General features: G+C 72.2%; 97 protein-coding genes, 1 tRNA gene and 7 pseudogenes (1 of these 105 cut by a window edge). 38 read left to right on the forward strand and 67 right to left on the reverse strand.

Annotation, left to right across the window (positions count from 1 at the left end; all coding sequences use genetic code 11):
* Positions 1-114: 114 nt before the first annotated feature.
* Entirely contained in the window at positions 115-765 is a 651-nt protein-coding gene (locus J7462_RS09895) for a C39 family peptidase (RefSeq protein ID WP_219463687.1), read from the forward strand.
* Between the two features lie 100 nt (positions 766-865).
* Here the strand turns inward: J7462_RS09895 and J7462_RS09900 are convergent, their stop codons facing one another.
* The 4 genes and pseudogenes from J7462_RS09900 to J7462_RS09915 form a co-directional block, all read right to left on the reverse strand.
* Complete coding sequence (locus J7462_RS09900; protein WP_208569160.1) at positions 866-1,522, reverse strand: DedA family protein; 657 nt, start codon at positions 1,520-1,522, stop codon at positions 866-868.
* Positions 1,523-1,599: 77 nt separating this feature from the next.
* A complete protein-coding gene (locus J7462_RS09905; RefSeq protein WP_219463689.1) occupies positions 1,600-2,085 on the reverse strand; it encodes a YcxB family protein in 486 nt (161 codons plus the stop codon).
* Between the two features lie 33 nt (positions 2,086-2,118).
* Positions 2,119-2,553: a VOC family protein gene (locus tag J7462_RS09910; protein WP_219470198.1), complete on the reverse strand. Its 435-nt coding sequence runs from the start codon at positions 2,551-2,553 to the stop codon at positions 2,119-2,121.
* Positions 2,554-2,631: 78 nt separating this feature from the next.
* A pseudogene (locus J7462_RS09915) lies at positions 2,632-2,982 on the reverse strand (VOC family protein); the annotation flags it as partial.
* Between the two features lie 162 nt (positions 2,983-3,144).
* On the opposite strand from J7462_RS09915, the gene J7462_RS09920 reads away from it, so the two are divergent.
* The gene (locus J7462_RS09920; protein ID WP_219463691.1) at positions 3,145-6,012 is read left to right on the forward strand and encodes an aconitate hydratase; all 2,868 of its coding nucleotides are present in this window, start codon (positions 3,145-3,147) and stop codon (positions 6,010-6,012) included.
* Positions 6,013-6,092: 80 nt separating this feature from the next.
* Here the strand turns inward: J7462_RS09920 and J7462_RS09925 are convergent, their stop codons facing one another.
* From J7462_RS09925 to J7462_RS09940, 5 genes are all read right to left on the reverse strand, one after another.
* Positions 6,093-6,704 carry an ATP/GTP-binding protein gene (locus J7462_RS09925; RefSeq protein ID WP_208569165.1) on the reverse strand — a complete coding sequence of 204 codons (612 nt, stop codon included), beginning with the start codon at positions 6,702-6,704 and terminating at the stop codon, positions 6,093-6,095.
* The gene (locus J7462_RS09930) at positions 6,685-7,071 is read right to left on the reverse strand and encodes a DUF742 domain-containing protein (RefSeq protein WP_208569166.1); all 387 of its coding nucleotides are present in this window, start codon (positions 7,069-7,071) and stop codon (positions 6,685-6,687) included. The genes J7462_RS09925 and J7462_RS09930 overlap by 20 nt, the downstream gene beginning before the upstream one ends.
* Before the next feature lie 5 nt (positions 7,072-7,076).
* The gene (locus tag J7462_RS09935; RefSeq protein WP_208569167.1) at positions 7,077-7,499 is read right to left on the reverse strand and encodes a roadblock/LC7 domain-containing protein; all 423 of its coding nucleotides are present in this window, start codon (positions 7,497-7,499) and stop codon (positions 7,077-7,079) included.
* Positions 7,500-7,576: 77 nt separating this feature from the next.
* Positions 7,577-8,044, reverse strand: a complete 468-nt coding sequence (locus J7462_RS32060) for a hypothetical protein (protein WP_255597660.1) — start codon at positions 8,042-8,044, stop codon at positions 7,577-7,579.
* On the reverse strand, positions 8,041-10,008 hold the full coding sequence (locus J7462_RS09940; RefSeq protein WP_255597661.1) for a nitrate- and nitrite sensing domain-containing protein: 1,968 nt from the start codon (positions 10,006-10,008) through the stop codon (positions 8,041-8,043). Before J7462_RS09940 ends, J7462_RS32060 begins: the two co-directional genes overlap by 4 nt.
* A 293-nt stretch (positions 10,009-10,301) precedes the next feature.
* Here J7462_RS09940 and J7462_RS09945 point away from each other — a divergent pair, with 293 nt between their 5' ends.
* Positions 10,302-10,550: a DUF2630 family protein gene (locus J7462_RS09945; protein ID WP_208569169.1), complete on the forward strand. Its 249-nt coding sequence runs from the start codon at positions 10,302-10,304 to the stop codon at positions 10,548-10,550.
* 49 nt (positions 10,551-10,599) lie between these two features.
* Here J7462_RS09945 and J7462_RS09950 read toward each other — a convergent pair whose 3' ends face one another.
* Both J7462_RS09950 and J7462_RS09955 read right to left on the reverse strand, forming a co-directional pair.
* Positions 10,600-11,445 (reverse strand): RIO1 family regulatory kinase/ATPase, encoded by an 846-nt coding sequence (locus J7462_RS09950; RefSeq protein ID WP_255598402.1) that lies wholly within the window; start codon positions 11,443-11,445, stop codon positions 10,600-10,602.
* 235 nt (positions 11,446-11,680) lie between these two features.
* The gene (locus J7462_RS09955) at positions 11,681-12,328 is read right to left on the reverse strand and encodes an HAD family hydrolase (RefSeq protein ID WP_219463695.1); all 648 of its coding nucleotides are present in this window, start codon (positions 12,326-12,328) and stop codon (positions 11,681-11,683) included.
* Positions 12,329-12,559: 231 nt separating this feature from the next.
* Between J7462_RS09955 and J7462_RS09960 the strand changes: the two genes are divergently transcribed.
* The 7 genes from J7462_RS09960 to J7462_RS09990 all read left to right on the forward strand — a co-directional run bounded on the left by J7462_RS09960 (position 12,560) and on the right by J7462_RS09990 (position 17,961).
* Positions 12,560-13,132, forward strand: coding sequence for a TetR/AcrR family transcriptional regulator (locus tag J7462_RS09960; protein ID WP_208569172.1), 573 nt, complete (start codon positions 12,560-12,562; stop codon positions 13,130-13,132).
* 117 nt (positions 13,133-13,249) lie between these two features.
* Positions 13,250-14,197, forward strand: a complete 948-nt coding sequence (locus tag J7462_RS09965) for a TIGR04222 domain-containing membrane protein (RefSeq protein ID WP_219463697.1) — start codon at positions 13,250-13,252, stop codon at positions 14,195-14,197.
* The gene (locus J7462_RS09970) at positions 14,194-15,012 is read left to right on the forward strand and encodes a DUF692 domain-containing protein (RefSeq protein ID WP_219463699.1); all 819 of its coding nucleotides are present in this window, start codon (positions 14,194-14,196) and stop codon (positions 15,010-15,012) included. The genes J7462_RS09965 and J7462_RS09970 overlap by 4 nt, the downstream gene beginning before the upstream one ends.
* Positions 15,009-15,503 carry a hypothetical protein gene (locus J7462_RS09975; protein ID WP_219463702.1) on the forward strand — a complete coding sequence of 165 codons (495 nt, stop codon included), beginning with the start codon at positions 15,009-15,011 and terminating at the stop codon, positions 15,501-15,503. Before J7462_RS09970 ends, J7462_RS09975 begins: the two co-directional genes overlap by 4 nt.
* Before the next feature lie 62 nt (positions 15,504-15,565).
* Entirely contained in the window at positions 15,566-16,318 is a 753-nt protein-coding gene (locus J7462_RS09980; RefSeq protein WP_219463703.1) for an SDR family oxidoreductase, read from the forward strand.
* 182 nt (positions 16,319-16,500) lie between these two features.
* A complete protein-coding gene (gene mug, locus J7462_RS09985; RefSeq protein ID WP_219463705.1) occupies positions 16,501-17,223 on the forward strand; it encodes a G/U mismatch-specific DNA glycosylase in 723 nt (240 codons plus the stop codon).
* Positions 17,224-17,523: 300 nt separating this feature from the next.
* Positions 17,524-17,961, forward strand: a complete 438-nt coding sequence (locus tag J7462_RS09990; RefSeq protein WP_219463707.1) for a hypothetical protein — start codon at positions 17,524-17,526, stop codon at positions 17,959-17,961.
* A gap of 280 nt (positions 17,962-18,241) precedes the next feature.
* Here J7462_RS09990 and J7462_RS09995 read toward each other — a convergent pair whose 3' ends face one another.
* The 3 genes from J7462_RS09995 to J7462_RS10005 form a co-directional block, all read right to left on the reverse strand.
* Positions 18,242-20,224 (reverse strand): ABC transporter ATP-binding protein, encoded by a 1,983-nt coding sequence (locus J7462_RS09995; protein WP_219470200.1) that lies wholly within the window; start codon positions 20,222-20,224, stop codon positions 18,242-18,244.
* Between the two features lie 158 nt (positions 20,225-20,382).
* Positions 20,383-21,150: an enoyl-CoA hydratase/isomerase family protein gene (locus J7462_RS10000; protein WP_208569179.1), complete on the reverse strand. Its 768-nt coding sequence runs from the start codon at positions 21,148-21,150 to the stop codon at positions 20,383-20,385.
* A 43-nt stretch (positions 21,151-21,193) separates the two neighbouring features.
* Positions 21,194-21,421, reverse strand: coding sequence for a helix-turn-helix domain-containing protein (locus J7462_RS10005; protein WP_007072022.1), 228 nt, complete (start codon positions 21,419-21,421; stop codon positions 21,194-21,196).
* A gap of 202 nt (positions 21,422-21,623) precedes the next feature.
* On the opposite strand from J7462_RS10005, the gene J7462_RS10010 reads away from it, so the two are divergent.
* On the forward strand, positions 21,624-22,226 hold the full coding sequence (locus tag J7462_RS10010; protein ID WP_308290851.1) for a cadmium resistance transporter: 603 nt from the start codon (positions 21,624-21,626) through the stop codon (positions 22,224-22,226).
* A 228-nt stretch (positions 22,227-22,454) separates the two neighbouring features.
* Here J7462_RS10010 and J7462_RS10015 read toward each other — a convergent pair whose 3' ends face one another.
* On the reverse strand, positions 22,455-24,059 hold the full coding sequence (locus tag J7462_RS10015) for an ABC-F family ATP-binding cassette domain-containing protein (RefSeq protein WP_219463710.1): 1,605 nt from the start codon (positions 24,057-24,059) through the stop codon (positions 22,455-22,457).
* Positions 24,060-24,304: 245 nt separating this feature from the next.
* On the opposite strand from J7462_RS10015, the gene J7462_RS10020 reads away from it, so the two are divergent.
* A complete protein-coding gene (locus tag J7462_RS10020) occupies positions 24,305-25,216 on the forward strand; it encodes a neutral zinc metallopeptidase (RefSeq protein WP_219463712.1) in 912 nt (303 codons plus the stop codon).
* Positions 25,217-25,292: 76 nt separating this feature from the next.
* On the opposite strand, the gene J7462_RS10025 is transcribed toward J7462_RS10020, so the two are convergent.
* The 10 genes and pseudogenes from J7462_RS10025 to J7462_RS10070 form a co-directional block, all read right to left on the reverse strand.
* Positions 25,293-25,976 (reverse strand): acVLRF1 family peptidyl-tRNA hydrolase, encoded by a 684-nt coding sequence (locus tag J7462_RS10025; protein ID WP_219463714.1) that lies wholly within the window; start codon positions 25,974-25,976, stop codon positions 25,293-25,295.
* Positions 25,977-26,229: 253 nt separating this feature from the next.
* Positions 26,230-26,856 carry a LysE family transporter gene (locus J7462_RS10030; protein ID WP_219463715.1) on the reverse strand — a complete coding sequence of 209 codons (627 nt, stop codon included), beginning with the start codon at positions 26,854-26,856 and terminating at the stop codon, positions 26,230-26,232.
* Between the two features lie 318 nt (positions 26,857-27,174).
* Complete coding sequence (locus tag J7462_RS10035) at positions 27,175-27,600, reverse strand: metal-sulfur cluster assembly factor (protein WP_307799603.1); 426 nt, start codon at positions 27,598-27,600, stop codon at positions 27,175-27,177.
* A 116-nt stretch (positions 27,601-27,716) separates the two neighbouring features.
* Entirely contained in the window at positions 27,717-28,193 is a 477-nt protein-coding gene (gene sufU, locus J7462_RS10040; RefSeq protein WP_208569185.1) for a Fe-S cluster assembly sulfur transfer protein SufU, read from the reverse strand.
* Entirely contained in the window at positions 28,193-29,497 is a 1,305-nt protein-coding gene (locus J7462_RS10045; protein WP_219463717.1) for a cysteine desulfurase, read from the reverse strand. Before J7462_RS10045 ends, sufU begins: the two co-directional genes overlap by 1 nt.
* Before the next feature lie 23 nt (positions 29,498-29,520).
* Complete coding sequence (sufC, locus tag J7462_RS10050; protein WP_208569187.1) at positions 29,521-30,294, reverse strand: Fe-S cluster assembly ATPase SufC; 774 nt, start codon at positions 30,292-30,294, stop codon at positions 29,521-29,523.
* Positions 30,294-30,638 carry a non-heme iron oxygenase ferredoxin subunit gene (locus J7462_RS10055; protein ID WP_208569188.1) on the reverse strand — a complete coding sequence of 115 codons (345 nt, stop codon included), beginning with the start codon at positions 30,636-30,638 and terminating at the stop codon, positions 30,294-30,296. Before J7462_RS10055 ends, sufC begins: the two co-directional genes overlap by 1 nt.
* Position 30,639: 1 nt before the next feature.
* The gene (gene sufD / locus J7462_RS10060; RefSeq protein ID WP_219463720.1) at positions 30,640-31,782 is read right to left on the reverse strand and encodes a Fe-S cluster assembly protein SufD; all 1,143 of its coding nucleotides are present in this window, start codon (positions 31,780-31,782) and stop codon (positions 30,640-30,642) included.
* Positions 31,783-31,840: 58 nt separating this feature from the next.
* Entirely contained in the window at positions 31,841-33,271 is a 1,431-nt protein-coding gene (gene sufB, locus J7462_RS10065) for a Fe-S cluster assembly protein SufB (protein ID WP_208569190.1), read from the reverse strand.
* A pseudogene (locus J7462_RS10070) lies at positions 33,268-34,096 on the reverse strand (helix-turn-helix transcriptional regulator). The gene sufB and the pseudogene J7462_RS10070 overlap by 4 nt, the downstream one beginning before the upstream one ends.
* A gap of 115 nt (positions 34,097-34,211) precedes the next feature.
* On the opposite strand from J7462_RS10070, the gene J7462_RS10075 reads away from it, so the two are divergent.
* Entirely contained in the window at positions 34,212-35,210 is a 999-nt protein-coding gene (locus J7462_RS10075) for a heme A synthase (RefSeq protein ID WP_374197511.1), read from the forward strand.
* A 357-nt stretch (positions 35,211-35,567) separates the two neighbouring features.
* Here the strand turns inward: J7462_RS10075 and J7462_RS10080 are convergent, their stop codons facing one another.
* The 3 genes from J7462_RS10080 to J7462_RS10090 all read right to left on the reverse strand — a co-directional run bounded on the left by J7462_RS10080 (position 35,568) and on the right by J7462_RS10090 (position 38,169).
* Positions 35,568-36,500: a RimK family alpha-L-glutamate ligase gene (locus tag J7462_RS10080; protein WP_219463722.1), complete on the reverse strand. Its 933-nt coding sequence runs from the start codon at positions 36,498-36,500 to the stop codon at positions 35,568-35,570.
* Between the two features lie 13 nt (positions 36,501-36,513).
* A complete protein-coding gene (locus tag J7462_RS10085) occupies positions 36,514-36,846 on the reverse strand; it encodes a hypothetical protein (RefSeq protein ID WP_208569192.1) in 333 nt (110 codons plus the stop codon).
* Positions 36,847-37,209: 363 nt separating this feature from the next.
* Positions 37,210-38,169 carry a heme o synthase gene (locus J7462_RS10090; protein WP_219463724.1) on the reverse strand — a complete coding sequence of 320 codons (960 nt, stop codon included), beginning with the start codon at positions 38,167-38,169 and terminating at the stop codon, positions 37,210-37,212.
* Positions 38,170-38,433: 264 nt separating this feature from the next.
* Here J7462_RS10090 and tkt point away from each other — a divergent pair, with 264 nt between their 5' ends.
* The 5 genes and pseudogenes from tkt (at position 38,434) to pgl (ending at position 45,648) form a co-directional block, all read left to right on the forward strand.
* A complete protein-coding gene (gene tkt / locus J7462_RS10095) occupies positions 38,434-40,563 on the forward strand; it encodes a transketolase (protein ID WP_219463726.1) in 2,130 nt (709 codons plus the stop codon).
* 16 nt (positions 40,564-40,579) lie between these two features.
* Positions 40,580-41,746: pseudogene (gene tal / locus J7462_RS10100) on the forward strand (transaldolase); the annotation flags it as partial.
* Positions 41,747-42,068: 322 nt separating this feature from the next.
* Positions 42,069-43,610, forward strand: coding sequence for a glucose-6-phosphate dehydrogenase (gene zwf, locus J7462_RS10105; protein WP_374197512.1), 1,542 nt, complete (start codon positions 42,069-42,071; stop codon positions 43,608-43,610).
* Between the two features lie 31 nt (positions 43,611-43,641).
* The gene (locus J7462_RS10110; RefSeq protein WP_219463728.1) at positions 43,642-44,658 is read left to right on the forward strand and encodes a glucose-6-phosphate dehydrogenase assembly protein OpcA; all 1,017 of its coding nucleotides are present in this window, start codon (positions 43,642-43,644) and stop codon (positions 44,656-44,658) included.
* Between the two features lie 219 nt (positions 44,659-44,877).
* Positions 44,878-45,648 carry a 6-phosphogluconolactonase gene (gene pgl / locus J7462_RS10115; protein WP_208569198.1) on the forward strand — a complete coding sequence of 257 codons (771 nt, stop codon included), beginning with the start codon at positions 44,878-44,880 and terminating at the stop codon, positions 45,646-45,648.
* A gap of 154 nt (positions 45,649-45,802) precedes the next feature.
* Here pgl and J7462_RS10120 read toward each other — a convergent pair whose 3' ends face one another.
* The 9 genes from J7462_RS10120 to J7462_RS10160 form a co-directional block, all read right to left on the reverse strand.
* Positions 45,803-46,147, reverse strand: coding sequence for an RNA polymerase-binding protein RbpA (locus J7462_RS10120; RefSeq protein WP_208569199.1), 345 nt, complete (start codon positions 46,145-46,147; stop codon positions 45,803-45,805).
* A 124-nt stretch (positions 46,148-46,271) separates the two neighbouring features.
* On the reverse strand, positions 46,272-46,532 hold the full coding sequence (gene secG, locus J7462_RS10125; RefSeq protein ID WP_204959149.1) for a preprotein translocase subunit SecG: 261 nt from the start codon (positions 46,530-46,532) through the stop codon (positions 46,272-46,274).
* A gap of 95 nt (positions 46,533-46,627) precedes the next feature.
* The gene (gene tpiA, locus J7462_RS10130) at positions 46,628-47,419 is read right to left on the reverse strand and encodes a triose-phosphate isomerase (protein WP_208569200.1); all 792 of its coding nucleotides are present in this window, start codon (positions 47,417-47,419) and stop codon (positions 46,628-46,630) included.
* Complete coding sequence (pgk, locus tag J7462_RS10135; protein WP_219463730.1) at positions 47,419-48,618, reverse strand: phosphoglycerate kinase; 1,200 nt, start codon at positions 48,616-48,618, stop codon at positions 47,419-47,421. The genes tpiA and pgk overlap by 1 nt, the downstream gene beginning before the upstream one ends.
* The gene (gene gap / locus J7462_RS10140; protein WP_208569202.1) at positions 48,615-49,619 is read right to left on the reverse strand and encodes a type I glyceraldehyde-3-phosphate dehydrogenase; all 1,005 of its coding nucleotides are present in this window, start codon (positions 49,617-49,619) and stop codon (positions 48,615-48,617) included. The genes pgk and gap overlap by 4 nt, the downstream gene beginning before the upstream one ends.
* Positions 49,620-49,957: 338 nt before the next feature.
* Positions 49,958-50,938 (reverse strand): DNA-binding protein WhiA, encoded by a 981-nt coding sequence (whiA, locus tag J7462_RS10145; protein ID WP_091237335.1) that lies wholly within the window; start codon positions 50,936-50,938, stop codon positions 49,958-49,960.
* Positions 50,939-50,992: 54 nt separating this feature from the next.
* Entirely contained in the window at positions 50,993-51,955 is a 963-nt protein-coding gene (yvcK, locus tag J7462_RS10150) for a uridine diphosphate-N-acetylglucosamine-binding protein YvcK (protein ID WP_219463731.1), read from the reverse strand.
* Positions 51,952-52,863, reverse strand: coding sequence for an RNase adapter RapZ (gene rapZ, locus J7462_RS10155; RefSeq protein WP_208569204.1), 912 nt, complete (start codon positions 52,861-52,863; stop codon positions 51,952-51,954). Before rapZ ends, yvcK begins: the two co-directional genes overlap by 4 nt.
* A gap of 269 nt (positions 52,864-53,132) precedes the next feature.
* A complete protein-coding gene (locus tag J7462_RS10160; protein WP_219463734.1) occupies positions 53,133-53,618 on the reverse strand; it encodes a hypothetical protein in 486 nt (161 codons plus the stop codon).
* Between the two features lie 228 nt (positions 53,619-53,846).
* Between J7462_RS10160 and recQ the strand changes: the two genes are divergently transcribed.
* On the forward strand, positions 53,847-55,691 hold the full coding sequence (gene recQ, locus J7462_RS10165) for a DNA helicase RecQ (protein ID WP_219463735.1): 1,845 nt from the start codon (positions 53,847-53,849) through the stop codon (positions 55,689-55,691).
* Between the two features lie 6 nt (positions 55,692-55,697).
* Here the strand turns inward: recQ and uvrC are convergent, their stop codons facing one another.
* Both uvrC and J7462_RS10175 read right to left on the reverse strand, forming a co-directional pair.
* Positions 55,698-57,647 carry an excinuclease ABC subunit UvrC gene (gene uvrC, locus J7462_RS10170; protein WP_219463737.1) on the reverse strand — a complete coding sequence of 650 codons (1,950 nt, stop codon included), beginning with the start codon at positions 57,645-57,647 and terminating at the stop codon, positions 55,698-55,700.
* 10 nt (positions 57,648-57,657) lie between these two features.
* Positions 57,658-58,992, reverse strand: coding sequence for a jacalin-like lectin (locus J7462_RS10175; protein WP_219463739.1), 1,335 nt, complete (start codon positions 58,990-58,992; stop codon positions 57,658-57,660).
* 334 nt (positions 58,993-59,326) lie between these two features.
* Between J7462_RS10175 and J7462_RS10180 the strand changes: the two genes are divergently transcribed.
* Positions 59,327-62,569 (forward strand): penicillin acylase family protein, encoded by a 3,243-nt coding sequence (locus J7462_RS10180; protein ID WP_219463741.1) that lies wholly within the window; start codon positions 59,327-59,329, stop codon positions 62,567-62,569.
* 48 nt (positions 62,570-62,617) lie between these two features.
* On the opposite strand, the gene J7462_RS10185 is transcribed toward J7462_RS10180, so the two are convergent.
* From J7462_RS10185 to rsgA, 3 genes and pseudogenes are all read right to left on the reverse strand, one after another.
* Positions 62,618-63,079: a Rieske (2Fe-2S) protein gene (locus J7462_RS10185; protein WP_219463744.1), complete on the reverse strand. Its 462-nt coding sequence runs from the start codon at positions 63,077-63,079 to the stop codon at positions 62,618-62,620.
* Positions 63,080-63,228: 149 nt separating this feature from the next.
* Complete coding sequence (gene uvrA / locus J7462_RS10190; RefSeq protein ID WP_219463746.1) at positions 63,229-66,174, reverse strand: excinuclease ABC subunit UvrA; 2,946 nt, start codon at positions 66,172-66,174, stop codon at positions 63,229-63,231.
* A gap of 280 nt (positions 66,175-66,454) precedes the next feature.
* Positions 66,455-67,533, reverse strand: a pseudogene (gene rsgA / locus J7462_RS10195) (ribosome small subunit-dependent GTPase A).
* A 178-nt stretch (positions 67,534-67,711) separates the two neighbouring features.
* Here rsgA and J7462_RS10200 point away from each other — a divergent pair.
* Entirely contained in the window at positions 67,712-68,431 is a 720-nt protein-coding gene (locus J7462_RS10200; protein ID WP_219463748.1) for a maleylpyruvate isomerase family mycothiol-dependent enzyme, read from the forward strand.
* A 7-nt stretch (positions 68,432-68,438) separates the two neighbouring features.
* Positions 68,439-69,092 carry an MBL fold metallo-hydrolase gene (locus J7462_RS10205; protein ID WP_219463750.1) on the forward strand — a complete coding sequence of 218 codons (654 nt, stop codon included), beginning with the start codon at positions 68,439-68,441 and terminating at the stop codon, positions 69,090-69,092.
* Positions 69,093-69,179: 87 nt separating this feature from the next.
* On the opposite strand, the gene J7462_RS10210 is transcribed toward J7462_RS10205, so the two are convergent.
* Together J7462_RS10210 and J7462_RS10215 are read right to left on the reverse strand one after the other, a co-directional pair.
* Positions 69,180-69,797 carry a DedA family protein gene (locus J7462_RS10210; protein ID WP_208569215.1) on the reverse strand — a complete coding sequence of 206 codons (618 nt, stop codon included), beginning with the start codon at positions 69,795-69,797 and terminating at the stop codon, positions 69,180-69,182.
* A 97-nt stretch (positions 69,798-69,894) separates the two neighbouring features.
* Positions 69,895-70,554, reverse strand: a complete 660-nt coding sequence (locus tag J7462_RS10215) for a 50S ribosomal protein L11 methyltransferase (RefSeq protein WP_255598414.1) — start codon at positions 70,552-70,554, stop codon at positions 69,895-69,897.
* Positions 70,555-70,761: 207 nt separating this feature from the next.
* On the opposite strand from J7462_RS10215, the gene J7462_RS10220 reads away from it, so the two are divergent.
* Positions 70,762-70,965: a cold-shock protein gene (locus J7462_RS10220; protein ID WP_091237353.1), complete on the forward strand. Its 204-nt coding sequence runs from the start codon at positions 70,762-70,764 to the stop codon at positions 70,963-70,965.
* A 419-nt stretch (positions 70,966-71,384) separates the two neighbouring features.
* Here the strand turns inward: J7462_RS10220 and J7462_RS10225 are convergent, their stop codons facing one another.
* A complete protein-coding gene (locus J7462_RS10225) occupies positions 71,385-71,573 on the reverse strand; it encodes a DUF397 domain-containing protein (protein WP_219463759.1) in 189 nt (62 codons plus the stop codon).
* On the reverse strand, positions 71,564-72,340 hold the full coding sequence (locus J7462_RS10230) for a helix-turn-helix transcriptional regulator (RefSeq protein WP_308291106.1): 777 nt from the start codon (positions 72,338-72,340) through the stop codon (positions 71,564-71,566). Before J7462_RS10230 ends, J7462_RS10225 begins: the two co-directional genes overlap by 10 nt.
* Before the next feature lie 378 nt (positions 72,341-72,718).
* Between J7462_RS10230 and J7462_RS10235 the strand changes: the two genes are divergently transcribed.
* Positions 72,719-72,970, forward strand: coding sequence for a flavin reductase (locus tag J7462_RS10235; RefSeq protein ID WP_219463760.1), 252 nt, complete (start codon positions 72,719-72,721; stop codon positions 72,968-72,970).
* Between the two features lie 77 nt (positions 72,971-73,047).
* On the opposite strand, the gene J7462_RS10240 is transcribed toward J7462_RS10235, so the two are convergent.
* From J7462_RS10240 to J7462_RS10250, 3 genes are all read right to left on the reverse strand, one after another.
* Positions 73,048-73,905 (reverse strand): hypothetical protein, encoded by an 858-nt coding sequence (locus J7462_RS10240; protein ID WP_219463763.1) that lies wholly within the window; start codon positions 73,903-73,905, stop codon positions 73,048-73,050.
* Positions 73,906-74,095: 190 nt separating this feature from the next.
* Positions 74,096-75,757, reverse strand: coding sequence for a CocE/NonD family hydrolase (locus J7462_RS10245; protein ID WP_374197513.1), 1,662 nt, complete (start codon positions 75,755-75,757; stop codon positions 74,096-74,098).
* Positions 75,758-75,762: 5 nt separating this feature from the next.
* Entirely contained in the window at positions 75,763-76,278 is a 516-nt protein-coding gene (locus J7462_RS10250; protein WP_219463765.1) for a MarR family winged helix-turn-helix transcriptional regulator, read from the reverse strand.
* Positions 76,279-76,423: 145 nt separating this feature from the next.
* Here J7462_RS10250 and J7462_RS10255 point away from each other — a divergent pair, with 145 nt between their 5' ends.
* The 3 genes from J7462_RS10255 to J7462_RS10265 all read left to right on the forward strand — a co-directional run bounded on the left by J7462_RS10255 (position 76,424) and on the right by J7462_RS10265 (position 82,398).
* Positions 76,424-78,544, forward strand: coding sequence for an efflux RND transporter permease subunit (locus tag J7462_RS10255; RefSeq protein ID WP_219463767.1), 2,121 nt, complete (start codon positions 76,424-76,426; stop codon positions 78,542-78,544).
* A gap of 735 nt (positions 78,545-79,279) precedes the next feature.
* The gene (gene typA / locus J7462_RS10260; protein ID WP_208569219.1) at positions 79,280-81,148 is read left to right on the forward strand and encodes a translational GTPase TypA; all 1,869 of its coding nucleotides are present in this window, start codon (positions 79,280-79,282) and stop codon (positions 81,146-81,148) included.
* A gap of 392 nt (positions 81,149-81,540) precedes the next feature.
* Positions 81,541-82,398, forward strand: a complete 858-nt coding sequence (locus tag J7462_RS10265) for a serine hydrolase (protein ID WP_219463769.1) — start codon at positions 81,541-81,543, stop codon at positions 82,396-82,398.
* A gap of 64 nt (positions 82,399-82,462) precedes the next feature.
* On the opposite strand, the gene J7462_RS10270 is transcribed toward J7462_RS10265, so the two are convergent.
* Entirely contained in the window at positions 82,463-83,260 is a 798-nt protein-coding gene (locus J7462_RS10270) for a tyrosine-protein phosphatase (protein ID WP_219463771.1), read from the reverse strand.
* A 43-nt stretch (positions 83,261-83,303) separates the two neighbouring features.
* Between J7462_RS10270 and J7462_RS10275 the strand changes: the two genes are divergently transcribed.
* Positions 83,304-84,401, forward strand: coding sequence for a mandelate racemase/muconate lactonizing enzyme family protein (locus J7462_RS10275; protein WP_219463774.1), 1,098 nt, complete (start codon positions 83,304-83,306; stop codon positions 84,399-84,401).
* Positions 84,402-84,461: 60 nt separating this feature from the next.
* Complete coding sequence (locus tag J7462_RS10280) at positions 84,462-85,370, forward strand: C40 family peptidase (RefSeq protein WP_219463775.1); 909 nt, start codon at positions 84,462-84,464, stop codon at positions 85,368-85,370.
* Positions 85,371-85,434: 64 nt separating this feature from the next.
* Here J7462_RS10280 and J7462_RS10285 read toward each other — a convergent pair whose 3' ends face one another.
* Positions 85,435-86,433: a TerC family protein gene (locus tag J7462_RS10285; RefSeq protein ID WP_219463777.1), complete on the reverse strand. Its 999-nt coding sequence runs from the start codon at positions 86,431-86,433 to the stop codon at positions 85,435-85,437.
* Between the two features lie 505 nt (positions 86,434-86,938).
* Here J7462_RS10285 and J7462_RS10290 point away from each other — a divergent pair.
* Entirely contained in the window at positions 86,939-87,232 is a 294-nt protein-coding gene (locus J7462_RS10290) for an antibiotic biosynthesis monooxygenase (protein ID WP_208569225.1), read from the forward strand.
* A 481-nt stretch (positions 87,233-87,713) separates the two neighbouring features.
* Positions 87,714-88,475, forward strand: coding sequence for an SDR family oxidoreductase (locus J7462_RS10295; RefSeq protein ID WP_255597662.1), 762 nt, complete (start codon positions 87,714-87,716; stop codon positions 88,473-88,475).
* Between the two features lie 123 nt (positions 88,476-88,598).
* On the opposite strand, the pseudogene J7462_RS10300 reads toward J7462_RS10295, so the two are convergent.
* The 4 genes and pseudogenes from J7462_RS10300 to uvrB form a co-directional block, all read right to left on the reverse strand.
* Positions 88,599-89,453, reverse strand: a pseudogene (locus J7462_RS10300) (helix-turn-helix domain-containing protein); the annotation flags it as partial.
* Between the two features lie 164 nt (positions 89,454-89,617).
* The gene (locus J7462_RS10305) at positions 89,618-89,986 is read right to left on the reverse strand and encodes a VOC family protein (protein WP_219463782.1); all 369 of its coding nucleotides are present in this window, start codon (positions 89,984-89,986) and stop codon (positions 89,618-89,620) included.
* Between the two features lie 23 nt (positions 89,987-90,009).
* Positions 90,010-90,912, reverse strand: coding sequence for an AraC family transcriptional regulator (locus J7462_RS10310; protein ID WP_308290852.1), 903 nt, complete (start codon positions 90,910-90,912; stop codon positions 90,010-90,012).
* Complete coding sequence (gene uvrB / locus J7462_RS10315) at positions 90,909-93,017, reverse strand: excinuclease ABC subunit UvrB (RefSeq protein ID WP_208569228.1); 2,109 nt, start codon at positions 93,015-93,017, stop codon at positions 90,909-90,911. Before uvrB ends, J7462_RS10310 begins: the two co-directional genes overlap by 4 nt.
* A 345-nt stretch (positions 93,018-93,362) precedes the next feature.
* Here uvrB and J7462_RS10320 point away from each other — a divergent pair, with 345 nt between their 5' ends.
* Positions 93,363-94,946 (forward strand): hypothetical protein, encoded by a 1,584-nt coding sequence (locus J7462_RS10320; protein ID WP_219463783.1) that lies wholly within the window; start codon positions 93,363-93,365, stop codon positions 94,944-94,946.
* A gap of 93 nt (positions 94,947-95,039) precedes the next feature.
* On the opposite strand, the gene coaE is transcribed toward J7462_RS10320, so the two are convergent.
* Together coaE and rpsA are read right to left on the reverse strand one after the other, a co-directional pair.
* Entirely contained in the window at positions 95,040-96,224 is a 1,185-nt protein-coding gene (coaE, locus tag J7462_RS10325) for a dephospho-CoA kinase (protein ID WP_219463785.1), read from the reverse strand.
* A 319-nt stretch (positions 96,225-96,543) separates the two neighbouring features.
* Positions 96,544-98,043, reverse strand: a complete 1,500-nt coding sequence (rpsA, locus tag J7462_RS10330; RefSeq protein ID WP_208569231.1) for a 30S ribosomal protein S1 — start codon at positions 98,041-98,043, stop codon at positions 96,544-96,546.
* A 403-nt stretch (positions 98,044-98,446) separates the two neighbouring features.
* Between rpsA and J7462_RS10335 the strand changes: the two genes are divergently transcribed.
* Together J7462_RS10335 and J7462_RS10340 are read left to right on the forward strand one after the other, a co-directional pair.
* Positions 98,447-99,256, forward strand: coding sequence for a class I SAM-dependent methyltransferase (locus J7462_RS10335; protein ID WP_219470211.1), 810 nt, complete (start codon positions 98,447-98,449; stop codon positions 99,254-99,256).
* A 234-nt stretch (positions 99,257-99,490) separates the two neighbouring features.
* Positions 99,491-99,838, forward strand: a complete 348-nt coding sequence (locus J7462_RS10340; RefSeq protein ID WP_208569232.1) for a DUF3140 domain-containing protein — start codon at positions 99,491-99,493, stop codon at positions 99,836-99,838.
* Positions 99,839-99,863: 25 nt separating this feature from the next.
* On the opposite strand, the pseudogene J7462_RS33580 reads toward J7462_RS10340, so the two are convergent.
* Both J7462_RS33580 and polA read right to left on the reverse strand, forming a co-directional pair.
* Positions 99,864-100,423, reverse strand: a pseudogene (locus tag J7462_RS33580) (isochorismatase family protein).
* Positions 100,424-100,522: 99 nt separating this feature from the next.
* Entirely contained in the window at positions 100,523-103,231 is a 2,709-nt protein-coding gene (polA, locus tag J7462_RS10350) for a DNA polymerase I (RefSeq protein WP_219463787.1), read from the reverse strand.
* A gap of 659 nt (positions 103,232-103,890) precedes the next feature.
* Here polA and J7462_RS10355 point away from each other — a divergent pair.
* Together J7462_RS10355 and J7462_RS10360 are read left to right on the forward strand one after the other, a co-directional pair.
* Positions 103,891-104,073, forward strand: coding sequence for a hypothetical protein (locus J7462_RS10355; protein ID WP_219463790.1), 183 nt, complete (start codon positions 103,891-103,893; stop codon positions 104,071-104,073).
* Between the two features lie 329 nt (positions 104,074-104,402).
* A complete protein-coding gene (locus J7462_RS10360; RefSeq protein WP_219463792.1) occupies positions 104,403-104,675 on the forward strand; it encodes a hypothetical protein in 273 nt (90 codons plus the stop codon).
* A gap of 110 nt (positions 104,676-104,785) precedes the next feature.
* On the opposite strand, the gene J7462_RS10365 is transcribed toward J7462_RS10360, so the two are convergent.
* The 7 genes from J7462_RS10365 to J7462_RS10395 all read right to left on the reverse strand — a co-directional run bounded on the left by J7462_RS10365 (position 104,786) and on the right by J7462_RS10395 (position 111,891).
* Positions 104,786-105,502, reverse strand: coding sequence for an ABC transporter ATP-binding protein (locus tag J7462_RS10365; protein ID WP_219463794.1), 717 nt, complete (start codon positions 105,500-105,502; stop codon positions 104,786-104,788).
* The gene (locus J7462_RS10370; protein WP_219463796.1) at positions 105,489-106,427 is read right to left on the reverse strand and encodes an ABC transporter ATP-binding protein; all 939 of its coding nucleotides are present in this window, start codon (positions 106,425-106,427) and stop codon (positions 105,489-105,491) included. The genes J7462_RS10365 and J7462_RS10370 overlap by 14 nt, the downstream gene beginning before the upstream one ends.
* Positions 106,420-107,577: a branched-chain amino acid ABC transporter permease gene (locus J7462_RS10375; protein ID WP_219463798.1), complete on the reverse strand. Its 1,158-nt coding sequence runs from the start codon at positions 107,575-107,577 to the stop codon at positions 106,420-106,422. The genes J7462_RS10370 and J7462_RS10375 overlap by 8 nt, the downstream gene beginning before the upstream one ends.
* Positions 107,574-108,557 carry a branched-chain amino acid ABC transporter permease gene (locus J7462_RS10380; protein WP_208569240.1) on the reverse strand — a complete coding sequence of 328 codons (984 nt, stop codon included), beginning with the start codon at positions 108,555-108,557 and terminating at the stop codon, positions 107,574-107,576. Before J7462_RS10380 ends, J7462_RS10375 begins: the two co-directional genes overlap by 4 nt.
* A 61-nt stretch (positions 108,558-108,618) precedes the next feature.
* The gene (locus J7462_RS10385) at positions 108,619-109,767 is read right to left on the reverse strand and encodes a branched-chain amino acid ABC transporter substrate-binding protein (RefSeq protein WP_219463806.1); all 1,149 of its coding nucleotides are present in this window, start codon (positions 109,765-109,767) and stop codon (positions 108,619-108,621) included.
* A 240-nt stretch (positions 109,768-110,007) separates the two neighbouring features.
* Positions 110,008-111,207 carry a hypothetical protein gene (locus J7462_RS32935; protein ID WP_219463808.1) on the reverse strand — a complete coding sequence of 400 codons (1,200 nt, stop codon included), beginning with the start codon at positions 111,205-111,207 and terminating at the stop codon, positions 110,008-110,010.
* A 60-nt stretch (positions 111,208-111,267) separates the two neighbouring features.
* Entirely contained in the window at positions 111,268-111,891 is a 624-nt protein-coding gene (locus tag J7462_RS10395) for an ANTAR domain-containing response regulator (RefSeq protein WP_208569243.1), read from the reverse strand.
* A gap of 83 nt (positions 111,892-111,974) precedes the next feature.
* Between J7462_RS10395 and J7462_RS10400 the strand changes: the two genes are divergently transcribed.
* Both J7462_RS10400 and J7462_RS10405 read left to right on the forward strand, forming a co-directional pair.
* Positions 111,975-112,060, forward strand: a tRNA-Leu gene (locus J7462_RS10400).
* Positions 112,061-112,287: 227 nt separating this feature from the next.
* Positions 112,288-113,282, forward strand: a pseudogene (locus J7462_RS10405) (LLM class flavin-dependent oxidoreductase).
* A 197-nt stretch (positions 113,283-113,479) separates the two neighbouring features.
* Here the strand turns inward: J7462_RS10405 and J7462_RS10410 are convergent.
* Positions 113,480-115,343 carry the 3' portion of a rhamnogalacturonan lyase gene (locus J7462_RS10410; protein ID WP_374197514.1) on the reverse strand. 17 nt of this gene lie beyond the right edge of the window, so only the last 1,864 of its 1,881 coding nucleotides appear in the window; its start codon lies off the right edge, out of view — the gene reads right to left on this strand; it ends in the stop codon at positions 113,480-113,482.

The raw sequence follows: 115,343 nt of genomic DNA on the forward strand, positions 1-115,343 counted from the left end.
CCTGGACGCCCGAGCAGGTCCCCCCCGACCGCCAGGCGATCCCCTGAACTTCCGGCCACGCCCCACCCCCTGAGGGCGTCCGCCACACCCCCGAATGCAGAGGAGCACGCGACCATGCGTACCGATCTGATCCGCAAGACCGCCCTGACCGCCGCCGGCCTCGCCTTCACCACCGGCGCCATCGCCGGCCCACTGACCACCGCCCACGCCGCCGACGCCCGAACCCCCACCTCGACGCAGACCGAACGCCGACCCGCCGGCGAGCGTGAACTGACGATGAACTACCAGCCCCAGCCCAACTTCTACTACTGCGGCCCCGCCGCCACCCGCAACGCCCTGTCCGTCCAGGGCAAGAACATCGACGTCGACGCCATGGCCAAGGAAATGCGCACCACCGAAAACGGCACCGACAGCATCAACGACATCACCCCCGTACTCAACAAGCAGACCGGCCGCAAAGCCTACGAAAGCACCGAAATCCGCACCACCAAGGCCGACGACAAGCAGACCAACGAACTCCGCACCGACATCGTCCGCACCATCGACGACGGCCGCGCCGTAGTCGCCAACATCGCCGGCACCGCCACCGACACCGACGGCACCACCCACGCCTTCGAAGGCGGCCACTACATCAGCGTCATCGGCTACCGCGACGCCGGCAAGACCGTCACCATCGGCGACTCCGCCAACCCGAACACCGCGTCCTACCGGATGAGCGTCGACAACCTCGCCGACTGGATCGCCACCCGCGGCTACACCTCCTGACCCGCTACTCGTCCTGACCTCGGACACCGATCGGGCCGCCCCCCACCCGGGGGCGGCCCGATCGTCGTCGGTACGGCCGGCTCCCGCGCCCGGTTGCAGCTCAGCGGTCGGTGCCGGCCGCCACCGGTTCGGCCTCGTCGGTGGTCGTCGTCGACTCCAGGCGGCGGGCTCGGCGGCGCAGCCACCAGGTGCTGGCCACCCCGCCGAGTACGGCCAGGACCAGGCCGGCCCAGGAGATGTCCTTGAGCCAGTGCTCGGCCGCCCGGCCCAGGGTGTAGAGCAGGTAGGTGGTGCCGAAGGCCCAGACCAGGCCGCCGGCCGCGTTGGCCACCAGGAACCGCCGGTACGGCACGTGCAGCGCGCCGGCCAGCGGCCCGGCCAGGATGCGCAGCAGGGCGACGAACCGGCCGAAGAACACCGCCCAGACGCCGTGCCGGGCGAAGCTCTGCTCGGCTCGGGCGAGTTGTGCGGGGCCCAGGTGTTTCGGGAAGCGCCGGCCCAGCCGGGCCAGCAGCGGACGGCCGCCCCGGCGACCCACCGCATAGCCGACGGAGTCGCCGACGATCGCGCCGAACGCCGCGGCGGTGGCGACCCAGTGCGGCTCGACCACCCCGGTCGCGGCCAGCAGGGCGGAGCTGACCAGCACGATCTCGCCCGGCAACGGGACACCCATGCTCTCGACGCCGATCACCCCGGCGACGATCAGGTAGACCACCCCCGGGGGAAGTGCTACGAGCCAGTGCTGAACGTCGACCACTACGGCACCCCTTCCGACCCGACCTCGAACCCTACCCGCGCCGGGCGGGTAGGGCGGGCCCCGGGAACACGGTGCGGTCAGCGGGGTTCGAGCAGGCCCCGGGCGGTCATGAAGCTGTGCAACGTCGCGGCGTCCTCGGCGGGCATCAGCCAGCGGGGGATCACCGTCGCCGGCATCCGGCCGACGTACACGATCCAGAAGTCGCCGGCCTCCCGCACCCGGGCCACCCCGTCCCAGGCGATGCCGCCGGACTCCGAGCCGCTGCGCATCATGATGTTGTCGTCGGTGATGTCGTAGCCGCCCTCGACCGCGTAGTCGTCGGAGCGGCGTCGGGCCCGCCAGCGCACCCAGGGCGCGTAGAGCATCGACAGCAGCCCGCCCACGAGCAGCACCAGCCACAGCGACGAGAGCCGGCCACCCCGGGAGACGAGCAGGCCGACCGCCCCGGCCGCCGCCAGCGCCACGCCGATGAGGGTGAACCGGCGCAGCCGGACGCTGCCGAGCGCGGCGGCCACCCGACCCGGGTAGGCGGGGTCGGCGGGGACGTCGAAACGGATGTGCACGCGGAAACGATAGTGCGGCGCGGCCGCGGTGGCTCAGTCGAGGCAGAACTCGTTGCCCTCGACGTCCTGCATCACCAGGCACGACTCGTCGTAGCCGCCGGCGGGCAGCAGGCGTACCCGGGTCGCGCCGAGGGCGACCAGCCGGGCGCACTCCGCCTCCAGCGCGGCCAACCGCTGCTCACCGACCAGGCCGGGGCCGATCCGCACGTCGAGGTGCAGCCGGTTCTTGACCACCTTGCCCTCGGGCACGCGCTGGAAGAACAGTCGCGGGCCCGCACCGGTGGGGTCGACGCAGGCGAACGCGGAGCCCTGCCGCTCGGGCGGCAGGGACCTGTCGAACGCGCCCCAGTCGGCGAACCCCGGCGGCGGTGGCGGGACGACGTAACCGAGCGCCTCGCACCAGAAGCGGGCGACCCGTTCGGGCTCCGCGCAGTCGAAGGTGACCTGGACCTGCTTGACCGACACCATCGGCACACCGTAGCGGCCGGGTCCGACACGGTGGCGCTCAGCGACCGGGGCCGCCGGCCGGGTCGTCCGGTCGGGCAGCGGGGCGACGAACTCCAGCCGGTTGCCGTGCGGGTCGGCGGTGTGGAAGCGGCGCATCCCGGGCAGCTCGTCGTCGTCACCCCAGGTGACCGGGTGGCCGGCGCGGGCCAGCCGGTCGGCGAGGGCGTCGAGGTCGGGGCGCAGCAGCGCCGGGTGCGCCTTGCGGGCGGGCCGGAAGTCGTTCTCGACGCCGAGGTGCAGTTCAACGTCGTACCCGGTGAACCAGCAGCCGCCACGGGCGGCGAGGGTCGGGGGTTTGGGTTTCTCGGTCAGGCCGAGGATGCCCACGTAGAAGGCCCGGGACGAGTCCTCGGCACCGGGCGGGCAGGCGAGCAGCACATGATGGATCATGGTGGCACCTCCTCGTCCCGAACCCTGGCACGAGGTTGCGTGAATAGCAAGACGGACGTACGGTTTTGTTGGAAGACGACGAATCGGCAGTAAGTGTTACCTAACCTGGGCGGCCCTCCGCCTGGTGCGACAGACTGCTCAGGACTACTCACGGTCGCTGGTGTGAAGGAGTACGACGTGGCGAGCCTCGACACCTTCGGTGCGAAGACCCAGCTACGCGTCGGAGACGCGAGCTACGAGATTTTCAGGATCGGCCAGGTGCCGGGGCACGACAGGCTGCCCTACAGCTTGAAGATCCTGCTGGAGAACCTGCTGCGGACCGAGGACGGCGCGAACATCACCGCCGACCACATCTCCCAGCTCGGCGCGTGGGACCCCACCGCCGACCCGAGCGTGGAGATCCAGTTCACCCCGGCGCGGGTGCTGATGCAGGACTTCACCGGCGTGCCCTGCGTGGTCGACCTGGCCACCATGCGTGAGGCCGTCCGCGAGCTGGGCGGCGACGCCACCAAGGTCAACCCGCTGGCCCCGGCCGAGCTGGTCATCGACCACTCGGTCATCGCCGACCTGTTCGGCCGCGAGGACGCCTTCGCCCGCAACGTCGAGCTGGAGTACGAGCGCAACAGGGAGCGCTACCAGTTCCTGCGCTGGGGCCAGAGCGCGTTCAACGAGTTCAAGGTCGTCCCCCCGGGCACCGGCATCGTGCACCAGGTCAACATCGAGTACCTGGCCCGCACGATCATGGCGCGCGCAGAGGCGTCTGGAGTCATGCAGGCGTACCCGGACACCGTGGTCGGCACCGACTCGCACACCACCATGGTCAACGGCCTGGGCGTGCTGGGCTGGGGCGTCGGCGGCATCGAGGCCGAGGCCGCGATGCTCGGCCAGCCGGTCAGCATGCTGATCCCCCGGGTCGTCGGCTTCAAACTGCACGGCGAGATGCCGGCCGGCACCACCGCCACCGACCTGGTGCTCACCATCACCGAGATGCTGCGTAAGCACGGCGTCGTCGGCAAGTTCGTCGAGTTCTACGGCCCCGGCGTCAGCGCCGTGCCGCTGGCCAACCGGGCCACCATCGGCAACATGTCCCCCGAGTACGGCTCCACCGTCGCGATCTTCCCGATCGACGCCGAGACCGTCCGCTACCTGGAACTGACCGGCCGCGACGCCTCCCAGGTGGCGCTCGTCGAGGCGTACGCCAAGGAGCAGGGTCTCTGGCACGACCCGGACCACGAGCCGGAGTACTCCGAGCGCCTGGAGCTGGACCTGGGCACGATCGAGCCGTCCCTGGCCGGGCCCAAGCGCCCGCAGGACCGGGTGCCGCTCGGGGTCGCCAAGACGCTGTTCCGCTCGGCGCTGACCGACTACGTCGCCGACGACTCCGCCGGTGAGCGCGACCTCAAGCCCGGCGTCGCCCGCGAGCAGCTCCCCCGGGGCGCGAACGGCCCGGCCGACGAGGCCAGCGCCGAGTCGTTCCCGGCCAGCGACCCGCCCGCCAACGACTTCAGCGACCCCGCCGACGAGCCGCGCGACCTGGAGACCGCCGCCGTCGGCGCCGGGGGCCGGGCCAGCAACCCGGTCCGGGTCACCGGCAGCGACGGGGTGGAGTACGAGCTGGACCACGGCGCGGTGGTCATCGCCGCGATCACCTCCTGCACCAACACGTCCAACCCGCAGGTGATGATCGGTGCCGCCCTGCTGGCCCGCAACGCCGTCGACAAGGGCCTGAGCCGCAAGCCGTGGGTCAAGACCACCCTGGCACCCGGCTCCAAGGTCGTCATGGACTACTACGAGCGGGCCGGCCTCACGCCCTACCTGGACAAGCTCGGCTTCAACCTGGTCGGCTACGGCTGCACCACCTGCATCGGCAACTCCGGCCCGCTGCCGGAGGAGGTCTCCGCCGCCGTCAACGAGGGCGACCTGGCCGTCGTGTCGGTGCTGTCGGGCAACCGGAACTTCGAGGGCCGGATCAACCCGGACGTCAAGATGAACTACCTGGCGTCCCCGCCGCTGGTGGTGGCGTACGCGCTGGCCGGCACGATGGACATCGACCTGGCCAACGAGCCGCTCGGCGAGGACACCGAGGGCAACCCGGTCTACCTGCGCGACATCTGGCCCAACAGCGCCGAGATCCAGGACGTCATCGCCCAGGCGATCGGCGCGACCGGGTTCAGCGCCGCCTACGCCGACGTGTTCGCCGGTGACGAGCGGTGGCAGTCGCTGCCCACCCCGACCGGCGACACGTTCGCCTGGGCCGACGACTCCACCTACGTCCGTAAGCCCCCGTACTTCGAGGGGATGCAGCAGGAGCCGAGCCCGGTCGTCGACATCGCCGACGCCCGGGTGCTGGCCAAGCTGGGTGACTCGGTGACCACCGACCACATCTCCCCGGCCGGCGCGATCAAGGCCGACTCCCCCGCCGGCAGCTACCTCGCCGAGCACGGCGTGCCGCGCCACGAGTTCAACTCGTACGGCTCCCGCCGGGGCAACCACGAGGTGATGATCCGGGGCACCTTCGCCAACATCCGGCTGCGTAACCAGCTGGTCCCCGGTGTGGAGGGCGGCTTCACCGTCAACCACCTGACCGGTGAGCAGACCTCCATCTACGACGCCTCCACCGCCTACCAGGCCGCCGGCGTCCCGCTGGTCATCCTGGCCGGCAAGGAGTACGGCTCCGGTTCGTCCCGGGACTGGGCAGCCAAGGGCACCATGCTGCTCGGCGTCCGGGCGGTCATCGCCGAGTCCTACGAGCGCATCCACCGGTCCAACCTGATCGGCATGGGCGTGCTGCCGTTGCAGTTCCCGGTGGACACCACCGCCGAGTCGCTCGGTCTCACCGGCACGGAGACCTTCTCCATCACCGGCGTCACCGCGCTCAACGACGGCGACACCCCGCGTACGGTGCGGGTCAGCACCGACACCGGCGTGGAGTTCGACGCGGTGGTCCGGATCGACACCCCCGGCGAGGCGGACTACTACCGCCACGGGGGCATCCTCCAGTACGTGCTGCGCCGCATGATCGCCAGCTGACGTCGGCGTACGAAACGGGCCCTCTCCAGCGTGGAGGGGGCCCGTTCCCGTCGACGGGTGGCGGCGGGTCGCGACCGTCGTCAGCGGCCGCCGACCGCGCGCCGCCGGGAGTTCCGGGTCTTCATGGCGTGCTCCAGCAGGGTGATCAGCACGTTGCGGCTGGACTCCCGCTGCCGGGCGTCGCAGAGCAGCAGCGGCACCTCCGGGTCCAGGTCCAACGCCGTACGCACCTCGTCGAGGCCGAACCGCCGGGCCCCCTCGAAACAGTTCACCGCCACCACGAACGGGGTGCCCCGCCCCTCGAAGTAGTCGATCGAGGGGAAGCAGTCGGCCAACCGGCGGGTGTCGGCCAGCACCACCGCGCCGAGCGCACCCACCGCCAACTCGTCCCACAGGAACCAGAAGCGGTCCTGACCGGGGGTGCCGAACACGTAGAGCACCAGGTCGTCGCTGATGGTGATCCGGCCGAAGTCCATCGCCACCGTGGTGGTGCTCTTACGTTCCACCCCGGACAGGTCGTCGACCCCGATGCCGGTCTCGGTCAGCACCTCCTCGGTACGCAGCGGACGGCTCTCACTCACCGCACCGACCAGTGTCGTCTTGCCGGCCCCGAACCCACCCGCCACCAGAACCTTGAGCGCGGTGGGCAGCACCCGTGCCCCCGCCGGACGTTCAGAGCGCCCGTAGTCCATTGATCACCGCCTCGTAGATGCTCTCGTCGTTGACACCGGCCGGCTCCCGGGGTTCCTGTACCCGGACCAGGTCCCGTGCCACCAGGTCACCGAGGAGCACCCGTACGGTGCCCACCGGCAGGTCCAGTCGGGCCGCGACCTCGGCCACCGACTGCATGCGCTGGGTCAGCGCCACTATCGCCACGTGTTCGGGCCCCAGCCCGGCCTCCTCGACCGCGTTCGTCCGGGTCGCCGTGACCAGCGAGATCAGGTCGAACGAGCCGGCCACCGGGCGGGCCCGGCCCCGGGTGACCGCGTACGGGCGGACCACCGGGCCCGCGTGGTCGTCGACCCACTGCTCGTCCGCGGGGTCGCCGTCGGCAGCCATCGCGGTCAGCTCCCACCGGACGACTGGTCGACACCCCGGGCCGGGGACGCCACGTACTTACCCACCCGGGCGACCAGCATCGCCATCTCGTACGCGATCAGGCCGACGTCGGCGTCGGTGCCGGCGAGCACCGCCAGGCACGCGTTCGGCCCGGCCGCGGTGACGAACAGGAACGAGGACTCCATCTCGATGATGGTCTGCTGGACCTGCCCGCCGCCGAACCGTTTGCCGGCGCCCCGGGCCAGGCTCTGGATGCCGGCGGCCATCGCGGCGAGGTGTTCCCCGTCGTCGCGGCCCATCCCCTCGGACGCGGCCATCAGCAGGCCGTCGGTGGAGAGCGCGACGGCGTGCTCGGCCTGCTTCACCCGGCCGACCAGATCGTCCAGCAACCACGTCAGGTCGGCACCGGATGCCGTCGTCTGCCCCACTCGTCGTCCTCTTCCCCGGCGGTTCCGCCGTGCTCGGTTGCCGTGACCCCGTGGACGTCGCGTCCGTCGCGACGCCGTCAGGTGGCCGGGCGGTCTGCGTCGTCCGACCGGTCACCGCTGCGGGTGCCCTCCGACAGCCGGGCCGCGTCGGTCCGGCCGCGTCGGGTGCCCGACTGGTAGGCGCTCATCATCTGGCGCACCTGCTCGGGTGCGCGCCGGACCGCAGCACCGGCCCCGGTCTCCCCACCGGTCGGGGGGTCCCGCAGCTCGGGCGCCAGGTTCGCCTGTCGTACCCGCACCGGCAGGCCCGCGTCGGTCACCGGCCCCTCCACAGTAGGCGACGGCGGGTCGGCGTCGGCGTCCGCCGTCCGTGCGTCCCCGGCCACCGCGACGGTCGGGGTGGACGGTCGGGCGACGGTCACCGGCAGACCGGTCGGGACGGTCGGCGCGTGCAGCGCGTCCTGCGCCGGGCGTCGCTTACGGGACCGGGCCGGCAGGCCCGCCGGGGTCACCGCGTCCGACGGCGGGACGGCCCTCGGGCTCACCGGGGCCCCGCGTCGGCCGCCGGTGTGGCCTCGGCGGTGGCCGGGCGTCGGGCGACCACCGGAAGCGCGCCGGACGGGCTCGGGTCCCCCGGCACGACCAGCTCCGCCGGGATCAGCACCACGGCGGTGGTCCCCCCGTAGGCGGACTCCTTGAGCTGCACCTTCACCCCGTGCCGCTCGGTCAGCCGGCTCACCACGTACAGCCCGAGGCGGGCGGCGTCGGCCAGGTTCAACTCGGACCGGTCCACGATGCGGCGGTTGGCGGCGAGCAGTTCCTCACCGGTCAGACCCAGACCACGATCCTCGATCTCGATGGCGAACCCGGCGGTCACCAGGTGACCCCGCACCTCGACGGTGGTGTTCGGCGGGGAGAAGGACAGGCCGTTCTCGATCAGCTCGGCGAGCAGGTGGATCACGTCACCGACCGCCCGGCCGGCGAGCGCGACCGGGCCGAGCGGCAGCACGTCCACCCGGGTGTAGTCCTCGACCTCGGCGACCGCGCCGCGCACCACGTCCACCATCGGCACGTTGCGTCGCCACGCCCGACCCGGGGTGGCGCCGGAGAGCACGATGAGGTTCTCCGCGTTGCGCCGCATCCGGGTGGCCAGATGGTCGACCCGGAACAGGTCCTCCAGTTCCCCGGCGTCGTGTTCGCGCCGTTCCATCGCGTCGAGCAGGGTGAGCTGGCGGTGCACCAGCGCCTGGGTCCGCCGGGCCAGGCTGAGGAACACCCCCCGGACGTTGCGGCGCAGCTCGGCCTGCTCGACCGCCGTGCGGATGGCGGTCTCCTGGACGGCGTTGAAGGCTCGGCCCAGCTGACCGATCTCGTCGTCGCCGAAGTCCAGCGGCGGGGCCTCGCGGGCCACGTCGACGTCCTCGCCGTGGCCGAGGCGGTCCACCACTCCGGGCAGCTGTTCGTGGGCCAGCCGCAGCGCGGCGTCGCGCAGCCGGGCCAGCTGCCGGACCAGGTGCCGGGCGGTGCTGATCGACACCACGATCGAGGCGATCACGGCGATCAGGCCGAGGCCGGCGGCGAGCACCAGCCGGACGATGACGCCCACCGCGACCGGGGTGGCCCGGTCGATGAGCGCGTCGCCGACGCTCACCCCGAAGTCCACCTGCGCCTGCATCGCCGGCCCGACGGTCGACTGCCACTCCTGCTCGGTCAGCGGCAGGGTGGTGCCCGACCGGGCCTGCTGGATCACCCGGTCCTCCAGCAGCCGGAACCGGGCCACCGCGTCCGAGCCGGCGAGCTGGTCGTAGCGGACCCGGTCGGCCGGGGACAGCTCGGCGACCGCCTCCGCCGTCTGGTAACGCTGGGCGCCGACCAGTTGGGTGAAGCGGGCGTACTCGTCGCCGGTCATCCGGCCGGCCGCGAGCACGCCGGTGATCAGGGCATCCTGTTGGGAGATCAGCTCCCGCACCTGGTAGAGGTCGACCAGGGTCTCGCTCTCCGCGGCGATCCGCGTGTCGTCGAGCTGCCCCAGCGAGCCGTACATCCGCAGCACCCCGGCGAGGACCCCGGTGTACGCGGCGGACGCCTCGGCCCGGGTCATCCCGGCGTCGCGCACCGACTCCCGGATGCCGGTCAGGCCACTCAGGCCGGTCAGCACCTCGTCGACCCGGCGGCGGGTGTCCTCGCCGGTGGCCAGCTCGGCCTGCCAACTGCCCACCGAGGTGCCGAACTCGTCCGCCACCTGGTCGGTGCGCTGCCACTGGGTGCTCAACGCGTCGAGTTGCCGCTGGGCCCGTTCACCCAGGTAGGCGTTGGCGAGCCGCCGCTCCTCCTGGAGCGCGGTGAGCAGCGACTCCCCGGGGTCGGCCACCCGGCTGTTGAGGGTCTGCACCCAGAGCAGGTTGAAGCCGTCACCGACGGTCACCCACGCGGCGAAGGACCAGAGCGCGACGAGGGAGGTGAGCAGGGCCACGATCTTGGTACGCAGACGCGTGCTGCCGGAACCCATCACACCGCCCCCGGGCCGGACCGTGGCCACCGGACGCCCGACGCGTCACGGCACACCTGAACCCGGCGCACGCTAGCAGTCGGCACCACCATCGCTCAAGCCATGCTGATCATGGAGGCGGGGCCGGTGCCGCAGGTCCTGGGGCGATGGTGACCACCGTGGATGGTGCCGGCACCCCCTGAGGCAGCCGACCCGGCGACCACCCGGCGCGGGCCACGGCCGGTCTGGCCGCCGACGGACCGGCCGGCCCCGAACACGGGCGCGGGCGACCCTGCTGTGCCAGGCTCAGGGGCATGGACGACAAGACCATCCTGCATCGGATCTCGGAACTGGTCGACGAGGAGCACCGGCTCCGCTCGGCCGCCCAGGACCACGAATCCGGCACCGACGACGAGGCCAAGGAACACCTGCGCGCGCTGGAGGAGTCGCTGGACCAGTGCTGGGACCTGCTGCGCCGCCGCCGGGCGGCCCGGGAGGCCCACGGCGACCCGGAGGCCCAGGGGGCCCGACCGGTGTCGGAGGTCGAGCGTTACCTCCAGTGACGCCCCGACGTCCCGGACGGCCGGTTGCCGTCCGGGACGTCACCCCCGTTCAGCGCACCCCCGCCTCGCGCAGCAGCAGCTCGGTGAGGGCGGCCGGGTCGGTGTCGGCGGCGGGCAGCCCCCGGGCGGTGAACCAGGTCGCCACCACCCGCACGTCGCGGGCCAGGAACTCCGGTCCCTGCGGGTTGGCCACCACGTCGACCACCTGCGGCAGGTCGATCATGACGAGCCGCCCGGCGTGCACCAGCAGGTTGTACGGCGACAGGTCGCCGTGGGCGTAGCCGGCCCGGGCCAGCACCACCAGGGCGTCCACCAGTTGCTCCCAGAGGGAGCGCAGCGGGGCCGGGTCGGGGCGTACCTGGGCCAGCCGGGGTGCGGCGGTCCCCTCGTCGGGGTCGCCGACGAACTCCAGCATCAGCTCGGTGCCGAGCAGCTGCACCGGGTACGGCACGGCGATCCGCCCGGATTCCGCACCGATCTCCCAGAGCCGGGACAGCGCGGCGAACTCGGCCGCCGCCCACTGCCCGGCGATCATCTGCCGGCCGAACGCCGTCCGGCCGGCCATCGCCCGGTTCTCCCGGGACCGGCGCACCCGGCGTCCCTCCAGGTAGCCGGCGTCGCGGTGGAAGAGCCGGTGCTGGGCGTCGCGGTACCGCTTGACGGCCAGCAGGCAGGACCGGTCGGTGTCGGGCACCGCCCGGCGGACGAGGTGCACGTCCGCCTCCTTGCCGGTCTTGAGCACACCGAGTTCGGTGTCCCGGGCGGCCAGCTCGGTGACGAGCCACGGCGGGTGCGGTTCCGGACCGTGCACGGCCTCGTCCCAGGAGGACCAGTGGTCCTCGGGCTCGGGCTCGTCCTCGGGTGCGGTGCCGGCCGGCTGCCGGCCGTACGTCAGGAAGGGTGTCTCGTCGTCGTCGAAGCGGCTTCTGCCGCGGCCACGGCGCTGCGGCGCCGGGAGGTCGTGTTCGCGCACGGTGCTGGTGATCCCTTGGTCGAGGCTGGTGAGGGCAGGTGGTACGACCCTGCAAAGACGGCCATGACCGACCTCCTCTCCTCGACCGGGCCCCGCCCGGCTGCGCGCTCCCGCGCGGCCCCATGCTGACCGATACCCCGCCCGGCGCACAACCGGATTACCCCCCGGCGAGCACCACCGAGACCGCCGCGATCAACGAGTCGACGGTACGGGTGGGGGCGAACCGCCCGTCGGTCCAGCTGCGCCCCCGGTGCAGCCAGACGCTGGGCAGGCCGACCGCGGCGGCCCCGCCGATGTCCGCCTCCGGGCTGTCGCCCACCACCCACGCGCCACGCAGCGGCAACCGGGCCCGTTGGGCGGCCAGCGCGAAGATCCGGGGGTTGGGCTTGCTCACCCCGGCTTCCTCGGAGATCACCCAGTCGGCGACGTAGCGGTCGAGGCCGGTCTGCCTGATCTTGGCGTCTTCCAGCCGGACCGAGCCGTTGGTGACCACCACCGGCAGCCACCCGGCGTCGTCGGCGATCCGCAGCGCGCAGGCGACCAGCGGGTCCAGCCGGGTGTAGCCGACCACCCCGTCGTGCAGCTCCTCGACCAGGTCGATGGAGGGGATGCGCAGCGCGTAGCGGTCCCGGATGGCGTCGGCGATGTCCCACCGGTCGGTGAGGCCGTCGGCGTCGATGGACAGCAGCCAGTCGATGTCGGTGGCCGGGGCGCCGATCTCGGCCAGGAAACCCTCGGCCCAGGCGCGGAACGGCCCGGCCCGGTCGAGCAGGGTGTTGTCCAGGTCGAGCAGGAGCAACGGCACTGAGGCACCTTACGGGAGGAAGGACCGCCGCCGACAGGGTCGAACCGCCCGCCGGCGACCGTCGGGCTGCCGGGGCCGGATGGGGGCGGTGGGCGGGTAGGGGGAGGTGACCGGGGCTGTCGGCACCGGCCGATCCTAACCGGACGGGCGTTCGGCAGGACGAGGTGACGACCCGATAGCAAGCCGTACGTACGGTTTGCCTTGCGGAGGGTCACCTGCGACGATCGACCCGTGCCCAGAGTAAGTCAGGACCAGCTCGACGCGCGCCGGCAGGAGATCCTGGGCGCGGCCCGGGCCTGTTTCGCCCGGCACGGCTACGAGGGTGCCACCGTGCGCCGGCTGGAGGAGGCGACCGGCTTGTCCCGGGGCGCGATCTTCCACCACTTCCGCGACAAGGACTCACTCTTCCTCGCCGTCGCCGAGGACGACGCCGCCGTGATGGTCTCCACGGTGGCCCGCCACGGCCTCGTCCAGGTGATGCGGGACCTGCTCGCCCGCGCGGTCTCCCCCGACACCACCGGCTGGCTGGGCAGCCAACTGGAGGTGTCCCGGCGGCTGCGGACCGACCCGGCCTTCGCGCGCCGGTGGGCGGAACGCTCCGCCGCCATCGCCGAGGCGACCCGGGACCGGCTCGCCCGGCAACGCGACGCCGGGGTGCTCCGCGAGGACATCGACATCGACGTGCTGGCCCAGTTCCTGGAGCTGGCGTACGACGGGCTGGTGCTGCACCTGGCGATGGGCCGGCCCGCCGGTGACCTGGGGCCGGTGCTCGACCTGGTCGAGGAGGCCGTCCGCCGGCACTGACCCACCCGGGCCGGCAGCCCGGATCTCGGCTCGGTAACTCGCCCACCGCCCCGGTGCCGGCGTGGCGGGGCTGCTCCACAATGAGGCCGCGACCCCCTCGCGCGACAGGAGCAGCTCATGAACACGCTTGCCGCACAGGGCGACACCTGGGGCATCCCCGGACCGCTCTTCCTGAAGCTCTACCTGCTGGTGGCCGTCGTCGCCGTGGTCGGCACGCTGCTGCACCGCCGCCGCACGACCGCCGGCCCCGACACGGTCACCACGGACCAGCTCGGACCCCAGCAGGTGGCCTACCTCAACGGTGGCGACCAGCTCGCCATCTGGGCGGCGCTGGGTGGGCTGCGCGGCGCCGGCGCGATCGACGTCACATCGAACGGCCGGTTGGTCGCCGCCGGGTCGACACCCAGCGGGCTCACTCCGCTCGACCACGCGATCCGGCACGCCGCCCGCCAGTCGGTCGCCACCCGCGAGCTGCGCCGCAACGCCGGGGTGACCCGCGCCCTGGAGGAGCTGCGGCAGGGGTTGGAGCAGCGCGGCCTGCTGATCGACGCCGACGGGGTACGGGCCCTGCGGCGCGGACGGAACCTGCTGCTGGTGCCCCTGGCCCTGGGTGTGGTGCGGCTGGTCGCCGGCCTGTTCAACGGCCGGCCGGTCGGCTGGCTACTGCTCGCCCTGGCCGGACTCGCAGTGGCGTTCGCCCTGGTGGCCCGTACGCCCCGGCGGACCAGGACGGCGAACGTGATGATGAGTCGCCTGCGCAGCAGCAACCACCACCTCGCCCCCGACGCCGCCCCGGCCTACGCGACCTACGGTCCGGCCGGCGCGGCGATGGGGGTGGCCCTGTTCGGCACCGTCTCCCTCTACGCGCTCGACCCCGGCTTCGCCGCGCAGGCGGAGATCCAGCGGCAGGCGTTGAACGCCAGCAGCGGCAGCGGCTACACCGGTTCCACGGGTGTCACGTGCGGCGGCAGCACCTCGTCGGGCGACAGCGGCTCGTCGGGCGGTGGCGGCAGCTCCTGCGGCGGCGGAGGAGGATGCGGCGGCGGTGGCGGGTGCGGCGGATGACCGGGCCGCAGGGGGTGGGCATCGGCTGGCGGTCGGAGATCGCCGGCTTCGTCGCCGAGCTGCCCGGGCTGCGCTTCGTCGAGGTGGTAGCGGAGTCGCTCAGCCCGGGCAACCCCCTGCCGGCCGGGCTGGCCGGGCTGCGGGAGCGCGGCGTGACCGTCGTACCGCACGGGGTGCGGCTCTCCCTCGGCGGCGCGGACCCGGTCGACCCGGCCCGGGTGACGCACCTGGCCCGGGTGGCCGAGCTGGTCGACGCGCCACTGGTCAGCGAGCACATCGCGTTCGTCCGGGCCGGCGGCCTGGAGGCCGGGCACCTGTTGCCGTTGCCGCGCACCCGGGAGGCGGTGGCGGCGGTGGTGGCGAACGTCCGCCGGGCCCGGGCGGAGCTGCCGGTGCCCTTGGCGTTGGAGCCGATCGCCGCGCTGTTCGACTGGCCCGACGACGAGCTGGACGAGGCGGACTTCCTCACCGAGATCCTCGACGCCACCGACGCGGAGCTGCTGCTCGACGTGGCAAACGTGTACGCCAACGCCCGCAACCGGGGCGAGGACCCGCAGGCCCTGCTGGACCGGCTGCCGCTGGACCGGATCGCCTACGTACACGTGGCCGGTGGGGCCGAGCACGGCGGGCTCTACCACGACACGCACACCGATCCGGTGCCCACCGAGGTGTTGGAGCTGGTCGGCGCGCTCTGTGCCGGCCGCCGACCGCCGGCCCTGCTGCTCGAACGCGACGGCCACTACCCACCCGCCGACGTGCTGCGGGCCGAGCTGGACGCCCTCGCCACCGCTGCCGGCCACCCGGTCGTCACATGAGCCCGACGCACCCCGTCGAGTCGGCCCCGCCGCCCGGTGCCACCGGACCGGTGGGGCTGGCCGCCCGACAGGCCGCGCTGGTCGCCGCCCTGGTCGCGGGGGCCCCGCTGCCCGCAGGCTTCGCCACCGACCGGGTCGACGCCGCCCGGCGGGCGCTGCTGCGCAAGCGGGCCGGCGAGGTCGCCCGCCACTGGCCGCTGCTCGCCGCCGGCCTCGGGGACACCTGGCCGGCCACCTTCGCCGACTGGGCGTCCGGCCGACCCACCGTCGGGTCGCTGCGCGACGGTTGGGACCTCGCACGTGGGCTGCGCGACCGGGACGCCCTCCCCCCGCTCGGCGCGCAGGAGCTGGCCGCCCGCGAGGCCACCCACCGCTACGACGGGCGGCACCCGCCCCGCCGCCGCCGGTTGCCGGCCCTGGCCCGCAGCGGCGACGCCGTCGCCCTCCAGATCGCCGGCCGGGTACGCCTGCTCCGACCGGCCCGCCGCTGACCACCGGCTCGCCTCCCCGGCCCGCCGCGCCACCCACCGCCGGATGCGGCAGGATCGGTGGCATGGATCTCGGACTCACCGATCGGGTGTACGTGTTGACCGGCGCTTCCCGGGGGCTCGGCTTCGCGACCGCGCAGTGCCTGGTCGCGGACGGAGCACGGGTGGTCCTGTCGGCCCGCACGCCGGAGCGGATCGCCGGGGCGGTCGACCGACTCGGTGGGCCGGACCACGCGATCGGTCTCGTCGCCGACCTGGCCGACCCGAGCCTGCCCGAGCGGCTGGTGATCGCCGCCGGAGAACACTTCGGCCGCCTCGACGGGGCGCTCGTCTCGGTCGGTGGGCCGCCCCCGGGCACCGCCGCGCAGGTCAGCGACGCACAGTGGCGGGAGTCCTTCGAGACGGTCTTCCTGGGCACCGTCCGGACGGCCCGGACGGTGGCCGCCGCGCTCACCGATGGTGGCGCGATCGGTATGGTGCTGTCCACCTCGGCCCGGACGCCGATCACCGGCCTCGGCATCTCCAACGGCCTGCGGCCCGGCCTGGCCGGCGTGGCCAAGGACCTGTCCGACGAGTACGGCCCACGCGGGGTACGGGTGCTGGGCCTGCTGCCCGGGCGCTTCCTGACCGACCGCAACCGGGAGCTGCTCGGCGACGACGCGGCGGCCCGTGCCGCTGCGGAGGCCGGCATCCCGCTGCGCCGCATCGGCGATCCGGCCGAGTTCGGGCGGGTGGCGGCCTTCCTGCTCTCCCCCGCCGCCGGCTATGTCACCGGGGTCAGCGTGCCCGTCGACGGCGGCGCGCTGCGCAGCCTGTGACCCCGCGACGCCGTTCGACCAGCCCCGCCGCCGCCCCCGAACCAGCCCCGGCCGCCGAACCGGGCCGCACCGCCCCCGAACCGCCTCCCGCCGTCGCGACCCCCGAACCGGCCCGTCGTCGGGGTGCCGGCGGGCGGCCCTCCCCGGCCCCTGCCGAGCGCCCGTCCACGACCGTCGACGCGATGTCCGACCCGGTCGGGCCCTCCGCCGGCCTGACCCGGCCGGGCGCGTCGCAGGTACGGCGACCGGACCAGCCAGGCACGCCGGAGGTACGGCGGCCGGACCAGCCAGGCACGCCGGAGGTACGGCGGCAGGACCGGCCGGGCACGCCGGAGGTACGGCGACCGGACCGGGCGGAGCTGGCAGCGGCGGCGGACCGCACCATCCCGGACGTGATCGGCCCCGGGCTGACGGTGCTCTTCGTCGGGATCAACCCGGGCCTGTGGTCGGCGGCCACCGGGTGGCACTTCGCCCGGCCGGGCAACCGGTTCTGGCCGGCCCTGCACCGGGGCGGCTTCACCCCGCGCCAACTGCACCCCAGTGAGCAGGACACCCTGCCCGGGTACGGCCTGGGCATCACCAACATGGTGGCGCGGGCCAGCGCCCGGGCGGACGAACTGACTCCGGCGGAGCTGGTGGCGGGCGCGCGGACGCTGACCGACAAGGTGGCCCGGTACCGGCCGACCTGGGTCGCCGTGGTCGGGGTGACCGCCTACCGGATCGGGTTCGCCCGGCCGAAGGCCGGTTTCGGCCCGCAGCCGCAACCGCTGGCCGGTGCGCGGCTCTGGGTGCTGCCCAACCCCAGCGGCCTGAACGCCCACTTCACCCCGCAGACCCTGGGGGCCGCCTTCGGCGAGCTGCGCGCCGTCATCGCCGGCCACCCGCCGGCTGACCGGTCGGCGTGACCACCCTGGCGAGATGGACCCCTTCCCGTACCGCATGAACACCGCCGCGAACCACCGGGACGTCTGGCGGGGAACGGCCAGCAGTCCACTCCGCGTGCCGGCTCACGCTGTCCGTGGGGTGGCGCGTTCACGATGTGTCGGGTAAAGGGTGACATTGAGGCGATAAATTGCGCACCCGACTCATCACCCTATTGACGAAGATTTATTTCGAACGTGCTTTCGACTTCACCTTGGTCTAACATTGGGTCCGCAATCGGTCACACGTCTTTAACGCAATTCTCCAGCAGATCAGGAGCAGTTATGCCTCAAGTCCGTTCTTCCCGCTTCATCCGCCTGCTCGCCGCAGGCGCCGCCGGGGCGGCCGCGGTGGCCATGTTCCCCGCGGTCAGCGCCCAGGCGGGCACGTCATCGATCAACGTCTCGGTCAAGGGTGGCTACAACAACACCCATTCCCTCGGCACCGCCACCGGGACCGTCACCGGGACGACAGGCAGCACCCAGGCAAGCTACTCGGTGACACTGTGCGGGCAGAGCACCTACCCGAGCGCCAGCGTCACCATCCAGGGCGGAACCGCCACGGCCACCCACACCGTCTACTACCAGAACTGCGAGACCTTCACCGGCGATCTCGTCTCCAGTTACGGATTCACCAACGTCCAGGTCAGTGTGTCCGGTTCCACCTTCTACCCGGGCAGCCAGTACACCACGTACACGAAGACCAAAACGGTGTACTTCTGAGTTACCGTCGCACCTGATGACGGAACAGGCACCGAATTGACGATCGCCGCCTCGGGCAGCCGCCGCGCCGGCAGCCTGTGAGTCGTGCCGACGGCCGGTGGGACGTGTCGTCGGCACCCGGCGTGGGGAGCGCCTCGGAATGCGAGACCAGGCCAGGGCCCGCTCCCCCTGGCCTGACCTCGTTTCACTGGCGGCAGCACGCAGCCGAGGTGTGCCCCGACCCCGGTCCGCAGAACACCAGCCGGGTCACCACGCTGGTCGCTTGCGGGACGGGGTCCCGTCAGTTGGCCACGGCCGGGGGCAGCGCCTCCTGCGCCACGTAGGTGCCCATCGGCACGGTGGTGATGATCGGCTCAGGCTGGTCCGCCTCGGCGTACGGGGCAGGCGAGTCGACGACGGCGAACTGGGTGCGGTACAGCTCGGCGTAGAGCCCACCGACCGCGACCAGTTCCTCGTGGCGGCCCCGCTCCACGATCCGGCCGCCGTCGAGGACCAGGATCTGGTCGGCGTCACGGACGGTGGAGAGCCGGTGCGCGATCACCAGCGCGGTACGCCCGGCCAACGCCACGGACAGGGCCCGCTGCACCGCCGCCTCACTCTCCGAGTCGAGATGGGCGGTGGCCTCGTCCAGGATCACGATCGACGGGGCCTTGAGCAGGAGCCGGGCGATGGCGATGCGTTGCTTCTCGCCGCCGGAGAAGCGGTAGCCGCGCTCGCCGACGGTCGTCTCCAGCCCGTCGGGCAGGGCCCGGACCAGGTCGGCCACCTGCGCACCGGCCAGCGCCGCCCAGATCTCGTCGTCCGTGGCGCCCGGCTTGGCGTACCGCAGGTTCTCGGCGATCGTCTCGTGGAACAGGTGGGAGTCCTGGGTGACCACACCGATCTCGTCGCGCAGCGAGGCGAGGGTGGCGTCCCGGACGTCGACCCCGCCGACCCGCACCGCGCCGTCGGTGGCGTCGTAGATCCGTGAGATCAGCATGGACAGCGTGGACTTGCCGGCCCCGGACGGCCCGACCAACGCCACCATCTGCCCCGGCTCGACGCGGAACGAGACGCCCTTGAGCACCGGCTCGTTGGCCGTCCGGTCGAGGGTGGCGACCTCCTCCAGCGAAGCCAGCGAGACGTCGGCGGCAGCCGGGTAGCGGAACCGGACATCGCGGAACTCGACCCGGCCGGCGCCCCGGGGGACCGGCACCGCGTCGGGCTTCTCCTCGATGCCGGGGCGCAGGTCGAGCACCTCGAAGACCCGGTCGAAGGAGACCAGGGCGCTCATCACGTCGACCCGGACGTTGGACAGCGCGGTCAACGGACCGTAGAGGCGGGTGAGCAGCAGGGCGAGGGTGACCACGGTGCCCGCGCTGACCGCCCCGGTGACCGCCAGCCAGCCGCCGAGCCCGTAGGTGAGCGCCTGGGCCAGCGACGCGACCAGCAGCATCGCCACGAAGAAGGTGCGTGAGTACATCGCCGACTGGATGCCGATGTCGCGGACCCGTTCGGCCCGCGCGGCGAATCGGCCCGCCTCCACCTCAGGAGTGCCGAACAGCTTGACCAGCAGCGCGCCCGCCACCCCGAACCGCTCGGTCATGGTGGCGTTCATCTTGGCGTCGAGGTCGTACGACTCCCGGGTGATCTCGGCCAACCGCCGGCCAACCCGCCGCGCCGGCACCACGAAGATCGGCAACAGGACCAGCGACAGCAGGGTGATCTGCCAGGAGAGGGTGAACATCACCCCGGCGGTGAGCACCAACTGGATGACGTTGCTGACCACCCCCGACAGGGTGGAGGTGAACGCCCGTTGGGCGCCCATCACGTCGTTGTTGAGCCGGCTGACCAACGCACCGGTCTGGGTCCGGGTGAAGAACTGCAACGGCATCCGCTGCACGTGGTCGTAGACCCGGGTGCGCAGGTCGAGGATGATGCCCTCGCCGATACGCGCCGAATACCACCGCTGGACCAGGGAGAACAGCGCGTCGGCGACGGCCAGCGCGCCGATGATCAGGGCGAGCCGGACGACGACCGCACCCGCCTCGGGGCCACCCCCGCTGATCGCGTTGATCACGTGGCCGGCCAGCACCGGGGTGGCCACCCCGATCACGGCGGCGATGACCACGGTCACCAGGAAGACGACGATGTCCCGCCGGTAGGGGTGGGCGAACGCCATGATCCTTCTCGCGGTGCCCCGGGTGAGCCGGTGCGTGGAGACGTCGTCACCGTGCCGGATCGACCGGAGCATGCTCCAGCCGGCCATGTTGCCGCCCGCCATCGGGTTCATGGGTCACCTCCGCGTCGTGGGCAGCGCGCACCGTCGGGTCGATTCTCCCGACGCCTACGACAACCTCGGCGGCAACCCGGGTCTTCCCGGGCAGTCCCTGCTGTTCGCTCCGGGCAGAGTAGCCGCGGTTCCCGCCCCCGGCGGGTGGGCTATTCGCCGCGGCCGGCGAGATCGCGCAGCCGGCGGGTCTGTGCCTCGCGCTCGGCCCGCTGCTGTTCGGGGTGGGAACGGCCGGCGGCACCGGCGAGCAGCGCCTTGATCTCGACAACCGCGTCCCGGTTGCCGGCGAGCAGGCCGGCGGTGAGGTCCCGGACGGCCGCGTCCAGCTCGGCGGGCGGCACCACCAGGTTGGCCAGCCCGATCCGGTCGGCCTCGACGGCGTCCATCCGCCGGCCGGTGGCGCACAGCTCCAGGGCACGGGCGTAGCCGACCAGCTCGACCAGCCGCTTGGTGCCGGCCAGGTCGGGGACCAGGCCGAGGGTGACCTCGGCCATCGACAGCTTCGCGTCCTCGGCGAGCACCCGCAGGTCGCAGGCGAGCGCGAGTTGGAAGCCCGCGCCGATGGCATGACCCTGCACGGCCGCCACCGAGATCACGTCCGGTCGGTGCAGCCAGGTGAAGCCCTGCTGGTAGTCGGCGATCCGGTCGGCGCACTCCTGCTCGGGCAGGGTGGACAGCTCCGCGAAGGAGCCCGGACCCTGGGCACCGGCCACCGACAGGTCGAGGCCGGCGGAGAACGACCGCCCCTGACCGCGTACCACGACGACGCGCACGTCGCCGGGCAGGTCCCGGGAGAAGTCGCTCATCGCGCGCCACATCGCCGGGGTCTGGGCATTGAGCACGTCGGGCCGGCACAACGTGACCGTCGCGACCGGCCCGTCGCAGTGCAGTAGCACCCCGGTCGTCTCGGCGGTCACCGGACCGCCCGGGGCGTGCTGACGGACGACGCTGGTAGGCGGGTCACGCCTTCTTGCGACGCCGGGCGCCGCCGCGCTGTCGCAGCTGCACACCGGACTCGGTGAGCACGCGGTGGATGAACCCGTAGGATCGCCCGGTCGAAGCGGCGAGCGCGCGAATGCTCTCGCCGCCGGTGTACCGCTTTACCAGGTCCTTGGCGAGCGTCTGACGCTCGGCTCCGACGATCCGGCGACCCTTCTCAGTGCTGGTGGCTGTGCCAGTGGCTGCCATGTTGATTCCTCACGTCCCAGACTGTGCGGTTCGATACGGTCCCACCTATTAGACCGTCTCGAACGATCATGCGCCAGATATCAACTCCACGCCAACCGACACGCTATGCAGTGTCGCCAACCCGATAGAGTGACGCTCCGGACGATCCACGGCGGAGACCGCGCTGCGGTCGCGCCCGTGGGAGGCCCGTAGCCTGCCGGTCGTGACCGACCTGTTGGGCAGCGTGAGCGGAGCGGGGGCCGTCTTCGCGGCCACCAACCTCGACGACATCGTGGTGTTGACCGTACTCTTCGTGGCCGCCCGGAGCACCGGACGACCCCGCCCGTGGCAGATCGTGACCGGGCAGTACCTGGGCATCGCCGCCCTCGTCACGGCGGCTCTGGTCGTCGCCGCCGGCCTGCTGGTGGTGCCCGACCCGTGGACCGGCCTGCTCGGGCTGCTGCCGATCGCGCTTGGCGTCCGGGCGCTGCTGGCCCGCACCGACGACGACACCCCGCCGGCCGTGGTGGGCGGCCTGCTCGGCGTCGCCGGGGTGACGATCGCCAACGGCGCGGACAACATCGCCGTCTACGTCCCGGTGTTCCGCTCCCTCGACCCGGCCACCGGGCTGGTCTACCTGCTGGTCTTCGCCGTGCTGGTCGCCGCCTGGTGCGGTGCCGCCGCGCTGCTCGGTGGGCATCCCCGGGTGGTCCGCCTGGTCGGCCGGGCCGGGCACTGGCTGGTCCCGGTCGTCTTCGTCGCCATCGGCCTGGTGATCCTGGTCGGCTCGGGTGTCCTCGGCCGGCTGGTCGACCTCGCCCGCTGACCACCGGCCGGGCCGCCGCCGCCGCGCCGCCGAGCGTAGGCCGGCGACCACCGGCCGGACCGCCGAGCCGCCGGGCGTAGGCCGCTGACCACCGGCCGGACCGCCGAGCATGGGCCGCTGACCACCGGCCGGGCCGGTCACGGGCCGGTGGGGCAGGGGCCACTGAGCACCGGTCGTTGGCCGCGGCAGCCGACCCCGCCGGCCGTCGCGGGCGGGGTCGTGGCCGGGTCAGGCCAGCTCGACCAGTTCCAGCAGGTCGTCGCTCCAGGCGTCCTCGTCGCCGTCGGGGAGCAGGATGGCCCGGTCGGGCTTGAGCGCGAGCACCGCGCCCGGGTCGTGGGTGACCAGCACGATCGCGCCGGGGTAGTTGGCGATGGCGTCGAGCACCTGCTCACGGCTGACCGGGTCGAGGTTGTTCGTCGGCTCGTCCAGCAGCAGCACGTTCGCGCCGGAGCAGACCAGGGTCGACAGGGCGAGCCGGGTCTTCTCGCCACCGGAGAGCACCCCGGCGGGCTTGTTGACGTCCTCGCCGGAGAACAGGAAGGCACCGAGGATCTTGCGCAGGTCGGTGTCGGACTGCTCGATCGCCGCCGCCCGCATGTTCTCCAGCACCGTGCGTTCCACGTCCAGCGTCTCGTGCTCCTGGGCGTAGTAGCCCAGCCGCAGGCCGTGCCCGGCGTGCACCTCGCCGGTGTCCGGCGGGAGCAGGCCGCCGAGCATCCGCAGCAGGGTGGTCTTGCCGGCACCGTTGAGCCCGAGGATCGCCACCCGGGAACCCCGGTCCACCGCGACGTTCACGTCGGTGAAGATCTCCAGCGAGCCGTACGACTTGGACAGGCCGGTCGCGGTCAGCGGGGTCTTGCCGCACGGCGCGGGGTTGGGGAACCGGACCTTCGCCACCTTGTCGGAGACCCGTACCTCCTCCAGGCCGGAGATCAGCTTCTCGGCCCGGCGGGCCATGTTCTGCGCGGCGACGGTCTTGGTGGCCTTGGCGCGCATCTTGTCGGCCTGCGCCATCAACGCGCCGGCCTTCTTCTCGGCGTTGACCCGCTCCCGGCGACGCCGCCGCTCGTCGGTCTCCCGGGCCTCCAGGTACGCCTTCCAGCCCAGGTTGTAGACGTCGACCACGGAACGGGTGGCGTCGAGGAACCAGACCTTGTTGACCACCGACTCCAGCAGCGAACCGTCGTGGGAGATCACGATCAGCCCGCCCTTGTGGTTGGCGAGGAAACCGCGCAGCCAGGTGATCGAGTCGGCGTCGAGGTGGTTGGTGGGCTCGTCGAGCAGCAGGATGCCGCCGCCGTTCTCCCCGGCGTCGCGGAACAGGATCCGGGCCAGCTCGATCCGGCGACGCTGACCGCCGGAGAGGGTGCCGATGGTCTGGGCCAGCGCCCGGTCGGGCAGCCCCAGGTTGGCGCAGATCCGGGCGGCCTCGGCCTCGGCGGCGTACCCGCCCAGCGAGGCGAACTGGTCCTCCAGGGCGCCGTAGCGGCGGACCAGCTTGTCGTCGACGCCGTCGGCGAGCCGCTGCTCGATCTCCTTCATCTGGGCCATCAGCACGTCCAGCCCACGGGCGGAGAGCACCCGGTCCCGGCCGGTGACCTCCAGGTCGCCGGTACGCGGGTCCTGCGGCAGGTAGCCGATGGCGCTGCGCCTGTCGATCTGCCCACCGTAGGGCTGCCCCTCGCCGGCGAGGACCTTGAGGGTGGTGGTCTTGCCGGCGCCGTTGCGGCCGACCAGTCCGATCCGGTCACCGGGCTGCACCCGCAGGGTGGTGTCGGACAGTAGGATCCGGGAACCGGCGCGCAGTTCCAGGCCGGTGACACTGATCATTTCCGGTACTCGCTCTCGGGGGTCTGGAAGGGCTGACTCAGGGCACGCGAAAGCGCCGGCGGGCGGTGGTTCCCGTCGGCGCGGGGCGATTCAGCCTTCGCAGCGCAGCACCCGACAAGTGTACCGGGCGGCCCGACACGCGCCGCCCGGATTACCGGGCAAGATCATCGGGTACCGGAAACGCCGTCCGGACCCGGTCCGGTACCGCAACCCTCAGACGTGACGAATCGGTGATCGGGGTCAACATGGAGCTGAACGAGAACGCGCGGGTCGACACCGGCCAGGTGGACGACCGGCGGGGATCCGGCGGGGGTGGCGGGATGGGCATCCCGATCCCCGGCGGGGGTGGACGCGGCGGCATCGTCGGGCTCATCATCGCCGTGCTGGTGGCCCTGGTGGGTGGTGGATTCGGCCTGAACGCCATGAACGGCGGCGGCGCCGAGTCGGGCGACAACACGTCGCTTACGCAGAAGTGCTCCGCCGACGACGCGCTCAAGCAGCTGGACTGCCGCAACACCCTCTACGTCAACTCGATCCAGGCGTACTGGCGTACCGCGTTGCCGGAGCGGTTCGGCCAGCAGTACCAGCCGTCCAAGACGGTCTTCTTCAGCCAGGGCGTCAACACCGGCTGCGGTCAGGCCGACTCCGGCGTCGGGCCGTTCTACTGCCCGGCCGACGACCTGGTCTACATCGACCTGACCTTCTACCAGACCCTCGCCGACCAGCTCGGTGCCGAGGGTGAGTTCGCCCAGCCGTACGTGCTGGCCCACGAGTACGGCCACCACGTGCAGGACCTGCTCGGCACCGAGGCGCAGATGCGCCGCCAGCAGCAGCGGGACCCGGGCAGCGCCAACGCGCTCTCGGTCAAGCTGGAGCTCCAGGCCGACTGCTACGCCGGGGCCTGGGCCAAGAACGCCACCGGCACCGCCGACGAGCAGGGCCAGAAGATCTTCAAGAGCATCACCGAGCAGGACATCGCGCAGGCGATCGACACCGCCGAGAAGATCGGCGACGACGCCATCTCCAAGCGGGCCAACCGCCCGGTGAACCCGGAGGAATTCACCCACGGCTCCTCCGAGCAGCGCAAGCAGTGGTTCACCAAGGGCTACACCACCGGTGATCCGAAGTCCTGCGACACCTTCGGCGGCAGCCTCTGACCGGGCACCGCATCGGCACCGTCGCGGCGGTCGGAGGGGCGTACGCCCCCCGGCCGCCGTCGTCGTGCCGCCCCGCTCAGGCCGGATCGCGGACCAGGATGTGCACGGCGCGGGCGGCGGCGACCGCGCCGACCAGCACCGCGTGCCGGGGTTCGGGCACGTCGAGCAGCCGGTCGGCACGCAGCGCGGCGAGCGGGGCCAGCCGCCGGTCGGCCAGGACCGTGTCGACGGCCCGGCGGTCGCCCCCGCAGACCAGCGCCGCCAGCGTCGCCGCCGCCGGCAGCAGCAGGCGTACGGCCAGTTCCGCCGCGTCGCCCAGGGCCGCCTTCGCCTGGTTGTCCCGCCGCCGGGCGAACCGCTGCTGGGACCAGCCCCCGGCGGCGGTACGACCCTGCACGTAGCGGGTGTCCACCTTGGAGACCAGCAACTCCGCACCGGACGCCACACCGACCGCCACCGCGCCCTTGCGGGCGAGCAGCAGCCCGAGCCGGCGGGGCGCGGTGGCGACGCTGACGAACTGCGGCACGTCGTCGACGCGTCGGGGCGGGACGGCCTGCGCTGCGTCGCCGACGGTCGGGGCACCCGGCGGCAGGTGCAGCTCGGCGGTCGCGCCGTCGGAGGCGGTGAGCAGCAGCCCGTACCCCTGCGGGGAGACGACGGGCGGGCCGTGCCGGTCGGCGAAGCCCTCGGCCCAGCGCCCGACCCGGGTCGGATCGACCTCGACCCACCGGCCGCCACCGGCTGCGGGTCGGCTGCTCATCACCCGACCGTACGGCACGCCGGCGTTCCGCTCCTACCCCACCTGACCGACGGCGGGCGGACGACGGCACACGCCGTGCCGACCGACCGGTGGCCCACCACCGTCCCGGCCCGACCGCCCCGACGCCGGTCGGCGACCGTCCCCGACCGGGGCCCTGACGCCGAGCCGGTCCGACGGGCGGCCACCGCACGACCAGCCGGGCCGACCGCCCGACGGGCGGCCCACCGCACGACCGACCGGACCGACGGACGGCTCACCGCACGACCAGCACGGCGACGGCGAGTGCGGCGATGATGAGGCTGGAGAGGAGCCCGGTCACCAGCCGGCCACGCGGGCCGGCCAGCACCCGGCCGACCAGGGTGCCGCCCCCGGCGATCAGCAACTGCCAACTCGCCGAGGCGACGAAGGCACCGAGGACGAACAGCGCCGCCGCTGCCGGTGCCGCCCGCGCCGCGTCGGCACGGCCGAGGACCAGCGCCGTGAAGTACACGACGGTGGCCGGGTTGAGCAGGGTCAGTGCCAGCACCCCGGCGAACGCCCGCCCCGCGGTGTCGATCCCCCGGCCCGCCCCCGGGCCACCCGACGCGGGCCGGGGACGCCAGGCCCGCCAGCCTCCGTGCACGGCGAGCGCCAGCAGCACCACCGCCGCCACCACCCGCAGCGGACCGGCGACCGGGGCGACCACGGCGGCCACCGCCGCGCCGCCGAGCACCGCCACGGCGGCGTAGAGCCCGTCCGCCGTGGCGACACCGAGCGCGGCGGCCGCACCGACCCGGAAGGAGGTTCGGGCACTGAGCCCGAGGATGAGCACCGCGATCGCGCCGACCGGCACGGCGACGCCGTAGCCGGCCACCAACCCGGCCAGGAAGGCGGCGGTCACGACGATCGGGGACGGGCCGATCCGCACCCCGGACGGGCCCGCTGTCGACGCGCGGCGGTGGCCGCCCGGACAGGGCTCTGCTTCGGGTACGCCTCGATCACCGGCCCATCATCGGCCGCCACCCGCCACCAGGCCACCGAATTGCCACAAAAACGGGGAACGACCGGGGTGGTCGACTCGTCGGCGGCGACGGTGCGATGGCCGGCGGACCTGGACACCCACTGCGGTGAGCACCCCCGGCGGGTGGGTCGGTCCGGCTGGAAAGACGCGGGCACGGCACCCGGTCAGGGGTGCCGTGCCCGCGAGGTCGACCAGGGGTCAGACGTTGAAACCGAGCGAGCGGAGCTGGTCCCGCCCCTCATCGGTGATCTTGTCCGGGCCCCACGGCGGCAGCCAGACCCAGTTGATCCGGATGTCGTCCACCAGTCCCCCGCCGGGGCCGGTGGTCAGCGCCTGCCGGGCCTGGTCCTCGATCACGTCGGTGAGCGGGCAGGCCGCCGAGGTCAACGTCATGTCCAGGGTGGCGACGTTCTGGTCGTCCACGTGCACGCCGTACACCAGGCCGAGGTCGACCACGTTGATGCCGAGTTCGGGGTCGACGACGTCCTTCATCGCCTCCTCGATGTCGGCCAGGGCCGCCCGGCCACCGGCCGAACCGGCGGCGTCCGCCGTCCCGTCGCCGGCCGGGGTCCCGTCGGCACCGGACGACGCGTCGACACCCGCCGTCCCGGTGGCACCGTTCACGGCGTCGGCGGCCGGAGTCGCGGCGGCGACACCGTCGGTGGCCGGCGGCGTCACCGCGCCGGTCGTGGTGCCGGCGTCGCCGGTCTGCGGCGTCGCCGCGGTAGCCGTGTTCTCGCTCATGCCTCAACCTCCGTCGGGCTCACGCCCACCCCCGCGCGTGCCGCGGCGTCCTTGAACGCCATCCACGGCAACAACGCGCACTTGACCCGGGCCGGGTAGCGGGCGACCCCCGCGAACGCCACCCCGTCACCGAGTAGTTCCTCGTCCGGCGTGACCTGGCCACGGCCGGACATCAACTCCACGAATCCGGCGTGCACGGCGGCGATCTCCTCCGCGCACCGGCCGGACAGCCGGTCGTACAACACGCTCGCCGACGCCTGGCTGATCGAACAACCGGCCCCGTCGTACGAGATGTCCACCACGATGTCGTCGACGGCGGCCACCCGTACGGTGACCTCGTCGCCGCAGGTCGGGTTGACGTGGTGCGCCTCGGCCACCTCGGCGTCGGGGTCGTCGGCGTCACGCAGACCGCGCCCCTGCGGACGCTTGTAGTGGTCCAGGATGATCTCCTGGTAGAGCTGCTCCAGCTGCATCAGTCGAAGATCCTCCGCACCTGTGCGAGACCCGACACCAGGGCGTCGATCTCCTCCGTGGTGGTGTACAGGTAGAACGAGGCCCGGGTCATCGCCGGCACCCCGAACCGGGTGCAGACCGGCTTGGCGCAGTGGTGACCCACCCGCACCTGCACGCCGAGCGAGTCGAGGACCTGCCCGACGTCGTGCGGGTGCACGTCGCCGAGCGCGAACGAGATGGTGCCACCCCGGCCGACCGGCACCGTCGGGCCGAAGATCCGCAACCCCGGCACGGTGGCGAGGGCGTCCAGCGCGTACGCGGTCAGCTCCTTCTCGTGCCACTGGATCGCCCGCATCCCGACGCCGGTGAGGTAGTCGACCGCCGCGCCGAGCGCGACGGCCTCGGCGATCGGCGGGGTGCCCGCCTCGAACCGGGCCGGCGGCGCGGCGAACGTCGACCGGGCCATCGACACCGTCTCGATCATCGAGCCGCCGCCCATCACCGGGGGCATCGCGGCGAGCAGCTCGCCCCGGCCCCACAGCACGCCGATGCCGGTCGGCCCGCACATCTTGTGCCCGGTGAACACGATGAAGTCGGCGTCCAGGTCGACCACGTCGATCGGCTGGTGCGGCACCGACTGCGAGCAGTCGAGCAGCAGCAACGCACCCACCTGGCGGACCCGTTCGGTGATCCGGGCGGTGGCGTTGACCGTGCCGAGGATGTTGGAGGTGTGCACCAGCGCGACGATCTTCGTCCGCTCGGTGACCAGGTCCGCCAGCCCCGACTCGTCCAGCCGGCCGCTGTCGGTGACCGGGAACCAGCGCAGGGTCGCGCCGGTCCGCTCGGCCAGCAACTGCCACGGGACGATGTTCGAGTGGTGCTCCATCTCGGAGATCACGATCTCGTCGCCGGGGCCGAGCCGGAACCGCTCGTCGGCGTCGGCGCGCAGCGAGGCGTTGGAGAAGGCGTACGCCACGATGTTGATCGCCTCGGTGGAGTTCTTGGTGAACACCACCTCGTCCACGCTCGGCGCGTTGACGAACGCGGCGATCTTCGCCCGTGCCCCCTCGTACGCCTCGGTCGCCTCGGTGCCCAGGGTGTGCACCGAACGCGACACGTTGGCGTTGTGCATCGCGTAGTGCCCGGCGAGCACGTCGAGCACCTGGCGGGGTTTGTGCGAGGTGTTGGCGCTGTCGAGATAGACCAGCCGGTGCCCGTTGACCTCCCGGTCGAGGATCGGGAAGTCGGCGCGCACCGCGGCCACGTCGAAGCGCGGCACGTCGTCGTACTGCGGCATCCCGTCCGGGATGGCGATGGTGGTCATCTCAGCGCCCCGTTCCGTGGTGTTCAGGCCCGCGCCGTGCCGGCTCCGGCGACGTACCGCTCGTAGCCCTCTTCCTCGAGCTTGTCGGCCAGCTCCGGGCCACCCTGCTCGACGATCCGACCGGCCACGAACACGTGCACGAAGTCGGGCTTGATGTAGCGCAGGATGCGGGTGTAGTGGGTGATCAGCAGCAGGCCGGTGTCGCCGGTGTCGCGGACCCGGTTGACTCCCTCGCTGACCACCCGCAGCGCGTCCACGTCGAGGCCGGAGTCGGTCTCGTCGAGGATGGCGATCTTGGGCTTGAGCAGCTCCAGCTGCACGATCTCGTGCCGCTTCTTCTCGCCGCCGGAGAAACCCTCGTTGACGTTACGCTGGGCGAACGCCGGGTCCATCTGGAGCTTCTCCATCGCGCCGCGCAGCTCGCCACCCCAGGTACGCAGCTTCGGGGCCTCGCCGTCGATGGCGGTCTTGGCGGTGCGCAGGAAGTTCGCCACCGAGACGCCGGGCACCTCGACCGGGTACTGCATGGCCAGGAAGAGGCCGGCACGGGCCCGCTCGTCGACGGTCATCTCCAGCACGTCGACACCGTCGAGGGTCACCGAGCCGCCGGTGATCTCGTACTTGGGGTGGCCGGCGATCGAGTAGGCAAGCGTCGACTTGCCGGAGCCGTTCGGGCCCATGATCGCGTGGGTCTCCCCCGACCGGACGGTCAGGTCGACGCCGGACAGGATCGGCTTGAGCTCACCCTCGGGCAGCTTGACCGACACCTTAAGGTCGCGGATCTCCAGGGTGCTCATTATCGGGTCACTCCATTGCTCGGCGTCGGGCGGCCGTCGGCGCCCACGGGAAGGTAGATGTCGCCGTCGCGGACCTCGACGGCGTAGACGGGGACGGGTTCGGTGGCGGGCAGCCCGGAGGGCTCACCCGTGCGCAGGTCGAACCGGGAACCGTGCAGCCAGCATTCCAGCGTGCAGCCCTCGACCTCACCCTCGGACAGGGCCACCGAGGCGTGCGAGCACTCGTCGTGCACCGCGTAGAACTCGCCGTCGGTGCCGTGCACGACGGCGACCTGGAGGCCGTCCACGTCGGCGCTGATCACGGTGCCCTTCGGCACGTCCTCGGTCGCGCAGATCCGGATCATGTCAGGCCCCGGACCGGGAGAGCCGGGCCTCGATGGCGTCCCCCAGCCGCTCACGCAGCGACTCGACCGGAATCTTGTTGATCACCTCGGCGAAGAAGCCCCGCACCACCAGGCGGCGGGCCTCGTCCGCCGGGATACCCCGGGCCATCAGGTAGAACAACTGCTCGTCGTCGAACCGGCCGGTCGCGCTGGCGTGGCCCGCCCCGGCGATCTCGCCGGTCTCGATCTCCAGATTGGGTACGGAGTCCGCCCGCGCACCGTCGGAGAGCAGCAGGTTCCGGTTGATCTCGTACGTGTCGGTGCCGGTCGCCTCGGCCCGGATCAACACGTCGCCCACCCAGACGGTGTGCGCCTCGTCGCCCTGCAACGCGCCCCGGTAGCCGACGTGACTGCGGCAGTCCGGCACGTTGTGGTCGACGAGCTGGCGGTGCTCCAGGTGCTGGCCGCCGTCGGCGAAGTAGACGCCGTACAGCTCGGCCTCGCCGCCGCGGCCGGTGTACTCGACCGTGGTGTACTGGCGGACCAGGTCGCCACCCAGGCTGACCTGGATGTGCGACACCTTGGCGTCCCGGCCGAGCCGGATCTTCAGGTGCTGCGCCTGCACCGCGTCGGCGGCCCAGTCGGCCACCGTGACCAGGGTCAGCTTCGCCCCGTCGGCCACCGCCACCTCGACGTTGTCGGCGAGCGTCGCCGCGCCGACGTGTTCCAGCACCAGCACCGCCTCGGCGAACCGGCCCACGTCGACGAACGTGTGCCCGAAGGCCAGCCCGGCGGCGTCGTCCCCGACCACCCGCAGGGTCACCGGCGCGTCGACCACCGCGTCGGCCGCGACCTCGACCAGCAACGCCGCACCGGCACCGCCGTACGCCAGCGCGCTGACCCGGTCGACCGGGGTGAGCACGCTGCCCACCCGGGGGTCGTCCCGGCCGATCCGCCCGACGGTGACGCCGGCCGGCAGGTCGGCGTACTCGTGGCGGACCGCACCGGTGGCGGCCTGCGCCCCGTCGGTCAGCCCACGCAGCCGCTTGAGCGGGGTGAAACGCCACTCCTCCTCCAGGCCGGTCAGGGCCGGGAAGTCGGCGACGTCGTACGAGCGGAGCGCCTGCGACTTGGTGCTGGGCGGCGCGGAAGCCTGGGTAGTCATCTCTTCCTTGGTCTGTCTGTCCGTGACGACGGTGTCATTGGGCGGAGGGTGGGCGGCGTCAGCCGACCGCGCCCTCCATCTGGAGTTCGATCAGGCGGTTGAGCTCCAGGGCGTACTCCATCGGGAGTTCCTTGGCGATCGGCTCGATGAAGCCCCGCACGATCATCGCCATCGCCTCGTCCTCGCTCAGGCCCCGGCTCATCAGGTAGAAGAGCTGGTCGTCGCTGATCTTGGAGACGGTCGCCTCGTGCCCCATCGACACGTCGTCCTCGCGGATGTCGACGTAGGGGTAGGTGTCCGAGCGGGAGATGGTGTCGACCAGCAGCGCGTCGCACTTGACCGTGCTGCGGCTGTGGTGCGAGCCCTCCAGCACCTGCACCAGGCCCCGGTACGAGGTACGGCCACCGCCCCGGGCGATCGACTTCGACACGATGGTGCTGCTGGTGTGCGGCGCGGCGTGCACCATCTTGGCCCCGGCGTCCTGGTGCTGACCCTCGCCGGCCATCGCCACCGAGAGCACCTCGCCCTTGGCGTGCTCGCCGGTCATGTAGACCGCCGGGTACTTCATGGTGACCTTGGAGCCGATGTTGCCGTCGACCCACTCCATGGTCGCGCCCTCGTGGCAGACGGCCCGCTTGGTGACCAGGTTGTAGACGTTGTTCGACCAGTTCTGGATGGTCGTGTAGCGGCAGCGCGCGTTCTTCTTGACGATGATCTCGACGACCGCGCTGTGCAGCGAGTCGGACGAGTAGAGCGGCGCGGTGCAACCCTCGACGTAGTGCACGTACGCGCCCTCGTCGACGATGATCAGCGTCCGCTCGAACTGGCCCATGTTCTCGGTGTTGATCCGGAAGTACGCCTGGAGCGGGATCTCCACGTGCACGCCCTTCGGCACGTAGATGAACGAGCCACCGGACCACACGGAGGTGTTCAGCGCGGCGAACTTGTTGTCGCCGACCGGGATCACCGTGCCGAAGTACTCCTTGAAGACGTCCTCGTGCTCCTTGAGGGCGGTGTCGGTGTCCAGGAAGAGGACACCCTGCTCCTCCAGGTCCTCGCGGATCTTGTGGTAGACCACCTCGGACTCGTACTGCGCCGCGACCCCGGCGACCAGCCGCTGCTTCTCCGCCTCGGGGATGCCCAGCCGGTCGTAGGTGTTCTTGATGTCCTCCGGCAGGTCCTCCCAGCTGGTGGCCTGCTTCTCGGTGGACCGCACGAAGTACTTGATGTTGTCGAAGTCGATCCCGGTGAGGTCGGCACCCCAGGACGGCATCGGCTTGCGGCCGAACAGCCGCAGGCCCTTGAGCCGCAGGTCGAGCATCCAGGCCGGCTCGTTCTTCTTCGCCGAGATGTCCCGCACCACCGCTTCGTTGATGCCGCGCTGCGCGGCCGCCCCGGCGACGTCGGAGTCGGACCAGCCGTACTCGTAGCGACCGAGGGCGGCGAGCTGCTCTTCCTGGGTCAGGGGCTGGACGATCTGCTCGGTCATCTATCTGTCCTCACAGTGGTGACGGTGTTACCGGACTGGGGCGCGCAGCTGGGCCGGAATGTGCGTGGTGCACACCCCGTCGCCATGCGCGATGGTGGCCAGGCGCTGCACGTGGGTGCCGACCAGACGGGAGATGACCGCCGTCTCGGCCTCGCACAGCTGGGGAAACTCGGCGGCCACGTGCGCCACCGGGCAGTGGTGCTGGCAGAGCTGCCCGCCGGAGGCGATCGTGGACGCGTTGGCAGCGTAGCCCTCGGCGGTGAGCGCCCCCGCGAGTGCCTCGGACCGGGCGAGCGGATCGTCGCCGGCATCCTCCATGGCGGCCCGGCAGCGGGCCTCCAGCGCGGCGACCTGGTCGGCGGCGAAAGCCTCGACCGCGTCGGAGCCGCCGCTGCGGGCGATCCAGCGCAACGCCGCGGTGGCCATGTTGTCGTAGTGGTGGGTGCCGCAGCGCACCCGGGCCGCGTCGGTGAGCAGGAAGACCTTCGCCGGTCGGCCCCGGCCCCGACTGCCCCGCACGGTCTGCTCACGGGCCACCACGTCACCGTCGGCGAGCATCGCGTCGAGGTGTCGGCGGATCGCGGCGGGGCTGAGGCCGAGCGCCGAGCCGAGCTGGCCGGCGGTGGTCGCCCCCTGCTCCAGCAGGAGCTGGGTCACCCGGTCCCGGGTGGAAAGATCGGTGGGGGCGGCCGGGGTCGACTCCACCGGGGCGGGGTGACCGGCACCCGGCCCGGCGGGTCGCCCGGCACGACGGGACCGCGCTCCGACGCCGACGACCGACCCGGTCGTCGGCGGGTGCCCGGAGAGCGCCGCCATGTTTTTCACAACGCCAACGTTACGTAATTCGGCGGGCGCTCGCAAACCCGATCCCGGTGATTCCGCCCACCGGGGTGCCGGAGTCACCCGATCGGGATCAACTACGGTGCGTAGGATTCGCGGCGTGAAGCGATCCGTCCGGTTCCCGGTCCCCGCCGTGCTGGCCCGCCTGCTCGACCGCCACCCGGTCTCGACCACCCTGCTGCGCCGCCTCGCGTACGCCTCGATCGTGGCAAACGTGGCCATCGTGGTGACCGGCGGGGCCGTCCGGCTCACCGCGTCGGGGCTCGGCTGCCCGACCTGGCCCCGGTGCACCGACGCGTCGTACACCACCACCACCGAGATGGGCGTGCACGGGGTGATCGAGTTCGGCAACCGGCTGCTCACCTTCGCCGTCGGGGCGATCGCGCTGGCCACCCTGCTGGCCGTGCTGGCCCAGCGGCCCCGACGCCCCGGGCTGACCGGGTTGGCGGTGGCGGTGTTCCTCGGCATCCCCGCGCAGGCCGTGATCGGCGGGATCACCGTGCTGACCAACCTCAACCCGTGGGTGGTCGGACTGCACTTCCTCGCCTCGATGGCGGTCATCGCCGCCGCGTACGCCCTCTGGCGGCGGATCGTCGACCCCGACGGGCCGGCGGAGCCGGTGGTGCCCCGGCCGCTGCGTACCCTCGCCCGGCTCACCACCGCCGTCAGCGTCGCGGTGCTGGTCGTCGGGACCTGGGTGACCGGCAGCGGCCCGCACGCCGGCGACCACGGGGCGGCCCGCAACGGGCTGGACCCCGAGACGATCTCCCAGGTGCACGCCGACGGGGTGTTCCTGCTGATCGGGCTCTCCGTCGCGCTGGTCCTGGCGTTGCGGGCGGTCGGCGCGGCCGGCCCGGCCCGCGCCGCCCTGGTGCTGGTCGCGGTGGAACTGGGGCAGGGCCTGATCGGTTTCGTGCAGTACTTCACCCACCTGCCGGGCGTGCTGGTCGCCGCGCACATGCTCGGCTCCTGCCTGGTGCTGCTGGCCACCCTGGCGATGCTCTGGTCGACCCGGCAGCGCCGTCCGGCCACGGCCGACCCGCTGCCGGCCGGTCCCGCACGACCCCTGACCGAGGACCGGTTGCCCGCCACCGTCTGACCGCCTGCGGCCCCTGCCGCACTCGCGGTCCTGGTGCACTCGCGGGCCCTGCCCCACTCGCGGGCCCTGCCCCACTCGCGGGCCCTGCCCCACTCGCGGGCCCTGCCACACTCGCGGGCCCTGCCCCACTCGCGGGCCCTGCCCCACTCGCGGGCCCTGCCCCACTCGCGGGCCCTGCCACACTCGCCGGTCCTGGTGCCGAGATCGCACTCGAACCAGGTCGTAGTGGCCTCACCGCCGAAGAAGGCCACTACAACCTGGAAGTAGCCGGCCGCACCCGGCCCGACGGCGCGGGCGGGCGGGCGCGGGGCTGGGTGGCGCGGGGCGGGTGGGCGCGGGCGGGGCGGGTGGGGAAGGTCAGCTGCGGCGGGTGAGGTGGGTGAGCACCGCGTCGGCGAGGCGCTCGGGCGCACCGTCGGCGTGACCGAGGAACAGCGAGGGCTCGGTCAGCTCCAGCTCGATCAGCACGGGTTCGCCGTCCGGGCCGGGAAGCAGGTCCACCCGGGCGTAGAGCAGCCGCTGCGGGCCGCCCGGGACCTCCGCCAGCACCCGCGCGGCGACGGCCAACTGGGCGTCGGTGGGGGTGCGCGGGCTGATCTCCTCCGGCCGGAAGAGCCCCTCGACGCCCAGGTCGGGGCCGTCGAGCATGGCGCCCTTGCGGATGGCGTGGCTGAACGTCAGGCCGTCCGGGCCGGCCACGAAGAGCAGGGCGGTCTCACCGGCGGTGTCCACCGCGTCCAGGTAGGGCTGGACCATGGCGACCCGGCCGGCCGACGACAACCGACGGACGTGTGCGACGGCCAGGTCCCCGTGTCCCGGGTCGGCCGCGTCGTACCGGCCGGTGTCCTGGCTGCCGGCGCTGACCGTCGGCTTGACCACGTACCCGCCGGGCGGTGGAGGCGGGACCCAGGCGTCACCCGGCGCGACCCAGGAGGTCGGCACGGTGGGCACCCCGGCTGCGGCGAGCTCACCGAGGTAGCGCTTGTCGGTGTTCCACTCGACCACGTCGGCGGGGTTGGCCAGGGTCGGCACCGTACGGGCCCAGGTGACGAACTCGTCGCGGCGTGGGGCGTAGTCCCAGGGCGAACGGAGCACGACCAGGTCGTAGCCCTCCCAGTCGACCCGGGGGTCGTCCCAGACGGCGGCCTCGACGGTGACGTCCCGTGCCGCCAGCGGGGCGAGCACGAGCCGGTCGTCGGGGTAGAGATCGGCGAAGCGGGCGCAGGTGACGAGAGCGACCCGGGGTTTCCCCCGGGTCGACTGGTGGTGGGTCACGGTGTCGTCGGTCAACGGGCCGACCGGGTCAGCGGGCCATCGTGCGTCGGGCCATCGACCGCCACAGGTCGTTGCTCGGCCGCATCTGGTCCATCAGCTCACGCTCCCAGGCGTTCTCGACGGTGACCCCCGCCTGCGCGCACGCCTCCCGGGCGGTCACGGTGTCCTCGGCGAACTGGTCGCCCCACGCACCGTCAGCGCCGACCAGGACGATCCGCGCGCCACGCTTGCCGACGTACTCGATGACCGCCTTCGCGCCGCCGTGTCCGGCGGCGAAGGACTTGATGCCCGAGACCAGCCCGGTGGGGGCCGGCTCGGCGGTCTGTTCAGCCGTCAGCGTCGTATCGGAACCTTCTGCCATGCGCGAAGCCTAAGCAGACTTGCACCCCTACGCGCGAGAATCATGAACTATTTGTGATACCAATTACCCGAGGGTTTATCGGAACCGCTGGGCCGATTGACCAGGCATGTCGGATAAATACGGGCGTAACGACTCGCCTGGATCGCCATAATCTGTCCAGATGCAGACAGTGCAGTCCGCCGGCGTCCGTGGGCTGTCCGGTCGACGGGAGCGCGGATCAACGTGGCCACTCGACATCGACGGTGAGCTTGCCGTAGACGTCCTTGGCGGCGATGCGGCCGTCGCGTACCCGGTAGACGTCCACCCCGCGCAGGACCGTGCCGTCCTCAGCCGGCGCCCACTGCCAGACGCTCCTGTGCCGCGTCAGAGCAGCGCGTCGAGGGCCACCGCGGCGAAGACGATGGTCAGGTACGTGGTCGACCAGTGGAACAGGCGCATCGGCTTGACCGGCTCGCCCCGGGTCACCCGCCGGCAGAGCTTGTGCGCCTCGACCAGGAAGACCGCACCCACCAGGGCGGTCGGCACCCCGTAGATCGCGCTCATGCCCAGCGGCCACAGCGCCAGCGAGGTCGCCACGGTCAACCAGGCGAAGATCAGGATCTCGGCGTTGACCCGCCGGGCCGAAGCCACCACGGGCAGCATCGGGATGCCGGCGCGGGCATAGTCGTCCTTGTATTTCATCGCCAGCGGGTAGAAGTGCGGCATCTGCCAGAAGAAGACCACCGCGAACAGCACCCAGGCCGCCGGTGCCAACGACCCGGTCACCGCGGCCCAGCCGATCAGCACCGGCGCCGCCCCGCACGCCCCGCCCCAGAACGTGTTCGCCGTCGTGGTGCGCTTGAGCCAGAGGGTGTAGACCAGGTCGTAGTAGGCGATCGCGGCCAACGTCAACGCCGCGGCCAGCAGGTTGGTGAACGTCGCCATCAGGGCGACCGACACCGCCGCCAGCACCAGCCCGAAGACCAGGGCGCTGCGGGGCGAGACGGTGTGCGCCGGCAGGGGACGCCGCTTGGTCCGGCGCATCAACTGGTCGATGTCCCGGTCGATGTAGCAGTTGAGCACGCTCGCCGCACCGGCGGCGAGCGAACCACCGACCAGCACCACCGCCATCAGCCACAGCGACGGCAGGCCACCGTCGGCGAGCATCATCGCCGGCACCGTGGTCACCAGCAGCAGCTCCACGATGCGCGGCTTGGTCAGCGTCACGTACGCCGACAGCACCGCGCGCACGTCCCGCCGCCGGGACGCCGGCTCCCCGGCCACCGTGCGCACCGGCGGCTGCCCGGCAGGGTTGCTGACGGGGCGCTCGGTGATCATGCTCACGGATTGCCACCTTCCGGCATCGGCAGGGGAAGTCGGTTCGGCGGGGCCCCGTCGGGGCCCACACACCGCACCACACACTACGCGTCGTCGTTTTCGCTGCCCGGGCGACCCGACAACGGTGCGGGCCGTCACACCTGACGGGTGACCGAACGATCCGGCCCGCCCATACGTAACTGCCTGCTGAGATCCCCGGGCGGACGTTTAGACCCGCTCGATAGGGTCACCACTGAGGGTTCCGCCCATCTGCCGAGGAGCACAACCATAGTGGCTGCCAACCGACCCGCACTCAACTGGACCGACCTCGACCGCCGGGCCGTCGACACCGTCCGCGTCCTGGCCATGGATGCCGTGGAGAAATCCGGCAACGGCCACCCCGGCACCGCGATGAGCCTCGCGCCCGCGGCGTACCTGCTGTTCAACCGGGTGATGCGGCACAATCCGGCCGACCCGAACTGGCCCGGCCGGGACCGGTTCGTGCTGTCCGCCGGGCACTCCAGCCTCACGCTCTACATCCAGCTCTTCCTGTCCGGCTACCCGCTGAGCCTGGACGACCTGAAGTCGCTGCGGCAGTGGGGCTCGCTCACCCCGGGTCACCCGGAGCACGGGCACACCCCCGGTGTCGAGACCACCACCGGCCCGCTCGGGCAGGGCCTGGGCAACGCGGTCGGGATGGCGATGGCGGCCCGCCGCGAGCGTGGCCTGTTCGACCCGGAGAGCGAGCCGGGGCAGTCCGTCTTCGACCACCAGATCTGGTGCATCGCCTCCGACGGCGACATCGAGGAGGGCATCAGCCACGAGGCGAGCGCGCTGGCCGGGCACCAGCAGCTGGGCAACCTCACGCTGATCTACGACGACAACGAGATCTCCATCGAGGACGACACCCGCATCGCCAAGAGCGAGGACGTGGCGGCGCGCTACGCGGCGTACGGCTGGCACGTGCAGACCGTCGACTGGCGGGCCGGCGACGCCGACCAGGGCGACTACCACGAGGACATCGAGGCGCTCTACCAGGCGCTGCTGGCGGCGAAGGCCGAGACCGGCCGTCCCTCGTTCATCGCGCTGCGCACCATCATCGGCTGGCCCGCGCCCAACAAGAAGAACACCGGCAAGATCCACGGTTCGGCGCTCGGCGCCGACGAGGTGAAGGCCACCAAGGAGATCCTCGGTTTCGACCCGCAGCAGAGCTTCCAGGTCGACGAGGACGTGCTCGCCCACGCCCGTGGGGTGCTGACCCGGGGCACCGAGGCCGAGCAGGCGTGGACCGGCGAGTTCGACGGCTGGGCGCAGGCCAACCCGGAGCGCAGGGCGCTCTACGACCGGATCGCCGGCCGGGTGCTCCCGCAGGGCTGGACGGACGCGCTGCCGACCTTCCCCGCCGACGCCAAGGGCGTGGCCACCCGGGCCGCGTCCGGCAAGGTGCTGGAGGCGCTCGCCCCGGTGCTGCCGGAGCTGTGGGGCGGCTCGGCCGACCTGGCGGAGAGCAACAACACCACCATGAAGGGCGAGCCGTCGTTCATCCCGGCCGCCCACGCCACCAAGGACTTCCCCGGCCACGAGTACGGCCGCACGCTGCACTTCGGCATCCGTGAGCACGCCATGGGCGCGATCCTCAACGGCATCGCGCTGCACGGCGGCACCCGCCCGTACGGCGGCACCTTCCTGGTCTTCAGCGACTACATGCGCCCGTCGGTGCGGCTCGCCGCCCTGATGAAGCTGCCGGTGACGTACGTCTGGACGCACGACTCGATCGGCCTCGGCGAGGACGGGCCGACCCACCAGCCGGTGGAGCACCTGACCGCACTGCGCGCCATCCCGGGCCTGGACGTGGTCCGCCCGGCCGACGCCAACGAGACCGCCTGGGCCTGGCGGCAGGCGCTGGAGCACACCGACCGGCCGACCGCGCTGGCGCTGAGCCGGCAGCCGCTGCCGACCCTGGACCGGGAGCAGTACGCCGGCGCCGAGGGCACCGCCAAGGGCGGGTACGTGCTGGCCGAGGCGTCCACCGGCAAGCCGCAGGTGATCATCGTGGGCACCGGCTCCGAGGTGCAGCTCTGCCTCACCGCCCGGGAGCGGCTGGAGGCCGACGGCACCCCGACCCGAGTGGTGTCGATGCCCTGCCAGGAGTGGTTCTACGAGCAGGACGAGGCGTACCGGGAGTCGGTGCTGCCGCGCGGGGTCAAGGCCCGGGTGAGCGTGGAGGCCGGGATCGGGATGTCCTGGCGGGGTGTCGTCGGTGACCTGGGCGAGAGCGTCAGCCTGGAGCACTACGGAGCAAGCGCGCCGCACACGGTGCTGTTCGAGCAGTTCGGGTTCACCCCCGACCGGATCGTCGCGGCGGCACACGCGTCGCTGGCGCGGGTGGGCGACATCACCGGTTTCACGACCGGCAGTTGAGGGGAGCGTGCACGGCATGACGGACCGACTGAAGGAACTGAGCGCCGCCGGAGTGGCGGTCTGGCTCGACGACCTTTCCCGGGTACGACTGAGCTCCGGCGGGCTGGACCAGCTCCGCCGCGAGAAGCACGTGGCCGGGGTGACCACCAACCCGACGATCTTCGCCAAGGCGTTGAGCGACGCCGACGAGTACAACTGGCAGCTCAAGGACCTCGCCACCCGGGGCATCGAGGTCGAAGAGGCCGTCCGGATGCTCACCACCTACGACGTGCGCTGGGCGTGCGACGTGATGCGCCCGTCGTACGACGGCAGCGACGGCGTCGACGGGCGGGTCTCCATCGAGGTCGACCCCCGGGTCGCCCACGACACCGACAAGACGGTCGCCGAGGCCAAGGCGCTGTGGTGGCTGGTGGACCGGCCGAACCTGTTCATCAAGATCCCGGCGACCGAGGCGGGGCTGGCGGCGATCACCGCCACCCTGGCCGAGGGGATCAGCGTCAACGTGACGCTGATCTTCGGGCTGGACCGCTACTCCGCGGTGATGGAGGCGTTCCTCACCGGCCTGGAGCAGGCCAAGGCCAACGGCCACGACCTGTCCGGCATCGGCTCGGTGGCCTCGTTCTTCGTCTCCCGGGTCGACTCCGAGATCGACAAGCAGCTCGACAAGATCGGTTCCGAGGAGGCCAAGGCGCTGCGCGGCAAGGCCGCCGTCGCCAACGCCCAGCTCGCCTACGAGCGCTACACCGAGGTCTTCTCCTCCGACCGGTGGCAGGCCCTGGCCGATGCGGGCGCCCACCCGCAGCGCCCGCTGTGGGCGTCGACCTCGACCAAGAACCCGGACTACCGCGACGTGATCTACGTCGAGGAGCTGATCGCGCCGGGCACCGTCAACACCATGCCCGAGTCGGTCGTGACGGCGTACGCCGAGCACGGGGAGACCCGGGGCGACACCATCACCGGCGCGTACGAGGCCGCCCGGAAGGTCTTCGCCGACCTGGCCGCCGTCGGCGTCGACATGGCCGACGTGATCGCCACCCTGGAACGGGAGGGCGTGGAGAAGTTCGAGGCCAGCTGGGGTGAGCTGCTCGAAGGTGTCCGCAAGTCGCTGAGCGCGGCGGCGCAGGGCACCGGCACGCCGAACGAGGCCGCCAAGGGCAACGCCGAGGCGGCCCAGCGGGCCGGGGCAACGCGTGACCGACGGCGTCGCCGGCGTCGCGGGGCCCGGCCCCGCGACGTGCCACGCCGTCGTCACCGCAGCACCGGTGGCGACGTGAGTGACCTGTCGACCGGCGCGGCCGATGCCGCCGCCGGTCGCGCGGTGAACGGGGCGGACGCGGTCGCGACGACCGCGCCCGCCGCCGTACCGGCTGCCCTGTACGCGCGGGGCATCCCGGTGGCACCATCCGACCGGGGCCGGCCGATGCTGCGCCGGCCCCGGCCGACAGGCCGGCCGCACCGGCCCGGCTGGACGCGATCGGACAATGGCGGGCGTGACGATGGACGACATGGACCAGACGGAGCGAGGAGACGGCGTGAATCCGCTGCGCGACGCGCAGGACCGAAGGCTCCCCCGGATCCCGGAGCCGTGCGCCCTGGTGATCTTCGGGGTGACCGGTGACCTGGCGCGCAAGAAGCTGCTGCCGGCGGTTTACGACCTGGCCAACCGGGGGCTGCTGCCGCCCGGTTTCGTGGTGCTGGGCTTCGCCCGCCGGGACTGGGGCGACGGCGACTTCGAGGCACTGGCCCACGAGTCGGCGAAGAAGCACGCCCGGACACCGTGGCGGGAGGAGGTGTGGGGCCGGCTGGCCGGCAACATCAAGTTCGTCGGTGGCTCGTTCGACGACGACGCCGCTTTCGACAAGCTCGCCTCGACGCTGAACCAGCTGCGCGACAGCCACGGCATCCACGGCAACGCCGCGTTCTACTTCTCCATCCCCCCGACGGCCTTCCCGGTGGTGCTCAAGCAGCTGGCCCGCACCGGCATGGCCGACAACGACAAGTGCGGCGGCTGGCGGCGGGTGGTGGTGGAGAAGCCGTTCGGCAACGACCTGCCCTCGGCCAAGGAACTCAACGACCTGGTCGACGACGTGTTCACCCGGCAGGACGTCTTCCGGATCGACCACTACCTGGGCAAGGAGACGGTCCAGAACATCCTCGCCCTGCGGTTCGCCAACAACCTGTTCGAGCCGCTGTGGAACTCCAAGTACGTCGACTCGGTGCAGATCACCATGGCCGAGGACGTCGGCATCGGCACCCGGGCCGGCTTCTACGACTCGGTCGGCACCGCCCGCGACGTGCTCCAGAACCACCTGCTCCAGCTGCTCGCCCTGGTCGCCATGGAGGAGCCCACCAGCTTCGACGCCGACGAGATCCGGGCCGAGAAGCTCAAGGTGCTCAAGGCGATCACCCTGCCGAAGGACGTGTCCCGGGGCACCGTGCGCGGTCAGTACCTGCCCGGTTGGGTGGGTGGCGAACGGGCCGTCGGCTACCTCGACGAGGAGGGCGTCCCGGCGCACTCGACCACCGAGACGTACGTCGCCGTCGAGTTGGGCATCCAGAACCGCCGCTGGGCCGGGGTGCCGTTCTACATCCGGGCCGGCAAGCGGCTGCCCCGGCGGGTCACCGAGGTGGCCATCATGTTCAAGAAGGCCCCGCACCTGCCGTTCAACACGGCCGACATGGAGTCGCTGGGCAACAACCAGCTGGTCATCCGGGTGCAGCCGGACGAGGGCGTGGTGCTCAAGTTCGGCTCGAAGGTGCCCGGCACCACCATGGAGGTCCGCGACATCGCGATGGACTTCCAGTACGGCGAGGCGTTCACCGAGTCCAGCCCCGAGGCGTACGAGCGGCTCGTGCTGGACGTGCTGATCGGCGACCGGACACTCTTCCCCGACGCCTCCGAGGTGGAGCAGAGCTGGGCGGTGGTGGACCCGCTGGAGCACGCCTGGGAGGGCACCAAGCCGGAGCCCTACCGGTCCGGCGAGTGGGGTCCCCGGGCCGCCGACGAGATGCTGGCCCGCGAGGGCCGGGCTTGGCGGAGAGCGTGAGCGAGCAGAGCGAGCGAACCAGGAGGCTCCATTGATCGGGCTGTGGGACACCACCGGCAACGAGGTGGTCAAGGCGCTCGCCGCCGAGCGGCGCAGCGCGGGCGGGGTGGCCAGCGGGATGGCGCTCACCCTGATCGTCGTGGTCGACGAGAAGCGGGTCCGGGAAGCCGAGGCGGCGGCCACCATCGCCGCCGCCGCCCACCCGTGCCGGCTGCTCGTCGTCGTACGCGCCGACGTGGAGCGGGAACGCAACCGGTTGGACGCCGAGATCGTGGTCGGCGGCCGGCTGGGCCCTTGCGAGGCGGTGGTGACCCGGATGTACGGCCGGCTGGCCCTGCACGCCGAGTCGGTGGTGATGCCGCTGCTGGTGCCGGACGTACCGGTGGTCACCTGGTGGCACGGCGAACCACCGGCGGAGATCGCCACCGACTTCCTCGGGGTGGTCGCCGACCGGCGGATCACCGACTGCGCGCAGGCCGTCGACCCGGTCGAGGCGCTGCGGGAACGGGCTCGGGACTACGCCCCCGGCGACACCGACCTGGCGTGGACCCGGATCACCCCGTGGCGCACCCTGGTCGCCGGGGCGTTCGACACCACCGAGGCGCGGGTCACCGAGGCGACGGTGGTGGCCCCCCGCCGGGACCCGACGGCGGCGCTGATGCAGGGGTGGCTGGCCGCCCGGCTCGGCATCCAACCGCAGTGGCAGCACACCGACGACCACCCGAGGATGCGTCAGGTGCAGCTGCGCTGCGCCAACGGCGACGAGTTGACGTTGACCCGGGACGACAGCCTGGCGACGTTCCGGCGTACCGGCCAGGACGACCGGGTGCTGCCGCTGGTGCGTCGCCCGCTCGGTGACGAGCTGGCCGAGGAGCTGCGCCGGCTCGACGCCGACCAGGTGTACGCCGAGGCGTTGGGCACGGCGGCCGGCCTGTCCGGCCTGGAGCAGCGTCCGCCCCAGCGGGTGCACGTCTGGAAGGATCCGGCCACCGCGCGCCGGGCGGAGGCGGGCGTGAGCGCGCACGCCGACACCAGCACGACATCCTGAGCATGTGTCGGTGGGCGGTCCTGCGGGGCCGCCCACCGGCCGTTAGGGCCAGCCGGGGTCCGTTCCCGGGTGGGCGGGTGTCCTCTCCCGCCCGTCGCCGGAGTCGACCGGCGGCCCGCACGACGACGAGACCTCCGGTGACACCGGCACCCGGCGGGCCGACCGGTCCCCGCCCCCACGAGCAGGACCGCGCCGAGCGGTCAGGAAAAGAAGGCCAAGATGAGTGAGGCGAGTGTCGCGGTCCACGCCGACGCCGACCTGCTGGCGCAGGCGGTGGCGGCCCGGCTGGTGGTGAAGCTGCTCGACGCGCAGGCGGAGCGGGGTGCGGCGTCGATCGTGTTGACGGGCGGGCGGATCGCCGCGGCGGTGCACCGGGCGGTGCTCACCCTGCCCGCCCACGACGCCGTCGACTGGTCCCGGGTGGATGTCTGGTGGGGCGACGAGCGCTTCCTGCCGGCCGGCGACCCGGACCGCAACGAGACGCAGGCCCGGGCCGCGCTGCTGGACCTGGTGCCGCTGGACCCGGCCCGGGTGCACCCGATGCCGGCCACCGACGGCCCCACCGGCGACGACCCGGAGGCCGGTGCCGCCGCGTACGCCGAGGAGTTGGCGCGGGCGGCCCGGCCCGGTCACGCGGCACTGCCGCACTTCGACGTGCTGATGCTGGGCGTCGGCGAGGACGGGCACGTGGCGTCGGTCTTCCCCGAGCACCCGGTGCACCACGACACCCGACCGGTCAGCGCGGTACGGGGCAGCCCGAAGCCGCCGCCGGTGCGGACCACCCTCACCCTGCCGGCGATCAACACCGCCGAGGAGGTCTGGCTGGTCGCCAGTGGGCCCGACAAGGCGCGGTCGGTGGGGATGGCTTTGGCCGGTGCCGGCCCGAAGCAGGTGCCCGCCGCCGGGGTGCAGGGCGTCTCGCGTACCCTCTGGCTGCTCGACCGGGCGGCGGCGGCCGACGTGCCGGCCCGGCTGCGCAGCCTGCGCTGAGCCTGGGCGGCCCGGCCGCGAGCCGGGTCAGCACGCCCCCACCGCCGGGGCGGTCACACCCGGCCGCAGCGGGCGTCACCGCCGGGCGGTCGCTCCGGGTCGAGGTGTCACCGCCGGGCGGTCGCTTGGGGTCGCAGCGTCACCGCCGGGGCGGTCACTCCCGACCGCGTCGGCGGCGCAGCGCGGCCAACGCCTCCGCCAGCAGCGCCTCCCCCTCCTCCGGGGTACGCCGCTCCTTCACGTACGCCAGGTGGGTCTTGTAGGGCTCGGGACGGGTACGTCCGGGCGGATTCTGGGCGTCCTGGCCGGCGGGCAGGCCGCAGCGCGGACAGTCCCAGACGGCCGGCTCCTCGGCGTCCAACGCCAACCGGATCTCGGTGGCGTGGTCGTTGCGGCACCAGTAGGTGACCGCGCGACGGGGGGCCGGCTCGTAGCGTTCGGTGGGGCGCTCCGGCGCCCCACCGATCCGGGAACCGCGGATGACGTTGCCACTGGGCACACTCGCTCCTGTCGTCGGAGGGGACCACCGCCTGAGGCGGGCGGTGGGCGACGGTGGCGGAGAAACACAACTGCGCGCGGTCCGTGACGGACCGCGCGCAGATTGTACGACCTGATCGTGTCGCTCAGGACCCGCTGTTGAGCTGGAGCCGGAGCCAGAGGCCGAGCCCGATGATGCAGGCGAACCAGACGATGCTCACCAGGACGGTGTAGCGGTCCAGGTTCTTCTCGGCCACCGACGAGCCGGCCAGGCTGGAGCTGACCCCGCCGCCGAACATGCTCGACAGCCCGCCGCCCTTACCCCGGTGCAGCAGAATGAGCATGGTGAGCAGAACGCTCGTGATGACCAGCAACACGATCAACGTGTATGCGAACCAGATCGGCATGGCTGGGGTCAGTCCTCTCGTTACGATCCTCGCCCGGACAGATCGGGCACGGCGGCACCGACCGGTGGACGGGCGGAGTCAAGAATAGCGAGCGATCAGCGACCCGTGTGCTCCGGGAAGCGGCAGATCTTCGCGAACTCCTCGGCGTCCAGGCTGGCCCCGCCCACGAGCGCCCCGTCCACGTCCGGCTGGGACATGATCGACGCGACGTTGGACGACTTCACCGAGCCGCCGTAGAGGATCCGGACCTGGTCCGCGGTGCCCTGGTCGTAGGTCTCGACCAGCCGCTTGCGGACCTCCCCGCAGACCTCCTGGGCGTCCTCGGGGGTGGCCGTCTTGCCGGTGCCGATCGCCCAGACCGGCTCGTAGGCCACCACGACCTTGGTGACCTGCTCGGCGGTGAGCCCCTTCAGGGCGCCGTCGAGCTGGTCGCAGCAGTGCGGCACGTGCCGCAGCTGCTCGCGGATCTCCAGGCCCTCACCGATGCAGAGGATCGGGGTGAGCCCGTTGGCCAGCGCGGCGGCCACCTTCGCGTTGACGATCGCGTCGTCCTCGTAGTGGTACTGCCGCCGCTCCGAGTGCCCGACCGCCACGTAGGTGCAGCCCAGCTTGGCCAGCATCGCCCCGGAGATGTCCCCGGTGTACGCGCCGGACTGGTACGGCGAGAGGTCCTGCCCGCCGTAGCCGATGAGCAGCTTGTCGCCGTCCACCGCGGTCTGCACGGTGCGCAGGTCGGTGAAGGGCGGCAGGACCACCGTCTCGACGGCGGTGAGCTGCTGCTCGGTGAGGCTCGCGGCCAGCTTCTGCACCAGCAGGTTGGCCTCGAGGTGGTTGAGGTTCATCTTCCAGTTGCCGGCCATCAGCGGCCGGCGGGTGACGCTCGCCATCAGTTCTCCAGGGCCGCGATGCCGGGGAGGGTCTTGCCCTCCAGGTATTCCAGGGAGGCGCCGCCACCCGTGGAGATGTGCCCGAACGACGACTCGTCCAGCCCGAGGGCCCGCACGGCCGCCGCCGAGTCACCGCCACCGACCACGGTGAACGCGTCGGTCTTGGTGATCGCCTCGGCGACACCCCGGGTGCCGTTGGCGAACGCCGGCATCTCGAACACGCCCATCGGGCCGTTCCAGAAGACCGTCTTAGCCTGCGACAGGGCGGCGGTGAAGCCGGCCACCGTCTCCGGGCCGATGTCCAGGCCGAGCCGGTGGCTGGGGATGCCGTCGGCGGGCACCGTGTCGTGCGCGGCGTCCGGGGCGAAGGCGTCGGCCGCCACCACGTCGACCGGGAGCAGGATCTTGCCCTCGGCGCGGGCCAGGAGGTTGCCGCAGGTCTCGACCATCTCCTGCTCCAACAGCGAGGTGCCCACCTCGTGGCCCTGGGCCTTGAGGAAGGTGAAGCACATCCCGCCGCCGATGAGCAGCCGGTCGACCTTCGGCAGCAGCGCCTCGATCACGGCCAGCTTGTCGGAGACCTTGGAACCGCCGAGCACCACCACGTACGGGCGCTCCGGCTCGCCGGCCAGCCGGGACAGCACCTCCACCTCACGCAGCACCAGCCGGCCCGCGACGTGCGGCAGCCGGGCCGGTACGTCGTGGACGCTGGCGTGCTTGCGGTGCACCGCGCCGAACGCGTCGTCCACGTACGCCTCGCCGAACGCGGCGAGCTGGTCGGCGAAGGCCCCCCGCTCGGTGTCGTCCTTGCTGGTCTCCCCCTTGTTGAAACGGAGGTTCTCCAGCAGGGCCACCTGGCCGTCGGCCAGCGCGTCCACGGTGCTGCGGGCGGACTCGCCGACGGTGTCGGTGGCGAAGTGCACAGGCGCGTCGAGCAGCTCACCGAGCCGCCCGGCAACCGGGCGGAGGCTGTACTGCGGGTCCGGGGCACCCTTCGGGCGACCCAGGTGCGAGCAGACCACGACCTTCGCCCCGGCCTGCACGAGCGCGCCCAGGGTGGGCAGGACGGCCCGGATCCGGCCGTCGTCGGTGATCTCCCCGGTCTGCTTGTCGAGTGGGACGTTCAGGTCGGCGCGCACCAGCACGCGCCGACCTGACACCCCCTCGGCGAGCAGGTCGTCGAGGTTGCGGATGCTCACAGCGAGGAACCCACCAGCTTGACCAGGTCGACGAGCCGGTTGGAGTAGCCCCACTCGTTGTCGTACCAGCCGACGACCTTGACCTGGTTGCCGATGACCTTGGTCAGCGGCGCGTCGAAGATGCACGACGCCGGGTCGGTGACGATGTCGGACGAGACGATCGGGTCCTCGTTGTAGACCAGGATGCCCTTGAGCGGGCCGTCCGCGGCGGCCTTGATCGCGGCGTTGACCTCGTCCACGGTGGTCTCCCGGCCGACCTCGACGGTCAGGTCGGTGGCCGAGCCGGTCGGGATCGGCACCCGCAGCGCGTAACCGTCCAGCTTGCCCTTGAGTACCGGCAGCACCAGCCCGATCGCCTTGGCGGCACCGGTCGAGGTGGGGACGATGTTCAGCGCGGCGGCGCGGGCCCGACGCAGGTCCTTGTGCGGCGCGTCCTGGAGGTTCTGGTCCTGGGTGTACGCGTGGATCGTGGTCATCAGGCCCTTCTCGATGCCGAAGGTGTCCTGGAGGACCTTCGCCATCGGGGCCAGGCAGTTCGTGGTGCACGACGCGTTCGAGATGATGGTGTGCTTGGCCGGGTCGTACTGGTCGTGGTTCACGCCCATGACGACCGTGACGTCCTCGTTCTTCGCCGGGGCGGAGATGATGACCTTCTTGGCCCCGCCGTCGATGTGCGCCTTGGCCTTGGTGCCGTCGGTGAAGAAACCGGTGGACTCGATGACGACGTCCGCCCCGGCGTCGCCCCACGCCAGCTTCGACGGGTCCTTCTCGGCGAACGCCTTGATGGTCTTGCCACCGACGGTGATCTCGTCGGCGGTGGCCTTGACCTCGTGCGGCAGACGACCGAGGATGCTGTCGTACTTGAGCAGGTGGGCGAGCGTCGCGTTGTCGGTCAGGTCGTTCACGGCGACGACCTCGATGTCGGCGCCGGACGCCAGCACGGCCCGGAAGAAGTTACGGCCGATGCGGCCGAAGCCGTTGATGCCAACCCGGATGGTCACAGGTCCCATCTCCTCGCGTTCTGGTCCGCCGACGTCAGAACGGGCCGGCGGAGGTGTGTGCGCCGGCCGGTGAGCCGGCCGTTGACGATTCGTCTCGGCCACCCCGCCACGGTCTGGGAGGACCTGACCGCCTGAGGCGGCGTGCACGGCGAGGAGTGCCTGTGCCGGCCCCCTTGCCGTACCTGACGACCCTATCCGAGCGTGCCCCGCCGTGCTGCGGCGGGTGGTGACCCCGTCGGGTCGACGGCACGGCACGCCCCACCCACCCGACCCGGGGCACGTCACGCCCGCCGGCCCGTGCCTCGCACGCGCCCGCGGGATGGCGGCCCACCGTCCTATCAGACCACGAGCATGTCCGGCGTGACTGCCGCTTCGGTATCCGGGATGCCCAGGTCACGGGCCCGCTTGTCGGCCAACGCCAGCAGCCGGCGGATCCGCCCGGCGATCGCGTCCTTGGTCAACGGCGGGTCGGCCAGCGCGCCCAACTCCTCCAGCGACGCCTGCCGGTGCTCCAGCCGCAGCTGACCGGCCGAGGTGAGATGGTTCGGCGCGTCGTCGGCGAGGATCTCCAGTGCCCGGGTGACCCGGGCGGCGGCGGCCACCGCCGCCCGCGCCGAGCGGCGCAGGTTGGCGTCGTCGAAGTTCGCCAACCGGTTGGCCGTGGCCCGCACCTCCCGGCGTACCCGACGCTCCTCCCAGGCCAACACGCTGGAGTGCGCGCCGACCCGGGTGAGTAGCGCGGCGATCGCGTCACCGTCCTTGACCACCACCCGGTCCACCCCGCGCACCTCCCGGTTCTTGGCGGTGATGCCGATCCGACGGGCCGCCCCCACCAGTGCCAACGCGGACTCCGGCCCCGGGCAGGTGATCTCCAACGCACTGGAGCGGCCCGGCTCGGTCAACGAGCCGTGCGCCATGAACGCGCCCCGCCAGGCCGCCACCGCGCAGCAGACGTTCGCCGCCACCACGTGCGGCGGCAGGCCGCGTACGGGCCGGCCCCGGACGTCGAGCAGGCCGGTCTGCCGGGCCAGCGCCTCGCCGTCCTTGACCACCCGGACGATGAAGTGGCTGCCCTTGCGCAGCCCGCCGGAGGCGAGCACGTGGATCTCGCTGGGATAGCCGTAGACCTCGGCGATCTCCCGGCGCAGCCGGCGGGCCACCGCCCCGGTGTCCAGCTCCGCCTCCACCACCACCCGACCGGAGACGATGTGCAGCCCACCGGCGAAGCGCAGCAGCGCCGCCATCTCCGCCCGCCGGCAGCAGGGCTTGGGCACGTCGACCCGGCTCAGCTCGTCCTTGACCGCAGCCGTCATCGCCATTGTGCGCCCCCTCACGGACCGGTACCGGCGTGTCGCCGGTGATTACGTACGTGCTTAACGATCGACGCCCAGGACAGGCACCAGTGCGGCAGCCAGGGCGGCCGGATCGTGACGGGGCGTGCCGTCGTCGACGGCGACCGGGGCGAGGACCAACCGGGCACCAAGCGATTCTGCCGCACGCCCGACCGGTTCGGGGTCACCCACCGCCTTGGAGTCGGCCACCACGTAGTCGACGGTGAGCTGCGGAAGGTACCAACGCAGGGCGGCCAGGTGGTCGGCCACCGAGAGACCCAGGGTCTCCTTCTCGGCGGCCAGGTTGAGGGTGACCAGTCGCCGGGCCGGGCTGGTCACGATCGCCTCGGCCAGCCCCGGCACCAGCAGGTGCGGCAGCACGCTGGTGTACCAGCTGCCCGGTCCGAAGATCAACCAGTCGGCGTCGCCGATCGCGGCCACCGCCTCCGCGCAGGCCACCGGGGCGTCCGGGGTGATCCGCAGCGCCTGCACCGTGCCGGTGGTCACCGCCACCTGGTGCTGGCCGCGCACCGTGCGTACCTCGTCGGGGTGGGCCGGGTCGAGGCCACGGACCCGGGCCTCGATGTCCACCGGCTGGGCGGACATCGGCAGCACCCGGCCGACCGCGCCGAGCATCGCCCCCGCGTGCGCCAGCGCGGCGACCGGGTCGCCGAGCTGCTCCATCAGGCCGCAGAGCACCAGGTTGCCCACCGCGTGACCGGCCAGCCCGTCCCGGGCGGCACCGGCGAACCGGTGCTGGAACAGCCCGGCGCTACGTCGGGTGGCCGGATGGTCCCCGGCCAACGCGACCAGTGCCTGCCGCAGGTCGCCCGGGGGCAGGCCGCCGCGTTCGGCCCGGAGCCGGCCGCTGGAGCCGCCGTCGTCGCCGACGGTGACCACGGCGGTGATGTCCAGGTCCAACTCCCCGGCGCAGTGCCGCAGCGCCCGCAGCGAGGCGGACAGTCCGTGCCCCCCGCCGAAGGCGACCACCGACCGCACCGTCACTCCCGCCCCAGGTCCCGGTGCTGCGCATTGGCGGCCAGCCCCGACTGGCGCAGCCGCTCGGCCAGCTCCTCGGCGATCGCCACGCTGCGGTGCTTGCCGCCGGTGCAGCCCACGGCCACCGTCAGGTAACGCTTGCCCTCCCGCTCGAAACCGGCGGTGGTGGCGTTGACCAGCTCGGCGTACGAGGCGACGAAGGCGTCCGCGCCCTCCTGACCGAGCACGTACGCGCTGACCGCCGCCTCCCGACCGGTGTGCTCCCGCAGCTCCGGCACCCAGTACGGATTCGGCAGGAACCGGGCGTCGAGGACGAAATCGGCGTCCGGCGGCAGGCCGTACTTGAAGCCGAACGAGAGCACGGTGAGCCGCAACCGCCGGGCGTCCTCCCCGCCGAACAGCTCCTCGACCCGACGGCGGAGCTGGTTGACGTTGAGGTGGCTGGTGTCGATGATCACATCGGCCTGGTCGCGGGCCTCCTCCAGCAGGGCCCGCTCGACGGCGATCCCGTCGGCCAACCGCCCCTCACCCTGCAACGGGTGCGACCGGCGCACGCTCTCGAACCGCCGGATCAGCACCTCGTCGTCGGCGTCGACGAAGACCACCCGGGGCGAGAAGCCACGTTCCTTCAGCTCCCGGATCGCCCCGGCCAGGTCGGTGGAGAACGCCCGCGACCGCACGTCCAGCACCATCGCGGTACGCCGGGCCGCCCCGCCGGCCTTCATCGCCAGCTCGGCCATGTCCAGCATCAGCGCCTGCGGCAGGTTGTCCACCACGTAGTAGCCGACGTTCTCCAGGGCGCGCGCCACCGTGCTGCGGCCACCGCCGGACAGGCCGGTGACCACCACCAGCGTGGTGTCCGACTCCGCCGTGCCGCCCTCGACGTGCCCGCCGGTTGTCCGCGCCTCGCCCATTCCACCACTCCCGGTTCCGTGGCGGCGAGCCCCGATGGGTCCCGTACCGCGCAGGGTCAGTCGACGACTCTATCCCGGTGGGCGGCGTCGATCCCGGCACGCCCGACGGCGGGTCGCCCGGCGGGGTCGGCTCGGCGTTCGACCGGCATCCGGAGCATTGCCTGGCGCGGAGCGGTATGCCTGTCCGTCATATTTATGCCGGACAGGCATACCGCTCGACGGGAGAAGTGTCACCACCTCCGCACCGCGACGGTGGCGGCACGATCGTCCTAGTCTCCGTCCAGTTCGACGGCGGTGCGGGGCGCGGGCTGGCCGGCCTGCGCCCGTAGCGCGCCCTCCCACACCGGGTCCGTGGCCGCCCACTCGGCGACCAGCGCCGCCAGCCGGCGCGCGGGCAGCCCACGCGCGAGTACGGTCAGCTCCGCGACCCGGGGGTCGACCGCCGGGTCCAACTGCGGGGTGGCCGTCGACGACCACGCGAAGCCCTCGGCCAGGGCGGCGGCGGTGAGGGCCACCGCGTGCGCACACAGGTCGGTCTCGGCGGCACAGTCGCACTCGGCGGTGAAGCCGTCCGCCGTGACCCCCACCCAGACCTCGTACGGCGGCCGACCCGCCTCGTGGACCACCCCGGATGCTCCGCCGTCGACCGGGAGGACCTCCGGCGGCTGGCCGGAGGCCGTCAGCTTGTCCGCCGCTGCGCAGACCTCGACCCCGGCCGCGTCCCGGAGTGCGTCGATATCGATGTGTACCGCCATCAGGCCATCCAACCGCACGGCGTCTCGGCTTCCACAGCGCCGCCGGCATCGGCGGCCTCTGCTGGGGTGACGGGGACAGCACCGGGTGAGGGCCCGCCGGGTCGGACACCCGCCGGCTCCGGCGGGGGCACCGCTGAGGACGAGGGTGCCGCCGGAAGCGGGGCGGATCGGGGCGGGTCCGGGGGCGTCGTGGACGGTGGTGTCGGGGCCGGCTCGTAGACTCCCCGGATGGTCTCCCCCACCGAGTTGCGCGCCTCCGACGCCCTCGACGTGCTCCGCCGGGTCTTCGGCTACGACGCCTTCCGGGGCTTCCAGCAGGAAATCATCGATCACGTGGTGGCCGGTGGGGACGCCCTGGTGCTGATGCCCACCGGTGGCGGCAAGTCACTGTGTTACCAGGTCCCGGCGCTGGTCCGCGACGGCGTCGCGGTGGTCGTCTCCCCGCTGATCGCCCTCATGCAGGACCAGGTCGACGCGCTGACGGCGGTCGGCGTACGCGCGGGTTTCCTCAACTCGACGCAGGACTACGCGGCCCGGCGCACGGTCGAGCAGGCCTTCGTCGCCGGGGAACTGGATCTGCTCTACCTGGCCCCCGAGGCGCTGGGCACCCGGGGCGTGCAGCAACTGCTCGACCGGGGCCGGATCGGCCTGTTCGCCATCGACGAGGCGCACTGCGTGTCCCAGTGGGGGCACGACTTCCGCCCCGACTACCTGGCCCTGTCGATGCTGCACGAGCGGTGGCCGACGGTACCCCGGATCGCGCTGACCGCGACCGCCACCAGCGCCACCCGGGCCGAGATCGCCACCCGGCTCCAGCTGACCGAGGCGAAGCACTTCGTGGCCAGCTTCGACCGGCCCAACATCCAGTACCGGATCGTGCCCAAGAAGGAGCCGCGCAAGCAGTTGCTGGCCCTGCTGCGCGACGAGCACCCGGGCGATGCCGGCATCGTCTACTGCCTGTCCCGGGCCTCGGTGGACAAGACTGCCGAGTTCCTGGTCGCCAACGGGGTCGCCGCGCTGCCCTACCACGCCGGCCTGGACTCGGGCACCCGCGCCACCAACCAGCAGCGTTTCCTGCGCGAGGACGGCCTGGTCATGGTCGCCACGATCGCCTTCGGGATGGGCATCGACAAGCCGGACGTCCGCTTCGTGGCCCACCTCGACCTGCCCAAGTCGGTCGAGGGCTACTACCAGGAGACCGGGCGGGCCGGCCGGGACGGCCTGCCGTCGACGGCGTGGCTCGCCTACGGCCTCCAGGACGTGGTGCAGCAACGCAAGATGATCGAGACGTCCGACGGCGACCTGGCCCACCGCCGTAACCTCGCCACCCACCTGGACGCCATGCTGGCGCTCTGCGAGACGGTCCGCTGCCGACGGGTGCAGCTGCTCGAATACTTCGGCCAGCCCGGCACGGCCGACTGCGGCAACTGCGACACCTGCCTGACCCCGCCGGAGACCTGGGACGGCACGGTGGCCGCGCAGAAGCTGCTGTCCACCGTCTACCGGCTCGACCGGGAGCGCAACCAGCGCTTCGGCGCCGGGCACTGCGTCGACATCCTGCTCGGCAAGCAGAACGACAAGATCAGCCAGCACGGCCACGACGCGCTGAGCACCTTCGGCATCGGCACCGAGCTGCGCGATACGGAGTGGCGCGGGGTGGTCCGGCAGCTGCTCGCCGAGGGGCTGCTGGCGGTCGAGGGCGACTACGGCACGCTGGCGCTCACCGAGGCCAGCGCGGACGTGCTGGCCCGCCGCCGCACGGTCACCATGCGCCGGGAGCCGGAGAAGGTGGCCTCGGCCCGCTCGGCGAAGCCGCGCGGCGCGGCCACCGTGGTCGCCGAGCTGTCCCCGGCGGCCGGGTCGCTGTTCGAGCGGCTGCGTGCCTGGCGGGGAGCCACCGCCAAGGAACAGGGCGTGCCCGCGTACGTGATCTTCCACGACGCGACGCTGCGGCAGATCGCCACCGACTCCCCCACCTCGCTGGCCGAGCTGTCGAGGATCAGCGGCGTCGGCGAGAACAAGCTGGCCAAGTACGGCGAGTCCATCCTCACCGTCCTCGCCGACCAGCCCTGACCGCCGTCAGTCGGCCGGGGTGGGGGCGGTGGTCTTCGGGTCGTCGTCGAGGGCGGCGAGGATCGCCTCGGCGGTGCGCCGGCCCACCCCGGGCACCTCGACGATCTCCTCCACGGTGGCGGCGGAGAGCCGTTTGAGCGAGCCGAAGTGGTGCAGCAACGCCTTGCGGCGGACCTCACCCAGCCCGGGGACGGTGTCCAGGGCTGATTCGGTCATCCGCTTGGAGCGCCGCTGCCGGTGGAAGGTGATGGCGAACCGGTGCGCCTCGTCCCGGGCGCGTTGCAGCAGGTAGAGCCCCTCGGAGGTGCGCGGCAGGATGACCGGGTAGTCGTCGTCGGGGAGCCAGACCTCCTCCAGCCGCTTGGCCAGCCCGCACAGCGCCACGTCGTCGATGCCCAGCTCGGCCAGCGCCTGGGCGGCCGCCGCCACCTGCGGGGCACCGCCGTCGACCACCACCAGCTGCGGCGGGTACGCGAACTTGCGTGGCCGGCCGGTGGTCGGGTCGATGCCGGGGCGGTCGGGGTCGGACGCGGTCTCCTCGCCCAGCTCACCGGTCTCGGCGCGGGCGTCGAGGTAGCGGGCGAAGCGGCGGCGCAGCACCTCGGACATCGCCGACAGGTCGTCGGTGGCGCCCCGGACGATGAACCGGCGGTATTCGCTCTTGCGGGGCAGCCCGTCCTCGAAGACGACCATGCTGGCCACCACGTCGGTGCCCTGGATCTGGGAGACGTCGAAGCACTCGATGCGCAGCGGCGAGGTACGCATGCCGAGCGCCTCGCTGATCTCGTCGAGCGCCTTGCCCCGGGTGGTGAGGTCGCCGGCCCGCTTGAGCTTGTGCCGGGCCAGCGCGTCCTTCGCGTTGCGGCCCACGGTCTCCAGCAGGGTCTTCTTGTCGCCGCGCTGGGGCACCCGCAGCGACACCCGGCTGCCCCGGCGGGCGCTGAGCCAGTCGGCGAGCGCGTCGGCGTCACCGGGCAGCTCGGGGACGAGCAACTCCCGGGGGACGTCCGCCTCGCCCTGCTCGCCGCCGTAGACCTGGGTGCAGAAGTGGTGCACCAGGTCGCCGGTGGTCAGCTCCTCGGTCTTTTCCACCACCCAGCCGCGTTGGCCGCGTACCCGACCGTCGCGGACGTGGAAGACCTGCACGGACGCTTCGAGGGGGTCGTCGGCGAAGGCGACCACGTCGGCGTCGGTGCCGTCGCCGAGCACCACGGTCTGCTTCTCCATGGCCCGGCGCAGGGCGGCCACGTCGTCGCGGAGCCGGGCCGCCCGCTCGAACTCCAACTGCTCGCTGGCCTCGGTCATCTCGCGTTCGAGGCGACGCACCATGCTGTCGGTACGGCCGGCCATGAACTCGCAGAAGTTGTCGACGATGGCCCGGTGCGCGTCGGCGGAGACGGTGCCCACGCAGGGCGCGGAGCACTTGCCGATGTAACCGAGCAGGCAGGGCCGGCCCACCTGCCCGGCCCGCTTGAACACCCCGGCGGAGCAGGTGCGGGCGGGGAAGACCCGCAGCAGCAGGTCGAGCGTCTCGCGGATCGCCCAGGCGTGCGAGTACGGCCCGAAGTACCGCACGCCCTTACGCTTCGCGCCCCGCATGACCTGCAGCCGCGGGTATTCCTCGTCGAGGGTGACCGCCAGGTACGGGTACGACTTGTCGTCGCGGTACCGGACGTTGAACCGGGGGTCGTACTGCTTGATCCAGGTGTATTCGAGCTGGAGCGCCTCGACCTCGGTGCCCACGGTGACCCAGTCGACCGACTCGGCGGTGGTGACCATCTGCCGGGTGCGCTCGTGCAGCCCCCACGGGTCGGCGAAGTAGGAGTTGAGCCTGCTGCGCAGACTCTTGGCCTTGCCGACGTAGATCACCCGGCCGGTGCCGTCGCGGAACCGGTAGACCCCGGGGGACTCGGGGATCGTGCCGGTCGCGGGGCGGTAGGTCGAGGGATCAGCCACGGCACCGAGACTATCCGTTGCCCCCGACACTCCAGATCACACCGAGCTGGTCGACCTCGGTGCCGCTGCGGCCGAAGAAGCCGGCCAGTCGACCGCCCGGGGGCGCGGTGAAGGTGACCGTCGCCGAGGTGGGCGTACCGGCGCTGAGGGTGCGGCCCTGGTCGGTGCCGAGCCGGGCCGAGAAGATCCTGGTCCGGCCGTCCTTCTGGCCCTGGGTCAGAGTGACCTGGGTGATCCGCTCGCCGGGGGCCAGGGTGAGGCCGGTCTCGGTCCCGCCGGTGCCGCCGTGGCGCAGCTGGCCGCCGTCGGCGAGGTCGACGCCGACGGCGTCGAGCCGGGAGCCGCCGCGCAGGGTGACCCGGGTCACCGCCGGGCCGACCCGGTCGGCGTCGGTGAAGCCGGTGCCGTGCGGGCCGCCCCAGGTATCGCTGGCCCGCAGCGTCGGGGCGAGGGTCCAGTCGAACCAGGCGGCGTGCGGGTAGTGGTCGGACAGCGGCCCGCCGGTCGGGGTGAGGAACCGGGCGTGCTCGTTGTGGTAGCGGTTCAGGGTGAGGTTGACCAGCTTGTTGCCCCGGTAGAGGATCTTGTCGACCACCTCGCAGGAGTCGGTCACGTTGGCCTCGTCGCAGACCAGCGCGGGGTCACCGGCGGCCGGCGGCTGGCCGCCCCGTTCCTGCTGCACCCAGACGTCGGTGAGGCCGTTGGCCGCCACCAGGTCCCGGATGTTGTCTCCGGTACGGGTGTAGCGGACGTTCAGGTCACCCATCAGGACCACCGCGTTGCCGGCCGAGTTGGCGGCGACGTACGCGGAGAGCTGGCTGAGGTTGGACCGGCGGGCGGCCAGGTCGGCGTCGGTGGTGCCGGCGTTGGGGTGGGCGTTGTAGAAGTCGACGAAGACGCCCTCGGCGAGCCGGATGCGGCTGGCGGTGAAGCCCTTCGGGGTGAGGCAGTCGGTGCCGTTGCAGGAGTTCCACTTCACCCGGGCGAAGTCGCTGTACGGGTAGTTCGACAGCGTGTTGAGGCCGCTGCCGAACGGCACTCCCCCGCTGGTCGGGGTGCGGTACGGGTGCTGGTCGGTGGCGTACAGGTCGGCGTGGTAGTTGAAGTCCTCCTGGACGTGCACGATGTCGTACCCGCCGAGCCGTTCGCCGATCGGCCGGGTGTTGGTCGCCGGGTCGCCGCTGGAGATGATGTCGGGCAGCCCGGCGACGTTGTAGGTGAGCACGGAGAACGCCCCCGAGGTGGGCGCGGCGGCGGCGGTGCCCGGGGACGCGGCGGCCGGCGCGGGCGGGGTGAGCACGGCCGCGAGCAGCGTCGCGGACGCGAGCAGACGGACGACCTTCATCGACGGTCCAATCTGGAGTGGCGGGACCGGCGGGTGTCCGCCGGTCGGGGGCGGGACCGGCAGTGAGCACCGGTCAGGGTTGGGGGACCGGCGGGTGAGCACCGGTCCGGGCGGGAGGGCCGGCGGGTGAGCGCCGGGCGGGGTGGGGCGAGGGGCGGGCGTCAGCCCGGGTGCCGGATCGAAAGCTATCCACGCGCGCCGACCGGCTCGATACTCCCGGGGAAAGATCCGGCAGCCGCTCGATGGACGTCTTCCGATATCGACGAGCGGAGATTACCATCCGGTAACCGAATGTTATTCACGTAAAGATCCCCATCCTCATCGGAGGATCACCATGCCCCGTCCCCCCACCGTCCGCCGCCTGCTCGCCGGACTGACCGCCGGCATCAGCGTCGCCGCCCTGCTCACCGCGACCCCCGCCGCCCCGGCCGAGGCCGCCGCGCCACGTGCCGCGTTCAGCCCCGAGGACTACTGCCTCGGCGAGTGCGGCGACATCCTGCCACCCGGCCAGAACGGCAACGCCACCCTCGTCGAGGTGCTGGGCAACCAGACCCTCGGCACCCTGCCCCGGCACTCCGCCGACCAGCTCGACCGCTACGCCGACCTGGTCTACGGCTACGCCGGGCTGCGCGAGGAACAGATCGGCTCGTTCTTCAACGACGCCTCCTTCGGAGTGCCGCAGGGGCAGGTCGAACGCGACTACTCGCCCCGCTCCGACGTGCGCATCCTGCGGGACAAGGCGACAGGCGTCCCGCACGTCACCGGCACCACCCGGGGCGGCACCATGTACGGCGCGGGCTACGCCGGGGCCGAGGACCGACTGTTCACCATGGACCTGCTACGGCACGTCGGCCGGGGCACCCTCACCTCGTTCGCCGGGGGCGCCCCCGGCAACCGGGCCCTGGAGCAGAGCGTCTGGCGCAACTCGCCCTACACCGAGGCGGACCTCCAGGCGCAGGTCGAGGCGCTGCGCACGAAGGGTCCGCGCGGCCAGCAGCTCTACGCCGACGTGCAGGAGTACATCGCCGGCATCAACGCCTACATCGGCGTCTGCATGGGCGCCCGCAACTGCCCCGGCGAGTACGTGCTCACCGGCCACCTGGACGCGGTCACCAACGCCGGCGGCCCGGAGCCGTTCCAGCTCACCGACCTGATCGCCATCGCCGGCGTGGTGGGCGGCCTGTTCGGCGGCGGGGGCGGCACCGAGATGCAGTCCGCGCTGGTCCGCATCGCCGCCCGCGCCAAGTACGGCGCCACCGAGGGCGACAGGGTGTGGACGGCGTTCCGCAACCAGAACGACCCGGAGACCGTGCTGACCCTGCACGACGGGCAGAGCTTCCCGTACGGCGACGCCTCCCCGGACGCGGCGAGCGTGGCACTGCCCGACGCCGGCTCGGCCCGGGTCGAGCCGATCTTCACCGACCCGACCGGCTCCGCCGGCAGCACCGCCGCCCCGGCCCGTGCCCCCGGCACCAGCGCGTCCGGTGAGCTGGCCGCCGCGCTGTCCGGGCTGACCATCAGCCCGGCGCACCGGGGCATGTCCAACGCGGCGGTGGTCTCGGCCGGGAACTCGGCCACCGGACACCCGGTCGCGGTCTTCGGCCCGCAGACCGGCTACTTCTCCCCGCAACTGCTGATGGTGCAGGAGTTGCAGGGCCCGGGGATCAGTGCCCGGGGCGCGGCGTTCGCCGGTCTCAACCTCTACGTGCTGCTCGGCCGGGGGCAGGACTACGCGTGGAGCGCCACCTCGTCGATCCACGACATCACCGACAGCTACGCGGTGCCGCTGTGCACCACCGACGGCAGCGCCCCCACCCTCGCCGCCGACCACTACCTCTACCGGGGGCAGTGCGTGGCGATGGAGCAGCTCGCGCACGTCAACAAGTGGACGCCGACCCTCGCCGACGGCACCGCCAAGGGGTCGTACAAGCTCGTGGCCTGGCGCACGAAGCTCGGCCTGGTGTCCTGGCGGGGCACGGTGGGCGGCAAACCGCACGCGTTCACCCAGCTCCGCTCCACCTACCGGCACGAGGCCGACTCGGCGATCGGCTTCCAGATGTTCAACGACCCGGCCGAGATGGGCTCGGCGGACGCCTTCGTCGCCTCGGCCAACAACGTCGAGTACGCGTTCAACTGGTTCTACGTCAACTCCACCGAGTCGGCGTACTTCAACTCCGGGCTGAACCCGGTGCGGGCCGCCGGGTCCAACCCGAACCTGCCGATGAAGGCCGAGCCGGCCTACGAGTGGCAGGGCTTCGACCCGGCGACGAACACCGCCAACTACGCCCCGCTGGCCGCCCACCCCCGGTCGGTCAACCAGGACTACTACGTCAGCTGGAACAACAAGCAGGCCAAGGACTTCGGCGGCGCGGACGGCAACTACAGCTTCGGCGCGGTGCACCGGGCCGACCTGCTGGACCGCCCGCTCAAGGCGGGCCTTCAGGCCGGCCGGAAGTTCGACCGGGGCTCGCTGACCGCGCTGGTCGAGCAGGCCGGCGTGACCGACCTGCGCGGGGCCGAGGTGCTCGACGAGCTGATCCGGGTGCTGGAGAGCCAGCCCGTCGCCGACGCCGCGCTGGCCACCGAGATCAGCCGGCTCAAGGCGTGGCGGCAGGACGGCGCGCTGCGGGTGGAGACCGCGAAGGGGTCGAAGGTCTACCGGCACGCCGACGCGATCCGCACCTTCGACGCCTGGTGGCCGCTGCTGGTCCGGGGGATGTTCCGCGACCAGCTGGGCCCGGACCTCTACCAGTCGTTGATCAACGCGATCCAGATCAACGAGTCCCCCTCCGGGTACCAGCAGGGCGACAAGTCCAACCTGCCGACCTCGGCCAACGAGGCCCAGTCGCACAAGGGCTCGTCCTTCCAGTACGGCTGGTGGGGCTACGTCGACAAGGACCTGCGCGCGGTGCTCGGCGACCCGGTGCGCGGCGGGCTGGGCCGGAGCTACTGCGGGGCCGGGAACCTGGCCGGCTGCCGGCAGGTGCTGCTGGACACGCTACGCACGGCGGCGGCCACCCCGGCCGCCCAGACCTATCCCGGCGACGCGAGCTGCGCCGCCGGTGACCAGTGGTGCGCGGACGCGATCATCCAGTCGCCGCTGGGCGGGATCAAGCACGCCACCACCGCCTGGCAGAACCGGCCCACCTTCCAGCAGGTGGTGTCGTTCCCGTCCCGCCGGGGCGACGACCTGACCAACCTGGCCGCCGGCCGGCCGGTCAGCGCGTCCGGCAGTGAGCTGTTCTTCGGGGCGGCCAAGGCCGTCGACTCCGACCTCGGCACCCGCTGGGCGAGCAGCTGGGCGGACGACCAGTGGCTGACCGTGGACCTCGGGTCGGCCCGCCAGGTGGGTCGGGTGACGCTGGCCTGGGAGTCGGCGTACGCCCGGTCGTACCGGATCGAGGTGTCCAACGACGGGTCGACCTGGCGTACGGTCTGGTCGACCACGGCCGGCGACGGCGGCACCGACGTGGCGGCCTTCCCCACGACGAGCGCCCGCTACGTCCGGATGCACGGGGTGACCCGGGCCACCACGTACGGCTACTCGATCTGGGAGATGGCGGTCTACCCGCAGTGAACCCGACCGGCCGGCCCGGAGGACGTCCTCCGGGCCGGCCGGTGTCGGTCAGGCCAGCGAGATCTGGTCGCCGTCGATCTTGAGTTCCTTGGCGGCCAGCGGTTTGGTCGCCGGCCCCTCCTTGACCGCGCCGTCGGTGATGGCGAACTTGCTGTTGTGGCAGGTGCAGTTGATCGTCCCGCCGTCGACGTTCGACACCGGGCAGCCCTGGTGGGTGCAGATCGGGTCGAAACCCTTGAACTGCCCCTCCGTCGGCTGGGTGATCACCACGCCCTGCGCGGCGTAGACCTGGCCGCCGCCGACCGGGATGTCGGCGGTCTTGGCGATCGCGGCGGCACCGGACCCGCCGGAGGTCGCGGCCGGCCCACCGGTGGCCGGGGTGGCCGGTTCGTCACCGGAGTCGTCGCCGCAGGCGGTCAGGAGAACCGAGGCCCCCACCGCACCGGCCCCGGCCAGCAGGGCGCGTCGGGTCTGCGTACCGGGCCCGGTCAGCACCTGATCGTCGTTCATCTCCGGCCTTCCTCTCGACTGCCGCCGCAGGTCGTCGACCATCGCGGCCTCACTGGAGCACACGCACCACTGTGCCCGACGGTTCACCCCACCCGCCCGGGAATGTCCGCGCCGGACCCCGGGGCGGGGCCGGTCGTCGACCCGCCGGGTCAGCGGGCTGCGGCGGGCACCTTGCGGGTACGCGCCTTCGGCGTCGCACCGTTGGCCCGGGACGCCCGGGTCACCGCCGCCTTCGCCCCCCGGGCCTGGCCGTCGAGCTTGAGCACCGAGCGCAGGAACTGGCCGGTGTGGCTCTCGGCGACCTCGGCGACCTCCTCCGGGGTGCCGGTGGCGAGCACCGTGCCGCCCCGGTGACCACCCTCCGGGCCCATGTCGATCAGCCAGTCGGCCGTCTTGATCACGTCGAGGTTGTGCTCGATGGTGATCACCGTGTTGCCCTTGTCGACCAGGCCCTCCAGCACCATCAGCAGCTTGCGGATGTCCTCGAAGTGCAGGCCGGTGGTGGGCTCGTCGAGCACGTAGACCGTGCGACCGGTGGAACGCTTCTGCAACTCGGAGGCCAGCTTGACCCGCTGCGCCTCACCGCCGGACAGCGTCGGCGCGGGCTGACCCAGCCGGACGTAACCCAGACCCACGTCGTTGAGCGTGCGCAGGTGCCGGTGGATGGCGGGGATGGCGGAGAAGAACTCGGCCGCCTCCTCGATCGGCATCTCCAGCACGTCGGAGACGGTCTTGCCCTTGTAGTGCACCTCCAGGGTCTCCCGGTTGTACCGGGCGCCCTTGCAGACCTCGCACGGGACGTAGACGTCCGGCAGGAAGTTCATCTCGATCTTGATGGTGCCGTCGCCGGAGCACGCCTCGCAGCGGCCACCCTTGACGTTGAACGAGAACCGGCCGGGGCCGTACCCCCGGACCTTGGCCTCGGTGGTCTCGGCGAACAGCTTGCGGACGTGGTCCCAGACCCCGGTGTAGGTCGCCGGGTTGGAGCGCGGGGTACGGCCGATCGGCGACTGGTCGACGCCGACCACCTTGTCGACGTGCTCCAGCCCGGAGACCCGGGTGTGCCGGCCCGGCACCAGCCGCGCGCCGTTGATCTGGTTGGCCAGCACCGCATAGAGAATGTCGTTGACCAGCGTCGACTTGCCCGAGCCGGAGACCCCGGTGACCGCGATGAGCTGCCCCAGCGGGAACGGCACGGTCAGGTTGCGCAGGTTGTGCTCGCGCGCCCCGTGCACCACCAGCTCCCGCTCCGGCGTCTGCGGTCGACGCTGCTGCGGTGTCGGGATCTCCCGCCGGCCCGACAGGTACGCCCCGGTCACCGACTCGGGATTGTCCAGCAGCTCCGGCACCGAGCCGCTGTGCACGATCCGGCCGCCGTGCTCCCCCGCGCCGGGCCCGATGTCGACGATCCAGTCGGCCACCCGGATGGTGTCCTCGTCGTGCTCGACCACGATCAGCGTGTTGCCCAGGCCGCGCAGCCGCAGCAGGGTCTCGATCAGCCGGTGGTTGTCCCGCTGGTGCAGGCCGATCGACGGCTCGTCGAGCACGTAGAGCACGCCGACCAGGCCGGACCCGATCTGGGTGGCGAGCCGGATGCGCTGCGCCTCGCCACCGGACAGGGTGCCGGCCGCCCGGTCCAGCGAGAGGTAGTCCAGGCCGACGTCGAGCAGGAACCGCAGCCGGGCGTTGATCTCCTTGAGCACCCGCTCGGCGATCATCTTCTGCCGGTCGGTCAGTGCGATGCCGGCGAGCAGCTCGGCGGCCTCACCCACCGACAGGTTGCACACCTCGGCGATGCTCTTGCCGGCGATGGTGACCGCCAGCACCTCGGGCTTGAGCCGGGTGCCGCCGCAGGCCGCGCAGGGCACGTCGCGCATGTAGCCCTCGTACTTGTCCCGCGACCACTCGCTCTCGGTGTCGGTGTGCCGCCGCTCGATCCACTGCACCACGCCCTCGAAGCCGGTGTAGTAGGACCGCTCCCGACCGAACTTGTTGCGGTAGCGCACGTGCACCTGGTCGTCGGAGCCGTGCAGGATGATCTTTTGCGCCCGCGCCGGCAGCGCCCGCCACGGGGTGTCGACGTCGAAGTGCTGGCTCTCGCCGAGCGCCTCCAGCAGGCGCAGGAAGTATTCCAGGTTGTGCCCGGTCGCCCAGGGTTGCAGCGCGCCCTCGCGCAGGGTGCGCTCCGGGTCGGGGACGACCAGCTCCGGGTCGACCTCCTTCTTGGTGCCCAGGCCGGTGCACTCCGGGCAGGCCCCGTAGGGCGCGTTGAACGAGAAGACCCGGGGTTCCAGGTCCTCGATCGCCAACGGGTGGTCGTTGGGGCAGGCCAGGTGCTCGGAGTAGCGACGTTCCCGGGCCGGGTCGTCCTCGGCCAGGTCGACGAAGTCGAGCAGCACCAGGCCGTCGGAGAGGCCGAGCGCGGCCTCCACCGAGTCGGTCAGCCGCTGCTTGGCGCCCGCCTTGACGCTGAGCCGGTCGATCACCACCTCGATGGTGTGCTTCTCCTGCTTCTTGAGCTTGGGTGGCTCGGTCAGCGGGTGCACCACCCCGTCGACCCGGGCCCGGGCGTAGCCCTTGGCCTGGAGTTCGGCGAAGAGGTCGACGTACTCGCCCTTGCGGCCCCGGACCACCGGGGCGAGCACCATGAACCTGGTCCCCTCGGCCATCGTCAACACCCGGTCGACGATCTGCTGGGGGCTCTGCCGGGAGATCCGCTCGCCGCAGACCGGGCAGTGCGGCTCACCGATGCGGGCGAAGAGCAGCCGCAGGTAGTCGTAGACCTCGGTGATGGTGCCGACGGTGGAGCGCGGGTTGCGCGAGGTGGACTTCTGGTCGATGGAGACGGCCGGGCTCAGCCCCTCGATGAAGTCGACGTCGGGCTTGTCCATCTGGCCGAGGAACTGCCGCGCGTACGACGACAACGACTCGACGTAGCGGCGCTGCCCCTCGGCGAAGATGGTGTCGAAGGCCAGGCTCGACTTGCCGGAGCCGGACAGCCCGGTGAAGACGATCAGCGCGTCCCGGGGCAGGTCGAGACTGACGTCACGCAGGTTGTGCTCGCGCGCGCCACGGATGATCAGACGGTCGGCCACGGTGCGGGTGCTCCCGAAAGAAGAATGTGAGGCGGATCTGTCCGCTACGAAGGTGATCTGAGCGGTTTGCGGAGTGAGTTGAGCAGTTTCACGGGCGCGGAAGGAACGCCCCGGCAACTTTAGCCCCGGGGTACGACAACTTCGTGCACGCCCACATTCCCCCAGCTCACACCGGTCAGGTCAGCCCACCGCCCGGCCCGCGCCACAGCTCGGACCGGCACCACGGCGGCACACCGACCCGGTGCCCGACCCGACCGCTGTCGGCCGGGTCGGGCACCGGTCAGAAACCGCCCGGCAGCGGTGGCGTGGTCGGCCGGGCCGGCCGGCGTCGACCCCCTCGCCAACCGCCCCGCCGCTCGGCGGCCAGCCGGCTCTGCCGACGGCCACCCTCGTAGGCCACCTCCCGCTGGAGCCGACGCCAGCTCTCCCAGCGACGGGGCGACAGTTCCCCGTTCTCCAACGCCTCCCGCACCGCGCAGGCCGGCTCGGCGGTGTGCCCGCAGTCGGCGTACCGGCAGCCGGTGGCCAGCTCGGCGATGTCGGTGAACGCCCGGTCCAGGCCGGCGTGCCCATCGAGCAGGCCGACCGCCCGGACCCCCGGGGTGTCCAGCACCGCCCGCCACCGGGCACCGGGACCAGCGCCCGCCAGGTGGTGGTGTGCCGGCCCTTGCCGTCGACGCGTCGGATCGCCTGGGTCGGCATGACGTCCGCCCCGACCAGGGCGTTGACCAGGCTGGACTTGCCCGCTCCGGACGGGCCGAGCAGGGCCAGCGTACGACCCGGGGCGACCAGCGGACGCAGCGGTGCCAGGCCGGTGCCCTGCTCGGCGCTGACCGGCAGCACCGGCACCCCGGGGGCCACCGCGGCGAGTTGCCGGGCCACCGCCTGCGGGTCGGCGGCCAGGTCGACCTTGGTGAGCACCACCAGCGGGGTGGCCCCCGACTCGTGGGCCAGCGCGAGCAGCCGTTCGATCCGGGCGGCGTCCGGCTCCGGGTGCACCGGCTCGACCACCGCCGCGGCGTCGAGGTTGGCGGCGAGCACCTGACCGCTGGCGTCCTTGCCGGCGGTCCGGCGGATCAGCGCGGTCCGTCGGGGCAGCACCGCGTCGACGGTCACCGGGCCGTCCGGCCAGCGGGCCAGCAGCACCCAGTCACCGGCGCACGGCAACGCGGTCAGGTCACGGGCGGCGGCGGCCAGCACCGCCGGGCCCAGGCTGGCGCGGACCGGTCCGTCCGCGGCCAGCACGGTGCACACCCCCCGGTCGACCCGGGCCACCCGGCCGGGGCGGCGGTCCGGCCGCCGTCGCGCGTACGCCGCCCGCTCGGCGTCCAGGCCGAGAGCGGTCAGATCGATGGTCATGTCATCCTCACCGGGGTCGGAACTGGTCGTGGCCGAACACGCGTCCTGCTACCGGCATGATCACCACCCCCGTCCGTCGTCCCGGTACCGCGTCGTAGCCGACGGTAGGCGTCGCACCGACGCGCCGAAAGCGAATTCCCCGGCGGCGCAACGCTCCCCGGACCGTTAGGGTCGTGGCGTGACCACGGATCCACTGCTGTTGACCGGTGCGGTGACCGACGCCGCCGCCCGCCTGCTGGACACCACGGCCGGGCTCGACGCGGCGGCCGTCGCGGCTGCCAGCCTGCTGCCCGGCTGGACCCGGGGCCACGTGCTGACCCACCTGGCCCGCAACGCCGACGGGTTCGTCAACCTGCTCACCTCCGCCCGAACCGGGCAGGACATCCCGATGTACGCCAGCGACGCCGCGCGGGACGCCGACATCGCCGCCGGTGCCGACCGGCCGCCCGCCGAATTGCTGGCCGACCTGCGTCGCAGCACCGACCGGTTCACCGAGGCGGTGGCCGCGATGCCGGCGCACGCGTGGCAGGGCACCGTGCAGACCCGACGCGGCCCGTGGCCGGTCGCCCTGGTGCTCTGGGGCCGGTGGCGCGAGCTGGAGGTGCACCACGTCGACCTGGGCACCGGCTACCGGCCGGCGGACTGGCCGGCCGCGTTCGCCCAGCACCTGCTGCACGAGGTGGCCGGCGGGCTCGCCGAGCGGCCGGACGCCCCGGCGCTGGTGCTACGGCCCGCCGACGGTAACCGGCCGGAGCTGGTGGTGGGCGACCCGCAGGGCGCCCCGCAGGTCGCCGGCCCCGCCGCCGAACTGGTCGCCTGGTTGATCGGCCGCAGCAGCGGCGACGTGTTGACCGTCACCCCGGACGGTCCCCTCCCGACCCCACCCGAATGGATATAGACCGCCCATGAGCTACACCGGAGACGTCACCCACGGCGGCCCGCCCGCCGTCCGGGAACTGGACCGACTCACCGTCAGCAAGCTGTCGGTCGGCCCGATGGACAACAACGCCTACCTGCTGCGCTGCCGCGACACCGGGGCGCAGGTCCTGATCGACGCCGCGAACGAGGCACCACGGCTGCTCGACCTGATCGGCGACGCCGGCCTGACCTCGGTGGTCACCACCCACCGGCACATGGACCACTGGGTGGCGTTGGAGGAGGTCGTCGCCACCACCGGCGCCCAGGCCCTGGTGCACGCCGACGACGCCGAGGGGCTGCCGATCGCGGCGCAGGCCCTGACCGACGGCGACACCGTGACGGTGGGCGGGCAGACGTTGGAGGTGATCCACGTCAAGGGGCACACCCCGGGGTCGATCGCGCTGCTCTACCGCGACCCGGCCGGCACCCCGCACCTTTTCACCGGGGATTCGCTGTTCCCCGGCGGGGTCGGCAACACCGACCGGGACCCGCAGCGGTTCGGCCAGCTCATCGACGATGTCGAGCACAAGCTGTTCGACCGGCTGCCCGACGACACCTGGTTCTATCCGGGGCACGGTGCCGACAGCACCCTCGGCGCGGAGCGGGCGTCGCTGCCGCAGTGGCGGGCGCGCGGCTGGTGACCCGGGGCACCCGGTGGCGGGCTCACACCCGGTGACCGGGCGAACGCCGGTCACCGGGGCGGATACCGGTCACCGGGGCGGCAGCGGTCAGCCGGCCTGACCGAGGGCGGTCACCGTCCGTAGCCGACGTCGGGTGCCCAGCAGCACCAGACCGGCCAGCACCAGGCCCACCCCCATGGTGACCAGCAGCGGATCGCCGGGCAGCAGCCCGGCCAGGGCCCGTGACGCCACCCCCAGCGCCAGATAGAGACCGGCCCACGCCGCCGCGCCGAGCGCGGCACACGTGACGAACCGGCGGTACGACATCCGCAGGCCCCCGGCGGCCAGCGGCAGCAGCGTGTTGAACACCGGCAGGAAGGGTGCGACGAGCACCATCCGCCCGCCACCGGAGCGCAGCAGTTGCTCGGCGGCCGACCAGCGCCCCTCGCCGATCCAGCCACCGACCCGGCTGTGCCGCAGCCGCTCCCCGTAGATCCGCCCGGCGAGGAAGCTCAGCGACCACCCGGCGAGGCAGCCGACGACCACCGCCACCATGGTCGCGACGCCGGCGAGGGGCCGACCCACCCCCACCGCCGCGAGAATCGCCACGTCGCCGGGGACGAGCACACCGAGCAGCGGTACGGCGTCGGCGAGCATCACCAGCCCGAGCGCCGCCATCAGCAGAGCGGTGGGCAGGTCACCGAGTCGGGCCAGTTCGTCGAGCACGAGCCGACGCTACGGCCCGGGGGTGCTCCGGCGCATCGGGTCGCGACCCTGATCACTCCCCGAATTTTCTCGGGGTGCCCTGGTTGGCCTGCGGGGTTCACCGGGGACGCAGCACCTGCACCCGGCGGACCGGGGAGTCGACGGACGGCTCGGTGGTGGGCACCGGATAGCTGGCCACCACCTCCAGCACGTCCCACGGCAGGTGGCCCCGGTCCGGGTCACCGACCAGCACCTGCGTCCCACCCTGGGCGGCCCGTCGCAGGTAGGGCAGCACCCGGTCGGCCAGTTCCCGGTCGTAGAGGACATCCCCGGCGACCAGCAGCTCGGCCTGGGTGCCGTCGTCGTCGAGCAGGTCACCGGAACGGGCCTGCACCCGTACCCGGTTGGCCCGCGCGTTGACGGTCACCGCCGCCACCGCGTACGGGTCCACGTCGTTGGCGACGACCTGGGTGGCACCGCCGAGCGCGGCGGCGATGGCGACCAGTCCGGAGCCGGCGGCCAGGTCGAGCACCCGGCGACCGGCGACCAGGTCGGGGTGGTCGAGCAGGTGACGGGCGAGTGCCTGACCACCGGCCCAGGCCGAGGCCCAGAACGGTGGCGGCAGGGCCCGGCCGGCCGCCGCCTCCATTCGTGCCCACCAGACGATCGCGTCCTCGGCGAGGTGCAGCCGCACCTCGGGCACGAACGGCGTCGGCACCAGCCGGAGCCGGTCCAGCCCGTCCCCCGGTGCGTCGATCTCCCGCTCCAGCTCGGCCAATGCGGCGGTGCTCGGTCCGTTCACCGGTCGAGTGTCCCGGACCGGACCGCCCGAAGGGTGGTATTCCGGGCTGGCCCGCGAGTTTCCCCGCAACTTCCTGCGGCACTTCAGCCGGCAAAAACCGGATCGGCCGGTTACTGTCGGGGCAGTACAGGGCGATCATCCGCCGCAGCGGCGGGATCACCCGTTGTAAACAGGGAGAGATGCATGGCAACCGGCACGGTCAAGTGGTTCAACTCGGAAAAGGGCTTCGGCTTCATCGAGCAGGACGGCGGCGGCCCCGACGTCTTCGTCCACTACTCGGCGATCGCCAGTAGCGGATACCGGGAACTGCAGGAGGCCCAGAAGGTCGAGTTCGATGTGACCCAGGGGCAGAAGGGCCCGCAGGCGGAGAACGTCCGCCCGCTGTAGGTCCGTGCCGGTGGCGGCGGCTTCGGCCGCCGCCACCGAGCGCTGTCGACCACCATCACCCGGTGACGGCACCGGTACGGCCCGGCACGACCATGATCGACTCAAGGGGGCCGTTGTAGCGCTATCCCGCCCGCCGTGACACCGCTACCTGGGCACCATTGCGGCGCATCCTGCCCGCCGTTCCGCCGGACCGAGCGAACTCCGCCGTCGGGGCGGGGAGGCACGGTCCCGTCCGTCCGGCAGGAAGACATCACGCGTTCGGGCGAGGGCGGGGAGGGCGGTCACGGCCCCCCGGCCGAGGGAAGCAGTGATCATGGGCCGCCCGGCGAGGAACCGTCACGGCCGCCCGGCGAGGAAGCGGTCACGGGCCGCCCGTCGGGGAAAGCCGCCACCGGCCGTCCGGGCGGGGTGCGGTGGTGTCAGGACCGCTTGACGAGGCCCAGGAACGACCGCCAGGCGGCCGGCGCGAAGCTGAGCACCGGGCCCGCCTCATCCTTGCTGTCGCGGACGCCGACGACACCGGGCAGGTTGGCGGCCACCTCCACACAGTCACCGCCGTTGCCGCTGCTGCGGGTGCTCTTGTGCCAGATCGCGCCGGTCAGGTCCATGAATCTGCCGCCTCCGAGATCATCTTTACGGTGGCCCCGTGGGGTAACGCCTCGGCGCGCACCGATTCCCAGGTCCGTCGCAGCGAGTGTACGTCCGCCGTCCGCTCGATGATCGATCCATGCAACTGGTTGTCGAGGTAGGCGATGTCGTCGCCCTCGGGTGGCGTGGCGATCACGAAGGCACCGTTCAGCCCCGGGTAGGCCCCAGTCTCTTTCGGCACCAGGTGCAGGTGCACCCTCGGCCGGCTGCCGACGTCCCGCAGGTGCAGAAGCTGCTCCCGCATCACCTTCGGTCCGCCGACCGGGCGTTCCAACACGGTGTGGTCGAGCACCGCCACGAACAGCGGAGGGTTAGCTCGGGTCAGGATCTCCTGCCGGGCCAGTCGCGCCGCGACCTGCTGCTCGATGTCGTCACCGAGGAAATGGCTGGCCCGCTCGAAGAGTTCCCGGGCATATGCCTCGGTCTGGAGCAGGCCGGGCAGGACCGTTTGCTGGAACGAGCAGAGTGCGGTCGCCTCCTGCTCGATGGTGACCCACTCGCGGAACCAGGGCAGCAGGCTCTCCCGGATCTGGGCGTCCCGGATCCGGGCCAGCAGGCCGTCAGTGTCCAGCACGGTGTCGCAGCGCTCGGCGAACTCCTTGCGCGGCGGCCGACGGCACTGCTCGACGGCGGCGACCAGCGAGGCCGAGTAGTTGACCAGGTCACCCAGCCCTTCCTGGGACAGTCCCGCCTTCGTCCGCAGCCGGCGCAGCTCCCCGGCGAACAGTTACAGCATGGGCAGACGTTCCATCTGCACAACTCCTGTACGTGAAGGGTGTCGGCGCTGCACGCCCGCTCCGGTGCAACGCGAATGCCTTCCGACGGTAACGGCAACCTCAGCAGACTGTCACGTATGCGGACCTGCTCGACGCCGGACGAGGGCTCGGGCCGACTCCGCCGGGGCCGCCCCTCCCCCGTGGGGGCGGCCCTTCCAGTCTCCGAGGAGGTAGGCCGTGCCCGGTCCGATCAGGTGGTGGAGAACCCGCGACGTCGCTGCCGGCCCGGACGACCCGGTCTGCGCCGGGACGCCGTCCCATCGGATGCGCGCGGCCCACCGGTGACCGGCGTCGACGGTGGGGAGCCGCGCCGCCGGGTGGCGACTCCGATGACGGCCCGTCGGGTGATCCCCCACGTCGCCATGCGCCCGCTCTGGCGGTGCCGCAACTGCGGCGGGGAGTGGCCCTGCCAGCCGGCCCGGCTGGGCCTGCTGGTGGAGTACCGGGGCAACCGGACCGGCCTGCTCGTCTATCTCGCCACGTTGATGACCGAGGCCGAGCGGCAGCTCACCCAGCTCCACCCCGACCGGCGCGACGAGTTGACGGACCGCTTCCTCACCTGGGCCAGGGCACGGGAGTGACCCCCGGCCGCCCGTCGCCAACCGTGGGTACCCCGTCACAGGAGGCGTGGCGGACGGGGTACCCACGGGGTCGGGGGTCAGGCGACCAGCCGCTTGGCCAACTCGTCGGCGACCTGCTTGGCGATGGTGGGCGGGATGGCGGCGGCGATCTTCTCCGGGGTGAGCCCGGTCAGGACGCCGGTGATGATGGCTTGCTCGTCGGTGAAGTCCTTGGTGGCCAGCGCGGTCAGTGCGGTCTGCAGCGAGGCCACCTGCGCGCCGAGCGACTTCAGGCTCGGGTGCGGGACGACGAAGTCGGGGTTGGTGTGGTCCTCACCCATCGCCATCCGGGTGTAGATCTGACCCACCGGGTTCCGGCCGTCCAGGACGGTCAGGTTCTTGTGGACGGTCTCCAGCCAGGCGTGCTCTTCGGGTGTCATGTCGGGTCCTTCCAGTAGTCCGATGCCGGTCAGGTAGCGCCGGAACAGCGAGGTCTGGTCCCGTCCGGCCTTGGTCGAGTCGCGGAAGAAACTGAAGTGGGTGTGCCACAGGTGCGAGTCGTCGCCGGAGCTGCGCTTGCCGAGCCGGTCCCAGCGCCGCACGACCTTGCCGTCGGGCGAATAGATGATCTCCCGCAGGTCGCGGCTGTCCGCCGTGTTCGCCCGGCACTGGGCGACACACCACTCGGAGAACGTCCGCAGGTCGTGGGTCGCGCCCCCGGACCGCACGCTGAACGTGCCCACGTCCAACCCTGAGGCATAGAGGGTGAGGCCGGCGGAGTCCCGGGGTGACTCCACCACGGAGTAGTCGTTGGCGACCACCCGGTCCGAGCCGGTGTGGTAGCCGCCCCGGTGGGCCGGATCGCCGACGATCCCCACCGCCGCCGGGTCGAGGCTCTTGATGGTGTCGAGCAGGAGCCGGCGGACCGCCAGCAGATTGGCCGGAGCCGTCGTCATGACGTCCCCCTCTCCGCAGTCGGAACCAGGGCGCCGACTGCTTCAGCACCAGGCCAGGGCCGGAAACGTCGCTACTCCGCGTAGGCAGTGCCCGCTGGGAGAGCGGACCCGACCGCTGGTGCACGTCATCGGGCGTTGCGAGAGACGATATCCACAGTTGCCAGAAAAGCCCAGTTCAGAGGGATTGTCTTCAGATAGGTCGAAGCTGGGAGTTGACTGGGACCGTGGGCAGCACCAGCCGCGACGGATGCGATGGATCATGCAGGATCTGCCGCAGCCCTGCGCGGAGCGTGATGGCCGTCCCGAGTGGTTCGCCGGTGCCGGGATTGCGCGCGTAGCGGGGATGGGCACCGCCTGAGACCTGCACCCGCAGCCGGTGCCCCACGGCGAAGCGGTGCGCCACCGGCCACAGTGCCACCGGCACCCGGGTCACCCCGTCCGGGTCGACCGGGAACCGGCCGGGGGCCACCCGGACCAGACCGTCGGCGACGTTCCAGGACCGGCCGCGCCGGTCCACGTCGCAGAGCCGCACGAAGACGTCCAGGTACGACAGTTCGCTGCGGACGTGGATCTCCGCGTGGACCGGGCCGACCACCTCGACCGGGTCGGTCAACACCGCACTGGTGTAGACCAGCACGTCGGGGCGGGCCTCGACGGAACGGTTGTCGACCGGGCCGGCCCGCTGGGCGACCAGCAGCGGGCCGCCCAGCGACGGGGTGGGGTCGGCGGGGTCGTACCGGATGGTGTCCGGGGCCGATTCGGCCGGTGGCTGCGGGGCGAGCCGGCCCCCGGCGTGCAGGTGCCACGGGGTCGCGGTGGCCGGCGGCGGCCAGTCGGGAAGGTCACGCCAGCCCCCGCCGTCCCCGCCGACGTGCACCCGCACCGGGGCGCGCGGCGGCGCGGGTCGGCCGTGCAGGTGGGCGTCGAGCCAGCCCAGCCCCTCCCGCAGCGACTCCGCCAGCAGGCCGGGGCTGCCGTGCGTCCACGGGCCGACGGTGAGCCGGGTGGGCACGCCCGCCGCCCGCAGCGCGGCGTGGTCGGCGAGCTGGGCGGGCAGGAAGATGTCCTGCCAGCCGCTGACCATCGTCACCGGGGCGCGCACCTCGGCGATCCGCGCGCCGAAGACCCGGGTCCGCCAGTAGTCGGCGTCCGGGGTGTGGTGGTGCAGCCACTCCTGGAAGAACGGCACGGTCACCCCGGTCGCGACCCGGTCGGCCTCGGCCAGCGGCAGGTGGGCCAGGGCGGCGGCCAGCCGGGGCTGCCCGCGCTTGAGCTCCCACTGCCGGGCCAGCCACGGTACGGTCTGCGCCTGGAGCAGCTCGGCCCAGGTCAACACGGTGTCCAGGGCGAAGGACTCCCCCGCGTACGTCGAGTCGCGGGTGGCCGAGGCGGTGACCACCGCGACCATCGCGGCCAGCTCCTCCCCCGCGTCGGCGGCCAGCGCCCACTGGACGAAACCCTGGTAGCTGGCCCCGAACATGCCGAACCGGCCGGTGTACCAGGGTTGCCGACGCAACCAGTCGACGGTGTCGAGCCCGTCGGCGCGCTCGTGCACCAGCGGGTCGAACAGCCCGTCGGAGCCGTCGGTGCCCCGGCAGGACTGGATCACCAGGTGGAAACCGCGACCGGCGACCAGCCGACCGAGCAGCCGCATCGGCCCGCCCCGCCCGTACGGCGTGCGGATCAGCACGGTCGGCGCACCGGGCAGCCGGGGGGCGTAGTGGTCGGTGCGCAGCCGCGCCCCGTCGCGGGCCCGGACCACGACGCCCCGGGTGACGTCGACCCGATGGGTGGGCGCGGCCGGCAGCCGCAGCGCGGCGGCGGCGAGTCGGGCGAGCGAGCGGTCCAGCACGACGGTCAGTCCACCGGGCGGCGGGACGGCTCGGCGCGGGCGGCCCGCATGGCGTCGCGGTGCTCCCGCATGGAGGCGACCATGGTGGTCATGAACCGCTGCACGACCGCCAGCTCGTCGTCGGTGAACCGGGCCATCACCTCGTCGGTACGCTGCCCGAGCGGGCCGAAGAAGCTCATCGCCAGGGCGGCCCCCTGGTCGGCGTAGTGCAGGAACACCTTGCGTCGGTCGGCGGTGTCGCGGTCGCGGCGGATGTGCCCGGCGCGTTCCAGCCGGTCGATCAGCGCGGTCACCGACCCGGAGGAGAGATTCAGCTGTTCACCCAGCCGGCCGGGGGTGATCGGGTCGCCGAGCAGCTCGGCGTCCATCACGGCGATCAGGGCGTGCAGGTCGGTCGGGTTGAGGCCGTGCAGGCCGGCGAAGGCGTGCCCGATGTGCTGCGCGTCCACCGAGTAACGCCGCAGGTCGTTGGTGATGTCGGCCACCATCCGCCCGCGCGGATCGTCCCGCCGCCGATACATCTCGTGCGCTGCCACGCCCGCCGTCGCCCCCTGTCGATGCGCCCGGTTGCAGCATAGAACAGCTCCCGATAATCTCGTCCATCAAGATACTCGAAGGGCGGGCTATCTCTCCGTCCGGCGTCCCCACCGACCAAGAGGGCATCCGATGTCTCTGTTCACCCGCGTCGCCCGCAGCCGGCTCGCCGCCTGGCTCACCGTGGTCGCCGCGATCGTCGTCGGCGCGATCGTCTTCGGGCTGCCCAAGCCCGACAACCCCGCCCCCGTCTCGACCACCGGCCTGTCCGTGCAGTGGCAGTCGACCCAGGTGGAACGCCTCCAGGAACAGCTGCCGCAACGCGACGTCCAACCGGCCATCGTCGTGGTCAGCCGGGACGACGGCGCGGCCCTGACCGACGCCGACCGGGCCGCCGTCACCGGACGCTCCGACGCGCTGGGCCGGCTCGCCGTCGGCGGTCAGGTCAGCCCACCCCAGGTCTCCCCGGACGGCACCGTCGCGCTGCTCGCCGTCCCGCTGGACACCGCCGGCGGCCAGCAGGCCGTCGCCGACGAGGTGGCCCAGGTACGCGACGCCCTCACCGGCCTCCCCGACGGGATCACCGTCGCGGTCACCGGGGCACCCGCCTTCACCGCCGACCTGACCAAGGTCTTCGAAGGCGCCGACATCACCCTGCTCGCGGTCACCGCCGGCGTGGTCGCCCTGCTGCTGCTGATCACCTACCGCAGCCCGTTCCTGTGGATCGTGCCGCTGATCGTCGTCGCCGCCACCGAACAGCTCACCCTGCGGGCCGTCGACACCATCGTCCCGGCCGTCGGCATCAACCTCCAGGAGGGCGCGGTCACCGGCATCGCCAGCGTGCTGGTCTTCGGTGCCGCCACCGACTACGCCCTGCTGCTCATCGCCCGCTACCGCGAGGAACTGCGCCGCCACGAGGACCGGTTCGCCGCCATGCGCGCCGCCGTACGCCGTACCGCCGAACCGATCCTGGCCAGCGGCGGCACCGTCGTGCTCGGCGTGCTCACCCTGCTGCTCTCCGAGCAGGAGACCAACCGGGCGCTCGCCGTGGCCTGCGCCACCGGGGTCGTGTTCGCCATGCTCTCGGCGCTGTTCGTGCTCCCCGCCGTGCTGGTCATCTTCGGCCGGGGGCTGTTCTGGCCGTTCGTGCCCAGGGTCGGCGGCCCGGTCCGGGAGGGCAAACTGTGGGGCCGGCTCGGCGCGGCCGTGGTCCGCCGCCCGGTGCCCGTCGCCGCGCTCGCCACCCTGCTGCTCGCCGGCCTCGCCCTCGGCGGCCTCGGCATCCGCACCGGCCTGTCCGAGACCGAACAGTTCCGGGTCGAGCCGGAGGCGGTCGCCGGAGCCCAGACCCTGGCCCGCGCCTTCCCCGCCGGCACCACCCAGCCGGTGGCCGTCCTCACCAACCCGGCCGCCGCCCCGGCGGTCACCCGGGTCGCCGCCGCCGTGCCCGGCGTCGCCTCCGCCCGGCCCGGCCTGGCCGGCGGCAACGTGGCCCAGGTCGACGTGGTGCTGACCGACGAACCGGGCACCCCGGCATCCGACCGGGCCGTCGAGGCACTGCGCGACGCCGTCGCCGCCGTACCCGACTCCGCCCCACCGGCCGTCGAGGGCGTCGACCCGCCCGACGGCGCGCTCGTCGGGGGCACCGTCGCCGCGACGTACGACTCCGACGAGGCCAACACCCGCGACCTGTGGCTGATCCTGCCGATCATCCTGGTGCTCGTCCTCGCCGTGCTGGTGCTGCTGCTGCGCGGCCTGCTCGCCCCGCTGCTGCTGGTGCTCACCGTGATCGCGTCCTTCTTCGCCAGCCTCGGCGCGGCCTGGCTGCTCTTCGACCACGTGCTGGGCTTCCCCGCGCTGGACAGCGGGGTGCTCCTGCTGGCCTTCGTGTTCCTCGTCGCGCTCGGCGTGGACTACAACATCTTCCTGGTCACCCGGGCCCGGGAGGACGCCCGTCTCACCGGCACCCGGGACGGGATGCTCTCCGCCCTGCGGGTCACCGGCGGGGTGATCACCAGCGCGGGCATCCTGCTCGCTGCGGTCTTCGCCGTCCTGGGCGTGCTGCCGCTGATCCTGCTGACCCAGATCGGGATCATCGTGTGCCTCGGTGTGCTGCTCGACACACTACTGGTGCGCACGGTGCTGGTGCCGGCCCTGGCGTTCGTGCTCGGCGACCGCTTCTGGTGGCCGGGCCGCATCCACCGGGACGCCCCCGACTCGGCCATCACCCCCGAGCCAGCCGCCCACCCCTGACCCAGCCGCCCGCGACACGGGTGCCACCACCCCACGCGACTGAACCGACCTCCACCCTCCGCCCACCCCTCATTTCCAGCCCCCTCCCACCCCAGCTCCCTCGCTACCGACCCTCACCCCACCTCCCACCGCGCCCCTCGCTACCGACCCTCACCCCACCTCCCACCGCGCCCCTCGCTCCCGGCCCCTCGCACCACCTCCCGTCCCCGCTCCGGGCGCCCGCGAGCAAGATCGCGCTCGTTCCTGGTTGTAGTTGCCTCCGCAGCTTCGAACACCACTACAACCTTGTTCGAGGGCGAACACGGCCGCCGGGCGCGGACGGGCCGGGGCGCGGCGGACAGCGGACGCGGGCACGAGCGGCGGGGGTGGGCGAGCGCGGGCGACGAACACGGCCGGCGGGACGGGTGGGCGGAGGTGCGGGATGTGGTGCCGGTCACGGCCGGCCCGGTCAGCGGGAGCAGTGCCGAGACGGGCCTTCCCGGGCCCGCGTACGCTAGGAGACCGACCAGCAGGGTCGACTCCCCCCGGCACCGACACCGACGATCACTGTGGCCTCGTCCGCCGTGACCGTCGCGACCGGGTGCCCGACCGGCCCACCGGGGCCGGCGGGATGCCGGTGGGAGCGGCAGACCCGCAGCTGGCACGGCCGCAACAGCAGTTCCGGCCGAGTTCCGGGCGGCGTCGGGGGTGACCCCGACACCTGACCCGGCAACCGCAGACAGGAGTATGGAGGGTATGCAGCTTCGCACCGACCTCCGCAATGTCGCCATCATCGCCCACGTCGACCACGGCAAAACGACCCTGGTCGACGCCATGTTGCGGCAGGCCGGCGCCTATGGGGCCCGTGGTGAGAACACCGAGCGCGTCATGGACTCGATGGATCTCGAACGGGAAAAGGGCATCACCATCCTGGCCAAGAACACCGGCGTGCGCTACCTGCCGGCGGACGGCTCCGACCCGGTCACCATCAACATCATCGACACCCCCGGCCACGCCGACTTCGGCGGTGAGGTCGAGCGGGGCCTGACCATGGTCGACGGGGTGGTGCTGCTGGTCGACGCCAGTGAGGGCCCGCTGCCACAGACCCGGTTCGTGCTCCGCAAGGCGCTCAAGGCCCGGATGCCGATCATCCTGGTGATCAACAAGGTGGACCGGCCCGACGCCCGGATCAAGGAGGTCGTGGACGACACCTACGAGCTCTTCCTCGACCTGGACGCCGACGAGGAGCAGATCGACTTCCCGATCGTCTACGCCTGCGCCCGCGACGGCATCGCCTCGCTGACCCAGCCCGCCGACGGCTCGGTGCCCGGCGACAGCACCAGCCTGGAGCCGCTGTTCCGGACCCTGCTCGACACCATCCCGCCGCCCTCCTACGACGAGGGTGCCCCGTTGCAGGCGCACGTCACCAACCTGGACGCCTCGCCGTTCCTCGGTCGGTTGGCGCTGTGCCGGGTGCGTCAGGGCACCATCAGCAAGGGCCAGACGGTGGCCTGGTGCCGTACCGACGGCAACACCCAACGGGTCCGCATCTCCGAGATGCTGATGACCGAGGGCATGGAGCGTAAGCCCGCCGACTCGGCCGGGCCGGGCGACATCATCGCCGTCGCCGGCATCCCCGAGATCATGATCGGTGAGACCCTGGCCGACGCGGAGAACCCGATCCCGCTGCCGCTGATCACCGTGGACGAGCCGGCCATCTCGATGACCATCGGCACCAACACCTCGCCGCTGGTCGGGCGGGTCAAGGGCGCCAAGGTCACCGCCCGGATGGTCAAGGACCGGCTCGACAAGGAGCTGGTCGGCAACGTGTCGCTGCGGATCCTGCCCACCGAGCGGCCGGATGCCTGGGAGGTGCAGGGCCGTGGCGAGCTGGCCCTGGCGATCCTGGTCGAGCAGATGCGCCGGGAGTCCTACGAGCTGACCGTCGGCAAGCCGCAGGTGGTCACCAAGGAGATCGACGGCAAGACCTGCGAGCCGGTCGAGCGGTTGACCATCGACGCGCCGGAGGAGTACCTGGGCGCGATCACCCAGCTCCTGGCCACCCGCAAGGGCCGGATGGAGCAGCTGGTCAACCACGGCACCGGCTGGATCCGGATGGAGTGGCTGGTGCCGGCGCGGGGCCTGATCGGCTTCCGCACCGAGTTCCTCACCGACACCCGGGGCACCGGCATCCTGCACCACGTCTTCGAGTCCTACGAGCCGTGGTTCGGTGAGCTGCGCACCCGCAACAACGGGTCGCTGGTGGCCGACCGTTCCGGCGTGGTCACCCCGTTCGCGATGATCAACCTCCAGGAGCGCGGCCAGCTCTTCGTCGAGCCGACCACCGAGGTGTACGAGGGCATGATCGTCGGGGAGAACTCCCGCTCCGACGACATGGACGTCAACATCACCAAGGAGAAGAAGCTCACGAACATGCGGGCTTCGACGTCCGACGAGACCGAGAAGCTGATCCCCCCGCGCAAGCTCTCCCTGGAGCAGGCGCTGGAGTTCTGCCGCGAGGACGAGTGCGTCGAGGTGACCCCGGTCGCCGTCCGGATCCGCAAGGTGGTGCTGGACCAGACCCAGCGGGGCCGGATGGCCGCCCGCCGCAAGCACGCCGGCTGAACCACCCCGCAGCACCCCGCACCACCCCGGAGCCCCGGTCCGCCACGCGCGGCCCGGGGCTCCGTCCTGCCCGACCGGGAGCCGACCGACGGGACGGGAGACCGGGGCCGAACCGGCCGCCCGGAGTGCGGCGGCGGGATGGCGCGGGTAGGGCGGGCTCGACCGTCGGGCCGCCCGGGAGTAAGGCGGACGGGGTGGGCGGGCTCGACCGTCGGGCCGCCCGGGAGTAAGGCGGACGGGGTGGGCGGGCTCGACCGTCGGGCCGCCCGGGAGTAAGGCGGACGGGGTGGGCGGGTTCGACCGTCGGGCCGCCCGGACGACGGGGGCCGTGCCCACCGGTCGCCTCGCTTCGGCGGCCCCCGTGCCCGCAGGCGGTCCGTTACCGTCACGGCATGACCTGGGATGACCTCGACGCCCGGCTGGACCGGGTGCCCGGCACCGTTTCGGCGTACGTGGGTCGGCTCGACGCGCCGGCCACCTGGACCCGTACCCCCGACGCCACCCACTACGCGGCCAGCACCATGAAGGTCGCGGTGCTGCTGGCGCTGCACCGGGCCGCCGAGGCGGGCACCCTCGACCTGGACGTCCCGGTGCCGGTGGTCGACGAGTTCGACTCGGCCCAGCCGGGGGCGCCCCGGTTCTCCTGCGCCCGGCACTACGACAACGACGACGCGGTCTGGGAGCGGCTGGGCGGGCAGGCCACCCCGCGTTGGCTGGCCGACCGGATGATCACCCGGTCCAGCAACCTCGCCACCAACCTGATCATCGACCGGGTCGGGCTGCCCGCCGTCGCCCAGGCGTGGCAGCTCGCCGGGGCCCGGCACAGTGTCACCGGTCGGGGCATCGAGGACGCCGCCGCCCGGGAGGCCGGCATCACCAACCTGGTCACCCCGGCCGACCTGGCGGCGCTGCTCGGCGGGCTGGCCACCGGTGCCGAACACCCCGGACCGCTGGCCACCCCGGCCGCCTGCGCCGCCATGCTGGACGTGCTGCTGGCCCAGCGGCACCGGGAGGATCTCGCCGCCGGGCTACCCGACGGCACCCGGATCGCCCACAAGAACGGCTGGGTACGCGGGGTACGGCACGGTGCCGGCGTGGTCCTGCCCGACGACGCCCCGGCGTACGTGATCGCCGTCTGCACCACCACCGACCTGGCCGCCTCCCCCGACGACGACCTCGACGACGCCTGCCGACTGGTCGCGGAGATCTCGGCAACGGCCTGGGCGGCCCGACACGACCTGGCCGGCTGACCCGCAACGGCCCGGCCCGCCACGATCGGCTGACCGGCCCGGCTGGGCCCGGGCCAGCCCGGTGTCACTCCAGCAGGTGCGCCCGCAGGGCGGCGCGGACCTCGGTGGTCACCCCCAACCCGTCCACCAGGTACGCGTCGAACGACCCGAACACCCGGCGCACCTCGTCGTAGCCCGCGTCCAGGTACTCGGGGCGGACCTCCAGCACCGCCTGCGCCGTCTCCGGGTCCAGCTCCGGCCGGCGACGCAGCATCGCCGCCGACATGGTCGCCCGCGACTCCACCGTCAGGTCGTTGTGCCGCAGGTAGTCGGCCCGCACCGTCGCCTCGTCGACGCCGAGTGCGGTGAGCAGCACCACCGCCAGCCACCCGGTGCGGTCCTTGCCGGCCGAGCAGTGGAACAGCAACGGCAGGTGGGCCGGATCGGCCGCCAACCGTACCGCGTGGGCGAAGCCCTCCCGGGCCACCACGGCGCTGACGAACCAGCGGTAGACCTCCGCCATCGCCGCCGCCGCACCCCGCCGGGCCAGCTCGTCGTACCCGGCGAGGTCGTGACCGTGCAGCACCGCCGAGAGGTAGGTGAACCCGGGGTGCGCCGGGTCGAGCACCGGCAACCGGACCAGACGGGGGTCACCGACCAGCCGGTTCGGCGGGGCGAGCGCGGTCTCCGAGTCGTCGCGCAGGTCCACCACGCAGGCCGGGGCGAGCCGGCCCAGCACCGTCAGGTCGGCCTCGGTCAACCGCCCCAGCGCCGGGGTCCGGATCAGCCGGCCCACGCGTACCCGCCGCCCGTCCGTGGTGGGTAGTCCGCCCAGGTCACGGGCGTTCGGTGCGCCCACCAGCTCCCAGTCCCGTACGCTCATCGGCCTCCCCTTCCGGCGACATGGTGCGTATAGGGTGCCGCACATGACGATCGCCGCGGTACGCACCCACCGGCTGTCCGCGCCGCTGCACACCCCGTTCGTCACCGCGCTGCGCCGGACCACCACGGTGCGGACCCTGGTGGTGGAGGTGACCGACGACGACGGTCGGTCCGGTTACGGGGAGGCACCGCAGGTGTGGCAGGTCACCGGGGCTTCGGTGGCCGGCGCGGAGGCGTGCGTGCGGGACGTGCTCGCCCCGGCGGTGGTCGGCCGGGACGCCGACGACGTGCTGGCCCGCTGCGCCGAGATGGCGGCGACGGTGGCCGGCAACGAGGCGGCCCGCTGCGCGCTGGACGTGGCCCTGCACGACCTGGCGGCACGGCGGCTCGGCGTACCACTGGTGCGGTTGCTCGGCGGCACGGCGCTGCGGGTGCCGACGGACGTCACGCTGGCGGCCGGGGACGGCGCGGAACTGGCCAGGGCGGCCCGGCAACGGCAGGGCGAGGGCTTCGACGTGCTCAAGCTGAAGGTCGGCACGGATGCGGCCGGCGACCTGGCACGGGTCCGCGCGGTCCGGGCGGCCGTCGGCCCGGGGGTGCGGATCCGGTTGGACGCCAACCAGGGCTGGACGCCGCGCGAGGCGGTCCGGGTGATCCGGGGCATCGAGGACGCCGGGCTCGACGTGGAGCTGGTCGAGCAGCCGGTCGCCCGGTGGGACCTGGACGGCATGGCCTGGGTCGGCGACCGGGTGGGCGTGCCGATCCTGGCCGACGAGGCGGTGTTCGGGGTGCGGGACCTGGTCGAGGTGATCCGCCGGCGGGCCGCCGACCTGGTCAACGTCAAGCTCGCCAAGTGCGGTGGGCTGCGACCGGCGCGGACCCTGCTGGAACTGGCCCGCGCGCACGGCATGGGCACCCTGGTCGGGTCCATGATGGAGAGCCAGGTCGGTGTCGGGGCGGCGGCCAGCCTGGCCGCCGCGTACACGACCAGTGCCGTGTCCGACCTGGACGCCGCCTGGTGGCTGGCCCGGTCACCGGTGCGCGGGGGGCTGCGGTACGAGGGCGCCACGGTGGTGCTGCCGGACGCCCCGGGGCTCGGGATCACCTCGGTGACCGAAACAAAAGTTCACCACCAGAGTTGATGACCGCATTTTTCTTACCTATCGTCCGGTGAGGCACCGACACGTGAGCCGGAGGTCGACGTGGAGTTGGAGCCGGGCTGCGAGGCCCTCGTACAGGTGGCCGTCGCCACCCTCTGGACCGACCCCGGCGCGACCCGCCCGGTCGACCGGCCGGCCCTGTCGGTGCCGTCCGACACCGACGGCTGGATCACCGGGATGGACGCCACCCAACGGGTCGGCGACTGCGTGCTCAGCCAACTGCTGCTCGGTGAACGGGTCCTGGTGACCGCGCTGCGCCCCGGCGGCTGGGCCGAGGTGGTCGCGGTGCAACAGGCCGCCCCCCGACGTGACCCGCGCGGCTATCCCGGCTGGCTGCCCACCGCGCAACTCACCCCCGCCACCCCCGACGCGGACCCGCCCGGTCCGTTGGTCGTCGACGCCGTCAGCACCGGCCTGCGCGCCACCCCGGACGGCCCGGTGACCCTGCCCGGGGTCGTCCTCGGCACCCGGCTCCTGCCCGTGGGCCCCGCCGTCGACGGGTGGCGACCGGTCCGGGCACCCGGTCGACCCGATCCCCTGTGGGTGCCCGAGGTGGACGTCACCGACCTGCCCACCGTCGCGCCGACGGCCGACGAGGTGCTCACCGTCGCCGCCCGGCTGCGCGACGTCGCGTACGTCTGGGGTGGGCTCTCCGGGCACGGGATCGACTGTTCCGGCCTGGTCCACCTGGTCTGGCGGCGGTTCGGCGTGACGCTGCCCCGCGATGCCGACGACCAGGCGGCGGCCACCACCCCGGTGCCGGCCGGCGAGGAACTCCCGGGCGACCTCTACTTCTTCGCCCGCCCCGGACGCCGGGTCCACCACGTCGGCCTGGTGACCGACGGCAGCGGACCACGGATGCTGCACGCCTGCTACCGGCAGCGGCGGGTGCTGGCGGAGCCGCTGCCGCCCGACCGGGTCGCCACCCTGGTCGGCGCGCACCGGGTCTGACCCGGGGTTCGAACCGGCGATGGGCGTCACCGACGTGCGGTGACGCCCATCGTGGTCACGACGGTCAGCGGCGGGCCTCGACCAGCTCGCGGCGGCGGTCCCGGGACGACTTGACCAGGCTCGCCACCGTCGCCACGGCGAGGCAGCCGAGGATGACGGTCAACGACAACCAGATCGGGATGTGCGGGGCCCAGCCGATCGGCTCACCACCGTTGAGGAACGGCAGGTTGTTGTCGGCCAGCGCCTCGAGCACCAGTTTGACGCCGATGAAGCCGAGCACCACCGCCAGGCCGTAGCTCAGGTAGATCAGCCGGTCGAGCAGCCCACCGACCAGGAAGTAGAGCTGTCGCAGACCCATCAGCGCGAAGACGTTCGCGGTGAAGACCAGGTAGGGCTCCTGGGTGATCCCGAAGATCGCCGGGATCGAGTCCAGCGCGAAGATCAGGTCGGTGGTGCCGATCGCGATCATCACCACCAGCATCGGGGTGAACAACCGCCGGCCGGCCTGGTGGGTGGTGAGCTTCGCCCCGTCGTAGTCCCGTGAGATCGGCAGCGCCTTGCGGCTCCACCGGATCAGCACGTTCTCCTTGAACTCGTCCTCCTCCGGCTCACCCTGGCGGGCCAGGTTGATCGCCGTGTAGATCAGGAACGCGCCGAAGATGTAGAACACCCAGGAGAACTGGGCGAGCAGCGCCGCTCCGGCGGCGATGAAGCCACCCCGCATGACCAGGGCCAGCACGATGCCGACGAGCAGCACCTTCTGCTGGTATTTCCGGGGCACCCCGAAGCGGGCCATGATGATCACGAAGACGAAGAGGTTGTCCACCGAGAGGCTGTACTCGGTCAGCCAACCGGTGTAGAACTGGCCGGCCACGTTGCCGCCCGCGGTGACCCACAGCCCGGCCCCGAAGAGCAGCGCCAGGCCGACGTAGAAGCTGACCCAGAGGCTCGACTCGCGGACGCTGGGCTCGTGCGGCCGGCGACCGATGATGAAGAGGTCGACGAGGAGCACAGCCGTCAGTGCGACGAGAGTTCCCGCCCACACCATTCCGGACACGTTCAATCCATTCCTCCGGCAGACACGCGGCGTCGGGCACACCGTACGCCGCGTGACGGCGGGGTGGGCGACGACGCACACACTGGTGACTGACGGAGGTCTCTTCCGCCGGTGACCCGCGAACGGGCCGCCGACCGGCGGAGCCGGGTCGATTGTCGGGGGTGACGCTCGACCGTGCTGACGACTCCGTCGCGAGGGAATACTCCCCTCCTCGGCCGCCATTGTTCACCATCGAGGGCCACGGGCGCATCTCCTGCGGCATGCATTGCCGGCAGCATCACGTTCCGAAACCGGTCGCCGCGCCGGTCGCTCCGCTGCGGCAGACCGCCCACAGCGCCCGTCGAGGGGTGATGCCGCAGGTGGGGGCCGATCGGGTCGGCTGGCGCCACGCCACACCCCGCAAGGCTTCCTAGGAGGCTAGGTGTGGCTGGTGCGGAGTCGGTCCGCCTGCTCCGCGCCGGGTTCGGCCCCACTGCGGTGGGGCCTCGGCAGGGCGTGGCAGGCTGTCAGCATGGTGCTTGAGGTCGCGCTCATCGACGTACTGCCCGGACACGAGGACGATTTCGCCGCCGCCTACGCGGAGGCGCACGCCATCATCATCGCCACCGAAGGGTGCCGCTCGGTCCGGATGACCCGGGGCATCGAGTCCCCCTCCCGCTTCGTGCTGCTGGTCGAGTGGGACTCGGTGCAGGCCCACGAGGAGAACTTCCGGGGCACCGAGGCGTTCGACAGGTGGCGGGCGCTGATCGGCCCACACTTCGCCGGACCGCCCCGGGTCGAGCACTTCGTCGACGTCCCGGCCTGAGCCGAGCCGGCCGTTCCGGGTCGGCCCGGCGGGTCCCACCATCCGACCCCACGGGCCACAGGTCGTTTCGCGGTCGACCCGGCGGCGGGCCGGCCGGTTCGGGGTGGCCGGTTCGGGGTGGCCGGTTCGGGGTGGCCGGTTCGGGGTGGCCGGTTCGGGGTGGCCGGTTCGGGGTGGCCGGTCGAGCGGTCCCGGTTCGGGGCGGCCCGGCGGGTAGAGAAATTTACCTTGGTCGATCAGATTCGAGCCGGTTCTGTCGTACCTCCGGGTTATCGTGCGGCGCACGCGCGGCCCACCGGCCCCGACACGTTCGGGGGTGCCGGGCCCGGTGGTCGCGCGCCGACCCACCGTGCCGGTGCCCCACCATGCCGCCGACCCACCATGCCGGCGCTCCACCGTGCCCGTGGCCCGTTGCGGCCGTCACGGCGCAGTGGTGTTAATCCGTGGCGCCGGGTGCGCCGGCTCCGGTTGACTGGCCCGCATGACCGCACGGGTGTTCCTGGTGACCGGGGTGAGCCGACGGGTCGGCATCGGCGCGGCGGTCGCCCGCATCCTCGCCGCCGACGGACACCGGCTGCTCCTCACCGGCCTGCCCGACTTCGACGACGCCCAACCCTACGGCGGTGACCCCGACGGCGTGCCGGCGTTGCTGGCCGACCTGGCCGGCTCCGCCGAACACATCACCGCCGACCTGCTCGACCCGGGCACCCCGGCGGCCCTGGTCGCCGAGGCGGTACGCCGGCACGGCCGGCTCGATGCCGTGGTGGCCGCGCACGCCTACTCCACCAGCACCCGACTGGGGGAGCTGGACGCCACCCAGGTCGACCGGCACCTGCTGGTCAACGTCCGGGCCTGTCTGCTGCTGGCCGACGCGTTCGCCACCGCCTTCACCGCCGGGGCCGGCGGCCGGCTGGTGTTCTTCTCCAGCGGCCAACGACTCGGCCCGATGCCCGACGAGTTGGCCTACGCGGCCAGCAAGGCCGCCCTGGAGAACCTCACCACGCAGCTCGCGCCGCTGCTGATGGCCCGGGGGATCACCGTCAACTGCCTCAACCCCGGGCCGACCGACACCGGTTACGCCGCACCGGAAGCACACGCCGCCGTGGCCGCGCGCTTCCCGGGCGGACGCTGGGGCACCCCGCAGGAGGCGGCCCGGCTGGTGCGCTTCCTCTGCTCACGGGAGGCGGACTGGATCACCGGCCAGGTCATCGACTCCGAGGGTGGCTTCAACCGCTACGGGTGAGCCCGGACCGGCCGGCCGCGTACCGGGGCCGTCGGCCGCTTCGCCCGCCTCTCCCCCACGGTGGGCGGCACCCCCACCGCCGGCCGAACCGACGGCGACCGCGGGTGGGCCGACGGCGAGACCGGCGGCCCTGCGACCGAGTAGTTCCACCGTCTCCGCCGCGCTGAGCGCGGCGGCGGAGAGCCAGCCGGTCATCCGGTCGTAGCGACCGACGTCGGCGTCGGAGGCCAGCCGCACGTCGGTCGTCAGCGCCTCCAGCATCACCGTGCGCGGGTCGGCCGGGTCGGGGAACGAGTAACACGAGAAGGCGGTCAACGGGTACGCGCCACCACGCGGGACCGCCGTCCTCGGCACCACCCGGATGGTCACGTGCGGCAGCTCGGCCAACGCCAGCAGCTGGTCCAACTGCTCACGCCACACGTCGGCGGGCAGACCCGCCGGATCGCAGGCCCGCTCGTCGAGCAACGCGGTGTACTGCGGCGGATCGGGGCGGCGCAACACCCCCTGCCGGGTGAGCCGGGCCCGCAGGTCGGCCTCGACGTCGACGTCCGGGTGCAGCAGTCGACCGGCGGTGATCCGCAGCCGGGCGTAGCCGGGCGCCTGGAGCAGGCCCGGCAGCACCGTCGGCTGGTATTCCACGATGGACGCCGCCCCCGCCTCCAGCTCGGCGTAGGTGCGCTGCCGCTCGCTCATCTCGCCGAGCGCCTTCCACCAGCCGCGCCCGGTCGCCGCGTCGCGGGCGATGACGATCAGCGCCTCGCGCTGCGGCGACGGCACCTCGTAGACGTCCAGCAGATCGAGTACGTCGGCCAGGTCGGGCCGGCTCTGCCCCAGCTCGATGCGGGACAACTTGGAGGTGGAGGCCCAGCCCAACCGGGCACAGACCTGTTCCAGCGTCAGCGCCTCCCGTCTGCGCAACTGGCGCAGCTCGGCGCCGAGCCTCGCGCGTCGAATGACAGGACTCGATGACAATGGCATCCCGGCCTCCCCACGAGGGAGGGTACGCAGGATCATCACCCAGGGCAACACTTTGCTTGCTCACCGCAACAATAATCTGAGCCCGATTCGGATGACGCCGCTGTCGGAGACGACCCCGAACGGCAGCCCCCCGTTCGCTACGGCTGTCGTTCGGGGCCGTCCGGTCAGGGCCGGTAGGTGCCGAACGACCAGACGTGACCGGCGAGGTCCCGGGCCGCGTAGTCACGGGAACCGTAGTCGGTGTCGAACGGTTCCCGGACAATCTCCGCCCCGGCCGCCCGCGCCCGGTCGTGGTGGGCGTCCAGGTCGTCGACCGCCACGTAGACGGCGTAGTCGTCGTCGGCCGGCCGATCCGGTCGCCCCCGGCCCGTGCCGAGCATGACGATGCCGTCACCGAGGGCCAGTTCGGCGTGCGCCACCGTCCCGTCCGGGCCGTCGTGCACCGCGTGGACCCGGAACCCGAACGCCGTGCAGAGCCAGTCGATCGCCGCCCGGGCGTCGGGATACCGGAAGGTCGGGTAGATGTTGGTCATGCGTCGAGTGTGCCGTCCGGGGATCAGCCCGGATTGGACGAATGGGAACCCGGCCGGCCCACCGCCGTCGGGGTCGCCCCGGTGAACTCCCGGAACTCCCGGATCAGGTGCGACTGGTCGTAGTAGCCCCAGCGCACCGCCAACTCGGCCCAGCCGTCCGTCGGATCGGGACGATCCGACCCGACGGGCGACGCGGGCACGGCGTGCGTCCACCCCAGGGCCGCGTAGGCCCGCTGGAAGCGCAGCAGCCGGGCGGTCGTCTTCGGGCCCAGCCCCAACTCCCGGCGGAACCGCGCGGTCAGGTGCCGGCGACTCCAGCCCAGTTCGTCGGCCAGCTCGCCGATGCCGATCCGGCCGGCCGACCCGGCGAGTCGACCCCAGGCCCGGCCCAGGTGTTCCTCGACCGGATCGGTGGCCGCCAGCCGGGCCCCGAGCGCCGCGTCGAGCAGAGCGAACCGGCGGGGCCAGTCCGACATCTCGGCCAGCCGGACCCGTAACCCGTCGAGCCACGGATCGGGCAGCCCGTCGACCGCCACCGCCCGGTTGGCCAACTCCCCCAGCGGCACCCCGAGGATCCGACGGGCCGCCAGCGGGGTGAGCAGCAACTGCACCCCGGCACCCGCCCCGACCGTCGAGGTCGTGCAGTAGCCGTCGTACGGCCCGGCCACGAACGAGTCCACCTGGTACGCGCTGTGCGCCGCCGAGCGCGGGTTCAGCACGTCCAGCGGGGCGCCCCAGCCGAGGATGAGGACCACGAAGGCCCCGGCCGCCTCGTGCCGCACCAGTGGCGACGCCGCACCGGCCGGCACACCCCCCGGATGCGCCGGCCGGCTCTCCCGGTAACCCAGGTATCTGCCCACCAGGGGGCGCAGCCCACCGGCCGGTGTCCCGACGCGCACCTCGTCCAGCACCGGGGTGGCCGTCACTTCACCCCGGCGGCGTCCATCCCGCGCAGTTCCTTCTTGAGGTCGGCGACCTCGTCGCGGATCCGCGCCGCCAGCTCGAACTGCAACTCGCGGGCGGCGGCGAGCATCTGGTCGTTGAGTTCCTGGATCAGCTGCGCCAGGTCGGCGCGGGCCATCCCCTCCCGGGAGGGCGTGCCGGCCGTGGCCCGGCTGCGGCTACGGGTCTCCTTGACCGGCGCCTTGCCCCGGGACAGCTGACGTGCGGCCCCGCCGATCCGGGAATTCTCGGTGTCCTCCGCCTCGCGGTAGATGTCGTCGAGGATGTCGTGGATCTTCTTGCGCAGCGGCTCGGGGCTGATCCCGTGCGCCTCGTTGTGGGCGATCTGCTTGGCCCGGCGGCGGTTGGTCTCGTCGATCGCCGACGCCATCGACGGCGTGATCTTGTCGGCGTACATGTGCACCTGGCCGGAGACGTTACGGGCGGCCCGGCCGATGGTCTGGATCAGCGACCGGCCACTGCGCAGGAAGCCCTCCTTGTCGGCGTCCAGGATCGCCACCAGGGAGACCTCGGGCAGGTCGAGCCCCTCCCGGAGCAGGTTGATGCCGACCAGCACGTCGTAGTCGCCCTTGCGCAGCTCGCGCAGCAGCTCCACCCGGCGCAGGGTGTCGACCTCGGAGTGCAGGTAACGCACCCGGATGCCGTTCTCCAGGAGGTAGTCGGACAGGTCCTCGGCCATCTTCTTCGTCAGCGTGGTGACGAGCACCCGTTCGTCCCGCTCGGTCCGCAGCTTGATCTCGTCCATCAGGTCGTCGATCTGGCCCTTGGTCGGCTTGATCACGACCTCCGGGTCGATCAGGCCGGTGGGGCGGATGACCTGTTCGACGAACTCGCCCTGGGCCTGTTCCATCTCCCAGGTGCCCGGGGTGGCCGAGAGGTAGACCAGTTGGCCGACCCGCTCCAGGAACTCGTCGAAGCGCAGCGGACGGTTGTCGGCGGCGCTGGGTAGCCGGAAACCGTGGTCGATCAGCATCCGCTTACGGGAGGCGTCGCCCTCGAACATGCCGCCGATCTGCGGGATGGTGACGTGGGACTCGTCGACCACGGTGAGGAAGTCGTCCGGGAAGTAGTCGAGCAGGCAGTGCGGGGGACTGCCGGGCAGTCGGCCGTCGATGTGCATGGAGTAGTTCTCGATGCCGGAGCAGAACCCGACCTGCCGCATCATCTCCAGGTCGTAGGTGGTGCGCATCCGCAGCCGCTGCGCCTCCAGCAGCTTGCCCTGCCGTTCCAGCTCGGCCAGCCGCTCCCCCAGCTCGGCCTCGATGTCGCGGGTGGCCCGTTCCATCCGCTCCGGACCGGCCGCGTAGTGGGTGGCCGGGAAGATCAACAGGTGGTCGACCTCCTTGACCACGTCACCGGTGAGCGGGTTGAGGTAGTAGAGCTTCTCCACCTCGTCACCGAACAGCTCGATGCGGACCGCCAGCTCCTCGTACGCCGGGATGATCTCCAGGGTGTCGCCCCGGACCCGGAAGGTGCCGCGTTGGAAGGCCATGTCGTTGCGGGTGTACTGGATGTCGACCAGCCGGCGTAGCAGCTGGTCGCGGTCCAGCTCCTGCCCGACGGCGATCCGGACGGCCCGGTCGAGGTATTCCTCGGGGGTGCCCAGGCCGTAGATGGCCGAGACGGTCGCCACCACGATCGTGTCGCGCCGGGTGAGCAGCGACATGGTCGCCTTGTGCCGCAGCCGCTCGACCTCCTCGTTGATCGAGGAGTCCTTCTCGATGTAGGTGTCGGTCTGCGGGATGTACGCCTCGGGCTGGTAGTAGTCGTAGTAGGAGACGAAATACTCCACCGAGTTGTGCGGGAGCAGCTCGCTGAACTCCTTGGCCAGCTGGGCGCAGAGCGTCTTGTTGGGGGCGAGCACCAGGGTCGGCCGTTGCAGTCGCTCGACCAGCCAGGCGGTGGTGGCGCTCTTGCCGGTGCCGGTGGCGCCGAGCAGCACGGTGTTCCGGTCGCCACGTCGAACCCGACGCTCAAGATCATCAATGGCGGCCGGCTGGTCGCCGGCCGGCTGGAAGTCACTGACGACCTGGAAGCGACCGTCGAGCCGGGGAATGTCGAGCGCCATGACATCAACGGTACGCCGCGGGTCCGACACTGTGCCGCGACCGTCGCCAGCAGTCGACCACCTTCGATATTGCCATTGTGGCCCACATCTCAGAGGGCTAGCCTGGACACCGTAGGCCGCTCGCGGCGGCCGACCGCGGCAGTGGCCGGGCCTCGACAGGCTCCCACCGCCCGGCACCTGGGGTCGCAGCACCCGGACATCACCGGCGTGCGCATCCCGCGTGGTCGCGCCCCTGGCGCAGACCGGCCGCCGCGAGCGCCCCTGCCCGTCCGGCCGGCCACCGCCCGCCCACCCCACCCGTCCCGGCGGCGTCACCCCGCCCCCGGCCGGCCCGTTCAACTCCACGTGGAGACCTCGCCCGACCGGCCACGACACCCACCCGGCACCGGCCCGGGACGACGACGTGCCGGCCGGCGACACCGAACCGCCGGCCGACCGGTCGCCCTCGGCACGACCGCCCCGGCCGGCCCCGAGGACCGCACGCCGGGGCGGCGAAGCGCCACCCTGCTCGTCCTGGGCGCGGTCGCGGCCACCTCCGCCGCCGCCCTGGTGGCCGGCCTGCTCAGCTGGTCGCCCGCACCGGCCACGCCGGCCCGCGCGCTGACCGGCGACGAGGTCGAGCGGCTGGCAGCCGCCCGGGTCAGCGCCTACCGGGACGTCCGGGCCGGGGTACGGGTGGCCGTCGGCACCGCAGCCGGCCGTACCGACCTGGTCGGCTGGGTCGACTGGTCGCGTCCCCTGGCCTACCTCGCCGTCGGCGGTCCGGGTGCCGGCCAGGACCGGGGGCTGGTGCAGGCCGCCGGCCCGGTGGTGGTGCACCGTCGCGACCCCACGGCGATCGTGACCCCGGCCCGGCCGCCGCTGGTGCCTCCCGTCGACCGTTGGCGGCTGCGCGACCGACCCACCGGGCGACGCCTGGACGGCGCGCTCGCCGTCCTGTTCGCGCTGGCCGCCGACCGGGCCGAGCCGGCCGAACCACTCCGCACCGGCGGACGGTGGCTCGGCCGGGACACTGTCGGCGGCGACCCGGTGGACGTCCTCCAGGCGGCGCTGCCGCCGGTCGGGCCCCGTGGTCGGCCCGCCGCCGGGCCGACCGGTCGACCGGTGGCCAGGGACACCGACCCCCGCTGGTGGGTGGACCGGGACGCCCGGCTGCGTCGCTGGGCGGGCCGGCTCGACGACGGGACCCCGGTCACCATCGAGCTGGACCGGGTCGACCGGCCGACGCCGTGGCCGGTCGACGCGCTCGGTGGCCGGCCAGGACTGCCCCGGGCCCTCACCGACGAGGAGGCCGCCCGGCTGGGCCGCCTGGCCACCCGGCTACGCGCCGGCAGCGGGGCCGCCGTCACCGTGACGGCCCCCCTCGGGGCCGCCGCCAACCTGCGCGGCAGCGGCTGGTTGAGCTGGTCCGACGATGTCTCCTACCTGTCCGTCGCCGAGCTGGACACCCTCGGCCGTCGGACGCTGCGGCGGCGGGACCGGACCGGCTTCGCCCGGGCGGACGTACCGGTCGGGCCGGACACCGCCGCCCCCGGTCCGCCGTTGCCGCCGCCGGCCGGGACCGGCTGGCGGCTCGGCGGTCGGCCGGCCGACGAGCTGGACATGCTGGTCGACGCGGCGCTACAGGCCGACGGGCGCCCGCCGGGCGTCGACACGGCCGTCCGGATCCGGGGCGACCGACGGGCCAACCGGCCGGTGGACGTGTTCGAGGTACGCCAGCAGGGCCGGCGACTGCGCTACTGGCTGGACCGCACCGGGTTCCCGCACCGGCTGGAGCTACGCACCACCGGGGGTCTGTGGGCGCAGCTGGACCTGAGCCCCGGGCCGCTGCCGGCGGGACTCGTCGCGCCCCACCGCACGGCAACGTCGGCCTCACGACCCGGCGGACGCCACGACGCTGCCGGCGGCACGATTCGGCCGACGCCCTGACCCGGCAGACGGGCACGACGCTGCCGAGTGCGCGATCCGGCGGACGGCACGATTCCCGGTGCCGTCCGCACCGGCTGGGGAGGAGGGCTGCGGTCAGGGACGCCAGCCGGTCCGGGTCGCCCACGCCTCCGCCCGCAGGTACTCCTCCGCGGACCACGGGTCGCCCGTGGCGGTGGACCCCGGATCGGGCGGCGCCGCCAGCTCCCGCTCCACCAGCAGGTGGGCCGCCCGTTGACCGGGATCGGCGCGCAGGTGGTCCCGCATCAGCAGGGCGTGTCGCCAGCCGGGGGATCCGGCCACCCGCAGGTGCACCCGTACCGGCCGCCCCGGGTCGGCACCGCCGTGCAGCCGCTCATCCCGGCCCGCCCCGCCGTCGCCGGCTGCCGGTCGGGGTGCGTCCCCCCGGACGTCGGGCACCCTGGGAAATCCGGCGTCGGCGAGTCGCCGCGCCAACACGCCGTCCGCCTCGGCCAGCGACGGGACGGTCACCTGCACGTCGATGACGTCCCGGCCGGCCAGCCCCGGCACAGCGGTCGAGCCGACATGGTCGATCCGCAGGTCGGCCGGGGCGAGCGCGTGCCGGATCCGGGCGGCGAGCCGGGCGTACTGCTGCGGCCAGGTCGGGTCGGGCTCGGTCAGCACCGCCCACCCCTCCCGGACCGCCCGGTGTTCCCGCACGTTGCGCTCGTAGGGCAGCAGGCGGTCCCGCCAGAGCGCGTCCACGGCGGCGTGCAGCTCGTCGAGACCGCCGTCGTTGTCGAGGACCACGTCGGCCGCCGCCCGGCGGCGGGCGTCGTCGGCCTGGGCGGCGATCCGCCGCTCGGCCTCCGCCCGGGTCATCCCCCGGTCCCGCACCAGCCGCGCCAACCGGATGGCCACGGCCGTCTGCACCACCACCACCAGGTGGTACGACGGTGCCAGCCCCACCTCCACCAGCAGCGGCACGTCGTTGACCACCACCGCGTCGGCGGGGGCCGCAGCGGACAGCTCGGCGGACCGGGCCCGTACCCGGGGATGGGTGATCTCCTCCAGCCGACGGCGGGCAGCCTCGTCGGCGAAGACCAACGCGCCCAACGCCGCCCGGTCCAGTGCGCCATCGGCGGTCAGCACCCGGTCGGAGAAGGCGGCCACGATCTCGGCCAGCCCCGCACTGCCCGGCGCGACCACCTCCCGGGCGATCCGGTCGGAGTCGACGATGATCGCGCCCCGCTCGGCCAGTCGGGTCGCCACCGCGCTCTTGCCGGACCCGATACCACCGGTCAACCCCACCCTCAGCACCGACCCAGTCAACCGGATCGGCCCCTGCCCCACCACACCACCCCCGCCCCCACCTCCCACCACGCCACCAGGCCCGTGTTGCCGGCGCACCGCACCGGGAAGCCCGCCCCGGGCACCGGCGGCACCTGACCGCCGCCGACGGGCCGCCTCGCACCCGGAGCGCCACGCGGTGTCAGCGGGGTAGCCGTATCCGACGCCGACGCCAAAGAGCCCCGCCTCCGGTCCACTGAACGTGGACCGGAGGCGGGGCTCTTCTGGTCAGCGGCTACCCGGGCCCGGGTACGACGTCAGACGTGGTACCCGGTGGCAGCCTCCTGGGTCACTTGCCGCCGGCGAGCTTCTCCCGCAGCGCGGCGAGCGCCTCGTCGGTGGCCAGGGTGCCCGCCGGCTCCTCGGCCTGCCGGCTCGGGGTCGACGAGCTGGTCGAGGTGGTGGTGCCACCACCGGCGGCCACGGGCGGAGCCGGGTTGGCAGCGGCCTCGGCGTCGGCGGCCCGGGAGGTCTGCACCTGCTTGGTGTGGGCCTCCCAGCGCTGACGCGCCTCGGCGTACTGGTTCTCCCAGGTCTCGCGCTGCTTGTCGTACCCCTCGAGCCACTCGCCCGTCTCCGGGTCGAAGCCGTCCGGGTAGATGTAGTTGCCCTCGGTGTCGTACGTCGCGGCCATGCCGTAGAGGGTCGGGTCGAAGTGCTCCTCGCCCTCGACGAAGCCCTCGTTGGCCTGCTTGAGCGACAGCGAGATCCGGCGGCGCTCCAGGTCGATGTCGATGACCTTGACCATGACCTCGGAGCCGACCTGCACGACCTGCTCCGGGATCTCCACGTGGCGCTCGGCCAGCTCGGAGATGTGGACCAGGCCCTCGATGCCGTCGTCCACCCGGACGAAGGCGCCGAACGGGACCAGCTTGGTGACCTTACCCGGCACGATCTGCTGGATCGCGTGGGTGCGGGCGAACTGCCGCCACGGGTCCTCCTGGGTCGCCTTCAGCGACAGCGAGACCCGCTCGCGGTCCAGGTCGACGTCCAGGACCTCGACCTCGACCTCCTGGCCCACCTCGACGACCTCGGACGGGTGGTCGATGTGCTTCCAGGAGAGCTCGGAGACGTGCACCAGGCCGTCCACGCCGCCCAGGTCGACGAACGCGCCGAAGTTGACGATCGACGAGACGACGCCCTTGCGGACCTGCCCCTTCTGGAGCTTGTTGAGGAACTCGGTGCGCACCTCGGACTGCGTCTGCTCCAGCCAGGCCCGGCGGGACAGGACCACGTTGTTGCGGTTCTTGTCCAGCTCGATGATCTTGGCTTCGAGCTCGCGGCCCACGTACGGCTGCAGGTCACGCACCCGCCGCATCTCGACCAGGGAGGCGGGCAGGAAGCCGCGCAGCCCGATGTCGAGGATGAGGCCACCCTTGACCACCTCGATGACCGAACCGCGGACGACGCCGTCCTCGTCCTTGATCTTTTCGATCGTGCCCCAGGCCCGCTCGTACTGCGCCCGCTTCTTCGAGAGGATCAGACGCCCCTCCTTGTCCTCCTTCTGGAGGACCAGGGCCTCGATGTGGTCACCGACCGAGACGACCTCGGCGGGGTCCACGTCGTGCTTGATCGACAACTCCCGCGAGGGGATGACACCCTCGGTCTTGTAGCCGATGTCGAGCAGGACCTCGTCCCGATCGACCTTGACGACGGTGCCTTCGACAATGTCGCCGTCATTGAAGTACTTGATGGTCTCGTCGATCGCGGCGAGGAAAGCCTCCTCGGAACCGAGATCGTCGTGGGTGACCCGGGTGGCGCTCGAGGGGGCCTCGATGCTGCTCGTCATGTGGGCGGTTGCTCCGGTCGGATGGGTTGTCACAGCAGGCGTGGTGTCGCAGTGACCCGTTCGCGCCAGCGGATCCGCCACCGGGCACACCGAACGATCGTCAAGAGAAGACCATTGGTGCTCCGACGACCGCGCACCTGCTCCCTGCCGAGGTACACGATCCACGAGCGCATCGTCTAGCCTACCCGCTGCATTACCACAGCGTGCAAGGCCTCCCGGGTCCTCGCGAACCCGCCAGCTGCGAAAGCGGAGATTTCGGGGAAAAAGCGCCTCCGGTGTCTCATCCGTCACATCCACCCCACGGGACCGACAGCGTACGGCGGTCCGGCACGCCGCGCGCGGCGGGTCCGGCGGGCGAGACCACCGCAGGGCCTAGCGTGAGCTGGTGAACGACGACGAGCTGGTGGACGACGACGAGCGGGTGCTGCGACGCCGGGTGGGCGCCACCGAGGCACGATGGGCCAACCGGGGCTGGTGGGACGCCGACGCCGACGACTACCAGGCCGAGCACGGCGCGTTCCTGGGCGAGGTCGACTTCCGCTGGTGCCCGGAGGGGCTGCGCGAGTCCGACGCGCGGCTGCTCGGCGAGGTCGCCGGGCGGCGGGTGCTGGAGGTCGGCTGCGGCGCGGCGTCCTGCGCCCGCTGGCTGGCCACCCAGGGGGCGGAGCCGGTGGCCTTCGACCTCTCCGCCGGAATGCTGCGGCACGCCGCCCGCGCCGCCGGCACCACCGGGGTACGCGTCCCGCTGGTGCAGGCCGACGCCCTGGCCCTGCCGTTCGCCGGGGCGTCCTTCGACATCGCCTGCACGGCCTTCGGCGCGATCCCGTTCGTCGACGACTCCGCCGCCCTGATGGCCGAGGTGCACCGGGTGCTACGCCCCGGGGGGCGCTGGGTCTTCTCGGTGACCCACCCGATGCGCTGGGTCTTCCTGGACGACCCCGGCGAGGGTGGCCTGACCGCCGTGCACTCGTACTTCGACCGCTCGCCCTACGTGGAGCAGGACGAGCGGGGGGTGGCTAGCTACGTCGAGCAGCACCGGACCCTCGGCGACCGGATCCGCGAACTGGTCGACGCCGGCTTCCGCCTGCTGGACCTGGTGGAGCCCGAGTGGCCGGCCGGACACCGGGAGACCTGGGGGCAGTGGAGCCCGCTGCGCGGACGGCTCTTCCCCGGCACCGCCATCTTCGTCACCGAGAAGCCGACCGCCAGCTGACCGGTGGCGGCTGCCCGCCCCGCTCCCGACCGACTCCTTGTCACCCGGGCCGTCGGGGCCGGGCTGAGCGGCACCACCGGACACCTGCCGATCACCGGGGTGTCACGTAGCACCGGGTCCGCACCGGTCGTTTCGGTGGACCGCCCCCGGGTACGCGGCGGACATGGCCGAGCAGAGGTTCCGCATCCGCCATGACGGCACCCGACGTCGCCCGCCGACTGGAGGCGGTGCGCGATGAGCCGGGCCGACGATCCGCAGCAGACCTACCGCGAGTTCACCGAGGCGGTGAACATGCGGCCCGGCGAGCTGTCCTCCTGGTTACAGACGGCTGAGTCCAAGCACGTCGGCTGGCACAAGGGTGGACGTGCCGGCGGCGGCGAGTCGGTCGGCCACTCGTCCGGGCGGCGGATCGTCGACCTGCTCCGCCGCAAGCGGGCCGAACTGTCGGCTGCCGACTACCAGCACATGCGCACGGTGATCGGGTACGTGCACCGGCACCTGGCGCAGCGGCCCGCCGGTGACATCCGGGACACCAGGTGGCGCTGGTCGCTGATGAACTGGGGCCACGACCCACTGCGGTGACCGCCCCCGACCGGGGCGGCGGAGGTCAGGCCGGGGCGGCGAAGTCGACGTCCTCCGCCTCGACCGTGCCGGCGGTGCGTCCCGGCGCCGTCTGGTGGGCCCAGTAGAGGTTGGTGTGCGCGACGACCTGCTCGGGCGGTGGAGCACCCCACGCCGTCCGGTCCTGCGTGGTGTGGGCGTCGCCGACCAGCACGGTGTCGTAGCCTCGGACGAACGCGCCGTGCAGCGTCGACCGGACACACGCGTCGGTCTGCGCACCGGCCACCACGAGTCGCCCGACACCCAGCCCGGCCAGCACCGACTCCAGCGCAGTGTCCTCGAAGGAGTCGCCGTAGTGCTTCTCGACCAGCGGCTCGGCCTCGCCGGGGCCAGCTCACGGACGATCCGCCAGTCGTCGCTGCCCCGGACGAGGTCGGCGTCGCAGTGCTGCACCCAGACGACCGGCACCCCCTCGTGTCGGGCCCGCCGCACCAGTGCACCCACGGTGCCGACGACCTCGTCACGCCGGTGCGTCCCCGCGACGACGCCGTTCTGCACGTCGACGACGAGCAGCGCGGTGTGCGGCCGGTCGTGGAGTGTGGTCATGTCTCCCCCTCGTCCCCGTCAGAATTCCCTGGTCAGGTCGCCGACCACCGACCCGAAAGGCCGTGGCCCAACGGGCCACCGCCCTGGTGGCCGACCGGCCTAGTGGTCGGCGCTGTTCCAGTCCCGGCCCGCGCCGACGGAGACCTCCAGGGGCACCGACAGCGGATAGGCCGCCCCCATCTCCTGCCGGACCAGGGCCTCCAGCGCCTCCCGCTCGTCGGGGGCAACCTCGAAGACCAGCTCGTCGTGCACCTGGAGCAGCATCCGGGAACGCAGCCCGGCGTCGCGCAGCGCGGTGTCGACGCGCAGCATGGCGACCTTGATGATGTCGGCCGCCGAGCCCTGGATCGGGGCGTTGAGCGCCATCCGCTCGGCCATGTCCCGGCGCTGCCGGTTGTCGCTGACCAGGTCGGGCAGGTAGCGGCGGCGGCCCAGGACGGTGGAGGTGTAGCCGTCCTGGCGGGCCCGGGCCACCACCTCGTGCAGGTAGTCACGCACCCCGCCGAAACCGGCGAAGTAGTTGTCCATCAGCCCGCGGGCTTCCTCGGCGGTGATGCCGAGCTGCTGGGACAGGCCGAAGGCGCTCAGCCCGTACGCCAGGCCGTAGTTCATCGCCTTGATCTTTCGGCGCTGGTCGGCGGTGACCTCGCCGACCGGGACGGTGAAGACCGACGACGCGGTGGCGGCGTGGAAGTCGTGGCCGGAGTTGAACGCCTCGATCAGCGCCTCGTCCAGGGACAGGTGCGCCATGATCCGCATCTCGATCTGGCTGTAGTCGGCGGTGAGCAACGTCTGGTAGCCGTCGCCCACCACGAAGGCCCGGCGGATGCGCCGGCCCTCCTCGGTGCGGATCGGGATGTTCTGGAGATTCGGGTCGGTGGAGGAGAGCCGGCCGGTGGCCGCCACGGTCTGCTTGAACGTGGTGTGGATGCGGCCGTCGTCGGCGACCGACTTGAGCAGGCCGTCGACGGTGGTCTTGAGCTTCGCCACGTCCCGGTGCCGCAGCAGGTGCTCCAGCACCGGGTGCGGGTTCTGCGCGTGCAGCCACTGGAGCGCGTCGGCGTCGGTGGTGTAGCCGGTCTTGATCTTCTTGGTCTTGGGCAGCCCCAGCTCCCCGAAGAGCAACTCCTGGAGCTGCTTGGGCGAACCCAGGTTGAACTCCCGCCCCACGGCGGCGTACGCGCTCTGCGCGGCGGACTTCACCTCGCCCGCGAAGTGCGCCTCCAGCTCCTGGAGGTAGTCCAGGTCGGCACCGATGCCGACGCGCTGCATCGCGGCGAGCACCTCGGACAGGGGCAGCTCCACCTCGGCCATCAACCGGGCCGACTGCTCGCCGTCGCGGGACAGCTCGGCGTCGATCGCGTCGGCCAGGTCGAGGGTGGCCCGCGCCTGCAGCATCAGGTTCTGCTCGGCCTCGCCGTCGTCACCGAGGCCGTCGAAGGTGAGCTGCCCGGTCTCCGGCGCGTCGACCCGCAGCTCGCGGTGCAGGTAGCGCAGCGCCAGGTCGGTCAGGTCGTAGGAGCGCTGGTCGGGACGGGCCAGGTAGGCGGCGACCTCGGTGTCCCGGGCGACGCCGGCCAGGTCCCAGCCCCGGGCGGCGAAGGCCAGCCGGGCGTGCTTGCTGTCGTGCAGCACCTTCGGTTGCTGCGGGTCGGCCAACCAGTCGGCCAGGGCGCGCTCGTCGGCCTCGGCCAGCGTCGTCGGGTCCAGCCACGCCGCCGGGCCGGTGGCCAGCGCGAACGCCAGCGCCTCCAGCTGCGGCTCGTAACGCTCGCGGGGTTCCTTCGGCTTGGCCGGCGTCTTCACCGCCACACCGACCTGGGTGCCGACCGGGGCGTGCGTGGCCAGCCAGTCGGTCAACGCGCCGGGCGCGGTGAGCACCTCGGCGGTCAGGTCGAAGCCCGCCTCGGCCTCCGGCTCCACCGCCTCCAGGTACTGGTAGAGCCGGTCGCGCAGGATGCGGAACTGGAGCGTGTCGAAGACCTGGTGCACGGCCTCCCGGTCCCAGCCCTGCCAGCGGGCGTCCTCGGGACGGATCGGGAGCTCCAGGTCGGAGACCAGACAGTTGATCTCGTAGTTGCGGATCACGTCGGCGAGCCGCTCGCGCAGGCTGTCGCCGGCTTTGCCCTTGATCTCGTCGGCGTGGGCGATCACGCCCTCGACCCCGCCGTAGGTGGTGATCCACTTGGCGGCCGTCTTGGGGCCGACGCCGGGGATGCCGGGCAGGTTGTCGCTGGTCTCGCCGACCAGCGCGGCCAGGTCGCGGTAGCGCTGCGGGCCGACACCGTATTTCGCCTCGATCGCGGCCGGGTCCATCCGGGCCAGGTCGGAGACGCCCTTGCGGGGGTAGAGCACGGTCACGGTGTCGCCGACGAGCTGGAAGGCGTCCCGGTCGCCGGTGCTGATCAGCACCTGCATGCCCTGGTCGCGGGCCTGGCAGGCCAGGGTGGCGATGACGTCGTCGGCCTCGTAGCCCTCGCGCTCGACGACCGGGATGCGCAGCGCGTCGAGGACCTCCTTGACCAGACTGACCTGCCCCTTGAAGTCGGCCGGGGTCTCGCTGCGGCCGGCCTTGTACTCCGCGTACTTCTCGGTGCGGAAGGAACGGCGGGAGACGTCGAAGGCGACCACGATGTGGGTGGGCTGCTCGTCGCGGAGCACGTTGATCAGCATCGAGGTGAAGCCGTAGACCGCGTTGGTCGGCTGCCCGGTCGTGGTGGAGAAGTTCTCCACCGGCAGGGCGAAGAACGCCCGGTATGCCAGGGAGTGTCCGTCGACGAGAAGCAGGCGCGGCGTCGTAGCTGTCACGGCAGCGACTCTAGTACGGGATACCGACAGCGCTCGCGCGCCAGCACCGGGTCGTGCGACGACCGACCACCCCCCTCCCGGATCAGGACGCCCTGTTTCCGGATCGGTCCGGCGGCCGGACCACGGCCCGCGCCGCACGCGAGGAGGCCCGCCGCACGCGGTGATCGCGAGGAGGCCCGCCGCACGTGGCGATCGCGCAGGTCGGCGCATCGGACAACGCCTCCGCCGGGAGCGCGAGTGCGCCCGGCGAACCGCCGGCGGCACCGGACCGGCAAGGAATCCACCATTGTTCACCACTGCCCGTGGTACGCGATGGTCCCCGCAAAGCCCGACGGTCCCCGTAAACGTGATGGCCCTCGTAAAGCGTGCCGACCCCCGTGCAGCGCAATGAGCACCACCCTGTCAGCGGTCGAAATCGGCCGCTGTCCCTCGCCGCCGAACACCGGTCACCCTCACGCCGACCTGGCCAGCAGTAGCCCGAATGGGGGACAGGATTACCTCGACTCGCACACCTCCACACCGATTTCAAGGCTTGACATGCATCTTCGACACCAGCATCGTATTGACGAACAGCAACCGAAAGATTGGAGCGGGGGATGAAAAAGCTGGCGCGACGATTAAGCGTCGCTGTCGCTGTCGCGGCGGCCGGTGTCACGCTCGTGGGAAGCCCGGCATATGCCGGGGTCTGGGTGGACGGCGGGCTCTATCAGGTCCTGTCCGACTGCCAGGCCGTCGGTGACGGTCGCAAGCTGATCGGGATGTACCAGACGTACACCTGCACCAAGGAATGGGACAACGTCGCCAAGAAGAACTTCTACCGGCTCCGCGGGTACATGAACTGACGCGGGCTCGCCAGGAATAGCGGCCGGCTCACACCCGACCTTCAGTGACATCACCCGTCCCGTGTTGCGGAAATACGCAGGACGGGCGATGCCGCCATGCCCTGAAACGCTTATTCCAGAAAACGTGAACGGCATATCGAACGGTCCGGGTCGACGCGTGCCTCCGGTCAGCTGACCCGGCGGTGGCCGTCGTGGCGAGCAGGCCGGGGACGCGTACGCCCGCTTATCGGTTCCGGAAAAGCTGGCAGACAACACACAGTGCCGAAGAACAGCGAAATCACGATGGGAGACGACGGAGAGCCATGCGGAAAGTTGCGAGAACCGTTGCGATGTCGGTCCTGGCCACGGCCGGGGCCGTCGCCTTCATGGCAGGTCCCGCACATGCGGGGGTGTGGGTCAATGGTGGCTTCTACTCGTCGGAAGCCGAGTGCCGGAGCACGGGCGCGGCACGGGTCGCGAGCCATCAGTACGAGGCCTACACCTGCACCTTCGGTACCAAGTCGTGCGTGGCGGAGCCGACGGGATCCGGCGTCGCCGTGGGCCTCGTGCCCTTCGACCGGTGCGGCGAGCGGGGATACTTCCTCCGCGGCTACATGAACTGATCCGCCCACCGGCGGGCCGACTCGACACTGGGGACAACGGTCGGCCCCGGTACCCACTGACGAACCGGCCGGCGAGTGACTCGCCGGCCGGTTCGTCGTGCCTGGTGCGGTCAGGACACGCCGAGGTACGCCTCCTTGACCGCCGGGTCGGTGAGCAGGTCCTGACCGGACCCCTCCTTGACGATCCGGCCGGTCTCCAGCACGTAACCCCGGTGGGCCCGGGAGAGCGCCTGCTGGGCGTTCTGCTCCACCAACAGGATGGTGATGCCCTGCTGCTGGTTGATCTCCGTGATGATGTCGAAGATCTGTCGGATGACCATCGGCGCCAGCCCCATCGACGGCTCGTCGAGCAGGAGCAGCTTCGGCCGGCTCATCAGCGCCCGACCGACGGCCAGCATCTGCTGCTCACCGCCGGAGAGCGTGCCGCCGGCCTGCTTGCGCCGCTCGGCCAGCCGGGGAAAGAGGGTCATCACCCGGTCCAGGTCGGCGGCGATACCGGCGGAGTCCCGCCGGGTGTACGCCCCCATGTCCAGGTTCTCCAGCACCGTCATGCCGGGGAAGATCTGCCGGCCCTCGGGCGACTGGCACAGCCCCCGGACCACCCGCAGGTCGGCCCGGAGCCTGCTGATGTCCTCGCCGTTGAAGGAGATCCGCCCCTGGGACAGGGTCCGGATGCCGGAGATGGCCCGCATGGTGGTGGTCTTGCCGGCGCCGTTCGCGCCGATCAGTGCCACCACCTCGCCCTCGTTGACGGTCAGGCTGATGCCGTGCAGCGCCTCGATGCGGCCGTACGACACGCTTACGTTGTCCAGCTCAAGCAGCGCCATCGGCGGGCTCCCCCAGGTACGCGGCGATCACCCGCGGGTCTCGACTGACTTCGGCCGGCGCACCCTCGGCGATCTTCCGGCCGAACTCCAGCACCACGATCCGGTCGGTGACCCCCATGACCAGGCGCATGTCGTGCTCGATCAGCAGCACGGTCAGCCCCATGTCACGGATCCTGCGGATCAGGGAGAGCAGTTCCTCCTTCTCCGCCGGGTTGAAGCCGGCAGCCGGCTCGTCCAGACAGATCAGCTTCGGCTCGGTCGCGAGGGCCCGGGCGATCTCCAGCCGGCGCTGGTAACCGTACGGCAGGTTGCGCGCCTCGTCGTTGGCCCGGTCGGCGATGCCGACGAAGCGCAGCAGCTCCAGCGACTTCGCCTCGGCGGCCCGCTCCTCGAGGATGTGCCGGGACAACCCGAACACCTTGGCGCAGGTCCGACGGATCTCCTGCCAGGTCCGTACGATGCCGGACGTGGCGGTCACCTGCGGCAGCTCCTCCGGCTTCGGCTTGACCCGGTACAGCCGGAACAGCGCACCCGGCACGCTGGTCTTGTGCCGGGAGTCCGTCCCGACCATGACGTTCTCCAGCGCCGTCATCTCCGGGAAGAGCCGGATGTTCTGGAACGTGCGGGAGATGCCCATCCGGCTGATCTGGTGCGGCTTGCGGCCGGTCACCTTCTCACCCCGGAACCGGACGGCCCCGGAGGTGGGCCGGTAGACGCCGGTCATCACGTTGAAACTGGTGGTCTTGCCCGCGCCGTTCGGACCGATGAGCCCGAGGATCTCGCCCTCGTAGATCTTGAAATTGATCTTGTCGAGGGCCACCACTCCACCGAAGCGGAGCGTGACCTCGTCGACCTCGAGCAGCACCGGCTTCGGGCCCGGCTGGGCCGGAATCTTCGGCGTCGTGGTGGTCATCTGGTCAGACATGAGCGGGCGCCTCCTCTGCAGCCGCCGCGCGATCCTTCAACTCACGGGCCCGCCGTCGGCTCGGGATGAGGCCCTGCGGACGCAGGATCATCACCAGCACCATGGCGAGGCCGAAGGCCAGCCACCGGTAGTCGGCGACCTCCCGGAACCGCTCCGGTAGGTAGGCCAGCAACACCGCGCCGAGCGAGACACCGATCATGTTCCCCGATCCACCGACGACGACCATGGCGACGAAGAGGATGGAGAGGTTCGCGTTGAACTGGGTCGGGTCGATGAACGCGTTCCGGCTGCCGAAGAGGAACCCGGACAGTCCGCCCAGCGCCGCGCCGATGGCGAAGGCCCAGAGCTTGGCCTTGAACGGGTAGACCCCCATCACCGCAGCGGCGTCCTCGTCCTCACGCACCGCCAGCCAGGCCCTGCCCACCCGGCTGTGCTCCAGCCGGCGGACCAGGAAGACCATCAGCAGCACCATCGTGATCGCCAGCCAGTACCAGGGCTTCGCGTCGATCAGGCCGAAGACCTTGTTGTCCCCCGACGGCGGGCCCTCCGGGCCCGGGATGGCCGAGATGCCCTGCGGGCCGTTGGTCAGACCGGTGGCGTTGCGTGCCACGATCCGGATGATCTCGCCGAAGCCCAGCGTCACGATGGCCAGGTAGTCACCGCGCAGGCGCAGCGTCGGCCAGCCGAGCAGCACGCCGGAGATCAGCGTGAGCACGATGGCGAGAAGCAGGCAGACCGCCCAGGTCACCGCCCACGTCGGCGGCAGGTCGAACTCCTGCTGGATCCACTTGACCACCGGCGAGTTGACCGAGCCGAAGAGCGCGACGCTGTAGGCGCCGATGGCGAAGAACCCGATGTAGCCCAGGTCGAGCAGGCCGGCCAGGCCGACCACCACGTTCAGGCCGATGGCGACCAGGACATAGATGGCGCAGACGAACAGCACGCCGGCCCAGTTGTTGCCGCCCGCGATGGAGTCGGTCCGCAGCCAGGTCAGGCCGGGGATGCCGAGCAACGGCAGGTAGTACAGGAAGGCCACCAGAGCCACGATCGCCGCAGCCTGCTGCCACTTCGGCAGCGCCCGGAACCGGTCGCCGACGGAAGTCAGCACGCTGACCCGTCGTCGGTCTGCGGAACGAATCTTGTCGATCATGCGCGGGCCCTCCCGAGCGACTCGCCCAACAGGCCGGTCGGGCGGAACATCAGCACGACGATCAGCACCACGAAGGCGATGACGTCCTCCCAGTTGGAGGCGAAGAGCGTCGCACCGTAGACCTCGACGATGCCGAGGAACAGGCCACCCACCAGGGCGCCCCGCAGGTTGCCGATGCCGCCGAGCACCGCGGCCGTGAAGGCCTTGAGACCGAGTACGAAGCCGATGCTGTTCTGGGTGAAGCCGAACCGCATGCTCCACAGCAGTGCCGCCGCACCGGCCATGATGCCACCGAGCATGAAGATCAACATGATCACACGCTCCTGGTTGACGCCCATCAGCGCGGCGGTCTCCGGGTTCTGCGCCACCGCGCGCACGCCCCGGCCGTACCGGGTGCGGTTGATGAACCAGTCCAGGAGGGCCATCATCACCACGGCCGACACGAAGACGATCAACTGGATGTTGGTGATCGCGGTGTTGCCGATCTGGAGCAGCGTCTCCTGCTGGATGATCGTCGGCATACCGACGATCTGCCGGGCCCGACCGAACAGGGTCGGCAACGCGCCACCCGCCACGTCCGGCAGGAGCAGGCCGAAGACCTCGACCAGCACCAGGGAGATTCCGATCGCGGTGATCAGGAAGATCAGCGGTGGCGCGTTCTTACGGCGCAGGGGGCGGTAGGCGATCCGTTCGATCGCCAGGGCGGTACCACCGGACGCGATCGCTGCGGCGATGAGGCCGAGCACCAAGAAGAGCACCGCCTGGCCGATCGGCGGGTTGTTCTTTACCCCGAACGCGGTCCACAGGCCCAGCACCGCGAAGGTGCCGACCATGAAAACCTCGGAGTGGGCGAAGTTGATCAGGCGCAGGACGCCATAGACGAGGGTGTAGCCAAGAGCGATCAGGGCGTAGATGGCACCCTTGGACAGGCCGTCCACGGTGTGCTGGCCGAGGTGTCCGATCAGTTCATCGAAATGCACGGGGTCTCCTTGCATCGAGTGCGGCCGGGAACAGCACCCGGCCGCACCCCCTGCTGTGTCGTCAGCTGAGCTTGAGCTCCTGCAGGGCGCTGATTTCCTCGCCCTTGATCTGGTAGGCCCAGATGACGACCTTCGACGGGTCGACGTCACCCTTGTCGTCGAACTTGATGTACTTCGAGACGCCCTGCTTGTCGTACGCCTTCACGTAGGCCAGGATGTCGGCCCGGGTCTTCTTGCCGTCCTTGAAGGCGTCCAGGTAGATCTGGGCACCGTCGAAGCCCTCGGCACCGTAGGAGCCGGGCGCCTGGCCGAACTCCTTCTGGTAGTCGGCGGAGAAGGTGCCGCCCGCCTTGTCGGCCGGCAGGCAGGGGCAGGTGATGATGGCGCCCTCGGCGCCGCCCGAGGCACCCTTCGGGAACGCCGGGTCGTAGAGGCCGTCCGGGCCCACGAACTTGGCCTGGATGCCGGCCGCACGCATCTGCTTGACCAGCGGAGCCGCCTCGCGGGTGTACCCGCCGTAGAAGACGAAGTCCGCCTGCGCCGACTTGATCTTGGAGATGGTGGCGTCGAACTGCGCCTGCTTCTCCTGGATCTTGTCGGTGCCGGCCAGCGTCGAGCCGATGTTCTTGGCCAGCTCGGCGGTGATGCCCGCGCCGTACGCGCTGCCGTCGTCGATGGTGAAGACCTTCGCCGCGTTCTGCGACTTCAGGTAGGTGGCCACGGCCCCCGCCTGGGTGCCGTCGTTGCCGACCACCCGGAAGAAGGACTTGTTGCCCTTCTGGGTCAGGTCGGCCCGGGTCGCCGAAGGGCTGACCATGGCCAGGCCGGCCGCCTGGTAGATCGGCATGGTGGCGTCGGACTCGCCGGAGAAGTGGCCGCCGATCACACCGAGGAACGAGTTGTCGCCGGCGATCTGGTTCGCGAACGGGGTCGCCACCGCCGGGTCGCCCTGGGTGTCGAACTCCTGCAAGGTGACCTTGCAGTTCGAGTTCTTCTCGTTGAACTGCTTAACGGCGAGCTTCGCACCGTTCAGCGACGGCAGGACGAGGCCCGCGTTGTCACCGGTGAATGCGCCGAAGATAGCGATCTTGCCACCACAGTCGCCGGACGCGGTGGTCTCGCCGCCGCCCGTGTCCTGGCAACCTGCGGCACCGACCATCGCCACGGCAAGCGCGGCGGCCCCCAGTGCCCGTACATAGCTACGCCTCACGGCTTCCTGACCTCCTCCAAAAGCAGAAGGCGACCATCCTGGGAGGGCGGCGACCGTACAGCCCGCACCACCACCCACCCAGCAGGAACGCCCCCTGCGTTACGGCTCGTGATGGCGGAGCGTACCGACACTCATACGACCGGGGAAGACCTTGGCCCGTGGTCTGCGAAACCGTTACGAAGACGTGCGTGATCGGCCAGGAGCCCGTAACAGGTCGGCCCCTGACTGGTCCTTGGAGCTCTACCTCGGCCCCTCACCACGTCGCTCGACCCCGCCGTCCGCGGGCACTTCCGCCGTCCACACCGCCGGGCGGACACCGTCGTCGACCAAGATCCACAGTCGCCGCCCCACCGCCACCACCGCGACGTCCCCGTCCACACCCGCCGGCACCGGCCCGGGCAGCTCCATCCGCCGCCAGGAACCGCCCCGGTCGACCGACGTCCAGACCGCACGCGATATCCCGTCCGAGATCGCCGCCACCAGCCGGCCGTCCGCCGCCACCAGGGCGTCCACCGACGGGACCCGCGACGGCACGGCACCGGCGAACCCGCCGACGGCCACCCAGCGGTCGTCGTCGCGACGCCACGCGCCGAACGCCGTACCCCGCAACCCGACCGCCACCACCGCGTCGCCGGTCAGGACCACCCGCTGTAGTTCCTCGTAGCGGTCCGTCCCGGGCAGCGTCGTCCGCCGCCAACTGCGGCCGTCCGCCGACGACCAGGCGACCGGGTCACGGTCGATGCGACCACCCGGCAGCACCCCGCCGACCGCCAGCCACCCGCCGGGCACCGCGGTGGCGTCGAAGGCCCAGGTGATCCCGCCTCCGTCACTGGCCAGTTCCGGCGCCCCCTCCACCAGGGCGAAGTCCGCCGCGTCCGGGGACACCCACGCCGCCGCGCCGCTGGAGCGGTTGCCGACGATCAACCAGCCCGGCGGGCCACCCACCAGGCGGGACACGTTCACCGCCTTGGGCCCGCCGTAGGTCTCGAACGACGCCGACACCTCGACCAGTGCGCCGTCCGGGCCCTGCCGCCAGGTGCTCACCCGGGGATTGCCGTGGGCACCACCGGTCTTGGCACCGACGGCCGCCAACGCGCCGTCGCGGCAGCCGGCTGCGGAGAGCACGTTCTGCCTGCCGTAGAAGGACTCGGCGACGATCGGCACCACCGCCCAGGTCGTACCGTCCAGGCTGGCCCAGGCGGCCGGTCGGGTGCCGCCGTCGGCATCCGCGACGCCGCCGACCGCGTACCACCGACCCGCGCAGGCCGTCGCGTCGCGTAGCAGCACCCGGCCGGGCGGACCCGGTGGTGGCGGCAGGGTCAGCGGCTGCCACGCCGGTCGGACCGGCGGCTGCTCACCGGTCGATGTGGGCGCCGGATCACAGGCGACCAGCGACGCGGCGAGCACAACCAGCACCGCGAAGCTCCACCGAGAGGCCATCCATCGATGCTAGCCACCGACGGTGGTCTCCGGAACCGGCGGACGCCCCGCCCCGGCCGGCTAGCCGGTGGGCTGCTCGGCGATCTCGCCGCCGGCGGTCTCGGCGAGGATCCGCTCGGCGACCTCCTTCATGGTCATCCGGTGGTCCATCGCGGTGCGCTGGATCCACTTGAACGCCTGCGGCTCGGTCATCCCGTACGTCGTCATCAGCGCACCCTTGGCGCGCTCGACCGTCTTGCGGATCTCCAGCCGGTCGGTGAGCCCGGCCACCTCCGACTCCAGGGCGGCGATCTCGGAGTAGCGGGAGAGGGCGATCTCCACCGCCGGCACCAGGTCGCTCTTTTGGAACGGCTTGACCAGATAGGCCATCGCCCCGGCGGCGCGCGCCCGTTCCACCAGGTCACGCTGGCTGAACGCGGTCAGGATGATCACCGGGGCGATCCGGGCGCCGGCGATCCGCTCGGCGGCCGCCAGCCCGTCCATGATCGGCATCTTGATGTCGAGGATGACCAGATCGGGCTTGAGTTCCTCGGCCAACCGGACGGCGGTCTCGCCGTCCCCGGCCTCACCGACGACCTCGTAACCTTCCTCGACCAGCATCTCGGCCAGGTCCAGTCGGATGAGCGCCTCGTCCTCGGCGATCAACACCCGCCTGCGCTCGGCATCCGTCTGCGTCTCGGCCACCAGCCCTACCCCCACCATCGATCTCGGCACAGCTACCGCCCATACTCCCGCAAGAGCCTAGTCGGGTACAGTTGTCAGCACCCGCCGGGATGGTGGAACGGCATACACGGAAGTCTCAAACACTTCTGCCCGAAAGGGCTTGCGGGTTCGAATCCCGCTCCCGGCACCACCTGCACGTACGCACAGTGACCCGGGTGCCTGCTCCGAGCAGGCCCCGGGCCCCGCGTCGACCGGGGTGCCCCGGCTCATGACCCCGCGACGACAGCGGTGTCGCGATGCCGACCCCCACGACCTCGTCGACCTGCCCGTCCTCCCCTGGACCGGACGGGGGACCGCGCCGGCCAGGGAACATATCCGGCGTGGGGCGGGTTGGGGAAAGTCGTGATCGACGTACCGATGTCTGTTCTTGATCTTGCTCCGGTCGCCGCCGGGGCCACCGCCTCCGAGGCCCTCGCGCACACCACCGAGCTGGCCCGCCGGACCGAGGAACTGGGATACCGCCGGTTCTGGGTGGCCGAGCACCACAACATGCCGGCGATCGCCAGCTCCGCACCGGCGGTGCTGCTCGCCCACCTGGCGGCGCACACCACCACGATCCGGCTGGGCTCGGGCGGGGTGATGCTGCCCAACCACGCGCCGCTGGTGGTCGCCGAACAGTTCGGCACCCTGGAGGCGCTGCACCCGGGCCGGATCGACCTGGGCATCGGCCGGGCCCCGGCACCGACCAGCGGACCGCGCTGGCCCTGCGCCGGACCATGGAGGGGCTGTCGGCGGAGGGCTTCCCCCGGGAGCTGGCCGACCTGATGAACTACTTCAGCGGCGACGACCCGGGCGCGATCACCGCCAGCCCGGGGCTGGGCCAGTCCCCCGCCGTCTGGCTGCTCGGCTCCAGCGGGTTCAGCGCGCAGCTCGCCGGGCTGCTCGGGTTGCCGTTCTCGTTCGCCCACCACTTCAGCTCCCAGCACACCCTGCCCGCGCTCCAGCTCTACCGGCAGAGTTTCCGGCCGTCGCGCTGGCTCACCGAGCCGTACGCGATGGTGGCGGTGAACGTGGTCTGCGCCGACACCGACGAGCGGGCCGAGTGGTTGTCCGGCCCCGCCGGGCTGTCGTTCCTCAAGCTGCGCTCAGGGCGGCCGGAGCCGCTGGCCAGCCCCGACGACGCCGCCCGGTATCCGTACACCGAGATCGAGCGGGAGTTCGTCCGGCAGCGCCGCGACGGTCAGGCGATGGGCTCACCGGAGACGGTCCGCCGGCAGCTCACCGAGCTGCTGGCCCGCACCGGCGCGAACGAGCTGATGCTCACCACCATGGTGTACGACGTGGCCGACCGGGTGCGCTCGTTCGAGCTGGTGGCCGAGAAGGTGGTCGGCGGGCTGTCCCGCAGCGTCTGAAACACGCTCTTCATAGCGACGTCACCCCACCGTTGCGGACGACCTCTAACTTTATTACCGGTGGTGGTACGGCACTCCCGGTCGGGACGGGTCGGGGGTGCTGCGGTGTGGTGCACCGGGTCGCCAGCTGAGCGGATTCCGCGGCTGGCGACCCGGTGCCTGCTTTGTGGGGCCCGGCCAGCGCCGGGCCCGCACCGTCAACGCAGGTAGATGTTGGGCGTGGGCGGGGTGGACATGCCGTCACCGATGAAGAAGCCCGGGTGCGGCGGCTGGTTGTAGGCGGTGTTCTGCCAGGCGATCGCCGCGCGGTACTGGGCGTCGTGCATCAGCGTGTAGATCCGGGTGCTGGTCGGCGTGGGCGTGCTGTAGATCCGCAGCGCCCGGCTGTCGCCGGTGCGCCAGATCACCTCCTCGCGCCAGTCGCCCAGGATGTCGCCGGAGAGCGCCGGGGTGGACTTGGTGCTGTTGTTGGAGGCCACGTCGCTGCCGGTGAGCAGCCGGGTCTCGCCGCCGGTGCCGTACTTGTCGATCTTGGTGCCGTCGAGGAGTTCACGCACCGGGTCGCCGTCCCACCAGGCGAGGAAGTTCATCGACGACGGCTTGCGGCCGATGTTCTGCCCCCTGGTGTTGGCCAGCCCGTCGACCGCCGCCGACCACGACTCGGCACCGGGGCTGCCGGCCCAGATGTCGGCCGAGACGCCCCGACCGTTGTCGCCGTTGGCCGCGGTCCTCCAGATGATCTGACCGGTCCGCGCGTCGGCGAACCAGGAGCTGGGCTTGCTGGCGTCCTCGTCGACCTTGAAGATCTCCAGGCCGGCCCGGCCCGGGTCCAGGTCACCGACGTGCAGGGCGTCGCCGTGGCCGTTGCCGGTGGAATAGAGCAGCCGGCCGTTGTCGTCGATGGTGGCCGCGCCGTACACGATCTCCTGGCGGCCGTCGGCGTCCACGTCGGCCACCGAGAGCTGGTGGTTGCCCTGGCCGGCGGCGGCCGAGTTGCCGGAGGCGTTGGAGTCGAACGTCCACCGCTTGGTCAGGGTGCCGTTGCGGAAGTCCCAGGCGGCGATCACCGCGCGGGTGTAGTAGCCGCGCGCCATGATCAGCGACGGCCGCTGCCCGTCCAGGTAGGCGGTGCCGGCGAGGAACCGGTCGACCCGGTTGCCGTACGAGTCGCCCCAGGACGAGACGGTGCCGCGCGGCGGGTCGTAGTTGACGGTGGAGGCGATGGCACCGGTCTGCCCGTTGAACATGGTCAGGTACTCCGGGCCGGACAGCACGTAGCCGCTGGAGTTGCGGTAGTCCGCCGACGACGAACCGATCAGCTGACCGGTGCCCGAGCGGGTGCCGTCGGCGGTCTTCATGGCCACCTCGGCCCTGCCGTCGCCGTCGTAGTCGTACACCTGGAACTGGGTGTAGTGGGCGCCCGCCCGGATGTTGCGGCCCAGGTCGATGCGCCACAACCGACTGCCGGTCAGGGTGTACGCGTCGACGTAGACGTTGCCGGTGTAGCCGGACTGGCTGTTGTCCTTGGCGTTGGACGGGTCCCACTTGAGCACGATCTCGTAGTCGCCGTCGCCGTCGAGGTCACCGACGCTGGCGTCGTTGGCCGAGTAGCTGTACGCCTCCCCGCTCGGGGTGGTGCCCCCGGCCGGCGGCTGGATCGGCACGTCCAGGTAGCCGTTGGCGAACTGGAGCGCGGACGCGGACGCCGCCTGCTCGGCCCCGTTCACCACCGCCCGCACGGTGTACGCCGAGCCGGCCGCCGCCCCGCTGTCCAGGTAGTTGGTGGCCCCGGTGATCGGCGAGGCGTTGACCCTGGTGGAGCCCCGGTAGAGGTTGAACGACACCCCGGAGGTCTCGGTGCCCAGCAGCCGCCAGGAGACCAGGTTCCCGCTGCCGGAGCGGACGCTGATCAGCCCCCGGTCGAGATCCTCCAACTGCTTGGCCCCGGCCGGCGGATCGGTCGGCGGGGGCGTGGTCGGCGGCGGTGTCGTCGGGGGTGGGGTGGTCGGCGGCGGCGTGGTGGGTGGGGCGTGGTCGGCGGTGCGGTCGTCGGGGCGCGGT

It is taken from the genome of Micromonospora sp. RL09-050-HVF-A (assembly GCF_019374995.1).
Classification (GTDB): Bacteria; Actinomycetota; Actinomycetes; order Mycobacteriales; family Micromonosporaceae; genus Micromonospora; species Micromonospora antibiotica.

Bases quoted from the DNA above. Each gene is read 5' to 3' on its own strand.
- J7462_RS10205 (WP_219463750.1), top strand. From the start codon at position 68,439: ATGAGCTACACCGGAGACGTCACCCACGGCGGCCCGCCCGCCGTCCGG.
- sufD (WP_219463720.1), bottom strand. From the start codon at position 31,782: ATGACTACCCAGGCTTCCGCGCCGCCCAGCACCAAGTCGCAGGCGCTC.
- J7462_RS09910 (WP_219470198.1), bottom strand. From the start codon at position 2,553: ATGGTGTCGGTCAAGCAGGTCCAGGTCACCTTCGACTGCGCGGAGCCC.
- J7462_RS10365 (WP_219463794.1), bottom strand. From the start codon at position 105,502: ATGGCGCTGCTTGAGCTGGACAACGTAAGCGTGTCGTACGGCCGCATC.
- recQ (WP_219463735.1), top strand. From the start codon at position 53,847: ATGGTCTCCCCCACCGAGTTGCGCGCCTCCGACGCCCTCGACGTGCTC.
- J7462_RS10025 (WP_219463714.1), bottom strand. From the start codon at position 25,976: ATGAGCAGCCGACCCGCAGCCGGTGGCGGCCGGTGGGTCGAGGTCGAT.
- J7462_RS10180 (WP_219463741.1), top strand. From the start codon at position 59,327: ATGCCCCGTCCCCCCACCGTCCGCCGCCTGCTCGCCGGACTGACCGCC.
- J7462_RS10235 (WP_219463760.1), top strand. From the start codon at position 72,719: ATGACGGCCCGTCGGGTGATCCCCCACGTCGCCATGCGCCCGCTCTGG.
- J7462_RS10055 (WP_208569188.1), bottom strand. From the start codon at position 30,638: ATGATCCGGATCTGCGCGACCGAGGACGTGCCGAAGGGCACCGTGATC.
- J7462_RS09990 (WP_219463707.1), top strand. From the start codon at position 17,524: ATGCCTCAAGTCCGTTCTTCCCGCTTCATCCGCCTGCTCGCCGCAGGC.
- J7462_RS10295 (WP_255597662.1), top strand. From the start codon at position 87,714: ATGACCGCACGGGTGTTCCTGGTGACCGGGGTGAGCCGACGGGTCGGC.
- J7462_RS10265 (WP_219463769.1), top strand. From the start codon at position 81,541: ATGACCTGGGATGACCTCGACGCCCGGCTGGACCGGGTGCCCGGCACC.
- J7462_RS09930 (WP_208569166.1), bottom strand. From the start codon at position 7,071: ATGGCTGCCGACGGCGACCCCGCGGACGAGCAGTGGGTCGACGACCAC.
- J7462_RS10175 (WP_219463739.1), bottom strand. From the start codon at position 58,992: ATGAAGGTCGTCCGTCTGCTCGCGTCCGCGACGCTGCTCGCGGCCGTG.
- sufB (WP_208569190.1), bottom strand. From the start codon at position 33,271: ATGACCGAGCAGATCGTCCAGCCCCTGACCCAGGAAGAGCAGCTCGCC.
- J7462_RS10240 (WP_219463763.1), bottom strand. From the start codon at position 73,905: ATGACGACGGCTCCGGCCAATCTGCTGGCGGTCCGCCGGCTCCTGCTC.
- J7462_RS09945 (WP_208569169.1), top strand. From the start codon at position 10,302: ATGGACGACAAGACCATCCTGCATCGGATCTCGGAACTGGTCGACGAG.
- J7462_RS10250 (WP_219463765.1), bottom strand. From the start codon at position 76,278: ATGTATCGGCGGCGGGACGATCCGCGCGGGCGGATGGTGGCCGACATC.
- J7462_RS32935 (WP_219463808.1), bottom strand. From the start codon at position 111,207: ATGGCCTCTCGGTGGAGCTTCGCGGTGCTGGTTGTGCTCGCCGCGTCG.
- J7462_RS10220 (WP_091237353.1), top strand. From the start codon at position 70,762: ATGGCAACCGGCACGGTCAAGTGGTTCAACTCGGAAAAGGGCTTCGGC.
- J7462_RS10290 (WP_208569225.1), top strand. From the start codon at position 86,939: ATGGTGCTTGAGGTCGCGCTCATCGACGTACTGCCCGGACACGAGGAC.
- J7462_RS10360 (WP_219463792.1), top strand. From the start codon at position 104,403: ATGTCGGTCCTGGCCACGGCCGGGGCCGTCGCCTTCATGGCAGGTCCC.
- J7462_RS10225 (WP_219463759.1), bottom strand. From the start codon at position 71,573: ATGGACCTGACCGGCGCGATCTGGCACAAGAGCACCCGCAGCAGCGGC.
- J7462_RS10015 (WP_219463710.1), bottom strand. From the start codon at position 24,059: ATGATCAGTGTCACCGGCCTGGAACTGCGCGCCGGTTCCCGGATCCTA.
- J7462_RS10375 (WP_219463798.1), bottom strand. From the start codon at position 107,577: ATGATCGACAAGATTCGTTCCGCAGACCGACGACGGGTCAGCGTGCTG.
- J7462_RS09970 (WP_219463699.1), top strand. From the start codon at position 14,194: ATGACCGGGCCGCAGGGGGTGGGCATCGGCTGGCGGTCGGAGATCGCC.
- uvrB (WP_208569228.1), bottom strand. From the start codon at position 93,017: ATGGCGCTCGACATTCCCCGGCTCGACGGTCGCTTCCAGGTCGTCAGT.
- J7462_RS10160 (WP_219463734.1), bottom strand. From the start codon at position 53,618: ATGGCGGTACACATCGATATCGACGCACTCCGGGACGCGGCCGGGGTC.
- typA (WP_208569219.1), top strand. From the start codon at position 79,280: ATGCAGCTTCGCACCGACCTCCGCAATGTCGCCATCATCGCCCACGTC.
- tpiA (WP_208569200.1), bottom strand. From the start codon at position 47,419: ATGGCGAGCGTCACCCGCCGGCCGCTGATGGCCGGCAACTGGAAGATG.
- pgl (WP_208569198.1), top strand. From the start codon at position 44,878: ATGAGTGAGGCGAGTGTCGCGGTCCACGCCGACGCCGACCTGCTGGCG.
- J7462_RS10185 (WP_219463744.1), bottom strand. From the start codon at position 63,079: ATGAACGACGATCAGGTGCTGACCGGGCCCGGTACGCAGACCCGACGC.
- mug (WP_219463705.1), top strand. From the start codon at position 16,501: ATGTCCGACCCGGTCGGGCCCTCCGCCGGCCTGACCCGGCCGGGCGCG.
- J7462_RS10270 (WP_219463771.1), bottom strand. From the start codon at position 83,260: ATGAGCGTACGGGACTGGGAGCTGGTGGGCGCACCGAACGCCCGTGAC.
- J7462_RS10275 (WP_219463774.1), top strand. From the start codon at position 83,304: ATGACGATCGCCGCGGTACGCACCCACCGGCTGTCCGCGCCGCTGCAC.
- sufC (WP_208569187.1), bottom strand. From the start codon at position 30,294: ATGAGCACCCTGGAGATCCGCGACCTTAAGGTGTCGGTCAAGCTGCCC.
- J7462_RS09895 (WP_219463687.1), top strand. From the start codon at position 115: ATGCGTACCGATCTGATCCGCAAGACCGCCCTGACCGCCGCCGGCCTC.
- J7462_RS09965 (WP_219463697.1), top strand. From the start codon at position 13,250: ATGAACACGCTTGCCGCACAGGGCGACACCTGGGGCATCCCCGGACCG.
- secG (WP_204959149.1), bottom strand. From the start codon at position 46,532: ATGCCGATCTGGTTCGCATACACGTTGATCGTGTTGCTGGTCATCACG.
- rapZ (WP_208569204.1), bottom strand. From the start codon at position 52,863: ATGGGCGAGGCGCGGACAACCGGCGGGCACGTCGAGGGCGGCACGGCG.
- J7462_RS10045 (WP_219463717.1), bottom strand. From the start codon at position 29,497: ATGACCACCATCGCCATCCCGGACGGGATGCCGCAGTACGACGACGTG.
- J7462_RS09995 (WP_219470200.1), bottom strand. From the start codon at position 20,224: ATGGCGGGCGGCAACATGGCCGGCTGGAGCATGCTCCGGTCGATCCGG.
- J7462_RS10370 (WP_219463796.1), bottom strand. From the start codon at position 106,427: ATGTCTGACCAGATGACCACCACGACGCCGAAGATTCCGGCCCAGCCG.
- J7462_RS09980 (WP_219463703.1), top strand. From the start codon at position 15,566: ATGGATCTCGGACTCACCGATCGGGTGTACGTGTTGACCGGCGCTTCC.
- J7462_RS10005 (WP_007072022.1), bottom strand. From the start codon at position 21,421: ATGGCAGCCACTGGCACAGCCACCAGCACTGAGAAGGGTCGCCGGATC.
- J7462_RS09975 (WP_219463702.1), top strand. From the start codon at position 15,009: ATGAGCCCGACGCACCCCGTCGAGTCGGCCCCGCCGCCCGGTGCCACC.
- whiA (WP_091237335.1), bottom strand. From the start codon at position 50,938: ATGGCGATGACGGCTGCGGTCAAGGACGAGCTGAGCCGGGTCGACGTG.
- J7462_RS09925 (WP_208569165.1), bottom strand. From the start codon at position 6,704: ATGGACTACGGGCGCTCTGAACGTCCGGCGGGGGCACGGGTGCTGCCC.
- sufU (WP_208569185.1), bottom strand. From the start codon at position 28,193: ATGCAGCTGGAGCAGCTCTACCAGGAGATCATCCTGGACCACTACAAG.
- zwf (WP_374197512.1), top strand. From the start codon at position 42,069: ATGGACCAGACGGAGCGAGGAGACGGCGTGAATCCGCTGCGCGACGCG.
- J7462_RS10085 (WP_208569192.1), bottom strand. From the start codon at position 36,846: ATGGCAGAAGGTTCCGATACGACGCTGACGGCTGAACAGACCGCCGAG.
- J7462_RS10255 (WP_219463767.1), top strand. From the start codon at position 76,424: ATGTCTCTGTTCACCCGCGTCGCCCGCAGCCGGCTCGCCGCCTGGCTC.
- J7462_RS10305 (WP_219463782.1), bottom strand. From the start codon at position 89,986: ATGACCAACATCTACCCGACCTTCCGGTATCCCGACGCCCGGGCGGCG.
- J7462_RS10020 (WP_219463712.1), top strand. From the start codon at position 24,305: ATGGAGCTGAACGAGAACGCGCGGGTCGACACCGGCCAGGTGGACGAC.
- J7462_RS09940 (WP_255597661.1), bottom strand. From the start codon at position 10,008: ATGGGTTCCGGCAGCACGCGTCTGCGTACCAAGATCGTGGCCCTGCTC.
- J7462_RS10340 (WP_208569232.1), top strand. From the start codon at position 99,491: ATGAGCCGGGCCGACGATCCGCAGCAGACCTACCGCGAGTTCACCGAG.
- rpsA (WP_208569231.1), bottom strand. From the start codon at position 98,043: ATGACGAGCAGCATCGAGGCCCCCTCGAGCGCCACCCGGGTCACCCAC.